The sequence below is a fragment of the Amycolatopsis circi genome (genome assembly GCF_003385235.1).
Taxonomy (GTDB): domain Bacteria; phylum Actinomycetota; class Actinomycetes; order Mycobacteriales; family Pseudonocardiaceae; genus Amycolatopsis; species Amycolatopsis circi.
Genome location: NZ_PQIA01000006.1, coordinates 1 through 110,711 on the forward strand (window position 1 = coordinate 1; position 110,711 = coordinate 110,711).

Here is a 110,711-nt window from a genome sequence, read left to right on the forward strand (position 1 = left end):
GGGCAGCGCAGTCCTCGCCCGCCCGGTCGCCGGGCAGCTCGAAGAAGCCGTCGAGCCAGGCGCCCGCGTGGTCGAGGGCGGTCGGCCGGTCGGCGTGCCGGGCCCGTTCGAGAACCTGGCCGACGTCCTGGCGTTCCAGTTCGGCGGCGGCGCGGACGACCGGGTCGGTCTCGTCCAGTCCCCAGGACCGGCCGGCCGGGCGGGTCGCCGCGCACAGCGCGCCCAGCACGTGCGGCAGCTCCGCGCGCGGCCGGACGTCGTCGACAAGTCCGTGTCCCAGCAGGAATTCGGCGGTCTGGAAGCCTTCGGGCAGCTGCCGCCGGATCGTCTGCTCGATGACGCGGGGCCCGGCGAATCCCATCCGTGCCCCGGGTTCGGCGACGATCAGGTCCGACAGCGTGGCGAACGACGCGGCGACGCCGCCGAAGGTCGGATCCGTCACCAGCGTCACGGTCAGCAGCCCGGCTTCGTCCAGCGCCGCCATGGCGTTGCTCGTTTTCGCCATCTGCAGCAGCGAAATCAGGCCCTCCTGCATCCGCGCTCCGCCCGAAGCGGTGACGAGCAGCAAAGGCACGCGGTCGGCGAGCGCTGTCTCGGCGGCGGTCGTCACGGCTTCTCCGGCGGCGGAGCCGAGACTGCCGCCCAGAAACGCGAAGTCCATGGCCGCGATCACGACCGGCGTGCCGTGCACGGTCCCGCGCGCGACCAGTACCGCGTCGGAGCAGCCGGTCTTCGCGCGTGCCCGCGCCAGGTGGTCCGGGTACGGCCGGAGGTCGGCGAACCCGAGCGGGTCGTGCACCGCGGGACCCGGCTCGACGAACTCGGCCGAGCCGGCGTCGAGGAGCCAGCCGATCCGCTCGGCCGCGGTCAGCCGGAAGTGCGCGCCGCATTCGTAGCAGACCTTGCCGAGGCGCTCGAACCGCCTGCGGTACAACAACGAACGGCAGTCCGGGCAGGACAGCCAGTCGTCCACTCTCGCCGCCGCGCTGGGCACTTCCGACAAGCGGTTCACCGTGGTGCTCATTTCCCGCCGCTTCCCTTGTCTTCGTAGTCGTGGATGTCCTCGCCCGCACCGGGCTCGGGCGGCCCCGGGGCGAGGGGCTGCCCGGCGAACGCCGCGCCGAGCACGCTCGACGCGGTCAGCAGCGCCCGCACGAGCACCCGGAGCCGATCGCGGGGCCCCGGACCAGGCCGCCATCTCCGCCCGTCTTCCACCTCAGCGCTCCTGGTAGGACGCGGTGACGCGGTAGACGCCGAACGGGCGGCTCAGCGAAAGGTCGCGGTACGGCCGCAGAGGCGCCGTCTGCTCCTTGTGGTCGCTTCCCCGTTCCCAATTCTCGAAAGCCGCGAGGCTCTGCCACGAGCTGACCACCACGAAGCCCTTCGCGTCGTGCGTCGAGTGCAGCAGCTCGTTGCCGAGCAGTCCGGGCACGCCGGCCAGCCGGGCGCTCGCCTCGTGATACGCGGCTTCGATGCCGGGGACGTCTTCGGTCGCGTGGTAGAGCAGCACGCGCAGGCCGCCGCTCATCCGGCGGCTTCCCAGCCGGAGTGGGTCCGGCCGGTTTCGGCGCTGCCGGGCAGGTGGGCGACGACGTGCATGGTCGTCATCGAGCCGCCCGAACGGAACGGGTGCAGCTTCTGCCGATGGTTCAGGTGCCGGTCGCTGGTTTCGAACTCGCGGAACCGGGGCTCGTCGACCCAGTCGCTGACGATGTAATAGACGCCTTCTTCGTCGCTGCGCGCGAGCCACTGCCCGAGGTTCGCGGGGTGCGACGTCACCGAGTCGCCGATTTCCAGCCAGGTCCGCTCGAATTCCCTTTCGGAGCCGGGCTTGATCTGCATCCGGAGCATGACGCGGAACGCGCCGTCCGCCGGTTTTTCCGCTCCCATTCCACTGCCGTCCTTTCTGTTGGCCGGGCTCACAGCAAGAGCCCGAGTGCGACGCAGTTGGCCGCGAGCGCGAGCGTGCAGAGCACCGTTCGCGCCCGGTTCCAGCCGCCCCAGTTCCGGCGCGGGTCGCGCTCGGCGAAATCGCCGGGAAGGTGCGCGGGATCGAGACCTCGCACCCATTTGTTGACCGGCACGTTCTTGACGAGGGAGATGCCCACCGTGGCGACCGCCAGCACCGCCGCCGTCAGGAACAGCGCGCCGGCCACGCCCTCGGCCGCGAACACGCCGAGCACCAGGTCCCCCAGCACGGTCAGCACGAGGCAGATCGGCATGAAGGGGTCGTAGCGCGTGGCGAAGAACGCATGTGCCCGCACGTACTCGTTCGCGGGCAAGCTCCGCAGCAGCGGCCAGCCGCCGAGCTGCGTTCCGGCCAGCACCCCCGCGGCGAGGCCGTTGGCCAGCACCACGAGCGGGATCAGCCACGGGCCCACGATCGTCTCCCTCAGCCGACCCGGCTGCCCGCGCGCGCGGCCGCCTCGATCTTCTCCTTGATCAGCCGCATCTGCACTGGAGTGTTGCGGTTGAGCCGTGCCTGCATCGCGGCGTCGTCGACCGGCGCGGCCTGCTTCATCTCGAAGTCCTGCACCCAGCGCATCCGGACGCCGTCCGGGGTCTCGAGGTACTCCCAGTAGATCCACATGTACTTGAAGGGCCCGGTTTCGACGCGCTGCGAGCGCACCGTTTTCGTGCTCTCGTCCGGGGTCCGCGCGGAGACCCAGCTCCACACGACGCCGTTCTCGTCCGGGTGCAGCGCCAGCCGGAACGTGATGGTGCCGTCCCGTTCCGAGAGGACAGTCGCCTCGGAGTACTCGCTGAACAGCCGCGGCCACGCCGGGATGTCGTTGGTCGTCTGCCAGACCAGTTCGATCGGCGCGTCGATCACGATCTCGTTGTCGGTGTGCCCGGCCATGTCAGATCCTCGCCTTCTCGATCAGCAGGTTGATGTACTCCGCGGCCCGGGCCGGGGTCGGCATTTCAGCCATGGCGTCGTCGGGCAGCGTGATGCCGTAGCGGCGCTCCACCTGGTTGCACAGCTCCAGCACGGCCAACGAGTCGTAGCCGAGGTCGGTGAATTCCACGTCGGCGATGTCGCCGTCGAGCTCGCCGCCGTCGCCGGCGCCCGCGCTCGCCCGCATGATCTCCTTCACCGCGGCCACATCGAACTCGCTCATCGGATCTCCTTTTCTGTTCGGCGGACGTCGGTCCGCTCGGGCCGCCGCACCACGAGCGCGGAGGTGAATCCCCCGTGTCCCCGGGCGACGACGAGTGCGGTGCGCAAGGGCAGATCGCGCGGCTGGTCGAGCACCAGGTCGATGGCGCAGCCGGGCGCCGGGCGCGCCGGGCCGACGGTGTGCGGGACTACCCCGTCGCGCAGGGCCAGCAGCGCGGTGGCGACGTCGAGCGCCGCTCCGCCGCCGTAAAGCCGGCCGGTCAGCGTCTTCGGCGCGGTGACCGGAACCGCGCGGGGCCCGAAAACCTCCGCCAGCGCGTCCGCCTCGGCCCGGTCTTGCGCGGGCGCGCCGACGGCGTCCGCGAATACGACGTCCACATCGGACGGTTCGAGCCGGGCGTCGGCGAGCGCTTTCTTGATGGTGCGCCGCAGCGCGGGCGGGCGGGGCGAGCCCGGCGGCGGGTCGAAGCCCGCGGCGTACCCGGCGATTGTGCCGTAACCGTCCCCCACGCCTCTCTCGCGCGCGCTCCGGGTGCTTTCCACGATCAGGATGGCGCCGCCTTCTCCGGGCAGGTAGCCAGAAGCTTCGGCGTCGAACGGGAGATACGCGCGCGTTGGATCGTCCACAGTGGATATTTGACCGTTCGACAGCTGCGCGACAAGGCCGTACGGGCAAAGAGAAGCGTCCGTGCCGCCGCTGACGACGATTCGCGAGCCGGCCCGGGTCAGCCTGCGGGCCTGGCCGAGCGCGTCCAGTCCGCCCGCCTGCTCGGCGCACACCACGCCGCACGGGCCGCGCATGCCGTGCTGGATCGAGATCTGCCCGGTGGTCGCCGCGTAGAACCAGGCGATCGACTGATAGGCGCCGACCCAGGACGGGCCCTTCTGGTAGAGCCGTTCCATCTCGTGCTGCCCGAACTCCGTGCCGCCGGACGAACTCGAAGTCACGACGGCCATTTCGAATTCGGGGAGTGCGGACGGATCGACGCCGGCGTCGGCGAGTGCGGCCTCGGCCGCGGCGAGTCCGAGGTGCGTCCAGCGGTCGGTCTGCGGGATCACCCGCCCGGGCACCCGGTCCTCGGCGGCGAAGCGGGGCACTTGGCCGGCGAAGCGGACCGGGTACGACGAGGCGTCGAACCGGTCGAGCACGCCGATGCCGGACTTCCCGGCCAGCACCGCCTGCCAGTGCTCCTCCGCGCCGATTCCCGTTGGGGCACAGACGCCGATGCCGGTCACCACCGGGGGATCGCTCACCACAGCCGTACTCATCCGCACTCTCCAGGTTCGGGGTGGTTTCCAGGCTGTCGGCGGTGCCTGAGGATCACCTCGAGCCCCGCTGGAACAGCGGTTTCCGCCTCGGCAGGACGTTCACCAGACCACCACGGCCGCGGCATTGACGACGACGGCGGCGAAGGCCAGCACGGTGCGCGCCAGGTGCCAGCGCCGCCACAGCGGTCGCGGATCGCGCCACCGCGCGGGGAGGGCGTCCGGATCCTGCGCCTTGACCACGCGGTTGATCGGCACGTTGCAGAAGTGCGAGACCACCGAAACCGCCAGCAACAGCACCGCGGCCGTCGTGAACAGCGCGGTGCCGTCGCCACCGAGCACCGCGAGGACGATGTCGACCACTGTGGACGACAGCACGATCACCGGCATCGTGGGATCCCACCGGCGGCCGAGCAGCTGGTGCGTGTAGACGTACCGGTCCGCGGGCATTTCCCGCAGCGCCGGCACGACGCTCAGCGCCACCGCGAACAGCACACCCGCGACGACTCCGCTGCCGACGAGCGCCGCCGCGCTCAGCAACGCGTGGATCCTCACGGCGGCCCCTCTCCGGTTTTCCGGGAGAGTTCGACGACCGAGGCGGCATCGTCGTCGCCGTGGCCGGCGTCGATCCCGGCGGCGAACCGGCCCGACGCGCAGTCGACCAGCGGCAGTTCGATGCCGCGGGCGCCGGCCTCGTCCGCGGCGAACCGGAGGTCCTTGTGCATCAACGCGGTGCGGAACGCCGCGGGCCGGTACTCGCGCTTGCGCATGAAGTTCGCGCGGAACGAGAGCACTGGGGAACGCCAGCCGCTGGTGTCGAACGCGTCGAGCAGCAGGTTCCGGTCCATGCCCATTGCCTCGACGAAAGCGATCGCCTCGGCGAGCCCGGCCGTCTGCACGCCGAGCAGGAGGTTGAAGGCGAGTTTGAGCACGCTCGCGTTGCCGGTCGAGCCGAGGTGGCGGACGTCCTGCCCGATGGCCTCGAGCACGTCGCGCACTTTGTCCACATCGGACTCGTCGCCCGCGGTGAGGACGCGCAGCCTGCCGGCGGCGGCCATTTCGGGATTGCCCATCACGCAGGCTTCCACCCGGCGCACGTTCTGTTCGGCCAGCTGCCGGGTGGTTTCCCGCGAGAACCCGGGCGAGACGGTCGTGGTGTCGACGACCACGGTGCCCGGCCGCCATTTCCCGGTCAGCTCGCCGAAGACGAGCTGTTCGACCGCGGCCTCGTCGGCAAGGCTGAGCACCACGGTCTGTGCCGCTCGCACGGCGTCCGCGGCTGACGTCGCGACGGTCCCGCCCGCGTCGCGCAACGGGTCGGCCTTGGCGGACGTGCGGTTGTGGACGGTGACGGCGTAGCCCGCGGCGAGCAGGGCACGGGCCATTCCCGATCCCATCGCCCCGAGGCCGAGGAACGCGATCGCAGGCACGGCTTCAGTCCTTCGCCGGGTGGGTGTCGACGGACAGCTGCGAGACGCAGCGCATGGTCGCGTCGCGGAAATACCGGGCGAACCCTTCTTTGCTCGCGGTCTCCCGCTGCTCGGCCAGATACGGCGCGAGCTGTTCCTCGATCAGGTGCACTCCGCGCTGGGCGGACATGTGCTTGCCGACGGCGGCGAACTCGCCCTCGTACTGGATGACCCGGACCATGATGTCGTCCTTGATGAACACGGCGGTGCCCAGCAGCCGTCCGGCCGTTCCGCCGTCCGCGGCGGGCAGGTCCGGGGTGTCGACGCGCTGGAACCGCGCGAAGATCTCGGCTATCTCCTCGTCGTGCCCGGGCTTGACCCGGTAGGTGATCGCAGCGAACGGCATGGCCGTCTCCCTTCTAGGTGGTGGACAACGCGCGGGTGAGAGCCCGGCGGCCGGCGAGGAACCCGAGTCCGGTCAGCGCCGCGGCGCCGCCGAGCGCGGCGTAGTAGGCCGGTTCCGGCACGACTTCGCTGAGCCGCACCAGAACGCTGCCCAGCCCGCCGCCGAGCGCGGCGAATAGCCAGAGCATGCCGAGCACCCGGCCCATGAACTGGCGCGGCAGCACCTCGGCCGCCGCCGAAACGGTGACCGCCACGACCACGACCTCGCCGCAGGCGTGCATCAGGTAGACCGCGACCAGCCAGAGCGGCGAAATCCGGACGTCGTTCGCGGTGTTCGCCGCTGCCACCGCCATCACGAGGAACCCGCCGCCGACGAGCAGCAGCCCGGCGGCGAACTTCGCGGCGAGCTGGTGCGGTCCGCCCCAGCGCGGCATCACGGCCGCGACCAGCGGTGCGAGCACGAGGATGAACACCGGTGTCGTGGCCTGCAGCCAGCTCGCGGGCACGACGAAGCCGGCGACCGTGAGATCGGTGTGGTCGCGGGCGAACAGGTTCAGCAGCGACGCCGCGTGCGCGATGATCATCCAGAAGAGCGTCGCGCCGAGCAGCACCACCAGATAACCCTTGAGCCGCCGGCGATCCCCGCTGCCGAGAGCCGGATTCCGGTACAGCGTCGCGTATCCGGCCGCGGGGAGGAGGAAGCTCAGCACGCTCGCGGCGACGATGGCGGTAGTCGCGCTGAGCTTTCCGGCCAGCCACAGCACGAGGACCAGCACAGCGAGTACCGCCAGTACCGCGCCGGCCAGGCGGATCGCCTTGGCCCGCTCGACCGCCGTCAGCGAACGGCTCGCGCGACTGCCGATTCCCCGGAACTGCCCGGCCGCGACGGCGAGCAGCCCCGCGGTGAGCACCATGGGGGCCGCGCAGACGGCGAAACCGACGTTCCAGCTGACGCGTTCCCCGAGATACCCGGTGACCAGCGGAGCGGCGACCGCGGACAGCTGAACGCCGACGTACATCAGCGAAATCCCGGATTCGCGGCCTCGGCGGTCGCCGAAAACCAGGTTGATCATGGCCTGGTGATTGGGTTTGAAGAGCCCGCCGCCGACCGCGAGCGCGAGCAGCCCGAGCACGGCTCCCCCTCCGCTCGGGGTCGCCAGGCAGAGGTAGCCGGCCGCGCTGACCAGGCACCCGGCGAGCAGCGCGCGGCGCTGGCCGAGCACCCGGTCGCCGAGCCAGCCGCCGGGCAGCGACAGCAGGAACATGACGCTGATCCACGCGCCGAACAAGGCGGCGGCGTCCCCGGTGGCCAGGCCCAGCCCGCCGCGGGCGACCGGCGCGGACGCGTAGAGGACGAGCGTGGCCTGCATGCCGTAAAAGCCGAAGCGTTCCAGAGTGTCGGTCGCGAACAGGACGCCGAACCACCCGGGCATCCGGCGCAGGGAAACGGTGTCGTTCGCGCCGGTGGGCACTGTTCGGGACCGGGTGGCTTCGCCGGCCTGGCCGAGCGGTTCCGCCTCGGCGGGCCGGCGGCTTTCGCTCGCGGTCATCGGGTACCGCTCGCGAGCCCGCTCGCCCGGGTCAGCGCCTCCGCCAGCGCGGTGTCCTGGTCGCCCGCGCGGCCCTCCGACCGCCAGGTCACGAAGGCGTCCGGCCGCACCAGGACCGCGCCCTCTTCGGTCACCCCGTAAGCGCGAGCCCACTCCCGGTCTTCTGGGACGAGGTCTCCGCCGGAACCGACGACATACGCTTGCACCGGCACGGAAAGCTGTTTGGACACCCGCTCCGCTGCTTCACACCAGCCGCTGCTGCGCGAGCCGGTCAGCAGGACGAACTCGCCCCAGAAAAGGTCTATTGTGGACAAACGGCTGCCGTCTCGCCGCAGCCACAGGTGCGGCGCACGCGTTCCCGGCTCTCCGGTGAGCTCCAGATTCGGCGTCAGCACCGGTGCGTCCTCCCGGCCGCCGGTGATGGCCGAGGACTGATAGCGGTAGCCGAGCGTGATGATGATGTCGTCCACCATCGACGCCACCGTCTCTTCGTCCGCGTATCCGTGGCGGATCCGGTTGCGCACCATCGCCTGGCGGGCCATCGCGGCGCCGACGCCGCGGCGTTCCGCGTCGTAGGTGTCCAGCAGCGGGTCGCCTGCCCGGCCGTCGAGGACCGCGGCCAGCTTCCAGGCCAGGTTGTGCGCGTCGTGGATCCCGGTATTCGCCCCGAAACCGCCGGCGGGCGGATGGACGTGCGCCGCGTCGCCGGCCAGGAAGACGCGGCCGCGGCGGAACGATTCCGCCACCAGCTGCGCGCCCTGCCACGGCACCTTCGCGACGATCTCCACCGCGAGGTCGGACTTCCCGGCAGCAGTGCGGATGATGTCGACGCAACGCTCGTCCGGGTAGTCCGCGGGAGTTTCGCCTTTCTCCGGGTAGTACAGCGGCGCGGCGAGCCACGGGTCGGCGCCGTGCAGCCGGGAGAGACCCATCAGCGTTCCCGGGGCCGCGGTCGCGTAGCAGAGGATGAATTTGCGGTCCTTCAAGACCTTTGTCAGCTCTGGCGCGCGGAAGTAGATGCTCAGCGCGTTGAAGACCGTGCCGATGCCGGTCCGCTTCAGGCCGAGCGCCTGCCGCGTGCGGCTGCTCGCGCCGTCCGCGCCCACCAGATAGTCCGAGCGGACCGTCGTCTCCTCGCCCGAGGCGAGGTCCCGGATGGTCGCGGTGACGCCGTTCTCGTCAGTGGTGAACGACGTCAGCCGGGTGCCGAACCGCAGCTCGGCGCCGGCGTCGCGGGCCAGCCCGGCCAGCACGCGCTCGTACCGGTCCTGGCCGCAGCCCATCACGCGCTCCGGGCTGACCGTCGGTCCGTCGAGCGACGGCGCTTCGAGCACGACGGCGTCGTCGATCTCGGCGAACGTCCGGGTCTGCAGGATGCCGCCCTCGAAGTACGGGTGCGAATCCCCTACCTCGAGCGCGCGGATCTCGTTGTGCACTCCGGCCGCGCGGAACAGCTCCATCGTGCGTGCCTGCAGGCCCGGCGCGCGGGGCAGTGTCGACGTGCTCGGCCGCTGCTCGACGAGCAGCGACCGGACGCCGTGCCGGCCGAGGAAGAGGGCGGTCGAAACACCGACCGGGCCGGCGCCCACCACGAGCACCGGCACTCTGATTTCAGCCATGCGGTCTTCCTTCCTCGAACTTCCCTCGACCTCGCCCGGACCGTGCTCAGGCGAAGCACACCTTGGCCAATAGCTCCAGCTGCTCGACGTCGTCGGTGCAGGGGAACAGCAACAGCTCGTCACAGCCCGCTTCGGCGTAGCTGTTGACTGTCTCTCGCAAGCTGGTTTCGTCGGCGATGACGCCAGAGGCGAGTGCCTCGGCTTTCTGCCCCATGTAGGAGTAGTAGTCGCGCAGGTACTTCCCGGCCGCGGCTTTGCGCTCTTCGCCGAGCGCGACGTAGGTGAGCGCACCCAGCTTCGGCGTGTCCGTGCGGCCGGCTTCCGCCCAGGCCGCGCGCACGCTTTCAGCCTGCTGCGGGTACCGGTGCACCGGACCGCCGCCGGAGACCCAGCCGATGCCGTGCGCGGCGGCACGCGGGATCGCGGCCGGCGAGTTTCCGCCGCCCCACAGCCGGACCTTGCCGTTGACCGGCTCCGGCCCGATTCCCGGCACCGGTCCCCGGCCCGCCCAGATCTCCCGCATTTCGTCCAGCAAGGTGTCCAGCCAGCGGCCGCGGGTGTGGAAGTCGACGCCGGTGGCGGCGAAGTCGTCCTGCCGTCCGCCCGCCGCGATGCCGACCACCAACCGGCCTCCGGCGATCCGGTCCACACTGGCCAGTTGCTTGGCCAGCAGCGCGGAACTCGGCCAGTAGGGAGCGAGCAAAATGGTCGGAGCCAGCGTGATGCGCGTGGTCGCCGCGGCGGCCGCGGCGAGTGTCACCACGGCGTCGTAGCTGTCGTAGACGAGCCGGTCGAGGACGGCGAGCGTGCTGAACCCGAGTTCCTCCGCGCGGACCGCGAAATCGACGAGCCGACGGCCGCCCGTGCCGGGCACGGTGTTCGGCAATCCCACTCCGATGTCCATGGCATTCCTTCCTTTCCAGTCCTCGCCTCAGCCGGCCAGCACCGATTCGTCGAAGTCGATTCGCTTCAGCGACCACTTCGCCACTTGCAGGGACATCGCGGTCGCTTCGGTGGCGTACGCGAGCATTTCGGCCTGGTACTGCTTCGAGGCCTCCGCGACGGAGCACTCGGCGCGGTCCGCGAGGAGCAGCGCACGGGTCAGCGTCGCGGCATCTCGCACTGCCGTGTTCGCGCCCACTCCGCCCGACGGCGGCATCGCGTGCACCGCGTCCCCGAGCGGAATGACGGTTCCCGGCTCCCACAGCTCGATCGGCGCGGTCGCGCGCACCGCGACGGGGAAAGTCTCGGCGACATCGGCGTATCGCAGCACCGTCCGCAGATCCGGATGCCAATCCGCGGTGCGTTCTCGGACGAACTCCCACAGCGCGGTGCCGTCCATCGCCAGGAACTCGTCGTCGGACATCCCGGTCGCGGTGCGGTGCATCGAAAAGACGGACATGAAGTAGTCGTCGCTGTCGCCGAGGTCGAGGCCGGGCCACAGCCGCGCCGCCGCTTCGGCCGGGCGCGTCCGGAAGGCCATCGGCATCAGGCCGAGCTTGTGCCCGTCCGAGCCGATCACCCAGGTGAACCGGTCCTGCAGCACCTCGGGCAGCGCGCGGCGGAGTTCGGCCGCCAGCGGGATCCGCCCGAAGACCGTCCGGACGCCGAGGTCGCGAGGCTCGGCTCGGACGCCGACCGCGCGGCGCAGCAACGAATTGCCGCCGTCCGCGGCGACGAGGACGTCCCCGGTCGCGACGGTCCCGTCCGCGAAATGCGCGACGACCTTGCCGTCGGGGCGCGATTCGTGCCGGGTGAAGCGCTTTCCGAAGTGGACGACCTCGTCGAGACCGGCGAGCAGCACCCGGCGCAGGGTGACGCGGTCGACGGCATCGACCTTGGTGACCTCGTTCGCTCGCGGATCGGTGATCTCCGGGCCGGGCTGAGCGTTCAGGTGCTCGTCGTAGATGGCCATTCCGTAGCCGTAGCGGCTGTTCGCGGTGGCCGTCAGCAGCGCCTGCGCCCGGTCCGGCAGGCATTCGCGCAGCGCGCGTTCGCCCTCCGGGCTGATGTGCAGGCGGTAGCCCTGGTTCCGGCCGCGAACCGAGTCGTCCCGCTCGTACACCGAGACGTCGAGGCCGGCCTTGCGCAGACCCTGCGCCAGGCAGAGCCCGCCGACCCCGCCGCCGATCACGACCACCCGCAGCCCGCGCCGTGAAGTGCTCATCGGTCAGACCCCGCCGTCGACGTTCAGCGTGACCCCGCTGATGTAGCTCGAGGTGTCGCCCGCGAGGAAAAGCACGGCCCCGGCGACGTCCTCGGGCTGGCAGATCCGGCCCAGCGCGGTCATCCCGACGATGCGCTCGACCGCGTGCGCCGGAAGCCCGGCTCCTGGCTCGGTCTCGGTCAAGCCGGGCGCCACGGTGTTGACGCGGATCCCGCGCGGGCCGAGTTCCTTGCACAGCCCGCGGGTGAATCCGATGATCGCCGCCTTCGACGCGGTGTAGTGCACGCCGTTGACCCGGCCGCGCAGCGCGACCGACGAGCCGACATTGACTACCGAAGCGCCGTCGGTCAGTTCGCCGAGAACGCCTTGGGTCACGAGGTAAGCGGCGGTGACGTTGTGCGCCAGCAGCCGTTCCCATTCGGCGTCGTCGATCTCGGCGAACGGAACACCGCCGTCGACGCCGACATTGTTGACCAGGACGTCCAATCCGCCCCAGGTCTCGTGCACGACCTCGGCCAGGTGCCGGACGTCCGGGCGGCTCGTCACGTCGGCCTGCACCACGAGGTGGCCCTCGCCGAGGGTTTTCAGTTCCCGGGCAAGGCTTTCCGCTTCCTTGTCCGCTCGGCGATGGCAGGCAAGGACCCGCGCCCCGGCGTTCGCGAACGCCAGTGCAGTGGCGAGCCCGATCCCTTTGGTGCCCCCGGTCACCAGCACTCGTTTCCCGCGAAGCCCTTGATCCACCGGACGCCACCTTTCCCGCTCGTCTCTTCCAGCCGAGGCGATGCTGTCCGCCGCCGCTGGGCCCGTGCTGGGGCCGGAGTCGAGAGCCGTCCGGGCGCGTCCCCCGCCAGCAGGCCTTGAGCCCGGCCCTACCCCGCGGTGCGAACGTGGCGTCCCGATCGGGCCCGGCTCGCGGCCGCCCGAACCCCGAGATAGCCGAACCCGAGAAAGGACGTCCAGCGCATGACGAGCACCGCACCGGATGTGCACACCCCCGCGGGGATCATCAGGCTCTGCAACGCTTTCTGCGACGCGAAGGCGTTGCTCACGGCGGTGGAGCTCGACCTGTTCACCGTCCTGAACGACGGGCCGGCGACCGAGGACGAGATCCGGCGGCGGCTGAACCTGCACGGTCGCGGCCTCCGCGACTTCCTGCACCTGCTCGCCGCCCTCGGGCTGCTCGAGAAGGAAGGCGAGCAGTACCGCAACGCCGCCGGCTCCGGCAAGTACCTGGTCCGCGACACCGCGGGCTACGTCGGCGGATTCCTCCACCGCGCCAACAACAATCTGTACCCGGCCTGGGGCAAGCTGACCGACGCGCTGCGCACCGGCAAGCCGCAGGCGGTCGGCGACTACGAGCAGGTCGTCTCGAATCCGCAGGTGCTCGGCCAGTTCATCCGGATGATGGACGCGCTGACCCAGGTGCTCGGGCCGCAGCTCGTCGAGGCGTTCGACTGGTCCGGGCACGACACGGTGGTGGACGTCGGCGGATGCCGCGGCAACATGGCGGCCCAGCTCGTCGCGGCGAACCCGGGACTGACGGGACACGTGTTCGACCTCCCGCAGATGGCTCCGTTCTTCCGCGACCACATGGCCGACCTCGGGCTGACCGGCCGGGTCGAGTTCCACGGAGGGAACTTCTTCCACGACCCGATCCCGGCCGCCGACCTGGTCGTGGTCGGGCACGTGCTGCACGATTTCGACCGCGACCAGCGGAAGTTCCTGGTGCACAAGGCCTGCGAGGCGGTCCACCCCGGCGGCGCGCTGGTCGTCTACGACCGGATGCTCGACGAGGAGCCGAACCACGTCGAGAACCTGGTGATCAGCCTGGACATGCTGCTGGTCAGCGACGGCGGCTCGGAGTACCCGGCGAGCGAGATCCGCGAGCACGCGGCCGAGGCCGGCTTCACCTCGTTCTCCGAGCGGCCGCTCGGCGACTACGACACGCTGGTCGTGTGCCGCAAGCCGTGAGTTCCCCGGCAGGAAGAAACGGGCTGGGATCCGCAGATCCCAGCCCGTTCTTTCGTCGGCGAGTCAGCCGCGCGGGACCGCGAACTGCGCGACGGACCGCAGCAGGCTGGCCCGGAACGTACGCAGGAAGCCTTCCTCCGTGCTGGTGTCCCGGGGGTTGTTCAAGTAGGGAGCCAGCTTCTTCTCGACCTCGCGCACGCCCGGCTGGCCCGCCATGAAGCGGGCGACGGCTTCCAGGTCGCCTTCGTATTCGATGAACCGCACCAGCGTGCTGTCCCGGATGAAGACGGCCGTGGCGAGGATCCGCCCGGCCGCCTCGCCGTCGCCGCCCGGGACGAAGCTCGACTTCGGCCGCTGGAAGCCGTTGAAGACCTCGACGACCTCGTCCTCGTGGCCGCCCTTGATGTCATAGGTGATGGCTGCGTACGGCATGGCTCACCGCGCTTTCCGTGCGACGACCGCCGTTTCGAGGCCGTCGAACAGCGGGAGCGTCGACGTCGAGGCGAAGCCCGCTTCGGCCGCGTACCGACGGCAGTCGGCGACGGTGTATTCCGAGCCGCCCGGAGTCACGACGAGCAGATTGAGACAGCCCAGCAGGCCGACCGCGTTGCTGCGGCGGTCGTCGTCGATCATCCGGTCGTAGATCACGACCATCCCGCCGGGATTGACCGCCTCGTATGCGCGGCGCACCAGCTCGGCGCGCTGCTTGTCGTCCCAGTCGTGCAGGATGTGCCCGAACACCAGCACGTCGGCCGACGGCAGCGGCTCGGCGAAGAAGTCGCCGACGACGAACCCGACGCGGTCGCCGGTTCCCTTGAGCCGCATGTGTTCCTCGAACAGCTCCGCCAGCTCCGGCCGGTCGAAAACGGTGCCGCTCAGGTGCTGCTGGGTCTTGACCAGTGCCGCGGACATGTTCCCGCGCGCGCCTCCGACGTCGACGAACGTCCGGTAGCCGCTCCAGTCGAGCCCGGCGGCCAGCTCGCTTCCGATGTTCGTGGTCCACGCGTCCATCGCGGCGATGAAGCTGCGACGTTCGTCCATGTCCTCGTACAACCGCTCGAAATAATCCTGGGTGTCCCAGCCGATGTAGGGCTTCCCGGTGCGCAGGCTTTCGGTGAGCCCGCCCCACGCCCGGAACAGGTGCTTGCTGGCCTGCCGCATCCACCCGCCCAGGTAGGTTTCGCGGTTCTCGTCGAGGAAGTACGCCGTCTCGGGCGTGTTGCGGTACCGCCCGCCGTCGCGCTCCAGCATGTTCAAGGCGACGAGCGCGTCGAGGAAATCCTCGGCCGAGCGCGGGTGCAGGTCGAGCTTTCTCCGCAGCTGCTCCGCGGTCGCCTCGCCGGAGCCGAGTTCGGTGAACAGTCCGATCTCGACGGCCGTCAGCAGCGTTTTCGCCGCCCAGAAAGAGGTCCCCAGTTCGATCAGCGGCCGGGCGCTGAGCGCCCTCTTGTCAGCGGTGGTGGTCATCGTGATGCGGTCCTTCCCTTGGTCTCCCGCCGTCACCACGACAGCGGCAGGATCTCCGGCCTGGTGAACGCGCGGTTGGCTTTCCACTCCAGTTCTTCGTGCGCCGTGCTGAGGCGGAACTCGCCGAGCGTCTCGAGCAACGTCTCGAGCGCGACGGTGAGCTCCACCCGGCCGAGGTGCGCGCCGAGGCAGTGATGGATGCCGTGGCCGAATGCGAGGTGGGGGTTCGTCTCCCGGCCGAGGTCGAGTTCGTCGGCCGCGGCGAACACGGTCTCGTCCCGGTTGGCCGAGTTGATGCACGGCAGCACCGCGTCGCCCGCCTTGATCGCGACGCCGCCGATCTCCATGTCCTCCAAGGCGATCCGGATCGGGCCGACGCCGCCGCCCGCCTGCGAGTACCGCAGCAGCTCGTCGACGGCGGCGGGCAGCTCCGCCCGGTTCTCCGCCAGCCGCCGGACCGCTCCGGGCCGTTCGGTCAGCGTCAGCACGCCGTGCGCGATCTCCGAAGTCGTCGCGTGGTAGCCGGCCATCAGCATGGTCTCGCCGAACGCCAGCAGCTCTTCGGTGCTCAGCGAGTCGCCTTCGTCCCGAGCGGCGACCAGCATGGTCAGCAGGTCGTCCGCCGGGTTCCGCTGCTTCGACTCGATCAGGTCGTTCAGGTACTGGCGCAGCTTCCCGGCGGCGTCGCGCACCACGTCCATCGACGACGCGCTGACGCTCAGCATCACGTCGGTCCAGCCGCGGAACAGGTCGTGATCCTCTTGCGGCACCCCGAGCATCTCGCAGATCACCGTGATCGGCAGGGGCTGTGCGAGGTGCGCGATGAGGTCGGCCCCCGGCCCCTCGGCGCGCATGCGGGCGACCATCTCGCCGGCCAGTTCCGCGACTCGCGGCCGGAGGTTCTCCAGCTGCCGGGTGGTGAACACCCGGCTGACGAGCTTGCGCAACCGGGTGTGCTCCGGCGGATCCATCACGAAGATGGATTTGGACCCGGCGGCCACCGGCAGCAGCCTCGGCGCGTCCGGCCTGGTGATGGCCTCCCGGCTGAATCGCGGATCGGCCAGCACGCGGCGGACGTCGGCGTGCTTGGTCACCAGCCAGACGGAGTGTCCATTCGCGAGGGTGGCCTTGGCGACGGGTCGTTCGGCGCGCAACCGCGCGTATTCGGCCGGCGGCCGGAGCGGGTGTTCGGCTGCGAACGGGAACCGGAGCGGTTCTTCGTTTCCTGTCATCGAAACCCCTTGTGTCTCACCGTGTCCGGAACATTCACAGGATTCGCTCAGCGCCTGCTCGATCGCCGAGCAAGGCCGTCAGCGACGTGACGGCGCTTGCCGGCGCGGGCTGAGCCCGCATCTCTTCGGCGACCGCGCGAGCTTCACGCCGTTCGACGGAGCTGTCCGGCAGCAGGCGTTCGATCCGCTCCTTGACGCCAGGGAGTTCCTCCACGCCCAGCACCGTTCCCGCGCCGCGGGCAGCGACGCGAGCCGAGTGTCCGGCGTGGTCTGGAAGCTGCGGCACCAGCAGCATCGGCAGCCCGGCTCGCAACGCTGTCAAGATGCCGGCCGCGCCACCGTGTCCGACCAGCAGGTCGCAGCGCGCCAGAATCTCTTCGAGCGGCTGGTCGACGAGCACTCGCACGGATTCGGGCAGCGGCCCGAGCAACGCACGCTGGTTCGCCGAAACGGCGACCACGACCTCGACGTCGAGTTCGGCTGCCGCGTCAGCGATCCGGCCGACGGGGAACCGTTCGGCGTCGACCTTCGCGATGGTGTGGCCCCAGGTGACGCAGACCCGGGGCCGCTCGCGAGCGTCGGGAAGGTCGACCGGCAGCACGGTGGCACCGCTGTAGGGCACGTACCGCACGGACAGCCGCCGCTGCGTGGCCGGTCCTTGCACGCTCGGCGGAACCGGGTCCACGGTGAGGTCGCCGCACGGGTCGAACCCTTGTGCGCCAAGGCGTTCCGCCAGCGGCGCGAACACCTCGGCGAGCTGCGGAGCCACCCGGCTCATCAGGTCGGCCCCGTACAGGTGCCGCACCGCGGGCACCTTGCCCGCCGCGGCGGCGAGCGGACCGGCCAGCGCCGTCTGGTCGTGGACGACGACGTCCGCCCGCCAGTCCCGGACCAGAGCGGTGAGATCGTCCACCATGGATTCGGCGTGCGCCATCAGCATCCGGACAGCTCTCGGCGGGCCTTCGACGCGGCTTGGCCGAAGGTATTCGCGCACTATCCCGACAGTGTCGACGTCAGACCCGACCGCGGCGGCGGGCAGTCCGGCGCCGACGATCTCGTCGAGCAGCGCGGGCTGGCTGGCGAAGACGACGTCGTGTCCCGCCGCGCGGCACGCCCAGGCGAACGGCACGAGCGCGTAGAGATGCGTCGGCCACGCCCACGTCGTGAACACCAACCGCATGGTGGGTCTCCTTGGTTTTCCTCGGTTTCCTCCGGCGCGGTGACCGTCGCACCGAGTGCTGAAGGATCGCTGGAGTGACCGGTTCCCCAGCGCGGGTCAAGGGCGCCGGGCGAGCATCACGCGCACCACAACCGAGGGGAGCGTCGTGAACGCACACCGCACCGCTTTGGTCACCGGCGCCAACCGGGGACTCGGACGAGCTGTCGCCGTCGAACTGGCCCGCCGCGGCATCCGCGTAGTCGTGACCGCGCGCGACGGCGAAGCGGCCGAGGCGACGGCGGCCGAGATCGGCCCGGACACCGGATGGCGCCAACTCGATGTCGCCGACCCGGAAAGCGTGCTGCGGGCCGCCGCCGGACTGTCCGAAGTGGACATTCTGGTGTGCAACGCCGGAGTCCTGCTCGACGGCGGCCGCGACCCGCTCAACGTGCCGCTGGACCTCGTCGAGCGCACCCTGGCGGTGAACGTCATCGGAAGCTGGCGGGTCGCGCAGGCGTTCGTGCCGCCGATGATCCGGCGCGGCTGGGGCCGGGTGGTGTTCGTGTCGAGCGCCACGGGTTCGTTCACTGTCGGCCTGTGGCCCGGCACCCCCGGGTATTCGCTGTCGAAGACCGCGGTGAACGGGCTGACCACCCTCCTTGCCACGCAGACCGCGGACACCGGCGTCCTGGTCAATGCCGTCAACCCGGGTCCGACGCGCACCAGGATGATGCCGAACGCCGAGCGCACCGCCGAGGACGCCGCGGCGGACATCGCGGACGCGGCGACCCTGCCCGCCGACGGTCCCCACGGGGCCTTCCTGCGCCGCGGCGAGCGCATCGCCTGGTGACCGGATTCAGCCGGGATCAAGCCGCGCACCACCGGGGCCGCCGAATCTGGGCTCCGGCCAGACCCCGCCGTCCGAAGGAGGCGAAAATCCGTGCACCGCACCCTGATCGTCGCGAAGCTCAAGACGGAAGACCCGCAGGAGATCGCGTCGGTCTTCGCCGAATCCGACGCCACGGACCTGCCCGGCATGGTCGGGGTGACCCGGCGGACGCTGTTCGCTTTCCACGACCTGTACTTCCACCTGGTCGAGGCGGGCGACGACATCTCGCCGAACCTCTACCGCGCCCGCGGCAGCGCGCTGTACCAGGACATCAACGCCAAGCTCGCCGAACTCGTCTCGCCGTACGACCCGAACTGGAAGGAACCGAAGGACGCGATGGCGCAGCCCTTCTACGTCTGGACGCCCGAGAACGGCCGCGAGCGATGAGCGCGGTCAAGGTCAACGTCGCCGACGCGGTCCCGAACCGCCGTCGCGGCGGCGAGATCCGCGTGACGCTCAGCCCGAAGACCGCCGGCACGACGTCCGGCTTCGGCGGCTTCCTCACGCTGGCTTCCGGAGAGGCCGTCACCGAGCACTACCACCCGTACTCCGAAGAGTTCGTGCACGTCGTCGCGGGCGCGCTGGAGATGACGGTCGACGGCACGGTGTTCCCGCTCGGCCCCGGCGATTCGTTGATCGTGCCGATCGGACTGCGGCACCGGCTGGTGAACGTCGGCGCCGAGGAAGCACAGGCGGTGTTCCATCTTTCGCCGCTGGCGCCGCGCCCCGAACTCGGACACGTCGACACGGAGGAGCCGTCGAGCCCGGAGGAGCCGAACCCGGCGGTCGGAGGTGCCCGGTGACGCGAACGGCCACTATCACCGGGATCGGCGTCGTCTCGCCGGGCGCGGTAGGCCGCGAGCGGTACTGGGACCTGCTGACCGCAGGCCGGACCGCGACCCGGGGGATCAGCCTCTTCGACGCAGGGGGATTCCGCTCGCGGATCGCGGCCGAGGTCGACTTTGACCCGAAGGCCGCCGGGCTGTCCTCTTCCGAGATCCGGCGGATGGACCGCGCGGCCCAGTTCGCCGTGGTCGCCACCCGGGAGGCGGTGGCCGACAGCGGGATCGACCTGTCGGAGGCCGATCCGGAGCGCGTGGCGGTGAGCGTCGGCAGCGCCGTCGGCTGCACGATGGGGCTGGAGGACGAGTACGCCGTGCTGTCCGACGACGGACGGCGCTGGCTGGTCGACCACACCTACGGCGTCCCGCACCTGTACGGCTACATGGTGCCCAGCACGCTGGCGGTGGAGGTCGCCTGGGCGGTGGCGGCGGAAGGCCCGACGTCGCTGATCTCGACCGGGTGCACGTCCGGTCTGGACGCGGTCGGCCACGGCGTCTCGCTGATCGAGGAGGGTTCGGCGGACATCGTCATCGCGGGCGCGACGGACGCCCCGCTGTCCCCGATCACCTCGGCGTGCTTCGACGCGATCCGCGCGACGTCCCGGAACAACGACGACGCCGAACACGCGTCGAAGCCGTTCGACGCCACCCGCGACGGCTTCGTGCTCGGCGAGGGATCGGCGGTGCTGGTGCTGGAGGAGGCGGAGTCCGCCCGCCGCCGCGGTGCTCGCGAATACGCGCGCGTGCTCGGATTCGCCAACCGCAGCAACGCTTTTCACATGACGGGCCTGAAACCGGACGGCCGCGAGATGGCGGAGGCGATCCGCGTGGCGATGGACAACGCCAAGGTCGCGCCGTCGGACGTGGACTACGTCAACGCGCACGGCTCGGGAACGAAACAGAACGACCGCCACGAGACCGCCGCGTTCAAGCGGAGCCTGGGAGAACGGGCCTACGAGATCCCGGTGAGCTCGATCAAGTCGATGATCGGCCATTCCCTCGGCGCGATCGGCTCGCTGGAGATAGCGGCGTGCGCGCTGGCCCTGGAGCGGCAGGTGGTTCCCCCGACGGCGAACCTGCACTCGGCGGATCCGCACTGCGACCTGGACTACGTTCCGGTGACCGCTCGCGAGCACCGGATGGACGTGGTGCTGACGGTCGGCAGCGGCTTCGGCGGCTTCCAAAGCGCGATGCTGCTGGACCGCCCGTCCCGGGCACGGTGAGCTTCCCTCCGCTTCAGCAAACGCGCAGATACCGCCAGCACAGATAGCCGCACACCCCGACCGCTGGCGCGCCGCCCAGCAACGTCGCGGCTATCCCGAGCGAAGTCACCTGCCCAGCCAGATACAGCGGCACCAACACCGCCGTGGCAAGAACGTACTTCGCCAAGAAGATCCCCGTACACAGCTGATAACGCCGCCACTGCGAAGGGTCCCGTCGCCAGCTGAACCGTTGTCCTCGTGCTGCTCCCAGCACCACGCCGATCACCGGCAGCCGTACCAAAATCGACAGCAGGAACACCGCTCCTCCGGCTGCCTGCATGAGCACGGAGGGGAGGTAGAAATCGGTCGCCTGACCGGTGCTCCCCGCCAGCAACGCGGACGCCCCCACAATCACCAAGCCGACAGCTGCCTGCCAGTACTTTCGGTCGGTGAACGCTCGGATTCCGGCGAACACCACGACCCCGCCGACCGCGATCAGGGCGGCGGTCGATACCTGACCGGTCACCAAGTAGGCGACCAGGAAGACCACCCGCGACGCGACTCCTTCGGAGACCGTGCGCCAGCCGCCTACCGCGGTGAACAAGGACAATGACTTTTCGGTCAGCAGCGCGAACTTCATGCGCTCGCCTTGACCTGTACGGAATTGCGCATCGTCTCTTCGTACGCGCCGATCACGTCCAGCAGATGGAACTGGCCGCGGTCTGCCTCGATCAGTGCGGCGCAGAGACGGTGCGCGTCCTGCATGGCGAGGTTGCCGCCGAAACCCGGAGCCAGGTGGACGGCATCTCCGAGTGCGGTCACGGGACTGGCGGGCCACGCGGGGATCGGCGGGATCAATCCGATGCGCAGCGTGGAGGTCATCTCCGGCCAAGCCTCGTCGACGATTCGCTGCAAGGCGGGAGGAAGATCGTCAGCCGGGCCAGGTAGTGCCCACATCAGGTAGTCCTCGACGGCGGCCGCACTGTGGCGCAAGGCAGGCAGAAACCGTTGCCGCGCAACGGCCGGGGGCGAGGCGAACCGCAATGCGCCTAGCACCATCTTCGTGTCGCGCATCCGTACGACGGCGGGGTTGTCGCTGATCAGGTCCGGCAATTCCGGTGCCAGATGCAAAGCAGTGGCACCCATGAGCATGCGCCGTCCCGAATCGACCACCTGTGCTTGTGGCAAGTACTGCCGACGGACCGCCGAACCGATCCCGTCCGCGCCGACCAGGACGTCTGCCGTATCCGTGCTGCCGTCGGCGAACCATGCTCGAACCGTGCCGTCAGGTTGTCGCTCGAACCGGGTGAACTCCGCTCCGAAGCGAACCGCGTCCTCCAGGCCGGTCAGCAATACCGCGCGGAGCAAAGGACGATGTGTCTGCCGTCCAGGTCGTGCGCTGGACGGCTGAGCGGCGACAACGGCGAGCCTTCCGTCCACTTCGGACAGTGAAAGGGTCTGCTCGCGTAGCCCGCCCATCGTTGCCTCGATCATCGCGGCTTGCGCTGAAGGCAGACACCCGCGCAACGCCGTGATACCCCGGTCGTCGAGGTGCAGGCTGACCCCTTGCGGCCGTCCCAGCGCGCCATCCCGCTCATACACGGCGACCTCGATCCCGGCTCGACGCAGACCTTGCGCGAGCGTCAACCCGCCCAGACCTGCGCCGATCACGAGCACTTTCATCGCAACCCCAGTTTCTTCATCGCTGATGAAGTTCAGGCTAGCGCGGGTCGGCGAGAAACTCCACCAACGATGAAGAAAGCTCGGCTAGACTCGCCGGGGCCATGACAGAACACAGTTCCCCCGCCCGCCCCGGACGCTGGCGAACCGGGGCGGAGAGCAAGCAGCGGATCCTGGACGCGGCACGCGCGCTGTTCCGCGAGCACGGCTACGGCGGTGCCACCGTGCGCGCGGTCGCGGGCGAGGCGGGCGTCGACCCCGGGATGGTGTTCTACTTTTTCGGCACCAAGCAGGGTCTCTTCGCCGCCGCGATCGAGATGTCCGCTCAGGTCCCGCCCGCTCTCGAGGAAGTCTTCGCCGGCGGGCTCGACGGCCTGGGGGAGCGCATCGTCCGGACGCTCGTGGAGAACCTCGACGCCTCGGGCCGCGCCCCGCGCGCGATGCTCACCCGCGCCGACGACCAAGCCGACGCCCTGATTCGCGAGTACGTCGACCGCGAAGTCACCAGGCGGCTGGCGGACCTGCTCGACACCCCGGATGCCGCGTTCCGGGCAGGAATGGTCAACGTCCAGCTCTTGGGCCTCACCGTGGCGAGGTACGTCGTGCGGATCGAGCCGATCGCGTCAGCATCGGTCGACGTCCTGGTCAACCGGTTCGGGCCGCTCGTGCAGCGGTGCTTGACCGAGGACGGCTAGGCGAAAAGCCGATCCAGGTGCTGATCGATCGCCGTGAGCGCGGCACGGGATTCGATCACGTCCAGCTCGAGCAGCGGCGTCAAGCCAGTCAGGGCAAGGACAAGATTCGTCTCGACGGCCGGGTCGCGGTCCGCGGCGATGTGTCCGTCGGCGATGGCTTGCCGGATCAGGTGTTCGACCAGCGCTCGCTTTTCGCGTAGGTCGTCGCGCAGCTTCGCGTGCAACTCGGGGTCGTGCAGGGCTTCGAGGACGTACGCGGCGCTCATCCGGCTGGTGGCGCGGGCATCGGGATGCAGCGGCAGCATCTCGGCGAGCGTCACCCGCAGGACCTCCCGAGGATGCGTGACGTCGGCGAGCCCCGCGGCGACTCGGTGCGACGTCTGCTCCCCGGCGAACTCCATCGCGAACGTGAGCATCGCGGTCCGGGTCGAGAAATAGTGCTGCACCTGGCCGAGGGACGCACCCGCCTCGCGGGCGACCTCGCGCATGGTCGCCCGGTTCCAGCCTTGCTGCGCCACCACCCGCCACAACGCGCGCGCGATCGCTTCCCGGCGCTCGCGGTGGTCGACCTTCTTCGGCACGCCAGCCCTTCCGTTCGTTCCAATACAACTGACATAATACGCTTGACTTGAATCCGGAGGGGGATGAAGATGGAAAACGAGAGGCAGCCGGCGGTCCGGACGGTCGAGGGGGCCGTGGCGGGCCGCTGGCGGGCGGGGATGGCGGAGTTTCGCGGAGTCCCGTACGCCCAGCCGCCGGTCGGCGAGCGCCGGTTCGCCGCGCCGGTGCCGGTTGCGCCCTGGGACGGCACGCGGCAGGCGACCGAGTTCGGTCCGCTGCCTCCGCAATCCGGGCCAGTCCAGATGGAGTCGGCTCACGAGACGGACTGGCTCACCCTCAACGTCTCGACGCCGGATCCAGGCGCGGCCGGGCTGCCGGTGCTGGTGTGGCTGCCAGGCGGCGGATACGTCATCTCGGTGAGCAGCGACCCGACTTACGATCCGACCCTGCTGTGCGCGGCGGGGCTGGTCGTGGTGAGCGTCAACTACCGGGTCGGCGTCGAAGGATTCGCGCTCATCGACGGGGCTCCGGTCAACCGAGGGTTCCTGGACCAGATCGCCGCCCTGGAATGGGTGCAGCGCAACATCTCCCGCTTCGGCGGCGACCCCGCGCGAGTGTGCGTCGCCGGACAGTCGGCGGGAGCGGGATCGATCGCGTCCTTGCTCGTGACGACGCAAGGCTTATTCCAGCGCGCCATCACCCATTCCGTGCCCAGCGCCTTCGTCCTTCCGCTGCTCGCGAAGCAGGTCACCGCCGCGCTCGCGAACGGGGACGACCTCCGGAACATCGACCCGTGGCAGCTGGCCGACAAACTCACCGCCTTCAACGCTGGGCTGCCCGGCCAGCGCGATCGCTGGGGTCCGATGGCCCAAATCGGGGCCGGAGTTTGCCCGGTTCTGGACGAGACTTCCCTCCCTCGGGCACCCTGGTCCGCTCTGGAGAACGGCGTCGACCTTCTCGTCGGCCACACCCGCGACGAGTTCCGGCTGTTCTCCGTCATGGCCGGACGGCTCGGTACGTTCACCGCCGAGGACGCCCAATTGGCCCTCGATCTCTTCGCCCCGGAACCGGACGGCTACCGCGCCGCCTACGCGGAAGCCAGCCCGGAGGAGCTGATGGAGATCGTCTACTCGGACGCGCTCTTCCGCATACCGAGTCAGAAGTTGGCCGAGGCGAACGCGCTGGCCGGTGGCAGGTCCTATCTCTTCGAGTTGTGCTTGTCCGCGCCCGGCGTGGGTGCGTGTCACAGCCTTGATGTACCTCTTGCATTCGGAACCCTGGACAGTCCGGTCGGCCGTCAGGTATTCGGCGAGACGCCTGATACCGCAACGCTTCGGGTGTCCGAGGAGCTTCGACAGGCCTGGGCCAGCTTCGCTGCCACTGGCGATCCCGGATGGGCTGCCTACCGTCCCGATCAGCGCCTGACTCGCGTGCTGGACGTCGAGTCGGTGACTGTTCCCTATCCGGAGGAGGCTTCGCGAAAGATTTGGGAGCACGACACGCCGGTCCCTTTTACCCTTCCCTCGTAGACATCCCGATACCAGTCAAGAAGATCAGGCCGATCAACGCTCCCCGGATCGACCACGCCGTCCGGCTCCTCCCCGCGCAACAGCCGCTTCACCGGAACCTCCAGCTTCTTCCCCGTCCGAGTATGCGGAATCCCCGGTGCCGCAATGATTTCGTCGGGGACATGCCGCGGCGAAGCACCCCGGCGGATGGCCGCGAGGATCCGCTTCCGCAGCGCGTCGTCGAGGTCGATCCCGTCGGCCATGGCGACGAACAACGGCATCCAATACCCACCGTCGTCCAGCTCAACACCGACGACAAGAGCCTCGGAAATCTCCGGAAGTTCCTCCACTGGCCCATAAATGTCGCTGCTGCCCATCCGCACGCCGTGCCGATTCAGCGTCGCGTCTGAACGGCCGTGGATGATCACCGAGCCGCGGTCGGTGATGGTCGTCCAATCGCCGTGCCGCCACACGCCCGGGAACGTGTCGAAATACGCGGCCCGGTACCGAATGCCGTCGGGGTCGTTCCAGAACCGCAGTGGCATGGACGGCATCGGACGCCGCACGACCAGTTCGCCGACCGTGCCACGCACAGGTTCCCCGTTATGCCCCAGGGAATCCAGCGCGACGCCGAGGCACGGAGCCGACAACTCACCCGCCCACACCGGGGTGGTGGGTGCCGCGCTCGCGAAGGCCGTGACGACATCTGTCCCGCCGCTGCTGGAAACGACCTGGACCCGCGACCCGAGTTCATCCTCGGTCCAGCGATGCAGGTCAGCCGGAAACGTCGATCCGGTGACTCCGAGCCGTGCCAACGCGCTCAAGTCATGGTCAGCAAGCCGGACACCGGCCTTGCGACAGGACGCCAGGTACCCAGGACTGGTGCCCAAGGTGGTGACCCGTAAGCGGGCGGCCAACTCCCACAACGCATCTGGACGGCCGAAGGCGGGACTGCCGTCGTAACAAACCGCGGTCGCTCCGACCAGGAGAGCGCCGACGAGGGAGTTCCACAGCATCCAGCTCGGCGTGGTGTACCAGAGGATCCGATCGCCAGTCCGCAGGTCTTGATGAAACGCGGAATGCTTCAGCTGCTCAAGGACTACACCGCCATGCCCGTGCACTATCCCTTTAGGACGGCCAGTAGTACCCGAAGAAAACAAGACCCACAACGGATGATCGAAAGGCACCGACACAGGCGTCAGCGCATCATCTCCGCTGGAGATCGACGACCAGGGAATCGCCCCGGGCACCGAGTCTGGATCGTCGACGACCACGGTAGCGACCAAAGTGGACAGTCCGGCCCGCAACGCCGCCACATCAGCACCACGCTCGACGACCCGGCCGCCGTGCCGGGCCCGGGTCGCGGTGATCAGCACAGTCGGCGTGAGCTGCGCGAACCGTGCCTGCGCCGCCGACCCGACGTAGTCCAAACCGCATCCGGCCCAGATCGCTCCGAGACTCGCGGTGGCCAGGAACGCCACGATCGCCTCCGCCGAATTAGGCAGATATCCCACAACCCGGTCGCCGGACGACACGCCCAACGCGGCCAAAGAAGCGGCGACAGACCCGACTTGACGGCGCAACTCGCCCCAGCTCAACTCGACCGGGGCGGCGTCCTCGGACACCGCGATCACCGCGGTGGCGGACTCGTCGCGGTCCCGGAACACCTCGGCCGCATAGTTCAACGTGCTCCCCGGGAACCAGACGCTGCCCGGCATCGCCTCGGTCGCCAGCGCCGGTTGCCCCTCCGGGCGCGCAGGCAGTCCGAAGTAGTCCCACACCGCGGACCAGAAGCCGTCGAGGTCCTGCACCGACCATTCCCACAGCGTCCGGTATCCGCCGGTCAGGTCGCGGCCGGTGCGGTCCGAGGCGTACCGGGCGAAGTCGGTGATCTGCGCTTCCTCCACCGGGACCCAGCCGGTCATTCGACCTCCACTTCCGCGACCGTGGTCCGCACAGCCTTGGCTGCGAGGGCCTCGAGCAGCGGCCGTCCGCCGGTGTCGGCAAGGGTGACGAACAGCCGGTTCCCGCCATCGCTGCAGCACGCGATGGGAAACTCGGCACCGGTGCTGATCGTGGCGCGCACCGTGTTGTCCCGGACCAGGACGACTGTGTGCCCGCTGGTGGTCGCGACCCAGATTCCTTCCGAAACTGGCCAGATTCCGTCCGGACGAGCTTCGGGACCCTCCAAATCGGCGAGGTCGGCGTAAAGACGCCGGTCGGCCAGCGTGCCATCCGCGCCGACAGTGAAGGCCGTCAGCCGTTGCGCGGCGGTTTCGGCCACGAGCAGAGTGCGCCCATCGTCGATGAAGGCGAGACCGTTGGGGAAGTCGAGGTTCTCGGCGGCGACAGCGGCTGAGCCGTCGACGCCAACTCGCAACAGACGGCCTGGCCGCGGCGGCTCACCAGGGATGAACCCGACGTCGTCGACATACAGATTTCCCTGTTCGTCGCCGACAAGGTCGCCCAGCGGACCGGTGGCCACAGCGCTGAGATCCGCGTAGGTGTCGAAGTGTCCGCCGGTCCAGACGCCGATGCGTTTCTCGTGCATCATGGCCGCGGTGAGCCTGCCGTCGGGCAAGAACCACAAGCCGTTGGCCGGTGAGTCCAGCTTCGTGGCGCTCCAGCTTCCGCCGTGATCGGTCCACAGCTGGCTGCCCTGAGTGTCGGACAGCCACAGCGCACCTTGGTGCCAGCGCGGCCCTTCGCCCCAGATCATCCCAGTGCCGTACGGCTTCATGCGCGCACCTCCATGCGCCGCGCGAGTTCCTTCGTCGCCGTCTCCAGTTCCGCGGTATCGGCGGCGAGGGCGAACGCGTACCGGTCCGGGCGGATGATGGCCGCGGTAGCCGAATTCGCGGCCAACCACTCTTCGACGGCCGGACCGGCATCGGCGACCACCGCGACGTCAAGCCGTCGCCACAACTCCTCGACCTCTGCCGACACGGCCTGCTTGCCCACGACGACGAAGTTGTATCCGGTGATGTCGTCAAGCCGCGCGCCATCGGCGTCCCGAGGCTGCGGGCTGAGTTGGCCGGGCTCCCCGGTCAGGCCGGGTCCGAGCGGCGGCCGCAACGGCTCGAGCGTCTGCGGTTCCGCCAGTTCCGGATGGGAATCGCCGATGCCGAACGACTCGATGAGATTGGCCTGCCGGGCGGATTCGACGATGTAGGGGCGAACATGCGGGGCGCGCTCGCTCTCGTAGGTATCGAGCAGACTGTCGGAGCTGACACCCTGGACGACGGCGGCGAGTTTCCAAGCGAGGTTCGCCGCGTCGCGGAGCCCGGAACACATGCCTTGCCCGAGCATCGGCGGCATCTCGTGCGCGGCGTCGCCGGCGAGGAACAGCCTTCCCGAACGCCAGCCGTGCACGAGCCGCGCGTGCCATTCGTAAGTGTCGGCTCGCATGATGCGGTAGCTGCCCGGCTCGATCCAGCGGCTGAGCGCGTCGTAGACCGCCTGCGGGCGTTCGAGCGCGGCGGCGTCGTCTCCGTCGAGGAGCATGAATTCGAACCGCAGCATCGGGGGAAAGATCGGCACGTAGGTGATCGGCCGTTGTCCCTGGCACAGAATGAATCCGGACTTCTCGGGAAGCGCCGGAGGATGCTGGAACGGATGGATGTCGACGATGAGCGAACGTTGCGTCCCCTCCAGATCCTCGACCTCAGCGTCCATCAATTGCCGGACAAATGAATTCGCCCCGTCGGCGCCGACGGCGTAAGCCGCTTTCAGCGTCTTGACTTGGTCCCGGTCTGTCACCGTGAGGTAGACGGCGTCGGAGTCCTGAGTGATCTCGGTGACGGACCAGCCGAACCAAAGGTCGACGTTCGGGTCGCTCGCGAGCAAACCGCGCAGCCGGGATTCGAAATCCGGTTGATGGAACTGGTAATCCGTGCGCCAGCCCTGTCCGGATTCGCCTCGCGCGTGGGCGAATTCGAGGAACGGCGTCCCGTCCGGCAGTTGCAGCGTCCACCCGGTCTGCCGCAGGAACCGCTGTTCCAGATCGGCCGCGCCCAGCGTTTGCAGGGTGCGCATCGATTCGTCGTCGAGATGGGTCGCCCGCGGATGGTGGCAGACGATCCGGTTCGGGTCGATCGCGGCGACCCGGAGCCCTTTCGCGCTGAGCAACCGCGCCAGGGTCAAGCCGACCGGACCGCAGCCCACGACAGCGATGTCGTATGTGTCCATGACTGTTCCTCCGCTCAAGCCGGTTCTTCGATCGGCTGCGACGTGGGGGTTTCCGCGGTACGGCGGAAACTTCCGAGGGCAACGGTGAGGATCGCCCCGAAAACCGCTGGCACCGCGAAAAGCAGGAAATTCCACTGTGGAGCGAAACCGGCGGCAAGCACCCACCCGCCCAGCACCGGCCCGGCGATCGCGCCGATCCGGCCGATCCCCAGCGCGACCCCGATCGCGCTGGCCCTGGCGTGCGCCGGATAAGTGCGGGCGATGTATACGTTGATCAATCCCTGCACGCCGAACGCGCCAGCCCCGCCGATCAGCACGATCACGGAAAGAACGATCAACGGCGACCGGATGCTCAGCGCGGCCATGGCGCCCGCGGCGACGACGAAACAAGCGATAATGGGGACTCTCGACCCGGCTCGGTCAGCGAGCACCGCGATCGCGAGGCCGCCGACGGTCGCGCCGACGTTGAGCAAGGTAAGGAACATCAGCGAGGAGTCGAGTGGATACCTCGCGGCCTGCATCAATTGCGGCAGCCACGTGTTGATCCCGAAGATGAGCAAGAACGAACAGATCACCATGACGCAGAACAGCGCGGTCGTTCCCGTATATGGCGGCCGCAACACGACGCGCAAGCCGCGTGCTCCCGTCGGCTCTCGCCGATACACCGGTGATTCAGGCAACCAGCGGTAGGTCATCGGCAACAACAGCAGTCCGACCACGCCGCCGACCACGTACTCCGGCCGGAAGTTGTCTCCCTGCAAGAAAGCCGCGGCCACGACCGCAGCCAGCGAGCCGCCGACCGTTACTCCACATTGGACGATCGTCGAGCTGAGGTTCTTCCGCTTCGGCGGCGCGAGTTCGAAGATCAGCGGCCCCATCGCCGGGTAGACCGCGCCGACTCCCAATCCGACGAGGAGCCTGCTGGTGCCGAACAGTTCCGGATTGGCCGCGAACGCGCAGGCGAACATGCCCAGCGAAACGACCGCGATGCTGAGCAAAGTCGTCCGGCGTCGTCCGTATCGGTCGGTGAGCGGCCCGACCAGCAGAGCGCCGAAGAGCATGCCCACCGGGGTGAGGCTGCCCAGCGTGCCCAGCTCGGGCAGGGAGAGCTGCCACGGCTGGTGCCGGAGCAACAGCGGCGTCGTCGCGCCGAAAGCGACGAGGTCGTACCCCTCCAGCGTCATGACGGCCAGCCCGATCGCGATGGCTCGCCACGGCATTGTCCTCACGTGCTTGCCTTCGCTGTCGGCAGGCGCAACACCCGTTCGGCGTTGCGGTGGCTGATCTTCTCCCGGTCGCCATTGCTGATCGGCGCTTGTTCGAGGAACTTAACGGCTTCGGCGGTGTCTTCGAACGGGTAGTCGACAGCGAACATGATCGCGTCCGCACCGACGCTCAGGACCGCACCGGCAAGCGCGGCCGGGGAACAAACACCGCTGGTGGTGATCAAAATGTTGTCGCCGAAGTATTCCGACGGTTTACGGGCGAGGGTCCGGTGTTCCTGCCGGTCGTAGCGCGAATCAAGACGCGCGAGCTGAAACGGCAGGAACTCGCCGAGGTGGCCGAGAATGAGCGTGGCACCGGGATGCCGGTCGAAGACGCCGCCGAAAACCAGCCGGAGAGCGTGTCCGCTTGTCTCCGCTCCCCAGCTCCACAATGGACCGCGCAGTTCAGGTCGTCCCTCGAGCACCTGCCACGGCTCGGCCGGGGGAGCACCGGGGTGGAGGTAGAGCGGCACGTTCAGTTCTTCGAGCGCGGCCCACACCGGTTCGTAGCGCGGGTCATCGAGGTAGGTGCCGTTGGTGTGGTCGTTGACGAGCGCCCCGCTGAGACCGAGCGTGCCGATGGCGCGGCGGAGTTCCGTGACCGCGGCATCGGGGTCCTGGAGCGGCAACGCGGCCAGCCCGCGGAACCGGTCCGGGTGGTCGGCGATCACTTCGGCTAGGTGTTCATTGGCGATCCGGGCGTCTTTGCCGGCCCTTTCCGGATCGGTCAGGCCTTGAATGCCGGGCGCGGTCAGGGAAAGCACCTGGACGTCGATACCGTTCTTGTCCATTTCCGGCAGCCGGTAAGTCGTGTAGTCGCACAACCGGGTTCCCCAATCCTCGACCCACCGCGCGGCGGTTTCCGTCTTGGGCACGGGGTATCCGGCCTGCAGTTCGGGGAGCGCGAACGCTTCCTCCATAGCGATGAAACGCAAGGTAATGGCCTCTCCGTCGGCGGGGGTGCTCAACTGCCTTCTGCGTGCGCGCCGGTCATGTGCGCCGCCAGGTCTTCCGGATTGATGAACGACGGCGGGGGCGGCGGACCCCATTCGTAGAGCGACTGGAGGCCCTCGAACGATCGCGGCGTCCAGAGTTGGTCGTCGACGATGGCGTCCATGTCGGAGTAGTACTCGGCGAAGTTCCCGGCGGGATCCTTGAGATACCAGAAGAAATTCGACCCGATGTGGTGGCGGCCCAGCCCCCAGACGTGCCGTTCCGGATGCTCGGCGAGCATGCTCATCGCCCCGCGGCCGACATCGTCCACATCGGACACCTGCCACGACGTGTGGTGCAGGAAATTGAGCGGAGCCTGCTGCACGAGCAGGTTGTGATGATCGGTGGAACACCGCAGGAACGCGGCCCGGCCTGGAACGACGTCGCTGACCTTGAACCCGATGCCGTCGGTGAAGAACCGCTGAGTCGACTCCTGCTCGACGGTCCCGATCACGACGTGTCCCAGCGCAAGCGGCCGCACCGGCTCGGTCCGGGACAGCACCGGCGCGCGGGTATCGGCACGGTCGAGCCGCCCAGGGCCGTTGTACGGGGTGGCCGGGACGGATGCGCGTACCAGCCGCGGCGCGATGACCGCTTCGACCGCGATGTCCGCGATCGGTTCCCGGGCGTGCAGGGTTTCTGCGTCGCGCCGCACCGGAATGCCCAGCCGGTCAAGGTTCGCGGCAATGCGGCCAAGATCGTCGGCGTCATCGACCGCGACGGTCAGACCCAGCAAGCGGCGGACTCGCGACTGCTTGAGGACGAACTGCTCCCCGCCCTCGACCGTGGCGAACCGGCCCGGTGCGAGCTGCGTAAGCCCGAAATCGGCGTAGTACCCGGCGGTGCCTTCGACGTCGGGCACGCCGACGGTCAGCGACTTCAATCTGTGCAGTGCCATGGAATTGCCCCTTTCACCCGGCGACGCAGAGCTGCCGGAGCTGGCCGATACCTTCGATCTGCGTGACCACCTCGTCGCCGGGCCGCAGGTAGCGCCGTGGAGACCGCGAATGCCCGACGCCCGAGGGCGTGCCGGTGAAGATCAGGTCTCCGGGCAACAACGGGCACACCGCCGACAGTCGGGCGATCAACTCAGCGACCGAGAAGACCATCGACGACGTGCGAGCCTTCTGCACACTCTCGCCGTTGACGAGGCATTCGACCGCGAGATCGTCGGGGTCGGCCAACTCGTCCGCGGTCACCAGCACTGGCCCGGTAGGAGCGAATCCCGGAAACGACTTGCCAAGCGAAAACTGCGGGACCGGCCCCGCCGCCTGCACGACGCGTTCGGAAAAGTCTTGCCCCACAGTCAATCCCGCCACATGCAGCCAAGCGTCTTCGGCCGCCGTCTTCTCGGTGCGGCGGCCGATCACGACCACGAGTTCGGCTTCCCAGTCGACGAACTCGCTGGGCAGCCGCAGCTGGTTCTCCGGGCCGGCGAGGGAGGTAGCGAACTTCGTGAACGTGGCTGGCGACTCCGGCAGCGCAAGCCCCGCTTCCTGCGCGTGCTCCCGGTAATTCAACCCGATCGCGAAGACCTGCCGCGGCTTCGGCGAGGGACTCCCCGCCTCGCCCTCGGGCGCGGCCGGCCCGCCGGTCGTCGTGCGCCCCCACTCCGCGAACTCGGTCCAGCGCTCGAAAACCGCGAGCGGATCGGCCGGGAACCGCCCGCCGCTCGCGCCCTCGACGTCGATCACCTTGTCGTCGAGCACCAGGCACATCCGGCCCGCCCGTGTCGTCGTTTTCATTCTCCGCGTCCTTCCGCTGCTTCCTCGGCCAGTGAACACCGGGGAATCTCGATAAGTCAAATAAATCTCGAGATTCTGGCTTGTGTGCGTAATCAGGTACGATCTGCGACATGACTGGTGCTCGCAGCACGACCCGCGTCGAGGACGTCTACCTGCGTCTTCGCGCCGACATCCTCAACGGCCGACACGAGCCCGGATCGCGGCTGCGCGTGGAAGCGCTCAAGGGTGACTACGACGCCAGCAGCGGCGTCCTGCGGGAAGCGCTTCCCCGTCTCGTCGGCCAGGGCCTTGCGACTTTCGCGCCGCAGCAGGGGTTCCGGGTCATCGATGTCTCCCCCGACACCCTGCAAGACCTCACCGAAGCGCGCGTGGTCGTCGAAACGCACGTAGTCCGCGAATCCCTCGCGCACGGCAGCATCGAATGGGAGTCCGACCTGCTCGCGGCCCACCACAATCTCGCCCGCACCACGTTCGCCGACGAGTCAGACGCGATCAACGAACGGTGGCTGGCCGCACATGCCCGGTTCCACGAGGTCCTGCTGGAGGGCTGCCTCAACCAGCACCTGCGCGCGGTGGCGACGCAACTGCGCGAATCCGCCGAGGTCTACCGATGCTGGGCCCGCACCTCGAGCGAGGGTAGCCACCGGGACGTCGCCGCGGAACACCGGCTGATCTGCGACCGCGCGATCGAACGAGACATCCCCGGCACGGTCGAAGCGCTGCGGGACCACATCGAGCTGACTACGAAGCTGCTGCTCGACGAGTATCGGAGCCGGGAAGACGAATAGCCGGGGTATTGGTGCCCATGCCTCAAGTTTTGCCACCACGCGCGGCTGGCGTCCAAGACTGGTTCGCTATCCGTCGATAACCTGACGGCATCGTTGAGCCCGGCGTCCATGCTTCGTCAGGAAACGTCGCTGCTCCGCCGCCGCGTCCAAGTCCTCCGGGCTGTCGCCGCCGAACCCGCCGTGCGGCATCGCCTCGAACACGTGCAGTTCGGCCGCTACGCCCGCCGCGCGTAGTTTGCGATGCATCCGGACCGTGTTCGACAGGAACAAATCGCGAGTGCCGCTCCGGAGAAAGGTGGGCGGGAAACCGGAAACGTCGCCGAAGATCGGGGACAGGTACGGATCCCGCAGGTCAGCGCCCGCTGCGTAGAGCGTGTTCGTCGGAGCCAAACTACGGAGGACGTTGTCGACGCCGTTGAAGGTCTGAAAGGTGTCGCCGGATTCGGTCAGGTCAATCTGCGGCGTGTTGAGCACCAGTGCCGCCGGCATCGGTAACCCGGCATCCCTGGCGCACAACAGAAGCGCGGCAGCGATATTCCCGCCGGCCGAGTCGCCGCCGACAAACACCTGCGACGGAGCACGCTCATCGAGCGCGCGCCGGTCACCGACATCGCATCATTCAAAGCAGCCGGATGCGGATGCCGCGGCGGCAATCGATAGTCGACGCCCCACACGAGCATGCCCATCGACAGTGCGGTCCGGGCAGTCGTCGCACGGCACGCGTCCCCGCCGCCGACCAAGAGACCGCCGGGATGCAGCCACAGGAAGACGGCCTCGTCGTCAACCCCGTGCGGCCTCGCCGTGTACCCGACAGCGTTACCGGCCTCGAAGCCCTCGACGCTCACCGGCATCTCGGAAATCGGAAACCGCTGTGCCGTCGACTGATTGGCCTGGGCGGCCAGCGCGAGCCAGCCGTCGATGTCGTCGGCGGCCGGATATGCCAGCTCGCCAACATCGAAAGCGAGCCAAGCCCGAGCCTGCTCGCTGACGGTGGACGGCGCGGGAAACGCGCGCTCGCTCATTGGCTCTCCCTCGGCCGGCTGCTACTATCTTAACTAACTAAATTTAGACACGCAAGAAAGTGGTGCGGATGCCCAGAACCAGCGAACGCGGCGGCCCTCAGACGCGCGCCCGGATCCTGGAGGTCGCGAACCGGCTGTTCCTCGAGCGCGGATACGAAGCCGTCACGGTCGCCGAGGTCGCGCGTGAGGCCGGGGTTTCCAGCGTGACCGTCTTCAACCACTTCGCGCGCAAGGAAGACCTCTTCCTGGACCGAGCGGCCGACGCAGCCGACCTGCTGCGCGCGGCTGTCCGCGACCACGCGCCGGGCATCGATGTCCTAACCTCGTTGCAGGACATGACTTTCCGCCTCAGCGACGAACGCGCACCACTCTCCGGGCTCAGTGCCCACGCGATACCGTTCTTCCGGACAGTCGCCGGTTCGCCCGCGTTGATCGCCCGCGCACGAGCCATCGGCTCCGAACTCCAGTCGGCGCTGGCCGAGGAGCTAACCCAAGACCCCGCCTTCGACGGCGACGGGGGCTTGCTCGCGGCGTTCTTCATCGCTGGCTACAGCGCGGTGCTGGTGGAAACTGTCAGCCGCCGCATCGATGGCGAGCCGGACGAGGCCGTGGCGAAGGACCACCGGGATCGTCTCGGACGCCTGTTCACGGCGTTGCGCGACGGCGTCGTGGCGCGCTGACGATCAGGACAATCGCCGCGGCGACGGTGCAGATCGCGAGCGCGGTGCCGGGGGCCGTGGTTTCCGTCGCCGCGCCGAGGAGACCCGAGCCAGCGGCGGCTCCGAGATTGACCGCGGTGTTGATCCAACTGCTCGCTTCGGTCCGCACACTGGGATCAGTGCGCGCGTCAGCCGCGAGGTAGCCGACGATGAGCAGGGGAGCGATAAACCCGCCCGCCACCCCGATGCCGACGATGAGCACCGGTGTGGACCCGATGAGCCCGGCGGTCGCGCTGACGCCGATCAGCGCCGCTCCGAGGACGAGCAACTGTCGTTCGACCGACGTGCGCAGATTCAGCCGGCCGTACAGCAGCCCGCCGAGCGCGCTGGCTCCGGCGAACAGGGCCAAGACGATGCCGGGGAGAACCGTGGATCCCTCGGCTGTCCCAATAGCTGGTGCCTCGATCTCGACCGCGCCGAGGATGATTCCCGGGGCCATGATGGCGACGACAACAGGGAGAAATCCGGGCGACCGCAAAGGTTTAGGCGTGTTCGCGGTTGTTTTCGCACGGTGTCCTCGCTGCTGCCGGGACAGCGGACTGAGCACGAAAAGGCCAGTGCCCGCGGCGACGGACCCGGCCGAGACGTAAAGCGCCAGCATCGGATCCGCGAGCGCGGCGAGTACCGCGGTAGCCAAGGGGCCGACTGCGAAAATCAACTCCTCGGCGACCGCGTCCAGGCTCAATCCGCGAGTACGCAGCGGTCCGCTGGCGAGCACTGCCGACCACACGACGCGCATCGTGGATCCAAACGGCGGAACCGACAATCCCGCGACTGCGCCGAGGCACAGCAGGAAAGGCAACGGCGCACCGGGATTCGCGGCGAACACGGCGAGCACCATCGTGTGGACCGCGCCCAGCGCGGCCAAGACGGCTGTCTGGCCGAATCGGTCGATGGCTCGCGCTCGCCATGGCGTCGCGACGACATTGGCGATTCCCAGCACAGCCGTAACGGCTCCGGCCGCGGCGAACGACCCGCTGCTGGATTCGAGGAGCAACACGAGCGCGAGCCCCGACATCGCCAGCGACGATCGGCCAAGGATGCTCGGCAGGAAGGAGCGCACTGCCTGCGGTTGGCGCAGCGCGGCCCAATAAGAAGGTTGTTCAGTTGACACGTCGTTCTCCAGTGCACAGCGCGAGTCGAGGCGCGCGAGGCCAACGGGTTGCCGCGCCGGAAAACGGCGCGCTGAGACCCGCCCGGGCCGGTGCTGGATCTGCGAGGGGCGGGTCGCAGGACCGTCAGCTGAAGAGAACGATGAACTGGAACATCGACGTCACCGTATCAGGGACAGCTCGGGTGGCAGTCAGTTTTTGGGGCGGGTGCCGGTTGCTGGGCTGGCTCCTGGCGAGATAAGTCCACAAAGGACTCAGGCCCGGCGAACCCGTCCGTCCGTGACGCCGGACCCCCGTAGGGCCAGGCCGGTTAGCTCGGCTCGGCAAGGCGCTGCGGATCGTCTGAGCTGTCAACCGGACCTGCGCCACCACATCGAGCAGCCACACCCTCGGCAACCGACATTTCGGACGCGATGGACCGGCCAGTGGTGTGCGCCCGATGAACAACAGCTCTCTCTGGATCGGTTACGCAACTCGGTGGCACCCACCCGCCGTACTCACTCAAGTGGGTGACCTGCGACGGGGTTGACTGCGGTTCTCCGCCGCTCCGGTGGCCCAGTCGAGTCACCTGGTCGTGTCTGGTTTCGAAACCGTGAACAACAGTAGGTAATCTTCCGTAACGGGTGCGGGGAGCCGCCTCCAACCCACGGTTTGCCGGAGGGCTTCGTTGATCAAGCTCATGTTCGCCGACGACGAGGAACTAGTTCGGTCGGGGCTGCGCGCCATGATGTCCGGGGCGTCGGACATCGAGATCGTGGGCGAGGCAAGCGACGGCAGATCGGCGGTCGAGGTCGCCCGTCGCTATCACCCCGACGTCGCGCTGCTCGACATCAAGATGCGCGCCCCTGACGACGGCATTCGCGCACTTCGGGCCATTCTCGCGCTGCCCGATCCGCCGACTGTCGCCATGCTCACCACCTTCGACATCGACGAGTACGTCAGCCTCGCGCTGCGGCTCGGCGCCAACGGTTTCCTGCTGAAGGACATCGACCCGGCGGCGTTGCTGCGCGCGGTGCGCGACCTGGCCAAGGGCGGTGCCGTCCTCGATCCGGGCGTGGCCGTCCGCATGGTGCAGAGCCACCGTGACGAGCAGCGGGCCGCGCAGCCGGCGCGCAAGCTCCTGGCCTCGCTGTCCGAACGCGAACGCGAGGTCGTCGCGCTGATCGGGCAGGGGCTGTCGAACGCCGAGATCGGCGGGCGGCTGCACCTGTCCGAGGCGACGGTGAAGGGGTACGTCTCGGCCGTGCTGTCGAAGATCGGCGCGGCCAACCGGGTGCAGGCCGCGCTCCTGGCCTACCGCGGCGGGCTCCTCGACCAGTAGAACCAGCAGATGCTGCTGATCGCGCTCGAGTTCCTGGGGCTGGTGGCGTTCGCGGCGTCCGGGGCGCTGGCCGCGGTCCGGGCGCGGCTGGACGTGTTCGGCGTCGTCGTGGTCGGACTGACCACGGCGCTCGGCGGCGGCATCATCCGCGACGTGCTCCTCGGCATCCATCCGCCGACGTCCCTGCGCAACTGGCCGTACCTGGCCGTTTGCGCGGCGACGGCGCTGGTCGTGTTCGCCTTCCACCCGCAGGTCGCCCGGCTGCGGCACGCGGTGCTGCTCGCGGACGCGGTCGGGCTCGGCGTGTTCGCCACGGCCGGGACGACGCTGGCGCTCAACGCGGGCGCGACCGGGTACGCCGCGTGCCTGATCGGCATGACCAGCGGCATCGGCGGCGGCGCGGTCCGCGACCTGCTGCTGCGGGAGATCCCGCTCGTGCTCCGCAAGGAGATCTACGCGATGGCCGCGCTGACCGGCGCGGTCTGCGTCTGGGCGGGACACGCGCTGAGCCTCCCGTCGGGAGTGGTCACGACCTTCTCGGCGATGGTCGTGGTCGCGATCCGCGTGCTCGCGCTTTGGCGGCACTGGAACGCTCCGGTCGCGCGGCCGCCGGAAGAGCGCTCGTTGTGATGTCAGCTGCAGATGTGGATGTGCTTCCCGCCGACGCAGGTGCGCACGTGCGGGTGCGGAATGTGCGGTACGTGCACGCCCGAGTCGTCGGGCAGAGGTATGTCGGTGGTGCCGGACCCGGTTCCGGTGTCGACGGGATCGTCGGAGGGGAGCGAGTACGTCGGCGTCGAGGTGGGCGTGTCCTGGGTCGTAGGCAGTTCAGACGCCGGAGCTGGGCTGTAAGCAGGTGCCGAAGTCGTCGTGAGCGGGACCGTTGCGGAGGAGGGCGCGGCCGGTCCGGCGTCCTTGCTGCTGCACGCGTTGCCGATCATCCCGATGACGGCGAGTACAAAGATTCCCGCCAGCCAGCCGGGGCCGAGCCTCTTCCGATGGGCCATCAGCGCTCCTCGTTCTCAAAGTTCAGCTGATGGTCGCGACCGCCGTTCCGCCTGTTACGCGCCGCGCTCCGAGGAAATGCTCTTTGTGTGTTCTGCGTGTGTTCTTAGGCGGGTCTCAGCACTCTGCGTAAGACTGACGCCATGCGCATCCTCGTAGTGGACGACGACCGTGCCGTCCGTGAATCGCTCCGGCGGTCTTTGGAGTTCAACGGCTACACCGTGGAGCTCGCGAGCGATGGTGCGCAGGCCTTGGAGACGATCTTGGCCAACCGTCCGGACGCGATGGTTCTCGACGTCATGATGCCGCGCCTCGACGGGCTCGAAGTAGCCCGCCGCCTTCGCAGCACCGGCGATGACCTGCCGATTCTCGTCCTGACCGCCCGCGACACCGTCTCCGACCGGGTCTCCGGCCTCGATGCTGGCGCCGACGACTACCTGCCCAAGCCGTTCGCCCTGGAGGAACTGCTCGCCCGGTTGCGCGCACTGCTGCGCCGCGCCGCGCCGGACGGTCAGCAGGGCGAGACGTCGGAGGCGCTGTCGTTCGCCGACTTGACGCTCGACCCGGGCACTCGCGAGGTCCGCCGCGGCGGTCGCGAGATCAGTCTCACCCGCACCGAGTTCGCGCTGCTCGAGCTGTTCCTCTCGTACCCCAAGCACGTGCTGACCCGCGGAAGGATCCTGGAGGAAGTATGGGGTTACGACTTCCCGACGTCGGGCAACGCGCTGGAGGTCTACGTCGGTTATTTGCGCCGCAAGACGGAGGCGGACAACGAACCGAGGCTGATCCACACGGTGCGTGGAGTGGGGTACGTCCTTCGCGAGACTCCGCCGTGACCGACCGCCCGGCGGGCGAGCAGGCCGCGCCGGCGGGGGAGGTCCCCGATCCGCGGGGCACCCGGTGGAGCACCCGCCGGTTCTCGCTGCGCGGCCGCGTCACCTTGCTCGCCGCCGCGTGTGTGGCAGGTGCGGTGGCGCTCGTTTCCCTGTGCGCGTACCTGGTGGTGCGCAACAACCTCCTCAGCCAGCTCGACGACAACCTGCTTGCCCGCGCACATGCCGCGGCGAACTCGCCGCAGGTGCCGACCGACCAGCTGCGCGAGGTGCCGGGAGCCTTGCTGGCCAGCGCTGACCTGCAGATCGGCCAGCTGAACGGCGTCACCGGCGACCTGATCTATCCGCAGCCGGGCACCCGGCCGCCGGTAGGCCCGGCCGAGATGCGTGTCGCGACTGGGCTGCTGCCCCAGTCGCTGCGCACCGACGCGACCACTGGCATGCGGGTGGTCGCGGTGCCGCTCGGGCACGGGCAGGCGATCGTGCTGGCGCAGTCGATGGCTCCGACGATGCGCGCGCTGAACCAGCTGTCCGTGGTGCTGTTCCTGGTCGGCGGCGCCGGGATCGTGGTGGCCGCGGGCGCGGGCACAGCGGTCGCGCGCGCCGGACTGCGCCCGGTCGACCGGCTGACGTCGGCCGCCGAGCGGGTGGCCGCGACCGGCGACCTGCGTCCGATCCCGGTGAGCGGCGACGACGAACTCGCCCGGCTCACGCACAGTTTCAACATCATGCTCGGCACCGTCGCGGACTCGCAGGAACGGCAGCGGCAACTGGTCGCCGACGCCGGGCACGAGCTGCGCACGCCGCTCACTTCCATGCGCACCAACCTGGAACTGCTGTTGTCGGCCGACCGTCCGGGCGCGCCGTCGCTGCCGGCGGAGGACCGCACCGACATCGAGGCCGACATCCGCGGCCAGCTCGACGAGCTGACCCAGCTCATCGGCGACCTCGTGGAGCTGGCGCGGCAGGACGAGCCGCGTGAGCAGGCCGAACGCGTCGACCTGATGGACGTGGTCGAGCGCGCCCTCGACCGGGCGCGCCGCCGGGCGGGTGAGATCGAGTTCGAGGTCGCGCTGCAGCCGTGGGTGCTCACCGGCGACAACAGCTCGCTCGAGCGAGCGGTGCTGAACCTGCTCGACAATGCGGTGAAGTTTTCGCCGCAGGGTTCGCGCGTTCGGGTCACGCTGCGTCCGCTCGGCGACGGCACCGCGGTGGTCGAGGTCGCGGACTCCGGGCCCGGCATCGCCGAGGAGGACCTGCCCAAGGTGTTCGACCGTTTCTACCGCTCGTCGGAGGCGCGCACCCTGCCCGGATCCGGCCTCGGACTGGCGATCGTGAAGCACGCGGCCGAACGGCACGGCGGCACGGTGTACGCCAACCGGGCACCGGAAGGCGGGGCTTTGCTCACGATTCGGCTACCAGGGGCGCCGGTCGCCTGAATTGGTGGCCACGCTTGGCGGTCGCCCGGCAGGGGGACGCTCGATCTGCACGTCGCGCACGCCTGATGTTGAATCGTGTAGGATTTTGTGTAGTTGAATGGGTGTGCTTGGGGAGTGGCGGTGCTCGCGCGGCAGCGACAGGCGGTGATCCTCGAGGAAGCACGCCGGACCGGTGCGGTCCGGGTCAGTGACCTCGTCGCGAGGCTCGGCGTCTCCGATATGACGGTCCGCCGCGACCTCGACGTGCTCGCGGGCCGCGGCCTGGTCGAGAAGGTCTACGGCGGCGCGACCTCTCTGGTCGGCAAGAGCACCGACGAACCGGGGTTCGAGGCGAAGTCGGTGCGCCAGCGCGCGCAGAAGGAAGCCATCGCCGAACTGGCCGCCACCCTCGTCAAGCCGGGCACCGCGATCGGCCTGTCCGCGGGCACCACCACCTGGACGCTCGCGCACGCGCTCGACGGCATCGAGGGCCTCACCATCGTCACCAACTCGATCCACGTCGCCGACGTGCTGCGCAGCGCCGCCCAGCCGGACCGCACGGTGGTCCTCACCGGCGGGGTGCGGACTCCCTCGGACGCGCTGGTCGGCCCGGTCGCCGTGCAGAGCCTGCGCACGCTGCACCTCGACCTGGTGTTCCTCGGCGTGCACGGGATGGCGGTGGGGCCCGGGTTCACCACCCCGAACCTCACCGAAAGCGAGACCGACCGCGCGCTGGTGGAGGCCGGACGGCGGCTGGTGGTGCTCGCCGACCACACGAAGTGGGGCACGGTCGGCATTTCCACGATCGCGGACCTGGAGGAAGCCCAGGTCGTGGTGACCGACGACGGATTGGACGACCGCGCGCGGGAAGCCCTCGCGGAGCGGGTCGGAGAACTCATGATCGCCGAAACGGCGGAGAACCTCGAGGCAGAAGAAGCGTGAAACGCACTGTGCGGCACCTGGCCGACGGCCGGGAGATCATCTATTTCGACCACACCGACGCCCACGAGCGGCTCGCCGCGGACACCCGGGACCTGCCGCCGGTCGCGGCGGCCTCGGAGATCCGCCGCGATCCGCTGACCGGCGAATGGGTCGCGATGGCGGCACACCGCCAGACGCGCACGTACAAGCCTCCCGCCGACCTTTGCCCGCTCTGCCCCACCCGGCCGGGCAAGCCGAGCGAAATCCCCGAAGCCGACTACGACGTCGTCGTGTTCGAGAACCGGTTCCCGTCGTTCTCGCAGCAGGCCACCGGAGATCCGTCCACTGTGGACGGCTTGGGCCTGGTGCCGACCGCGCCGGGCCTCGGCCGCTGCGAGGTCGTGTGCTTCACCAGCGACCACGACGGCGCGTTTTCGCGGCTGACTCCGGAACAGGTGCGCCTCGTGGTGGACGCCTGGGCCGACCGCACCGCCGCGCTCGCGCAGACGCCTGGCGTGGAACAGGTCTTCCCGTTCGAGAACCGCGGCGAGGAAATCGGCGTCACGCTCTCGCATCCGCACGGCCAGATCTACGGCTATCCGTTCGTCACGCCTAAGACCGAGCGGATGCTGGCGGTCGCGCGGGAACACGGCGGGTCCGTGCTCGGCGACGTGCTGGCGGCGGAACAGAAATCGGGCGAGCGCGTGATCGCCACTGGCGAGCACTGGACGGCTTTCGTGCCGCCGGCCGCGCGCTGGCCGGTGCACATCCAGATCGTGCCGCACCGGCAGGTCCCGGACCTCCCGGCGCTCACCGACGCCGAGCGCGACGACTTTTCCCGCGTGTACCTGGACGTGCTGCGCCGATGCGACGCGTTGTACGACCGGCCGCTGCCCTACATCGCGGGCTGGCACCAGGCACCGGTGCGGCGGGACCGGGAGCTGTCGTGGCTGCACTTGGAGCTGTTCTCGGTGCTGCGGGCCAAGGACAAGCTGAAGTATCTGGCCGGATCCGAGTCGGGCATGGCGGTCTGGATCAACGACGCCACCCCGGAACAGATCGCGGAGCGGCTTCGCGCGGCAGGCTGACCGGAAGTCACGGCATACTCATCTACGAAACACAGGTTCGACTCAGGAACCTCTCAGGCCCAGCCGCTTAGGTGAGGACATGACCGAGAACGACCCCCACGCGCCCGACTCCGCGGCGGGTCGCCAGGACTCGGGCGCCCAGCCGGGCGCCGAAGGCCAGGCGGCCTGGCAGCAGACCCCGGCTCAGCCAGCGAGCCAATCCCCGTCAGCCGATCCGGCGGGCGGCGACGCGGGTCAGTCGACTCCAGGCGCGACCGGCACGACTGCCGCGTACGGTTCGGCCGCTGAGGCGTCGGCGGGGATGTCCGGCTCCAGCACGGCCAGCGGCGACACTTCTGGCGCGTACGGCGCGCCTGCGGGCCCGTACGGCGCCGCCCCTGCTGGCGGCACGGCATACGGGACTGCTCCTTCTGGGACTACGCCGTCCGGCGAGGCGGTGTACGGCACTGCTCCGACCGGTGGCACGCCGAATCCGTGGTCAGCCCAGGGCGCGGCGGCCCCGCCCGCTGGTGCGCCCCAAAGCGGACAGTTCCCCGGCGCGCAGCAGGCCACGGCGGGCCAGCCGTACGGCAGCCAATACCCCGGCGGACCGCACACTTCGCCCGCCGGAGGCCCGGCTAATCCTTACGGCGCACCGGGAACCTCGGTGTACGGCGTCCCCGCGCAGCGCGAGAAGAAGGGTTCGGCGGGCAAGCTCCTCGCGAGCGTCGCCGCCATCTCGCTCGTGATCGGCGGCGTGGCGGGCGGGACCGTCGGATACCTCACCGGCGGGTCCGGTTCGTCGGTGAGCGCGCTCGACGCGCCGAAACCCGCGCAGCAGACCGGCAACGTGCCCTCCGGCTCGGTCGAATCGGTGGCGCAGAAGCTGTCGCCGAGCGTGGTCGAACTGCAGGTGTCCGGCCAAACCGCGGCGGGCGAGGGCTCCGGCTTCGTGCTCAGCAGCGACGGCTACATCCTCACCAACAACCACGTCGTCCAGGTCGCCGCGAACGGCGGCCAGATCCAGGCCGTGTTCCAGGACGGCAAGAAGGCCGCGGCGAAGGTCGTCGGCCGGGACCCGACCACGGACATCGCCGTGGTGAAGGTGTCCGGTGTCGGCAACCTGACTCCGGTCGAGCTGGGCCGGTCCGACGACCTGCGGGTCGGGCAGCAGGTCGTGGCCATCGGCTCGCCCTACGAGCTGACCGGCACGGTCACCTCGGGCATCGTCAGCTCGCTGCACCGCCCGGTGCAGGCAGGCGGCGACGAGACCGACCAGACCACGGTGATGGACGCGATCCAGACCGACGCCGCGATCAACCCCGGCAACTCGGGCGGTCCGCTGTCGAACATGAGCGGCCAGGTCATCGGCATCAACTCGGCCATCTACAGCCCGAACTCGGGCCGCGGCCAGGGCAGCGGGAGCGAGGGCGGCAACGTCGGCATCGGGTTCGCCATCCCGATCGACCAGGCGCGCCGCACCGCGCAGGACATCATCAAGACCGGGCACGCGACCCAGACGTTCATCGGCGCGAAGGTCACCGACGCGCCACAGGGCGGAGCCCAGCTCGGCGACATCACGCCGGGCAGCCCGGCGGAGAAGGCCGGCTTGAAGTCCGGCGACGTGGTGACCAAGATCGACGACCGCGTCATCGACAGCGCCAACACGCTCGTCGCCGCGATTCGCACGCGCGCCCCGAACGACCAGGTGACCTTCACTCTCGCCGGCGGGCGCACCGTGCAGGTCACCTTGGGCGGGCAGGCGGTACCGGCCAACTAGATCGCTCGGCCGCCGTGGCGCGGCCGAGACCAGCCACGGCTCGACCCCCCTATCCGCGCAGGGGCCGAACCTTTGCAGGCCGCGCGCGACCGGAGCATCCGAGCCGGTCGCGCGTGGCCGTTTTTTAGCGACCAACGCCGGAAAAACCGGCTCGCGCACGAAAACACGAAGAGGCTCTCCGTGCCGCCTCCGACTCGGCACGGAGAGCCTCTCCGCGTGCGGTGAGGTGCCCACGCGCACGCTCACCGAAACGCCGAATCTGCGGGAAAATTCCGGTACCGGAAGAAAACCCAGGTCAACTACGTGCGCGCGCCCGAATTTTCCGCGCCGCACGAGACCGGACCTGGACAATCCGGACGATCGCCGCGACCAGGACCGCACTCCACACCACCGCGAGCGTCGCCGCCAGCCCCAGCCACGTGTTCCCGTCGTGCAGCCCGGGTTTCGGCGGCACGCCATAAGAACGCCACAGCAGCGGGAACGCCACGAAACCCAGTACCACCGTCAGCACCGCGCCAACCTGCACCGGTGCCCGCCACGGCCGCGGCAGAACTCGAGCGAGCAGCAGGCCGACCATGCCCGCGATCGGAGCGAACACCGCGTCGTTGACGACCGGACCGCCGCCGATCCACAGCAACGTCGTGAAGCTGTCCGGCCACGCCGGTGCCGCATAGTCGAGGAACAGCACGATCCCGTACGCCAACGCCGCCAATCCGGGCAGCGCCAGCACAATCCGCGCGGTCTTCACAGCACCTCCAGCTTCGCGACCCACTTCGTCTGCAGCACGCCAGGACGGCTGGGCGCGATCACGCGGCAGGGATAGCCGTGGTCGAGGTTCAGCACCTCGCCGTTCAGCTCCAGCGCCAGCAACGTGAGCGGGTCGGCCGTGTGCTCGCCGGGCAGCACGCTGACGCCGTACAGTCCGGTCTTCTCCAGCGACGACACGCGTACGTCGACGCCCGGCGAACTGCCGGTCGCGCGCAGCAGATCCGGAAACGAGATGCCGCGCCACGTAGCCATTTGACTCCAGCCCTCGACGCACGCGATCGGCAAGTCCACAGTGGTCTGCGGCAGTGCCCGCAGTTCGGCCAGCGTGAACTGCCGCGTCCCCGCCGGAGTCACCACGGACAACCGCCATCCGGGATTCCGTGCGGTCCGTGTTACCTGCGCTGCCACGGCCGTGCGGTTGACCGGCAACTTCTGCGAGCCCTTGTCCGATCGCCACGACAACCCGGACACGTTCCGCAGCGCGGGAACCGTTGCTCCAGCAGTGGCCAGCACGGCGACTCCAGTCGCGATCCCAGTAGTGGCCAGAAATCCTCGCCGCGACAACCCCGGACCAGACGGCTCGACCGGCGCACGCTCCCGCGTCAGCGCCCGCCGGAGCACTGGGAGCTTCACCGCGACGTGCACGAGGATCGAGCCGATCGCCACCCATGCGACCGCGTAGTGCACCTGCGGAAAGTAGAAGTTCCACGGGTAGTTTTGCGCGACGTTCAGCAAACCCGAACTCAGCTCGAAGAACGCCGCCCCGGAGAGGACGAGGATCGACAGCCGCTCCACCGCATGCGGTACCGAGCGCACCAGCGGACGCTCGAACAGCTTCGGGTAGACGCTCCACAGTTTGGCCAGCAGCAACGGAATCGCCGCGATCCCGGACACTACATGCGCGCCCTGCGTCACCCGGTACAGCCAGATCGGCCGGCTGGGCCAGAAGAACCACTCCGGCGGATGCTGGATCAAATGGCTCAACAGGCCGGTGACGAAGCAGATCAGGAACGCGAGCCCGAGCATGCTGCCGACCCGGGCCGTCACGCGCTCGCCGTGCGCGCCGCCTTTGAACTGCTCCGCCTTCGGAACCCGGCGATCGACGGCGCGGGCCCGTTCACCGATCTTGGCCTGTGCCGCGGTGACCCGAACATCGAGCCCGCGCCATGCGGCCGCTAGCCGCCGGCGTTTCACGTGCGTGCCAGCTTCGCGAACCAGCGATGCCCGCGGCTGGTCGTCCACACCACTCGGAACCCAGTCCGTACCGCGATTTCCGCGATGGCGTCGATTCCGACCCACGCCCAGGTGAACCATCGTCCACCGGCGGGATCCGGTCGCAGACGGACGTGGTCCCGGCGCACGCCGTGGCCCGGTTCCTCCAGTTCCACGAGCACGTCACCGTCTGGCGTGAGCAACTCGCGCACCCGCCGCAGCAGCGCATCGGGATCGCCACCGATACCGATGTTGCCGTCGGCTAGCAACACGTGATTCCACCGTCCTTCGCCGGGTAAGCGAGCGAAAACGTCGCGCTGCAACGCAATCGCCCCGCGCCGCCGCGTCAGCCGCACCGCGACCGGCGAACTGTCCACGCCAAGGGTCGCCACGCCTCGGCGCGTCAATGCAGCGGTCAGCCGACCAGGTCCGCAACCGACGTCGAGCGTCACACCTTCGCAGGCGTCCAGCAGCACCGCGTCGCCCGCGTCGCAACCGTCCGCCCAACGGCCGACCGGAAGCTCGACGCGGTCCCCGTTCGCAAGCTCCAGCCAGCAGTGATGGCCAAGCAACCCGCGGTCGAATTCCCGGCCAGTCGCGAGTTTCACGCCACCACCCCCACCGCGTCCACGGCGGTAGCGAACCTGCCGTCGGGCCGAATCGCGGCCACCCGCAGCGCGTCCGCCATGGTGTCCACATCGGACAACGTCGGCAGCTTGTCAACGCGGAGACCGGCATCCGACAACGCCGCTCGCGTGCGGAACCCGGTGTCCGGACGCGACATCGGAACCCCGGCGAGCACCTGCGCCTGCCTCGGATCAGCAAGCCCAAGCCCCCACCAGCCGCCGTCTTCAGCGTCGCCCAGCACCGCGCGGCTGGCCCCGGCGACGACCGGTTCGATCGCCGACGCGAGCAACTCAGGGGAGACCTGCGGTGTGTCCATGCCGATCTGTAGCGCGGGCAAACCGGCATGCACCGCAGCAGTATCGGCGTGCGCGTTGGCCAACCGGGTGCCGAAATCCCAGCCCCGCTGCGCGATCACGGTCGCCCTCCGCAACGCCCGACCGATTTCGCTACCCCGCGCTGCCTCGGCGAGGTCGCCCGTCATCGCCACCACGGTGAGCGCGCCGTCTGTGGCGAACGCGGCGTCCAACGTGTCCAGCAGTGCGGACGCGGCGATCTCCGCTGCCTGTTCTGCCGTCGCGGGCGGACACAACCGGGTCTTCGCGAACCCCGGCACCGGGGCTTTCGCAACCACAAGCAGGCAGAAGGTCATCGGGCCAACACCCGCCCGAAGTCCCGCACCGCCCGCAAGGTGCCGCGTACCGAACCGGACACCTTCGATTTCGTGCCCTGCGCGCGTTCCCGGTAAGCGACGTCGAACTCCTGGACCACCCAGCCCGCGCGCTGTGCCTTGACCAACAGCTCAAGCGGATAGCCGAACGCCCTGTCCGCAACGCCGAGCGCCAGCAACTCCCGGCGACGCACTGCCCGCAACGGCGCGATGTCCCGCACCGGCAGCCCACGGGACCGCAAGAGCAGTGACAGAACGGCATTGCCTGCTCTTGCGTGCCATGGCCAAGCCGCCCGCGACACCGGCACCCGCCGTCCGACCGCGAGATCAGCGCCGTCCACGACCGCGGCGACGAGGCGCGGCAATTCGGCCAGATCGAGCGATCCGTCTGCATCCGCGAAACAGACGACGTCAGCGGTCGAGTTTTCCAGCCCGGTATGGACGGCGGCACCGTACCCGCGCCGCGGCTCGTCGACGACTTTCGCGCCGTGCGCAGCCGCGACGCCGGGGGAACCGTCACGCGACCCGTTGTCCACGACGATCGCTCGATAACCCGGCGGCAGACTGGCGAGCACGCCGGGCAGCGCGCCCGCCTCGTCGAGGCAGGGGAGGACGACGTCCACTCCGAATTCATTCACGAGGCGTACGGTAAGTCTGGATAGGACAGTGCAGAACCCTTGCGGTGCTTACCAATTCCTGACGTTGGGCAAGATCTTACCGACTTCTCACGGATCCGCGGGAAACCTGCCGGACCGCCGTCAGCGGGGTTATCGTGACCGGCGATGAGCGAGTCGACGAAGGCCGCCCGGCTCGCCGAGCCGCCGCCCCCGGTTCCCGTCCGTCCCCGGTTCCGCGCTGATCTCGTGACGGTCGGCGTCACCCTCGTGGTGATCGCCGCCGCGACCGCGGTTGGCGTGTACTACAACCGGCCAGGTTCGGGCGTGGTGATCTACGCGTTCGCGCCGCCGTTGTTCGCGCATTGGCTGCCGCACGTCGGCCCAGGCTCGGTGTTCGCCGTGCTGATCGCCGCCGGTGTCGTCCTGTACGGCCCGACCCTGGCCGCCCGGCTCCGATGGCGACGCGCCCTGGCCGCGGGCTATCTGGCGTCCCTCGCCTGGATCTTTTCGCTCGCCATGGTGGACGGCTGGACGCGCGGCTTCACCGGCCGGCTCACCACGCCGCAGGAGTACCTGCACGAAGTCCCCGGCATTACGGACATCCCGCGATTCCTCCGCGAATTCTCCTCGCGCATCCTCGATTTCCAGCCGAACTCGTGGACCACTCACGTATCCGGCCACCCGCCAGGTGCGACCCTCGTCTTCGTCTGGCTCGACCGGCTCGGCCTCCGCAGCGGTGCCTGGGCGTCGACCGCCGTGGTGCTGGTGGCCGCTTTGGTCGCCGTCGCGGTGCCAGCGACGATCGCCCTGCTCGGCCGTCCCGACGCAGCCCGCGCGGCGCTGCCGTTCGCCGTGCTCAGCCCCGGCGCGGTGTGGCTGGGTGTGTCCGCTGACGGCCTCTTCGCCGGTGTGACCGCGACCGGTATCGCGCTGCTCGCCCTCGCATCAGTCGGCTTCCGAGAACGCCGCGGCTACGCCTGGCCTACGGCGCTGGCCGCCGGGATTCTCATCGGATTCGGCATCTTCCTCTCCTACGGCCTTGTCCTGCTTGGCTTGGTCGCGCTGGCCGTCGCCTTGCTCGGCAGACAATGGCGGGCTGCGGCAGCCGCTGTCCTCGGCGCCTTGGCCGTGGTCGCCGTGTTCGCGCTCGCCGGATTCTGGTGGTTCGACGGCTACCACCTCGTGGTCGAGCGCTACTACCAGGGCGTCGCGGTAGTGCGGCCGTATTCCTACTGGGTGTGGGCTGACCTGGCCGCGGTGGCGGTCGCGGGTGGGCCAGCTGTGGTCGCGGCGGCCCGCCGAGGGGTGGCATCGGCGGTCTTCTTGCCGTCTCGTCGAACGATCCTGCGCGATCCGGTCCTGCTGATCGTGCTCGCGGCCGTGCTCACGATCGTGTTCGCCGATTCGTCCGGCCTGTCGAAGGCTGAGGTAGAACGGATCTGGCTACCGTTCGGCGCGTGGCTGATCCCGGCCACGGCGCTGCTTCCGGCGGGCCACCGCCGCTGGTGGCTGGCCGGACAGGCGGTGGTCGCGCTCGCGGTCAACCACCTGCTGCTGACGAACTGGTGAGGTGAGGCATGGAAGACCAAGCGGGTCGCGTGCTCGTGGTCGACGACGACGAGACCGTGCGCGATGTCGTCCGCCGCTACCTCGAAACCGCCGGTTTCACCGTCGACCTGGCCGGCGACGGCACGGCGGCGCTCGCCCGGTTCGCCGAACGCGTACCGGACCTGGTGGTCCTCGACGTGATGATGCCCGGCCTCAACGGCCTGGAGGTGTGCCGGCGACTGCGGCAGACGAGCCAGGTGCCGATCGTCATGCTCACCGCGCTGGGCGAGGAGGAGAACCGCATCGCCGGGTTGCAGCTCGGGGCCGACGATTACGTCACCAAACCGTTCAGCCCCAAGGAACTCACGCTGCGCGTGGCCTCCGTGCTGCGGCGGGCCCGGATGCCACGGCCCGAGCCGCCGACGGCTGAACTGGTGGACGGCAACCTCCGGCTCCAGATGGCCGCCCGGCAGGCGACGCTCGACGGTGCGGTGCTGCCGCTGACCACGCGCGAGTTCGATCTTCTCGCGTTCTTCCTCTCCCACCCCGGCGTCGCATTCAGCCGGGCTGACCTGCTGGAGAAGGTGTGGGGCTGGGACTTCGGCGACCAATCCACGGTGACCGTCCACGTGCGACGGTTGCGCGAGAAAATCGAACGTGACCCGGCCAAACCGATCCGCGTCGCGACGGTGTGGGGCGTCGGCTACCGCTACGACCGGACACAGCCATGATCGGCTCGGGCGAGTCGGCGTGGGACATGTTCGTTCACGTCCTGCACATTCTTCCGCTCGCTTTGCTGTTCGCCTTGCCGGTGGCGGCGCTGGGCGGACTCGCGCTTTACCTGCTGCGGCACCGATCGCTGGCCACCACGATGACCACGCTCGTGCTGACGCCGATCGCCGCGATGCTGGTCGGAATCCTCGGCGTGAGCGGCTTCATGTTCACCGAGGCCCTGACCACCGAACTGCTCGTGTGCCTGCTCGTGGCCCTGGTGGCGGTGCCCGCGGCGATGGTGCTGGGCCGGGTCATCGCGCGGCGCAGTGTGTGGGAACGCGAGGCCCGGGAACGCGAACGCGCGGCGGAGAAGTCGCGTCGCGAACTGGTCGCGTGGATCAGCCACGACCTTCGCAGCCCACTGGCCGGGATCCAGGCAATGGCGGAGGCGCTGGCCGACGGCGTGGTTTCGGAACGCGCCGAGGTGGCCGACTACGCCCAGCGGATCAGCGGCGAGACGACCCGGCTGTCCGGCATGGTGGGCGACCTGTTCGAGCTGTCCCGGATCACCGCAGGAGCGCTCGAACTGAGCATGTCGGCCGTGCCGCTGCGCGACGTGGTGAGCGACGCGGTCGCCGCGCAGGCACCGGTAGCGGACCGCAAACGCGTGCGGGTGCTGGAAAACGCGTCGGCGTGGCCGGTGGTATCCGGCAGCGATCCGGAGCTGGCGCGGATCGTGCGGAACCTCGTGTCCAACGCCATCCGGCACACTCCACCGGACGGCACGGTCGCCGTGCAGATCGGCATCGACGGCGACCAGGCGCTGCTGGCCGTGGACGACGGCTGCGGCGGAATTCCGGACGATGAGATCAGCCGGGTCTTCGACGTCGCCTTCCGCGGCACGCAAGCCCGCACCCCCGACCGCAGCGGCACCACCAGCGGCGGCGGGTTGGGCCTGGCGATCGCGAAGGGCTTGGTGGAGGCGCACCGAGGGCGGATCGGCGTCCAGAACCACGGCCCAGGATGCCGCTTCGAGGTGCGGTTGCCGCTGGCGGCGTCCTGAACCGTCTGTTGTGGACAGTCAGGAAGCGGCGACCGCCGAGACCGGCTCCACGCTGCGGTCGGCTGCGATCCGGAAGAACGGCTCGTCCGGGAAATGCGCGGCCGCGACGATCGTGCCGGTGCCGACCACCTCGCCGAGCCAGCGGCGGCGGGTCCGCTCCGCCTGCCCGGGATCGGTGTCGGAGACCGCGCCGATCGTCGGATCGGCCATCTGCTCCGGAATCTGGAAGACATCGCCGAGCAGGACGGCGCGACGATCCTGATCCGCGACTTCCAGCACGTAATGCCCCGGCGTGTGCCCGGGAGCGTGTCGAACGGTGACGCCGGACGCGACTGTTTCGCCGTCCAGCATCGGACGCAGTTTGCCCTGGGCGCGAAGGGCTTCCAGCGCCACGCGGCCGCGGTCATGCCGCCCTGCCGGTTCGACGAACGCCGCCCAGTCGGGCGCGCCGTACCGCACTTCGGCATTAGGGAAGTACGGCTCGCCGTTCGGCGCGACCCATCCGATGTGGTCGGCATGCAGATGAGTCAGCACCACAGTGTCGACGCCTTCGCGGGCAATCCCGGCTTCGGCGAGCGCTGCGGGCAAGCCGCCGGTGTGCTCAGCTTCGACAGCGCTGACCACCGGGTGCAGCTGCTCTTTGGAGTGCTGCGGCAGATGCGGCTCGCCGGACGGACGCGGACCGAAACCGGCGTCGACCAGCACCGTTCGGCCGCCCGTACGGATCAGGAATGCGCCGATGACCACGGGCACCGTGCTCGGTGCCGAGCGCTTGCCCTGAAGTCCCGGAAAGAACGACGACGGCAGTTGCAGCCGTCCGTCGGTCAGTGCGTGGATTTCGATGTCCCCCACCACGATGGAACGCATGCCCAGCATCAAGATCCGGTACGGCCGATTCATTCCGGAAAGTGATCTTCACCTCATCGGGTGACGGGTGCGCGCAGTTCCGCGGTGGCGAACGCGGTGATGCCGTCCGCGAAGGACGTTTCCGCCCGGAACCCGAGCAGCTCCCGTGCTCGGGCCGGGTCGGCGACCACGTGCCGGACGTCAGCCGGTCGTGCGCCGCCGACGATCCGCGGCTCCGGCCCGCCGCAGGCGCGAGCCAGTTCCCGGGCCAGGTCGCCGACGCTGTGCGGCTGTCCGGAACAGATGTTCAGCGGCGTGAGGTCTGCCTCCCGAAAGTCGCTTCGGAGCGCGAGGACGTTCGCGCGGGCCACGTCGTCCACGTGCACGAAATCCCGCTGCTGTCGCCCGTCCTCCAGCACGGTCGGCGCTTCGCCGCGTTCCAGCGCCGAACGGAACAGCGATGCGACGCCGGCGTACGGCGTGTTCTGCGGCATCCGCGGGCCGTAGACGTTGTGGTAGCGCAACGCCCAGACCGTGCCGCCGGTCTGCCGCGCCCATGCGCCCGCGAGATGCTCCTGCGCCAGTTTTGTTGCCGCGTAGGTGCTTCGAGGCAACAGCGGCGCGTTTTCGGGCACGAGTTGCCAGCCCAACTCGCCACCGCAGTGCGGGCAAGTGGGTTCGAATCGTCCGGCGTCCACATCGGACTGCCGGCGAGGTGACGGCGGAACGACGCCGTGTTCCGCACACGCATAACGACCCTCGCCGTAGACCACCATTGACGAGGCAAGCACGAGCTTGCGCACCTTCGCCGCGTGCATCGCGGCCAGCAGCACGGCGGTGCCGTAGTCGTTGTTCAGCGCGTACGAGGGCGCGTCGGAGGGATCCACACCGTGCCCGACCACTGCGGCCTGATGGCAGACCGCCTCGACGCCGTCAAGCAGTTCGGCGACGATCTCGGTGTCGGTGACGTCACCGCGCAGGAAGCGGTGCCGCCGGGTGTATTCGGGCGGCGTGGTGGAGCCGTGCGCGGTGGACAGCAGGTTGTCCAGCACGACGACCTCGTCGCCGTCGTCGGCCAGCTTGTCAGCGATCCGGGACCCGATGAACCCGGCGCCGCCGGTGAGGAGCACTCGCACCTCGCCGACGTTAGGCCGCCCGCCCTGGGATGCGCGCGGCCTGCGCGGACCACGTCACCGAATCGTCAGAAATCACCGGGCCCGTGGCGGCGGAGCGGGCCCGGAACCGGATACGGTGTCGGCATGGAACGGAGCGCACAGCGGCTGGGCCGGGCACTCGTGGTGATTGTGGACGACCGGGTCGCGCACGGGGAGCACGAGGACACCTCCGGGCCGCTCGTCACCGAGCTGCTCGAGGAGGCCGGGTTCATCGTCGACGGAGTCGTCGTGGTCGAGGCCGAGACCGCGGCCATCCGCAACGCGCTCAACACGGCGGTGATCGGCGGGGCGGACCTGGTGATCACGGTCGGCGGCACCGGAGTGTCGCCGCGCGACCGCACGCCGGACGCGACCTCGGGCGTTCTCGACCGCCCGATCCCGGGCATCGGCGAGGCCCTGCGTGCCTCGGGACTCGCCGCGGGCGCGGTCGACGCCGGGATCTCCCGCGGCCTGGCCGGCGTCTCGGGCAGCACGCTGGTGGTCAACCTGGCCGGTTCGCGCGCGGCTGTGCGCGACGGCATGGCGACCCTCTCGTCGCTGGTTCCGCACGTGATCGACGAGCTCTCCGGCCTCGAAGAGGTCTGAGCCCGGCCGCTGCGCGGCGGATGTCTCTCTGCACTTGTCAAACAACAGGTGGGACGATGGACCCATGCCGCACGAGGAACGACGTCCCCGCGTGACCGAGGCCCAGCGCCGCCGCCGGGTCGACGAGATCTTCGGCGACGTCCTGCCGGAGACCACGTCCGATGAGCGGGGCCGGGGCCCGGAGACCACGCCGGATTCGTGGTACCTCGAGAACCGGCCCCCGCATCACGATCGGTGACCCCTCAGTTGTCGCGGCTGGAGGGGCCGTTGCCCTGCTGCGCGCGCAGCAGGTCGCGGATTTCGATGAGCAGCTCGACGTCCGTCGGCTCCGCCGGCCCGGGTTCCTGACCGCGCTTGCGCCGCTCCTGCAGGTGCTTCACCGGCAGCACGACCAGGAAGTAGACGATCGCGGCCACGATCACGAAGTTGATCGCCGCGTTGATCACGCCGCCGAAGTCCATGAACGTCGAGCCGTTTTCCTTCAGGATCCGGAAACCGAGTCCCTGCGCCGCGTCGGAACCTCCGATCGAGCTGATCAGCGGCTTGATCAGGCCGTTGGTGAACGCCGTGACGATCGCGGTGAACGCGGCGCCGATCACGACGGCGACCGCGAGGTCGACGACGTTGCCGCGCATCAGAAAGTCCTTGAAACCTTTCAGCACTGCTGCTCCCAGGGGATTTTGGGACAAGCGTCTGGCCGTCGTGAGACAGCCGTCGCCCGTCGGAACAGGGTCGGGTTAGCGGAGAGTAACCGTTACCGGTCGTTCGAGCGAGGAAGCAGCGACCTGCGTGGCAAGCTGCGTCGGCAGCGCGAGAAGGACGAGCGGACCCTTCTGCGGCGGGCCCAGCGCGCGGTTCCCAGCGTCGTCGGAACGCCGGACGGTGACCACCGTGGCCCCTCTGGCCAGCACCGATGCGGAATTTGTGGTATCCGCGCCCGCGACGACGTCAACACGCTGACCCGGCTGAAGCAGCTCGGCAACCGCTGCGTCGGCTAGCCGGACGGCGACCGTGACCGCACCGGGTTCACCCGTTACGGGGAGGTTGTTGCCGAGGAGCCGGACGTCGGTGATGGGTTCACCGGCCCGGGCCGCGCCGGACAACAGCCGGCCCACCGCAGCGTCGGACGCCGAGAGCGCGCCGGACGGGCGGAGGTCGTCGGGCAGCGCGACGGTCCGCACGTCAGCGGCGCGCAGGAGGGAGCCCGCGGGCAGGTCGCGTGCGGAGACCACGGTGGAGGTGGCAGGTGCGCCCCGCGCTGAGGGCGGAAGGAACAGGACGATCAGGCCGACCAGAAGCAAGGCCGCCGCGAGACACCGGCGGAGCAGCCGGGCTCGCCGACCGCGCGGCAGACGGACGTCAGGCAGCGCGGGAAGGCGGCTGAGCAAGGTGTTCACGGTTGTCCCCTCGTCGGTTCCGGTGCGACGGGATGCCGCACGAATCCGACGTTAAGGACGTCGCGAACCGGCCGAAAGGGCCGATTCGCGAACCTGTGGACAACTGGCCCCTTGTGGATAACTCGGGGGTCAGGAGGGCGTGGAAGCCGTTTTTGTCGTGCTCGAGGTGGAGGATGTGTTCGAGGACGAAGAAGACGTCGACGAAGAGGAGGTGGTGGACGACGAGTCGGACTTGGCGCTCTCGGTCTTGGCCGGGGTCGCGGAGGCGCTCGACTTGCTCGAATCACGCGAATCCGTGCGGTAGAACCCGCTGCCCTTGAAGACCACGCCGACCGAGCTGAAGACCTTGCGCAGTGGACCGGAGCACTGCGGGCAAACGGTCAGGCTGGGGTCGGAGAAGGACTGCACCGCCTCGAAGCGGTGGTCGCATTCTTTGCAGGCGTACTGGTACGTGGGCACTGAAGCTCCTTCATGCACTGGCACTCGACCTACAAGAGTGCTAACCCAATTGTGCTGGACGACATTCCCTCAGCGCAATTACCCCTTGCTCACAGTGCTGCGGCGGAAGGGGCGGTGGCGGGTTGGCGCTGGTCAGGACGTCCTAGGCGGGTGCGGCTGGGTGGCTGGACTGCGGCTGGTCCGGTCGGTTGGGGCGTCGCTGGGCTGGTTGGCGGGGCCTGGCGGTGCCTGTGGGCAGGGTGCGTGGGCACCGGTTTCGGCTGCTGTGGGTGCGGGTGCTGGCGTGGGTTGGGTGCGGATGCGTGGGTTGAGCGGTTTGCGTGGTTCGCGCTGAGTGCTGCGGCGGATGAATTGGGGCGGAGTTGGCTCCGTGTCCAGCTGACAGTGCGCGGCGTGCTCGCGGGCGGACTGGGCGGAGCTGGTGGCTCGGGTTGCAGGTCGACTGTGCATGCTGGGCATCGCCAGAGGCAGCGGGCGTTGGCAGAGTCCTCGGCCTCGGCAGACGCTGGCGGTGTGAGGGCACGGGTGGCGGCGTGACCGCTGCTGAGCCTCGGCGGCTGGGCCTCCGGTCCGGGCGCTAGTCGCCGGTCGGGATCTTCGGTGCGGACGGCGGTCATCGACTGGGGCCTTCGGACGGACAGCGGCTCATGGCTGCGGTCAGTTGGTCGCACGGCGGGTCGTGGCTGCGGTCAGTCGGTTCGGGTGAGGGTCACGGCGGCGGCCATCCGCCTCGGGCGGCGACACCGAACGCGGCGGACCGATCGAGTGGTCTTGACCACTCCTCACCAGACTGCGGCGGCGGTCGGAAGCTGGATCACCGGACCGCGGCGGCGGTCGGCAGCTGGATGAGGCCGGAGGGCGTCAGGACCGCGGTCATGGGCACGTCGTGGGGTTCGGCCGGGAGACGGTCGACGACCTCCTCTACGCGCACCACAGCCACGCGGGCGGTGCCAGCCGCGGCAGTCAGGGTGCGGTCGTAGTAGCCAGCTCCGCGGCCGAGGCGGTTGCCGTGGCGGTCGACGGCCAGGGCTGGGATCAGCAGCACCTGCGCCGACGTCGCCGCGCTGGTGCCCAGTCGTGGGCCTGACGGTTCCAGGACGTCGCGGAGGCGGCCGGGGATCAGAGCGTCCGGGCCGGTGTACTCGGCCCAGTCGAGTGGGCCGGGATCGTCTGGGATGACGGGCAGCAGGACGCGCGCGCCGGTCGCGGCCAGGGCGTTCACCAGGGAGATTTGGCCGGGCTCGGTGCCGAAAGGGAGGTACGCGCATACCGTTTCCGCGTGGATCGACGACGCCGCGGTCGCCAGGGCGGCTGCCTCGCGAGCATGGGCTTCGGGGGGCAGTTCGGCGCGGGCGCGAAGGATTCGTGTCCGCCACTCCGCCTTGCTCGGGGTCTCATTGCCCGGCTCGTGCATGAGACCAGGTTAGGCTTTGCGCCCATGACGGGCGCCTCAACCACCCAGACCTTCAGAACCGCCATCGTGCCTGCCGCGGGACTCGGCACGCGATTCCTGCCGACCACGAAAGCGGTGCCCAAAGAGCTGCTGCCGGTGGTCGACACGCCGGGGATCGAGATCGTCGCGGCCGAGGCGGCGAGTGCGGGCGCGAAGCGGCTGGTGATCGTCACCTCGCCGGGCAAGGAAGCCGTCGTCCGGTACTTCGAGGCGAAGCCGGACCTGGAGAAGACGCTCGAGGACAAGGGCAAGACCGAGCTGCTGGCGAAGGTCCGCCGCGGCCCGGAACTGCTCGACGTCGAGGTCGCGATCCAGGAGCAGGCACTCGGGCTCGGGCACGCTGTCGCGCAGGCCGAGCCGAACCTCACCGACGAGGACACCGCCGTCGCCGTGCTCCTGCCCGACGACCTCGTGTTGCCCGCCGGGGTCCTCGACCGGATGTCGGCCGTCCGCGCCCAGTACGGCGGAAGCGTGCTTTGCGCCTTCGACATCCCGAAGGAGCAGATCTCCCCGTACGGCGTCTTCGACGTCACCGAGACCGACGACGCGGACGTCAAGCAGGTCCACGGCATGGTCGAGAAGCCCAAGCCGGAGGACGCGCCGTCGACCTACGCCGCGGCCGGGCGGTACCTGCTCGACCGGGCGATTTTCGACGCGCTGCGCCGGATCGAGCCCGGTGCGGGCGGTGAGTTGCAGCTCACCGACGCCGTCGCGCTGCTGATCCAGGAGGGACACCCGGTGCACATCGTCGTCCACCGCGGCGGGCGGCACGACCTGGGCAACCCGGGCGGATTCCTGCGCGCCGCTGTCGATTTCGCGCTCGAGGACCCGGATTACGGGCCGTCGCTGCGCGCCTGGCTGACCGAACGGATCGGAAACGATCGCCCATGACGGACTCCCTCGATTCCACCCCGGCCATCCCGACCGAAGAGGCCGCGGCGACTGAACCGGTGGTTCAGGCCGTCGCCGCGGCGGAATCGGCAGAGATCGTTGTCCCGACGGAAGAATCCGCTGAGCCCGGAGATTTCCGCTCGGTCGACGAGCAGATCGCGCTGACCCTCGACGCCGCCGTGCGCCCGCGGCCGGTTCGCGTCGCGATCTCCGAGGCGCAGGGCCTGCTCTGCGCGGAGGAGGTCGTCGCCGAGCACGCGCTGCCCGGGTTCGACCAGGCCGCGGTGGACGGATACGCGGTCCGGAGCGTCGACGTGCGCACGGCCGGACAGGAACCGGTCCAGCTGCCGGTTGTCGGCGAGATCCCGGCTGGCTCGCGTCAGCCGCGACGGCTGCAGCCGGGCCAGGCGGTGCGGGTCGACACCGGCGCGCCGCTGCCCACGCTCGCGGACGCCGTGGTCCCGACCGCTTACACCGACGGTCACCAGGCCAAGGTCACCGTGACCCGGTCCGTGCCGTCCGCCGGCTACGTGCGCCGGACCGGTGAGGACGTGCAGATCGGCGACGTCGCGGTGCGCAAGGGCGACACCATCGGCTCCGCGCAGGTCGGGCTGCTGGCTGCGGTCGGCCGCGCGAAGGTGCTGGTCTACCCGCGGCCGCGAGTGTCGATCGTGTCGGTCGGCGACGAGCTGGTGGACATCGACCGCACGCCGTCGGTCGGCCAGGTCTACGACGTCAACTCGTACGCGCTCGCTGCGGCCGCGCGTGACGCCGGCGCCGAGGTGAGCCGGGTCGGCATCGTGCCGGGTGACCCGAAACGGCTGCGCGAGGTCGTCGAAGGACGGCTGCTGATGTCCGAAATCGTGGTCGTCGCGGGCGGGGCGGGCGGATCTTCCGGAGACGAGGTGCACGCCGCGCTGTCCGACCTCGGGCACATCGACCTGACCCGGGTCGCGATGCACCCCGGTTCGGTGCAGGGCTTCGGCAGGCTCGGCCCGGACTCGGTGCCGACGTTCCTCATCCCGGGCAACCCGATGAGCGCGCTCGTGGTGTTCGAGGTGCTGGTGCGGCCGTTGATCCGTACCGCGCGCGGCACCCGCAACCCGCACCGTCGGGTGGTCGGGGCGCGGCTGCTGTCGTCGATCACGTCGACGAAGGGCCGTCGCGGCTACCTGCGCGGCCAGTTGCTCCGCGATGAAGCGAACGGCGAGTACCTGGTGCAGCCGCTCGGCACGTCGGGCGCGCACCTGCTCGCGTCGCTGGCGGAGGCCAACTGCCTCATCACCGTCGAGGAGGATCTCACCGAGGTGGCCGCGGGCGACCAGGTCAAGGTCACCTTCCTCGCTCAGCGCGCCTGATCCGTGGCCGCACTCGCAGACTCGGTCGAAAACCGGCACCCGGGCTGGCCTGCGACGCTCGGCCCACTGCGGATCCCGGCAGGCGTACTCGCCGTGCGCCCGGTGCGGTTGCGCGACGCGGGCGAGTGGAGCCGCGTCCGGCTGCGCGACCGCGAGCACCTCGAGGAGTGGGAGCCGACCGGGATCGGGCCGTGGGCGGATCGCAACGCGTTCTGGTCGTGGCCGTCGCAGTGGGCGGCGCTGCGCGGACTGGCGCGGCGGGGCCAGTGCCTGCCGTTCACGATCACGGTTGACGGAAAGTTCGCGGGGCAGATCACTGTCGGTAATGTGATCCGCGCCGCACTCCGGTCGGCCTGGATCGGGTACTGGGTGTCGTCCGAGATCGTCCGGGGAGGCGTGGCCACCGCGGCCGTCGCGCTCGTGACAGATCACGCTTTCGATGTCGCCGGCCTGCACCGGCTGGAAGCGACCGTGCGCCCGGAGAACAACGCCAGCATCCGCGTGCTCACCAAGGCCGGATATCGGCAGGAGGGGCTGTTCGAGCGGTACCTCGACGTGGCTGGTGCCTGGCGTGACCACCTGTGTTTCGCCGTGACGAAAGAGGAGACCGGCGACGGCCTGGTGTCCCGCCTGGTGGCCTCCGGACGCGCCGACCTGGCCTGACGGTGACTACGCGTTCTAAACCGATCACGCGTTACCACATCCTGTGAGATTCACCTAATGCGGTGATGCATTTTCGTGATCGAACCCGGCGAGTCTGCGCCTCCTGTGTGACTGTTGTGGCTAGCGTGACTACAGCAGAGGATCGGGGGAGGTGACGGGAGATGCCCAGCTCGGTGATCATCGTCGCGCTCGCCGCGGCATGGCTCGTCGTTCTCGTGCCCATGGTGGCTCGCAAACGCCAGCAAGTCGCGCGGACGCCAACCTCCGCGCTGGCCGCTCGGGTAGTGCGAAGGGGCAGTGCTCGCAACGAGGGACAGGAGGACGACGCCGTGTCCGACAACGCGAATCCTTCGGTGGAGGATGACCTCGCCGAACTCGAGGCGGAACTCGACGCTGACCTGGACGAGGAGCCCGAGCCGGAGCCGCTCCCGCAGCCCGCGCGCGCCGAACGCGCCGCCGCGCCGCGCCGCGAACGCCGCAGCTACCGGCCCGGCCGAGGCGGCTTCGACCCGGAAGCGGCGGAGATCGCGGCCAAGGCCAAGTACGCGTTCCGTCAGCGAGTGGTCGTAATCCTGCTGATCGCCGCCGTCGTCACGGCCGCGATCGCCGGATTCGCGCTCTCGCTCGCCTGGTGGGCGCACGCCGCCGTGGACATCGCCCTCGTCGGCTACCTCGTGTACCTCCGCCGTCAGGTCCGCATCGAGGACGAGATCCGGCAGCGCCGGATGGCCCGCTACGCGACGACAGCTCCTGCTCCTTCTTACGAGGCGTACGACTCTTTCGAGGAGGAAGAGGAGGACGTCGAGGTTGTCGCCCCCGAGGTGCCGCGCGACATCGTGGAGCGCAAACCGTCCCCGATGTCCCGTGTCCGCCGCCAGGCAGTCGTGGTCGACCTGGACGACGAGGACCCCGCGTTCGAGGAACTCGCCGAGCCGACCGCGGGCCCGTACCGCCGGGCAGTCGGAGAGTGACCCCCGCTGTTCGGTGCCTGGAGGGCGCTGCTAAGCTTTCCAAGCACTGAACAACAGGGGCTCACGCTCCTAGGGGCTGTAGCGCAGTTGGTAGCGCGTCTCGTTCGCATCGAGAAGGTCAGGGGTTCGATTCCCCTCAGCTCCACAGCAAGTCAAAGGTCCTTTCCAAAATTCGGGAAGGGCCTTTTTGCTGTCCGTACCGCAGTGAAGTACAGCAACGCGGCACGGCGGTCGTGATGGACAGTGGCGTGGCGGGCACCTGCATCTCCGCAAGCTTCCGAGGTTCGCGCCAGCTCCCGCGCTGCGCAAAGATCGTTGGCTGAACTGTTTTTGCCAAACGGCGGCACTGTGCGAGCCGGATCGCTTTCTTGATCCGACCCGTCTAATGCCGCTCGATTCGAACACTCAACGCACGCACGATGCGTTGCGCGGACTCGTCGAGCGAGAGACCTTCGGCGGCAAGGGCATCGACAGCGAGCTGAATCGGGTCAGCGGGAAGGTTCCGACCGACTCGGCGCACAGGCGTTCGCGGAGATGATTCGGCCCGCCAGCGGCGAAGTCAGAGTTTGTCGACGGAGCGGGGTATGTCCTCAAGCACAACCGGGTGGCGATAGCTAGGTTCCCCGGCGGGCGAATAGACCGCCGGGGTCTCTGCCGCGGTTACGGGCTCAGCCGAGTCCGTCCAGGAATGGGCGGTGTGCGTTCTGGAACGCCCACCCGTAATACCGATCCCAGTTCACCGACCAAGTCATCAGCCCCCGCAGCGCGGGTGAAGGCCCGCCGCGCAGGGTGTATGAGCCGCAGCCGGTTCCGTGGGCTAGGCAGGTTACGGCGCTTTGGACTTCGGGCGGGGAGACGTAGCCGTTTCCTGCGCTGACAGCCGCGGGCAGGCCGACGGCGATTTGGTCCTCGCGGAGGCCTGGGAAAGTCTGGCCGGTGTTCGCGACTTTGAAGCCGGACTTCAGCATGTCGGTCATCGCGATCAGGAAATCCGCGCCGCCCATGGTGTGGTACTGGTTGTCCAATCCCATGACCGGGCCCGAGTTGTAGTCCTGGACGTGCAGCACCGTCAGCGAGTCACGTAAGGCATAGATCACCGGGAGGTAGGCACCCGTACGGCTGTCGCCACCGCCGGCGCCGCCGTAGAACTGGTAGCCCACCTGGACGAAGAACGTTTCGGGGGCCATCGTGAGGACGAATTTGGCTCCGTAGCGGGCTTTCAGGGTCTTCAAAGCCGAGATCAGGTTGACGATCACCGGCGTGGTCGGGTTGTGGAAGTCCGTGTCGCCCGAGTTCAGGGACAGCGACTGGCTTTCGAAGTCGACGTCCAGGCCGTCCAAGCCGTATTTGTCGATGATCGCCGCGACTGAGTTGACGAAGTTGTCGCGGGCGGCGGTGGTCGTCAGCTGGACTTCGCCGTTCTGGCCGCCGATCGAGATCAGGACCTTCTTGCCCTGCGCCTGCTTCGCGCGGATCGCCGCGATGAAGTCGGCGTCGCTTTCCACGCCTGGGCATTCGGTGGTCGCGCAGCGGTTGAAGCGGACGTCGCCTGAGGTCACCGACGTTGGTTCGGCGAAGGCTAGGTCGATGATGTCCCACGCGGCCGGGACGTCGGCGAGCTTCAGGTAGCCCGAGCCGTTCGCGAAGCTTGCGTGGACGTAGCCGATCAGGGCGTGTTTCGGCAGGCCGGTGCTGGTGCAGCCGCTGGTGGTCGCGGAGACTGCGGGGGTGTGGGCGGATTCAGCCTGGTCGTTGTACGCGGTGACCGAGTAGCTGTGCGAGGTGCAGGCGGTCAGGTCGGAAAGCGTCGCGGACGTACCGGTCACGGTGGCGCGCAGGGTGTTGTCTTCGTAGACGCGGTAGCCGGTGACCGTTCCCGCGGCAGCGCCCCAGTTCAGGGCGATCGACGTGTTGGTCACGGTGCCGACGGTCGGGTTTCCGGGGACGCCGGGTGCGCCGGGGGTGTCGCCGCCGGGGCCGTCTAGGACTACGTCGTCGGCGTAGTACGTGCCGGCACCGTACCAGCCGTGCAGGTACAGCTCTGCGGACGTCTGGTTCGCGGTGGTGGTGAAGGACAGCGAGAGCTGGCTGTACGCGGAGGCGTTCGTCCAAGTGGAGGAGCCGCCGGTGACGCCAAGGTAGACCGGCGCGCCTTGGACCCAGGCGGAAACCGAGTAGGTCGTGCTTGGGCGCACGGATACGGTTTGGGTGCATTGGCCCTGGTCGGAAGCGCCGGGAGTGACGGCTAGGGCGTAGGTTCCCGAATGCACTGGCATCTTCACGGCCGCACCCGCTGGGCAGGTCCAGCCGGAGGTCGAACCGGCTTCGAAACCGGGGTTGGCGAGCAGGTTCGCCGCTTGCGCTGGCCCGCCGACGACAAGTCCGGCTGCGGCTAGCAGGAGCACGACGAGGAAACGAGCACGCTTCATTGCGGTTCCTCCGGTCCGATGCGACCCCCGTGCTCGATATTGTCTAGACCACTCCTCAAGTTGTCCAGACCTATTTGACCGACGAAAGTCGGCTTTCCTCAGGCCGTGCTGTCCGGCGTCAGTGCGCGGAGCAGGTCGTGCAGGGATTCCTGCTGTGCGGGGCTCAGCGGCGCCAGCGGGGAGCGCGCGTCCAGATGGCGCAGTGCTTCGGTGCGGCGGCGTTTGCCCGCAGGAGTCAGCACGATCTGCTTCGCCCGGCGGTCGGCGGGGTGCGGCTGGCGCTGGATCAGGTCCTGCTCTTCGAGCCGATCCAGGACGAAGGTGGCGTTCGAGGCCTCGCACACCATCCGGGCGGCCAGTTCGCGGGCGGTGATCGGCTCGGACAGCTCGCGCAGCGCGATCACCTGGCTCGGCGTCAGGCCCATCTGCTCGGCCACGCGACGCACGTGGACGTCCAGCGTGTGCGCGAGGTGGTGGACGAGCTTGCATACGTCGCGGTCCACGCCCGGAGTCCCTGCCATATCCGGAAGTCTAGCGGAACTGATTCGAGTTGTGATAGTTCTAGTTCGAATCATTCGAACTAGAACTACTGTGGGGTGTCGTGCCGCTCTCGGTTTTTTCCTTGCTGCTCGTTGTTTTCAGCCTCACCACCGGCGAGTTCGTGATCGCCGGGATCCTGCCTGACGTCGCCGCCGGGTTGTCGGTCTCGGTGGGGTCGGCTGGACTGCTCGTCACCGCCTACGCGGTCGGGATGATCGTCGGCGGGCCGCTGGTCACGCTGGCTACCGCGCGGGTCCCGCGCAAACCGCTCATCGCCGGGCTGATCGTGGTGTCCATGGTGGGCAATCTGGGGTCGGCGTTCGCTCCGGGCTACGCGCTCGCGGTCGTGTCGCGGTTCGTCGCCGGGCTGGTGGTGGCGACGTTCTTCGCGGTCGCGATCGCGACCGTGGTGTCGATGGCGCCGCCGGGAAAGGCGGTTTCGACCATCGCGAAGGTGACCATGGGGTTGAACCTGGGCATCGTCGCGGGCAGCCCGCTCGGCACCGTTCTCGGCCACCATCTTGGCTGGCGGGCGACTTTCGGGGCGGTCGCGGCAATCAGCGGGATCGCGCTGCTGCTGGTGCTGCGCTTCGTTCCCGCGCAGGCCGCGACCGGGTCGGTGCGCGGGGAGTTGCGGGTGCTGGCCGATCGCGACGTCTGGCAGGCGATCGGCCTGACCGTGCTCGGCAATGTGGGTGTGGTGACTGTTTTTACCTATATCGCGCCATTGCTCACCGACGTCAGCGGATTCAGCAGCGAGCTGCTTCCGGTGCTGCTGGTTTTGTACGGGGTCGGCGCGGTCGCGGGCAACTACCTCGGCGGGCGGTGGGCGGACAAGGCGCTGCTGCCGTCGTTGGCTTGGATGCTGGCGGCGCTGGTGGTGGCACTGGCGGCGGCTTGGCTGGGCAGTCCGGTCAAACCGGTGATGATCGGGCTGGTGTTCGTGCTCGGGATGCTTGCCTTCGGGATCGTCCCGGGAATGCAGGCGCGGGTTATCGCCGCGGGGAGCAGCGCTCCGACGTTGGCGGTGGCGGTCAACGCGTCCGGGTTCCAGTTGGCTGCCGCGGTGGCGGGACTGCTGGGCGGGCAGGTGATCAGCCGTGAGCCGCAGTCGATTTATCTGCTGGCCGCGGTCCTCACCGTGGCTGGCCTGGGCATCGCGCTGCACGCGCTTCGCCGGGAGCGGCTGAGTACCGACTCGCGTCGGTAATTCCCCACGATCTTCGGCGTTACAGTGACCAGGCGAGGGGTTGCGGCCGGAGGAGTCATGGAGCTGGAACTGCGCCACCTGCGCGCGCTCGTGGCCATCGCCGACGCGCACAGTCTCGTCCGCGCGGCCAAGACGCTGCACGTTTCTCAGCCGGCGTTGTCCGGGTTGCTGCGGCGCGTCGAGCGGTCGGTCGGCGGGAGCTTGTTCGCGCGCTCGCCGACGGGTTGTGTGCCGACGGCGCTCGGGGAGGACGTGGTCGCGGACGCGCGCGCGGTGTTGGCGGGGATGTCGGCGTTGACCGAACGGGCTGACGCGCGGCGGGAGTCGGCTGGGGCGGTGCGGGTCGGCGGGTACAGCGGGTTCTTGCATCTCGCGTTGGCGAGGTGGTTGCGGGATCAGCCGTGGTGTCCGTCGGTTCGGGTGCACGAGGAGCAGGACGAGGCTCGTACGCTGGCGGCGCTCGCGGACGGTGAACTTGATCTCGCGCTCGTTTACCTTGCGCCGCTTCCGGATCGGGTCTTTCCGGAAGGCGTCGAGAGTGTCGTGCTGCAGCCGCGGGAGCCGGTTTTCGTGATTCTGGCGGAAGATCATCCGCTGGCCTCGGTCGGGGAGATACCGCTGGAGGAGCTTGCCGCGTATCCGTGGGCGGATGATCCGCCGTGGACGACTCGGTGGTCGGTGTACTTGCAGGAGGTCTGCCGACAGCGCGGGGTCGTGCTCGATCAGCCGCATCGGCCGCAGTGTCTGGCTACCTTGCTGGACTTGGTGCGCGAGGGGATGGCGGTCGCACCGGCGTTGGCGACTCGGGAGGATCGGCAGGGCGGGATCGTGGTGCGGTCGATCGAGGACGCGCCGCTGTGGCAGGAGCTGCGGTTGTGCTACCGGCCGGGCACGGCGGTCGCGGATCGGATCGGCGAGATATCTCAGAAGGTGGCCGGTGATTACGCCAACCGGCAGGGGTGCAGTGCCGCGTTTGACCGCTGGTGGCACGCACTCCTGCCGGCCGGGGCTGGGCCTAGACGGTGACGCGCCAGTTGCTGTTCGGCGTCGGTACCTCGAACTGCAACGACGAGCAGCTGTAGTCGCTGGGGTTCGGGTTGGCGGTCGGCTGCAACGGAGAGTTCGATTCCGTCGCCGGCGTCCACTGGCCGCCGATGCGCAGCTGCAGCTGGCTGGATTCGAAGACCTTGCCCTTCGCGTCCGAGCAGTAGTAGGCCTGGCCGGTCGACGGGTCGACGGTCGAGTACAGCTCGAAGATGTCCCAGCCCTCGTTGAGGGTGCTCTGGTCGCTGCCGCTCTGGGTGAACAGGTCGTCCCACTTGCCGGTCTTCACGTTGTAGAGCGAGGCCGTCCAGCTGTTGGCGCCCGCGTCGGTCTGGACTTCCTGGACGGTGAACGCCGGATGTCCGTCCACTGTGGACGTGTAGTTGGAGAGGAACGAGCTGTCCAGCGGGACTACCTTCGCGGGTCCGACTGTCCCGCACCAGTCCCAGGCCCAGACCTGACCGCCTTGGTCGAGTCCGTACGCGGTGACGACTTCGATGCAGGAATGGCCGGTGGGCTTGACGGTCGGGGCGTAGACGACGTCCGCGCTGTTCGAGAGGCGGAGGTCGGGGACGACACTGTGCGTGACGAGAATTCCGTCCGCGCCGCTGGACAGCTGCGGTTCGGGGCCCCAAAAGGTGTGCGTTTGCGCGTCGATCCGCGGTTTGACGCGGCGACCGGCCTTTTCGCGGCGCAGTTGGAGGAACTTGTCCGCCGCGGTCCCGGCGGCGGCTTTCGCGGCGGCACCGGTCAGCCCGGGCACCACCCCGCTGTCCGGGGCCGCGGAAACCGGCGGGCTGCCGGCGACGACGGCCGCGGCCGCCAGGGCGGAAGTGAGCAGGGCAAAGAGTTTCCGCATCGATGCATCTCCTCGTCGTGAGCGAAGGAAACGCGCGGAGGGAAAAGGGTGTCCGTCCGCGGGACACGGATGTTAAGACGGGGTTTTTGGTGCTAGGCACCGACTTTCGACGGTGTATTCGGATCAGTGCAGCTCAGCGAGGGCATAGGTTTTCCCTCGGGTCGCGGGTTATGCCGCCAAGTGGAGCAATCAGCGCGGCTGGGCCCGGACGCGGATGCGTTCGCCCTGTTTGCCGAACAGGCTGAGGATTTCGACCGGGCCGTCGCCGGTGCTGCCGAACCAATGCGGAATCCGGGTGTCGAATTCGGCCACCTCGCCCGCTTTGAGGACGACGTCGTCCTCGCCGAGGACGAGCCAGCCCTTGCCGCTGAGCACGTAGAGCCATTCGTGGCCGGGGTGCGTGCGCGGGGCGGGCTCGCATCGGGTGGCGTCGAAGATCATTTTGAGCGATTGCAGCCGGCCGGGTTGCCGGGTGAGCGGCACGACGGTCCGGTCGCTGCGGGTGACCGGTTGCAGCGGGGAGGTGCCGACGAGTTCGTCGAGAGGGATCCGGTGGGCGCGGGAGAGGGGGAGCAGCAGTTCGAGAGTGGCCTTGCGCTGGCCGGATTCGAGGCGGGAGAGGGTGCTGATGGAGATGCCGGTCGCGGTCGACAGCTCGTCCAGGGTGCGGTTCCGTTGCCGCCGGAAGTGCCGGAGCCGGGGGCCGATCCCGGCGATGATGTCCTCCACCAGACCAGCATGACACTCCTGGCCGCGGGACTGAACGCAATTAGTCCGGCAGGCGACGCTGGGCTTCACCGAACCGAATCGAGCGCCGCGCTCACGAATGAAGCCACCTGCGGCCGCCGGTCCTGCTCGTTCCAGGCGAGCACCAGTTGACTGGGCGGAGCATCCTCGATCGGCACGCAGACGACGCCCGGCGGGACCTGGTCGACCAGCGAGCGCGGCAGCACCCCGATCATCCGTTCCAGCGAGATGAGATGCAGCAGCTGGACCACGTCGGCCACCTCCGGTCCCGTTCCTTCGACCCCGGGCACGCCTTTCCACGACGGCATCGTTTCTCCGTCCAAATCGGACAGCCGAACCGCTGGGTGCTGGGCCAGCCGGTGCGCGGCGGGGACGATGGCTACCCGGTTTTCGGCATGCAGGATTTCGTAGGCGAGCCCGGTCAGGTCGTCGAACGGGATGAACAGGAGGCCGACGTCCGCGCGTCCGCTGAGGAGGAAATCGGTGCGGTCGGCGGGGCCGCTGAACAGGATGTCGACCTGGTGGGCCTCGGGATGATGGGAGTATTCGGCGAGGATTCCGGACAGCAATCCGGCGTCGCCGCCCGGTTTGAGCACCAGGCGCAGGTGGCTCTCACCGGCGCGGCGGGCGTTGCGGGCGGCGGCGCTGACCGCGTTGAGCGCGTGTCGTCCGTGTTCCTGCAGCGCCTCGCCGGCCGCGGTCAGTTCGACGTGGCGGCTGGAGCGGGCGAACAGTTGCACGCCGAGCCGTGTTTCGATGCGCTGGATCGCCTTCGACAGCGCTGGCTGGGCGATCGACAGTCGCACGGCGGCGCGGCCGAAGTGCAGTTCGCTGGCGACCGCCAGGAAGTACTCGAGTTCGCGCGTCTCCAGCTCAGCCATGCCTCCAGGTTATCGCTAAATAGCGAACCGGTCTTGGACGTCCGGCCGAAAGCCGGGCAAAACTTGAAGCATGATCACGCACACGATGATTGTTTCGTTCGACCAGCCGGTCCCTGACCCTGAGCTGGATCAGTACCTCGGCGATATCAAACAGGCCATGCTGGCAACCGGGTTCGCCGAGTCGGTCGAGACCCGCCGCCACCTGCCGATCCCTGGTGAGGACGCCATCCCGGCGCTCATCGCGTCGGCGATCGTCCAGGTCACCGTCGCCGACCTCGACACCCTGGCCAAGAGCTTCACCGCGCCCGAACTGCACGAGGTGATCGAACGGTGGCAGGCGCGGCATTCGTACCGCGTGGCCTGGGCGAACCACGAGTCTCTCTCGTGAACAGGCGAAGCGGGCTCGTCGCCGGAGCGGGCAGCGGGATCGGCCGGGCGGCGGCGATCGAGTTCGCCCAAACCGGGGCAGCGGTAGCCGTGCTGGACATCGACGAAGCCGCCGCAGCGGAGACCGTCGAGCTGATCAAGAAGGACGGCGGGGAAGCGCTGGCCGTCCGGGTCGACATCGGCGATGAGCGTTCGGTGCAGGACGCGGTCAAGCAGACGGTCGAGGCGTACGGCGGGCTCGACTTCGCGGTGAACAACGCCGGTTTGTCGTCCCACAAACGCGTCGACCAGCTGACGCTCGCCGAGTTCGAGCGGGTCGTGCAAGTGAACCTGTCCGGGACCTTCCTCTGCATGAAGTACGAACTGCCGCACCTGAAGGGCGGCGCGATCGTGAACGTCGCGTCGAACGGCGGGCTGTACGCGATTCCGAATGCTCCGGCTTACGTCGCAGCGAAACACGGCATCGTCGGCCTGACCAAGGTCGCGGCGGTGGACTACGCGGCGGACGGCATCCGCGTCAACGCGGTGTGCCCGGGGCCGACGCGGACGCCGGGGTTCGACAAATGGGCCGGCGACCCCGGCATGATCGCCCGGCAGGAAGCGATCACTCCGCTCGGCAGGCTGGCCACGCCGGAAGAAGCCGCCGCGGCCGTGGTCTGGCTTTGCTCGGACGCCGCGTCGTACATCACCGGGACCACGCTGTCGGTCGATGGCGGACGACGGGCGTAGTTCCTAGAGTTCCCCGGTCAGGAGTTTGGCGGTCTCCGCCGGGGATTCGACGTGGAAGTGGTGGCTGCCGAGGTCGACAAGTTCGATCCGGACCCGGTCGCCGTAGCGGTCGATCGCCTCCTGGGCGATGATCGAGCGCACGGCGAACAGCACGACCGGCTGGGCGGCTTCGCGCAGCGCCGCGTCCATGTCCCAGCGCGCCAGGCCTTCGAGCGAGTGCAGGCCGGCGGGTTGGCGTACGGAACCCATCTTCTTGATATACGAGTCCACTAAGGACGGATCGGTGCCTTCGGGCGAGCCGGCCTCGACCATCCCGCGCATCGCCCCGGCGAAGTCCTCCCGGAACGGCCGCAGCAACTCCTGGACGTTCTCCTCGCTCTGCGCGGGGAACAAGCTCAAGTAGTGCACCGCATCGAGCGCGATCACCTGGGTGACCGTGTCCGGAAGCTGGCGTGCGGTCTCGATGGCGACCGCTCCGCCGAGCGAATGTCCGGCTACGACGGAGGAATCGACCGACTCGGCGGCCAGTACGGCGGCTACGTCGCGAGCGAATTCCTCCATGGTCCACGTGTCGCGATCCGACCGTGAGTCGCCGTGCTCGGCGAGGTCGACGGCCAGTACGCGGACACCGGACGGGAGATGCTGGACGATCGTGTCGAAGTCCCCGCGGTCACAGCCCCAGCCGTGGATGAGCGTCAGCGCGGGACCGACGGCAGGACCGGTTGCGGTGTAATGGATTCTCGTGCCGTCCGGACGGCTGGTTTCGCGATTCACGGTGATCTTCCTCTTCCGGCGGTCTCAGAAAGCGCGCTGGTAGCGAACGGGCCAGGCTTCTGTGGACTGGTTTCGCAAGGCGAGGTACGGATCGCGCAGCAGCGAACGTCCCATGAGGACAGCGTCGGCCTTGCCCTCGCGGATGATCTGGCCTGCCGCGGACAGATCGGTGATCTGGCCGACCGGCGCGACCGCCAGCCCGGACGCTTCCTTGAGCGCGGCGGCGAAATCGACGTTCAACCCCTTCCGGTCCGGCGGCCGGGCACCCCGATCGCGCACGAGCACGCCGGAGGTGACGTCGAGGAGGTCGATCCCGATGGCTGCCAGTTCCTTGGCGAACTCGGCGGCGTCGTCGAGCGTGATGCTGTCCTCGACCCAGTCGGTGGCGGTGATGCGGACGAACACCGGCTTGTCCTCGGGGAATGCCTCTCGAACGGCTCGAGCAACGCGCAGCGGTAAGCGCATCCGGTTCTGCGGGCTCCCGCCGTACTCGTCGGTGCGGTGGTTGGCCAACGGGGAAAGGAACTGGTGCAGCAGATATCCGTGTCCGGCATGGATTTCGACGGCCTGGTAACCGGCCAGCTCGGCCATCCGGGTCGCGTGCGCGAAGTCCTCGACGACCTGGTCCAGGTCGGCCTCGGCGGCCTCTCGGGGCATCGACAGATCGCCGAACGGGATCGCCGACGGCGCGATCAGTTCCCAGCCGCCGTCGGCGACCGGCACCGGTCCGTTCTGCCCCTCGCCGACCCACGGGACCTGGTGCGATCCCTTGCGGCCGACGGCGTTCAGCTGCACCGCGGGCACCGCGCCGTGGCCGTCGACGAACGACGTCAGCTTCCGGTGCGCCAGCGCCTGTTCCTCGTTCCAGAGGCCGAGGTCGGCCGCCGTGCACCGGTTGTCCGGGCTGATCGCGGTGGCCTCGACCATGACCAGCCCGACGCCGCCGATCGCACGGGAGCCGTAATGCGCCAGGTGCCATTCGGTCGGCAGCCCGTCCGGGCCCGCCGCGTACTGCGCCATCGGGGACATCCAGACGCGGTTGCGGAAGGTGACGTCGCGCAAGCGCAACGGCGTCGTCTCCGGGAACTCCGCGCTGGACGCACTGAACTCACTCATGCCGTAATACGGTACGCCTCATTCCGCGCTGCGGCACACGTGGTGGTCAGCTGGTGGCCAGCAAACCGCTGACCTCGGCCGCTGCCGCCACGACCAGCGGCGCGAAGGTCTTCTCCTGCGCGCGGGTGTACCGCATGTCGGGAACGGCGAGGGTGATCGTCGCCACCGGCTCTCCGGCCGGGTTCGTGATGGCCGCGCCGATGGACGACACCTGCGGGCGGAACCACGACGAGGACCCGTTGAGCGCGTATCCGCGCTTCGCGGCCTGGGCGATGTCACGGCGAAGCGCGGCGAAATCCGGTGCCGGGGACTGGGCGAACTCGGGAAGTTCGTGGGTGAACAGCTCCTCGACCTCGGATTCGTCGAGCAGTGCCATGATCGCCGTGCCGCCGGAGGTGGCGAGCAACGGCACCCGGGTGCCGACGTCCAGTACGACTCGCACGATCTGGTCGGTGTCCTGGCTGGCGACGATGACGAGACTGTCGCCGTCGCGTTCGGCCAGCATGACGGTCTCGTTCGTCTCGGCGGCGAGCCGCTTGACGATCGGGTCGGCGACCTCTTTGAGATCCGGTTTCCCGCAGTCGCGCAAACCGAGCGCCAGCACCCTCGGTGCGACCCCCCAGCGCGCGTGTTCCTCGTCCACGACCTTGAGCCATCCCGCCTGCTGAAGCGTGATCAGCCCCCGCTGCACGGTGCTCTTCGGGATCTCTGTGCAGCGCGCCAGTTCGGAGACGCCGACCGGCTGTCGCTGGGCGACCTCCTCGAATACTCGCAGCGTGCTGAGGACGCTGTTCATCGACCGGACACCGGCCGGCTTGTCGGCCTCTTCGTCGTGCATGTGCCTCATCGTGGCACAGCGATACGATGAGGACTCGCGTCGCAGCGGGAGGAAGCATGACCGAACCGTGGCAGTGGAGCGAACAAACCTGGCGGGACCACGTCGCGCACGTGCGGGCCGGGCGGCCGTTGCGACCGGAATCCTGGCCGGGCGGGGCGCGGGTAGCGGTGGCGTTGTCGTTCGACTCCGACCACGAGACGCTCGCGCTTCGCGACGGCCAGGTGCTGCCTGGCAAGCTGTCGCAAGGGGAGTACGGCTCGCGCGTTGGAGTGCCGCGGGTGTTGAAGCTGCTTGAGCGGTTCGGGGTACCGTCGACCTTCTTCATGCCCGCGGTGTCGGCGTTGCTGCACGACGGCGAGCCCCAGTCCTATGTGGACGCCGGGCACGAGGTCGCGCTGCACGGCTGGATCCATGAAAGCAATGTTCAACTGCCGCCCTCGGCCGAACGTGATCTCACCTTCCGGGCCGCGGACACGCTGGAACGGCTCACCGGCACGCGGCCAGTCGGCATCCGCACCCCGTCCTGGGACTTTTCCGAAAGCACCCTCTCGATCATCCGCGAACTGGGCCTGGCATACGACTCGTCCTTGATGGCGGACAACGACTGTTACGAGATCCTCGCCGACGGCGAGCCGACCGGCGTGGTCGAGCTTCCGGTGGAATGGATCCGCGACGACGCACCGTATTTCACGATGAATCGCTTCGGCTCGCAGCGTCCGTATACCTCGCCGCGGGAAGTGCTGTCGATCTGGCGCGACGAGTTCGACCTAGCCCTTGCGGAGGGCGGCCTCTTCCAGCTCACCATGCATCCGCACGTCATCGGACATCGTTCCCGCATCGCGATTCTCACCGAGCTGTTGGAACACATCGCTGCGCAGGACGGGGTTTGGTTCGCTACGCACGCTCAAGTCGCCGGCTACGTTTCGGAAATCGCCGCCAGTGGATAGCCGCCACGACTATGCCGACGACTGCGGCTAAAGCTCCGGAAAGGACAAACGTCGTCCCCATTCCGACGGCGTCGATCACCGGTTGCGCGATCAGCGGGGACGAGAACTGGCCGAGGAACAACGCGGACGTCAGCAATCCGAGCGATCGGGTTCGCGTGCCAGGTGCTGCTGTCGAGACCAGCCAGCCGTTGACGGTCGGATTTTGCAGCCCGATGCCAAGCCCGACCACGACCATGCCGAGCGCGGCAGTCCACAATGCACCGGCGGTGCCGAGCACGACCAGTCCCACGGCGAACGCGGCGAACATCGCGATGGCCAGCATCGGGAAGGACCAGCGGGCGCGGAGGCGACGGAAGTTCAAGCCCGCCAAGGTCATCACCAGGTTGACCGCGGCGATCAAGGCTCCCGCCACGGCCGGTCCCGCGCCGCCGACTTCGGCCAGCCAGAACGGGGCTTGCGTCGGAACGGTGTAGAAGACCACGACGCCAATGAAGATCAGCGCGTACAACCCGAGCAGCCGTGGCTGCCACGGAGACGCGGCCGTGGTGGTGTCCGCCGGATCGACTGGCTGGACGGGCGCGTCCGGCACGAAGCGCAGCACAAGCAGCAGCATCGGAATCGCCAGCAGGTAGATCGCGAACGGCCCCCGCCAGTCCGCGGCGGCCAGCAAACCGCCGAGCAGCAGGGCGACGACGCCGCCGAAACCCATTGCCGCGCCTTGCAATCCGAGCACGCGGCCGTGTTCGTCGGAATGGTGGTGGTCAGCGATCAACGCGGTCGACGTGGTCATGATCCCGGCGATGCCGATCCCGAGCACGGCGCGTCCGACGAGCAACGCGGGCAAGGAATCCAGCAGCAGACCGGATCCGCCGCCGACGGTGTACAGGGCGAGGCAGCCGAGCAGCACCGGCACACGTCCGGTCCGGCCGCTCAGCTTGGCCAGCAACGGCGCGGACACCATGATCGCCAGCCCGGGCAACGTGAGAACCAACCGGACGAGAAGTTCCGCGTGCGGTTCGGCGGCGAAGTGCTGTTGCATGCCGGGCAGCGCCGGCGTGATGGTGGCGCTGGCCATGATGGTCATGGTGCTGACGCCGAGCAGCGTCGCCAGCAAGGACTTTGGTGGGCGCCGCACCCCGGCGTCAGTCGTTTCGGTCACGACGCCGAAGGTAGAACTTCAACCTAACTCGAAGTCAATGCCGCGATCGCGTGCTGGAAGTGGTCAGCGGTCGGAGCGGCGAGCCAGATCAGGGACGCGCCGTTGAGCACGGAGTGATACAGCTGCGCCAGTCCGTCCAGTTCGGACGCAGGAAGCCGCAGATGGATGGCACCGAGAATCTTCGTGAGCGCGTCGGTGCTCCGCCGCCTTGGTATGCCTAGCCCTACCTGCGAGACTACGGGTAAACCGATCGAAGCCGGACAGCGCGCTGGCTAATCTGGATCTCGTGGCTACCGTCTCTCCAACCGCGAAACCGCGCACCGTGCTGGATGCGTTGGCGCGTCGGACATTCCTGATTTCCTCCTGGCCGTGGCGAGCATTGCTGTACGGGCTCAGCACCGGTCCGATGACGCTGCTGTTCGGGCTGCCGTTCGGGTTCTGCCTGCTGCCGCTCGCGGTCCTGGTCAATCGGGTCGTGCACGGGCAGACCTCTGACCTGGCGCTCGTCGCGGTGTTTTCGGTGTTCGGGATGCTGCTGTTCCTGAGCGCGGGCCCGGCGTGGGCGGCGGTGGTGGCCGGGGTCGAACGGCAGCGGCTGCGCATGGTCGATCTCAATCCGGTGGCTGTCCCCTTTGCGTCCAGCGAACCGGGCTGGTGGCCCCGAATGCGGGCGCGGTACACCGAACCGGCGTCGTGGCGCGAACTCGGGTACGCGGTTCTGTTGTGCACCGCGATTCCCGCGTTGTACGCGGTGGCTGGCATGGTCACGTTGTTCGCTGTCGTTCTGGTGGCCAGTCCGCTGCTCGTCAACGTGAACGACACGATTTCCCTTGGCTTCACTGAGGTTTCCACTCCTGGAGGAGCTGTGCCGTTCGCACTGGCCGGGGTGGTGTTGCTCGTTCTGTCGGGCTATCTGCTGTCCGGATGCGCCGGCCTGCACGCGATGCTGGCCCGTGCGCTGCTCACCGACAGTGCCGCCGAGAAGCTTCGCGGCGAGCTGACCGAGGTGTCGCAATCACGCACGCGGCTGCTGTCGGCGTTCGACGCGGAACGCAAGCGCATCGAACGCGATCTGCACGACGGGGCGCAGCAGCGGCTGGTCGGGCTGAGCCTGCAGCTCGGGCTCGCGAAGGTCGATCTGCCGCCGGATTCGGAGGCGGCGAAGGCGGTGTCGGACGCGCATGATCAGGCCAAGAAGCTGATGGTCGAGCTGCGTGAGCTGATCAACGGGATCCATCCGCGGGCGCTCGCTGAACTTGGCTTGCCCGCCGCGTTGGAGGAACTCGCCGACGGTTGCGCGGTGCCGGTGACCGTTGATGTCGCGGTGCCTGCGCGGTTGCCAGAGTCGGTGGAATCCACCGCGTACTTCGTGGTGGCCGAGTCGCTGACCAATGTCGCCAAGCACTCCGCGGCCAGCTGCGCGTCGGTGACCGCCAGAATTGTCGGTCGGCTCCTTACTATTGAGGTATGGGACAACGGGGCTGGCGGTGCTGATCCGGCGCGCGGCACGGGGATCACCGGGTTGAGCGACCGCATCGCCGTGCTGGGCGGACGGATGTGGGTGAGCAGTCCGGTCGGCGGGCCGACCGTCGTCCGCGCGGAGTTGCCGTGCTGAGGGGAGAGTCGATGCGGGTCGTCCTCGCCGAGGACGAGGTGCTGCTGCGCGAGGGATTGTGCGGTTTGCTGGAACGGTTTGGTTTCGAGGTCGTCGCCGCGGTCGGCGATGCCGAGGCCCTGCACGCAGCCGTGCGCGACCACGATCCGGACCTGGTGCTCACCGACATCCGGATGCCGCCCGGACACTCGGACGAAGGGCTGCGCGCTGCGGTCGAGTTGCGGCGTACGCGGCCAGAGCTGGCCGTGGTGGTGCTGAGCCAGTACGTCGAACACCACCACGCGGCTGACCTGCTCGACTCCGCCGAGGGGCGCGGGGTCGGCTACCTGCTGAAGGACCGGGTGGTCGACGTCGAGGAATTCGTCGGGACGCTCCGCCAGGTCGTCGACGGCGGGACGGCGGTGGATCCGCAGGTCGTGCGCCAGTTGCTGCGGCGACGGGCCGACCCGCTAGCCCGGCTGTCGGCGCGGGAGCGGGAGGTCTTGTCGCTGATCGCCGAGGGGCATTCCAACGCCTCGATCGCCCGGCGGCTGGTGGTATCGGACGCCGCCGTGGGCAAGCACGTCGGGAGCATCCTGTCGAAACTCGACCTCCCGCCGACGGACGACGGAAACCGGCGAGTGCTGGCGGTGCTGGCGTTTCTTCGCGGTGGTGGTTGAAACGGTGCGAGCGCAGCACAGTCTGCGCTCGCACCGCTGCTGCGGTCAGGCGGCGTTCACCACTGCGGTCAGACTGGCCGCGAGTACGGAACGGTCGCGACCAGCTGTCCATTGTGTACCGCTGTCGGTGCGGTATTCCAGCAACGTCAACGCTTCGCTGTCGTTGCCGGAGCCGATGCTCGTTTGGTGCAGGGCCACGATGTCAACCTTCCGCCCGTGCTCGCCGAGCGCCGCGGTGAGCGCTTCGACCGGACCGGTTCCGGTGTGGGTGCTGGTGTGCTCGGCCCCGTCGACGCGCAGGGTGATGCTGGTGTGCTCGTCGGCCGAGTTTTCGAAGCGAGACAACGCGATCGCCGGGTTCGGCTGGAGGTAGGCCGCTTCGAAGAGCTGCCACAATTCGTTGGCGGTCACCTCGTGGCCGGAGTTGTCGGTGTGGTCTTGGACGCGGCGCGCGAAGTCCATCTGCAGCCGCCGCGGCAGCGTGATGCCGTACTCGCTTTCCATCAGATAGGCGATTCCGCCCTTGCCGGACTGCGAGTTCACCCGGATCACGGCGGCGTAGTCGCGACCGAGGTCAGCCGGGTCGATCGGCAGATACGGAACGCGCCAGTCCAGTTCGTGCGCGGGCACGCCGGTTTCCGCGGCACGCGCGTGATGTTCGGCGAAGCCCTTCTTGATCGCGTCCTGATGGGTGCCGCTGAACGCGGTGTGCACGAGGTCTCCGACGTACGGATGCCGCGCGTGGACCTCGATCCGGTTGCAGTACTCGACGATGCGGCGGATCTCGTCGATGTCCGAGAAGTCGATCATCGGGTCGACACCTTGCGCATGGAGGTTGAGCGCCAGCGTCGCCAGGTCGACGTTCCCGGTGCGTTCGCCGTTGCCGAAAATGCAGCCCTCGACGCGTTCGGCCCCGGCCAGCACGGCGAGTTCAGCGCACGCGACGCCGGTGCCGCGGTCGTTGTGCGGATGCACGGACAAGATCACCGAAGCGCGGCGGGCGAGGTTGCGGTGCATGTACTCGATCTGGTCGGCGTACACATTGGGCGTCGCGATCTCGACGGTGGCCGGGAGGTTCAGGATCACCGGGCGGTCCGGGCTCGCCTGCCACGTGTCGGTGACCGCGTCGCAGACCTCCAGCACGTAGTCGGGTTCTGTCAGGTTGAAGACCTCGGGAGAGAACTCGAAGCGGACGTTCGGCAGGTCGCCGGCCGCGCGCAGAACGTCGCGGGCGCCGTCGAGGATCAGTTCTTTCAGCGACGCCTGATCGTGGCCGAGGACTACCGTGCGCCAGGTCGGCGCGGTGGCGGTGTACAGGTGGATCACGACGTCGTTGCGGATGCCGCGGATGGACTCCACGGTGCGCTCGATCAGCTCGCGCCGCGCCGGGGTGAACACGACGATGGTGACGTCGTCCGGGGCCAGGTCGGTGTCCGCGAGCAGCCGGACGAAGTCGTAGTCGGTCTGCGAGGCGGACGGGTAGCCGACCTCGATCTCCTTGTACCCCATGGTGATCATCAGCTCGAAGAACCGGCGTTTGCGCGCCGGGTCCATCGGCTCGGCCAGCGCCTGGTTGCCGTCGCGCAGGTCGACCGGCACCCAGAGCGGGGCTTCAGTGATCCGGTTTCCGGGCCAGGCCCGGCCGGTGTTGGGGACGTCGACGCGCTGGTAGACGTCGCGGTAGCGGTGCGACGGCATGCGGGAGGCTCGCTGCCGGTTCCACACGGTGTTCATCTGCGGTCCTTCTCGGGAGGTCGGAAGCAGACCGGCGCGCGTGCTCGCCCCACGGCGGGGGGCCGGTCCGGTCAGGCCCCGCCGTGGCGGCGAAGGAGAAGGAAGCGCGTGAACATCGTGGCGGAGCGTAACACAACTCCTCAGACAAGTAGCGGGGTTGGGTTCAGTGTCCGCGGCGGTCGGCGCGAGCGCTTAGGATTGGCCCGTGGAGCTGGAATTCGTGCGGACCTTCGTCGCCGTCGTGGACGGGGGACAGTTCCAGGAAGCGGCCGCGGAGCTGGGGATCACGCAGCAGGCAGTGTCCAAACGCGTCGGGGCGCTGGAGCGCGAGCTAGGGGTGCAGTTGTTCACCCGGACCGCTCGCGGGGCCCGGCTGAGCAGCGACGGCGAGGCGTTTCTGCCGCACGCGCGAGTGCTGCTCGACGCGGAGAAACGCGCGCTCGCCGCGGTGCGTCCGGAGAAGCGCCCGCTGCGAGTGGACGTGCTGAACCGGCGGACCAAGTCGGCGCAACTGGCGCTGGGTTTCCACCGGGCGTTCCCTGAGGTGGAGCTGCAGGTGGTGACCACTGGCGCCGAGCTGAGCTTCGACGCCGCCGTTGCCGCGGTCGCGGCCGGTTCGGTCGACGCGGCGTTCCGCGGAGTGCCGAAGCGCGACCTGCCGGGCGGCGTGACCAGCGGAGTCGTGGACTACGACGCGCACGAACTGCTCGTCGGCCCGCGCCACCCGTTCGCCGACCTGCCGTCGGTGCCGATCGCGAAACTGGTCGGTCACCGGATCTGGATGCCGGGGCTGTCGGCGAGCACGGAATGGGGCGCGTACTACGCGGAGCTGTCCGAGGCGTTCGACCTGACCATCGACGTGTCCGGCCCGGTCTTCGGCAACGAAACGATGCTGGACGAACTCGCGATGTCACCGGATCTGTCGACCTTCGTGGGTGCTGGCTCGCGCTACTTCTGGCCGGACGAGTACGACCTCCGCCGAGTGCTGGTCGTTGACCCGACGCCGGTGTACCCGATGTCGCTGCTGTGGCGGCGGGAGCCCGCGCATCCGGATGTGCGGAAGCTGCGGGATTACCTGGTGACGGGGCCGGAGCCGGGGGACGGGGTTTGGCTGCCCAGCTGGGAACAGACGTAGTCAGAGCGGGTGTTCGTACCAGACGTTCGGCTCGACGTAGACGCCCAGATCTTGCTCCGTCGACGCGAGCACCGGTGCGATTCCGCCGGGCACGACGGTGTGTCCGTCTTCGAGGCGGACGCCGGTCCATTGCTCCCACTGCGCGAGCGTGCCGGTGACGGTCATCGCGAACGGCGCGATCTTCCGGAACTCCGCGCCGAGCCGCTCGTGACTGCGCAGCCACGGATCGGTGCCCCGGCCGAGACAGTCCACAATGGACTCCAGGGGTGGCTTGCCGGTCGGCCGCACCGGTACGACCAGCCGGGAAAGCCCGGCCCGGCGCGCTCGGTTCTTCAACTCGGCGAGTGCTTGTGCGGCGAGCCCTTGCCCGCGCGCGGATTCCGCGACGTAGACCTCCAGCGCGACAAGCGTGGTCGGCTCGCGGCCGTCGAGGTGGTCTTCGGCGGCCCAGACGAGAGCGCCGTCCCAGCCGTGGTCGGGCAGCTCGGCTCGTTCCGGGGTCGGGAAGACGACGGGTATCGCCGCTGCTCGCGCGACGGGAACGTTGTCGTCGAGGAGTACCAGGAAGAACTCGGGCCAGTGCGCGGCGAGCCGCTTCGAGCTGGCGAGCCCGGCGGTCAAGCCTTGGCCGAGGAACTCTCCGCCGACGAATCCCAGCTCGAGCGCGGGGATGCGCAGCTCCGGCCGGGTGACAAGGTCTTCGACGCGAATCATGCGTTCTCCCGTCGCTGCCCGGCACGCCTGTCCGTGAGGGTTCCCCTCACGGACCGGAAAGCGGCATCAAGGTCACCGCACGGGGAGTGCCGACCTGCGCCTTCCCAACGCCGCCGGGTCGAGATTCGCCCGGGTCCCGGCCCGATGCCCCTCCCGGTATCCCGACCCCGACAACCGCCGTGGGGCGGCCGAGCGCAGGTCTCCGTACTCGCGGTCGAAAGCCTGCTGTACCAACGCCGTCCGGTCCCGCACCACCAGCTCCGCCGACTTCCCGCCGGCGACATCGGTGTACGTCCGCGCGGCGTTCTCCTCCGCCACCGTCAGCCGCTCATGCACCGCCCGCGCGAAACCGTGCAGCCACGTCCGCCGGTAAGCCGCCAGCGATTCGCGGAACACCCGTTCCTCGGGACGCACCCGCGTGAGCTGTGTGCTCGCCTGCAGCAACAGGCTGGTGAACAGCAGCTCGACCCGCGCGAGGTCGGTGCGGAAGCCGAACACCGTGACCTCTTCGACCCCTTGGCCGATCCGGTGCAGCAAGGTCCGGCAGCGCAACGGGTACGCGATGCTGGTGAGCAGGCTGGCCTTGTCGCGGCTGTACGGATTGGAGATCGGCAGCTTCAGCACCGTGATGTCGTCGCCGCTTTGCCCGGACGCGGCGAGCATCGCGTTGTCGATCCCGTGCCGCGCGATCAGTTGCGCCGCTTTGGTGTTGTACAGCTCGGCTTCGGCGGGCGTGACGGCCGGGTCCTCGGCCTTGGCCAGCAGCTTCCGCACGCGCTCCAGCAACGTGTCGTGGTCGGGCATGACCCCCCTCTCCAGCAGGCGCGGCCCGTGCGGACCGGCATGGGGTGCACGGTAGGCGTGGGGTACGACAATATTCGATCAGATGTTCGGGAGTGACACTGGGCGCCGGGTTCGTCGCAGCCCTACGATCGGGACGTGTCTCCGCCCGTCACGCTGGACGTCGCGGTCGTCGGCTCGGGGCCGAACGGCTTGGCCGCGGCCGTCGTGCTCGCGCGGGCCGGGCTGTCGGTCGAGGTGTACGAGGCGGCGGCCGAGCCGGGCGGAGGGGCGCGGTCGAAGCGGTTGTTCGACTCCGACGTTATCCATGACATCTGCTCGGCGGTCCATCCGATGGCCGCGGCCTCGCCGTTTCTGCGGCAGTTCGATCTCGACCTCTGTCATCCCGAAATCCCGTACGCGCAGCCGATCGACGAGAAGACCACTGCCATCGCGTACCCGGATCTCGAGCGCACCTGTGCGCGGCTAGGAAGCGACGGTGCGAGGTGGCGGCGCTTCATGACGCCACTGATCGAGCACAGCACGGAGATCACCGACGTCCTCCTCGGCGACCTCCGCCACCCACCGCGTCCGCGTTCGGCCGCGTACATCGCGACGCGCGCTCTCGCGGCGACAGTGAATTCCTTCACGGGCAAGGAAGCAGCGGCGCTCATAGCTGGGATCGAGGCGCACGCGCTTGGCAAGCTGCCCTCACTCATCGGCGGCGGTATCGCGGTACTGCTGAGCCACCTCGCGCACACCACAGGTTGGCCGATTCCCCGCGGCGGTTCGCAACGCATCACTGACGCCCTCGTCGCGGACATCGAGGCACACGGTGGTCGCGTACGCACCAACGCGCGCGTCACCGACGTACGCGAGTTGGCGCACGCGCGCGCCGTGCTGCTGGACTTAGCGCCCAAAGGCGTACTGGACCTAGCCGGGCCACTCCTGCCGACGCCGTACCGCAGAGCGCTGGAGAAAGTCCGTTACGGACCGGCGGCGGCGAAGGTCGACTTCCTGGTCTCCGAGGCAATCCCCTGGCGCGAAAACGAACTCGCCCAAGCCGGAACTGTCCATATCGGAGGGACAAGAGCCGAGGTGCACGCGGCGGAAAACGCGGTAGCTGCCGGGAAGCGGGCAAGGGACCCGTTCGTCCTCCTCTCCCAGCCGATGGCCGCCGACCCGTCCCGCGGTCTCCCCGATAAGCAGCCGATCTGGGCGTATGCCCATGTCCCGCACGGAGATCCGCTCGATCCGACGGCCGCGATCATCCGCCGCATCGAACGCTTCGCGCCCGGCTTCCGCGACACGATCCTCGCCTCGCGCGCGATCCCAGCGAGCGATTTCGAGGCGTACAACGCCAATTACGTCGGCGGCGACATCGCTGCTGCTGCGGTCACCATGCGCCAGGTGCTGGGTCGGCCGGTCCTGCGCTGGGACCCGTACCGGACTCCGTTGCGCGGCGTCTACCTGTGCTCGGCCGCGACGCCACCCGGTCCGGGCGTGCACGGAATGGCTGGTCAGCACGCCGCGGAACGCGTGCTGCGCAACGAATTCGGCTACCGTCCCGGCCGGACCAATCCGGTTTCGTAAGCGACCACTACCGCCTGCGCCCGGCTCGTGGTGCGATGGCCGCAGCACGCTGAGCAGGCGGCGGAGTTCGTCCAGCGCCTCGGTGGTCGTGTCGAGCGCGCCGTGCAGGTTGGCCTGCGCGGAGATCACCGACAGGTGATGCGAGACGACGTCGTGCAGCTCGCGCGCGATGCGCAGCCGCTCTTCCACAGCCGCCAACTCGGCGCGTGCAAGGCGAGCCCGCGAAGGTGGACTGAGTGTCCAATGAGGACGCTCGCAAGACCCGCATCGCGCGCCCGAAGCTACCTTCCTGACCGGCGGTTTCCCAACTTCCTGCCGCAGTCGTGGCAGGCCGCCTACCGCCAGGATTTACCGGCGGCTGCGGCGAAGGGGGATTCCCAGGGAGGGAGCGAGCGGTTACGTTCGGTCCGAATGGTCATCCATTCCCGCTGTTCGGCGGAGAGCCGGGGGTGGGGAGGATGCCACGCCGGACGCGCGAAGTCGCAGCGGCGGCGCATCCGCAAGCTTTGTTTCAGCCGCCCAGTTTGACCGCGCGGCGTAAGTCATCGGCGTAGTCCTCAGGCTGTTCCCATGCTGCGAAGTGGCCGCCGGCAGGGTGTTTCACGTAATCGCTGATGTTCAGGAACGCCTCGGCGTAGCTTCGCGGCTCCGGTTTGAGGTCGTGCGGGAACACGGAGAGCACGGTGGGCGTCTCGATCCGGTCGGGGAGGGTGACGGGTTCGACGTAGGTGGCGAAAGAAGTGCCGATCGTGCCGGTGACCCAATAGGCGGTGACCCAGGTGAGAAGTTCGTCCGTAGTGAAGGCCGGACCGTCGGACCAGGACTCCAGTTTCTCGACGATCCACGCCGCGAGGCCGGCTGGCGAATCGCCGAGGGCGACGGCGAGCGTGTTCGGTCGCGTCGACTGCTCCGCGATGTACCCGCCTTCGGTCCGGAACCACTGCGCCGCTCGGCTGAGGTAGGCCGCCGCGTCGGGCGCGAGCTTCGCCGGGTCCGCGGTGAACGCGTGCTGCGGGGCGACGTTCGTGAGGTGCAGAGCAGCTACCCGGTCCGGGTGTTCGGCCGCGAGAAGTTCCGCGACGGTGCCGCCCACGTCGCCGCCGGACACCGTGTACCGCGAGTAGCCGAGTTCGTCGAGAGCGTCCGCGACGATTCCCGCGATCCGGTTGGCCGACATCCCCTGCATGGGCAGCGGAGCCGCGAACGGAAAGCCCGGCAGCGCGGGAACCACCACGTGCAGGTCCGTGAGCAACGGCAGGATGCGTTCGAAACGCAGCACCGAGTCCGGCCAGCCGTGCAACAGCACGATGACCGGGGCGTCGGGATCCGCGGACCGCTGGTGGATGACCCTCAGGTCGGCGTCTCCCGTCCGCACCGTCACCCAAGGGAACTCACCGATGCGGCGCTCGTGCTCGCCCCAGTCGTACCCGTTCGCCCAGCGTTCGAGCAGTTCGTCAAGGCGGGTACCGCTGATGCCGCGCGTCCCGTCGGCACTCCACGGCATCGTGACCCGCCGCGTCCGCTGGAGTCGTTCCCGCATCTCGTCGCTCATGTGTATCAGCGTACACATGATGTGTATGCTCGTACACATGACTGCTCGCGACGCGGCCGCCACCAGACAGCGAATCCTGGAGCACGCGCGACGCCAATTCGCCCAGCGCGGATACACCGCGATCACGGTCAAAGGCGTGGCCGACGCGGCCGGGGTGTCGCCGAACCTCATCACGCGTTACTTCGGCGGCAAGGACGGCCTTTTCTTAGCGGCGACCCAGGTGGAGATCCCGGTCTCCGACTCTTTCGACGGCGACCGTTCCGCACTGGGTTCACGCCTCGCGGCGAGCATCGTCCAGCGCTGGTTCGGTACCCCTGGGGAAGATCCGCTGCTCGTGCTGCAACGCGCGTCCGGCGAACGCCCGGAGGCGGCGGAGGCGCTGGCCGCCTTCCTCGACGCGAACTCGCTGGAGAAACTGCACCGCTACCTGCGCGACAGCGGCCTGGACGACGCGGACGCCCGCAGCCGAGCCGCGGCGATCGACGCCTTCGTGCTCGGCGTCTCGACCCGCCGCCGGGTCCTGCGTTCCGAACTCGGCGACCCCGCTGATCTCCAGGCCTGGCTGAGCACCACCATCCAACGCCTCGCCGACGGGTGAGGCGTTGGATGGTGGTGAGGCCCTGCATTCAGCCCAGATACGCGTCCAGCGTCACCGCCAACGCCGATTCCGGCGAAGGCGCGAAGCTCGCTCCAGCCAGTCCGCCCCACAGCCACAGTTGCGCGAGACCGTGCAACGCGGCCCACAGCGACGCTGCGACGAGCCGAGGATCTGTACCCGGACGCAGTCGGTCGTCGTCCGCTTCGGCACGGTCGAGACGTACTAGCTCCGCGAAGGTGTCGAAGACCGCGCTGCTGGCCGCGACAAGCCCCGGTTCCTCCGGGTCGATGAGGTCGCGACGGAACATCAGCTCGAACATGGCCGGGTTCGTAACCGCGAAGTCGACGTACGCGTGACAGGCGGCCGTGACGCGCTCGCGCGGAGTGCCGTCGGGCAACTGTGCGCCCCGATGGAGCAGCTGTGTGAAGCCAAGCGTCGCTACGGCCGACAGCAGCTCCGCGCGTCCCGAGAAGTGGCGAAGCGGCGCACCGTGCGACACACCTGCCGCCTTCGCGATACCGCGCAACGTCACGGCCTCGACACCGGAGCCGACGAGCAAGTCCGCTGCGGTGCGGATCAATCGCTGACGCGCGCTCATACCTGAGCTTCGGAGAAGGCCACGGGCAGCAGCTCCGGACGCTTCGGCAGGAAGCCGTCGCCAGGAGACCGGCCGATGAGCCGGTTTCGCAGCCGCGTGATCCCCACCGGCAGCACTTCCCGCCACAGCCAACGCAAGTCGGCGATCGCGCTGTCCGGGGTCGGAACGCCGGGCAACGGCTGGAGCCAACTGCCGTCGTGCGCGACGCCGAGCCGGTCGAGCACGTGCCCGGCGACGCGCAGATGCCCGGCCTGCGACAGGTGCAGCCGGTCCGGCCCGAAGTAACGCGAATCGTGCGCGGCCTGGTCCGGCCACAGGTCGACGAGCTTCGCGCCGTAGCTGACCGAAGCTTCGCGGATGGCGTCGTTGAGCGCGGTGACCCGCGGCCGCATCCGCCCGCCCAGCGGCATGCGATGCGCGATGTCGCTCAGGGTGAAGGTGACGACGTTCGGCGCGATCTGCGTGCACTGCCGGATCGCGGTGTCCACGCGCCGCGCGACCGTGCGGGCGTCCCAGCCGCGGCTCATCACGTCGTTGCCGCCGCCGAACAACGCGATGAGATCCGGCTCGTGCCGCTCGGCCGTCGGAAGCTGCTCCGCGGCGATCTGGTCGAGCCGCCGTCCGCGAACGGCCAAATTGGCGTAACGGAACGCGGTTTCGTCGCGCGCGAGCCGCCCGGCGACGTAATCCGCCCAGCCGCGGTACTGGCTGTGATCCGGATAGGGATCGTCCAGCCCCTCCGCGCAGCTGTCGCCGACGGCGACGAACGTGTGGAAACCCATTCCGCTCTCCGTAACCCCTGGTTCATCTTGTAGACATTGTCTATCAAAGTATGTAGACGGTGTCTACCTCGGGTCGTCCTTCGAGCGACGAGGTAGGCGTTCTTGATCTCCGCGGCGAGATTCTCGGCGACCACGGGAAGCGGCTCGTGGTGATCAGGCCAGCGGACCTCGCTGCTGATCACCGTGCTCCCGGCTCGCGCGCCCTCCGTGCCAAACTCGCGGAGGCGGCCCAGTTCGGATCTCCACGGAGAAACCGCCGAGCAGGTCGGACAACTCGGTCGTCGACCGTTTGGCCTGCTGGCTGGACGTTCGCGCTTTCGCCTTCCAGGGAAACGGACTCGGCATGAAGATCTTGGTGGTGGGCGGCAGCGGCCTGTTGGGCCAGCACGTGCTCGATGAGCTGCGGAAACGCGGGCACGAGGCGACTGCGGTCGCGCGTACGGCACGTGAGGGAGTCGACCGGACGCTCGACGTCTCGAAGGCTTCGCACGACGAGTTGCGCGAAGCGCTCGATGGGCACGACGGCGTCGTCTTCGCTGGCGGCATGGACGATCGTGCGGTCGGACGCGGACCGGTCGAGCCTCGGCTGCGCGCGGGCAACGTCGCACCTGTCGCCGCGTTGTTGCGCGCGGCGCGCGAAGCAGGCTGTACGCGGGCTGCGGTGCTTGGGTCGTATTACACGTACTTCGACCGCGTACGTCCGGAGTGGGGGTTGGCCGCGAAGCATCCGTACGTGCGCAGTCGACTGGAGCAGGCCCGCGTCGCGCGCGAGACGGCGGGGCCGGACTTGCCGGTGGCGGTGATCGAAGTGCCGTTTGTCTTCGGTGTCGCGGAGGGTCGGGTACCGCAGTGGTCGGTGCCGATCGTGAAGTGGGTCCACTCCAACTCGCCGCTCTTCGCGCCTCCCGGCGGGACGGCGGCGACGAGCGCGCGCGGGGTCGGAGTCGCGACGGTGGATGCGCTGGAGCGGGCGTCAGGCGCGGATATCCCGGTGGCGGAGGAAAATCTGCCGTGGACGGACATGTTCGCCCGACTGGCCGCGGCGGCGGGACGCCCGCGCCGGGTGCGCTCGATGCCGTCCTGGCCGGTGCGCGGTGCGTTCAAGCTGGGCGGATTCCTCGACGGGCTGACCGGAAAGCAGCCGGGGTTGACGGTGCAGCACATGGACGGGTTGTTGTTGCGGGAGTTGTATCTGGAGCTGAACTATCCGGCTCCGGTGGACGAGGCGATCCGGGAAACCGTTGCTGCGCGGTGAGAATCAGCCCAGCCGGGCGCGGTGAGTCCGCACTGCGGCCAACCGCGGATCGGACGGTGAGAGCACTGCGGACAACGCGTCCAGAATGGCCAGATCGTCCGCGCCGCAGGAGGTTTCCCAGAACGACCACAACGTGTCCGGGTCCCCGCTGTTCAACGCCAGTTGCCGGACCTGCGCGCTGATCGACTCGCGTTCTTCCAGGATCGCGGGCGATTCCGACTCCGCGAGCAGCGGGCCCTGGAACGACCGGACCGCCGCCGCGGCGTCTCCGGTGCGCAGGGCAGCCTTGGTGCGCAGGAAATCCGCGTCCACGGTGGCTGCGAGGCGGTAAGGACGCGTCTGCAACACCCCGGTGCCGAGCTGGGTGCGCAACCGGTGGATCTCGGCGCGCACAGTCACCGGGTTGCCAGCCTCGCCGTACAGCTGCAGCGCCAGCTTCTCCGCCGACAAACCGCGCGGCTGCAGCGCGAGCAGCGTCAGCAATTCGGCGTGCCGCAAGGTGAACGGGATGTCTCGACCGTCCACAATGGTCGATCCGGGACCGTCGGTGAGGTATTCGAGCGACAACCGGCGGCGGGTCGCGGAGCCGGAGGTGGCGATCCGCAGGAGATAGCCCTCGTCGAGCGGGTCGACAGTGGCGACCCGGCCGTCCGGCAGCGTCACCGTGCCGCCGCCTTTGCGTACCTCCACAGTGGACGGAAGCGTGCACGCCTCGGCGGCTAGCACCCGTCCGCCCGCCGAAAGAAGCGCGCCGGGGCGGCCGCGCAACGACGCGAGGTGCGGCATGTTCGCCCGCCGCACCTTCTCGTCGCGGACCGCCAGCTGGGCTCGCAGCCGTCCCTCGGCCAGCTGCGCGGTGGCCGTGACCAGCGACAACATTGCCGGATGCACTGTGCGGAGCGGGCCGCTGACATCGATCGAACCGAGCAGCGCACCGGTGTCGGGGTCGCGCACGGGGGCCGCCGCGCAGGTCCACGTGTGATAGCGGCGTACGAGGTGTTCGGCGGAGTAGATCTGCACCGGCTGACCGGTCGCGAGCGTCGTGCCCATCGCGTTCGTGCCGATCGCCTCTTCGCTCCACCGGGTGCCCTCGGTGAGCGCGACCTGGTCCGCGCGCAGCAGTACGCCGGTCGCTCCCTCGCGCCACAGGATGAGCCCGTTCGCGTCGGTCACGATCATCATGTGCTCGGCGTCGTCGGCGATGCTCACCAGCATCTCGCGCAACAACGGCAGCACCGGGGCCAGCGGGTGCTCCGCGCGCAGGTCGGTGAGTTCGTTCGCCTCGAAGATCAGCGGGGCCTCACCGGCGTCCGGGTCGACGTGCGCGGCCAGTGAACGTTCCCACGAAGCCGACACCACGGAGCGCGGCGAGCGTGGCGCGGTGGATCCGGACAGCACTGCTTCGCGGACATGCCGGAGCAGCCGCGCGTACGACTCCGGATCGCGCAGCAGATCGGGTTCGGGCAGCTCCGCCACGTGAATGAGAGTAGAGACCCTGGTCACAAGGCTGCAACGTTGGCGCAACGTTGCCCGGCCTACGGTCGCCGCCGACCGTCACCGACCAGCAACGAGGCAGGGCAAGATGGCCGTATACGCCGCACCGAACACCGACGGCTCCGTCGTCGACTACGAGACCCGCTACGACCACTACATCGGCGGCGAATACGTCGCGCCGGCCGGCGGACAGTACTTCGAGAACCCGACGCCGGTGACCGGGAAGACCTTCACCGAGATCGCCCGCGGGACGGCGGCCGACATCGACCGGGCGCTCGACGCGGCCGAGGGCGCCGCGCCCGCGTGGGGCCGCACCTCGGCCGAGGAGCGCGCGAACATCCTGCTCAAGATCGCCGACCGGATGGAGCAGAACCTCGAGAAGATCGCGGTCGCCGAGTCCTGGGAGAACGGCAAGCCGGTCCGCGAAACCCTCGCCGCCGACATCCCGCTCGCGATCGACCACTTCCGCTACTTCGCCGGCGCGCTGCGCGCCCAGGAGGGCGGCATCTCGCAGATCGACGACAACACCGTCGCCTACCACTTCCACGAGCCGCTCGGCGTCGTCGGCCAGATCATCCCGTGGAACTTCCCGCTGCTGATGGCGGTCTGGAAGCTCGCCCCGGCGCTGGCCGCGGGCAACGCGATCGTGCTCAAGCCCGCCGAGCAGACCCCGGCGTCGATCCACCTGCTGATGTCGATCATCGGCGACCTGATCCCGCCGGGCGTGCTGAACATCGTCAACGGTTTCGGCGTCGAGGCGGGCAAACCGCTCGCGTCGAGCAACCGGGTGCGCAAGGTCGCGTTCACCGGCGAGACGACGACCGGACGGCTGATCCTGCAGTACGCCAGCGAAAACATCATCCCGGTGACCGTCGAACTGGGCGGCAAGAGCCCGAACATCTTCTTCGACGACGTCGCCGCGGCCAACGACGCGTTCTACGACAAGGCACAGGAAGGGTTCGCGCTCTTCGCGCTGAACCAGGGCGAGGTCTGCACCTGCCCGTCGCGTGCGCTGATCCAGTCCGGCATCTACGACCGGTTCCTCGGCGACGCGGTCGAGCGCGTGAAGAAGATCAAGCAGGGCAACCCGCTCGACACCGAGACGATGATCGGCGCGCAGGCCTCGAACGACCAGTTCGAGAAAATCCTGTCCTACATCGACATCGGCAAGCAGGAAGGCGCGAAGGTGCTCACCGGCGGCGAGCAGTCCGACCTGGGCGGCGACCTGTCCGGCGGCTACTACGTGCAGCCGACGGTGTTCGAGGGCGACAACAAGATGCGGATCTTCCAGGAGGAGATCTTCGGCCCGGTCGTGTCCGTGGCGAAGTTCGACGACTACGACGACGCGCTCAAGATCGCCAACGACACCCTGTACGGCCTCGGCGCCGGCGTCTGGTCCCGCGACGGGAACACCGCCTACCGCGCGGGCCGCGACATCCAGGCCGGCCGGGTGTGGGTGAACAACTACCACGCCTACCCGGCACACGCGGCCTTCGGCGGCTACAAGGCGTCCGGCATCGGCCGCGAGAACCACAAGATGATGCTGGACCACTACCAGCAGACGAAGAACATGCTGGTCTCCTACTCCGACCAGGCGCTTGGCTTCTTCTGATGAGTGAGCGGGTCGACCTGACACCGGCCGCCGCCGACCTCCTGCGGCGGCTGGTGCCAGTGCACGGGCCGGTGATGTTCCACCAGTCCGGCGGATGCTGCGACGGCAGCGCCCCGATGTGTTACCCGGCAGGCGAATTCCGGGTCGGGACTCGCGATGTGCACCTGGGCGACCTGACGGTGGAGGGCATCGACACGGTGCCGGTGTGGATGTCCGGGCCGCAGTTCGAGTATTGGAAGCACACCCATCTGACCATCGACGTGGTGCCCGGGCGGGGGAGCGGGTTCTCTCTCGAAGCGCCCGAGGGGGTGCGGTTTCTGATTCGGTCTCGGTTGCTCAGCGATGAGGAGTCGGCGGAGCTGAACGGGTGATTACGGTGCTCGGTGAGTTCGCCCGCTCACCGGGCACCGTCCGCTCGGCCGATCGAAAATCCTTGGCACTTTTGTTTGCGGCGACGCGGACGAGATGCGGCAATTCGGCTGGACGTACGACCCCAAGGCGAAGGCCGACCTTTACACCCACCTCGAGACGCCGTACCACGCGAAGTTCGAGGTATTCGTGAAACCCGGCAGCGAGGAGACGGTCTACGTGCGGAGCCTGGCCTCTGGCTTCCCCGACCCGTCCAAATAGCCCAGCGCACTTGCTAGGTTCAACTCATGCTGTCGCTGAAAGACGTCTACGTGGGCGAACCGACTGTGCTCGGCCACCAGCGGGACCAGCCGGTCCTGAGCGCCATCCGGAAGACCCGGGTCACGGACGGAGAGCTGGTGCTGTCCGAACTCAACCTGGCTGGCGACCGCCAAGCCGACCTCTCGGTGCACGGCGGCCCGGACAAAGCCGTCTACGTCTACCCGGTCGAGCACTATCCGACGTGGACCGCCGAGGGGTACTCCGTCGCGCACGGCGACTTCGGCGAGAACCTTTCCGTGCACGGCGCGCTGGAGAGCGATGCGCGGATCGGCGACATCTGGGCCTGGGGCGACGCGCTCGTGCAGATCGCGCAGCCGCGGCATCCGTGTTTCAAGCTCGCGATGCGCACCGGTCGCAAGGACGTCGTGCCCGCGATGATCAGCACCAATCGCTGCGGCTGGTATCTGCGCGTGCTGCGGCCGGGCACGGTCCCGACGGCCGGGCCGATCGACCTCGTGGAGCGGGCCGAGGGGCCGACCGTCGGGGAGACGTTCCTGGTCGCCGCGGCGAATTACGCGCAGTTGCCTGAGCCGGGACCGATGCTGGAGCTGGCTGAGCGCGTGCTGTCGACGGAGACGTTGCCGGAGGGCTACCGCAAGGGCATCCAGTCCAAAGTGGACCGAGCCAGGGCATCACTTCCAGTCGACCTGGGGTGAGCGGTAGAAGTCGATTCCCTGGGCTTCCCAGCGCGGCGCTTGCTTGGCGATTCGCTCCCGGTAGCCGTCCCAGGTTCGGGACGCTCGCGGCGACCAGCCGATTTCCGCGACGCCGGGCAGGCGCGGGAAGGCCATGTACTCGATGTCGTCGGTGGTCCGGATGGTCTCCGTCCACAGTGGAGCCTCGACACCGGCGACGGACTTCTCCTCGACGCCGGGGACGAGCGTCGTCGGATCCCAGTCGTAGGCGTCGCGGACTTCGACCAAACCGGCCCAATCCTGGCCCAGCTTGGTCGATTCCGTGTACTTCATGTCGAGATAGGCGTGGTTGGCGGGCGACATGACGAACTTGTTCCCGCGCGCCGCAGCGGCGGCCACGTCCGCGTTCGGGCCGCCCTGATCCCAGTACTGCGGCACGGCGGACGTCGGCAGCGGCGTCTTCGCGATTTCGTGCCAGCCGGTGATCAGTTTGCCGTATTTGGCGACCATCGGACTTACCTTCTCGTAGAAGGTTTTGTAGTCCTCGGCAGGCGTCGAATGTGCTTCGTCGCCGCCGATGCCGATGTACTTGCCGGGCGTGATCGCGGCGAGTTCGCGGATCACGTCCTCCACGAATCGGTACGTGGTAGGCGAATTGATGCACAGCGAGCTGTAGCCGACCTCGATGTCGGTGCGCGGCGGGACTGCCTTGCCGTCGCAATTGAGTTCGGCGTAGACCGACTGCGCGGCGTTTGTGTGCCCAGGCATGTCGATTTCCGGCACGACGGTGATGTGGCGGCTCGCGGCGTAGGCGACGATGTCGCGGTACTGCTCCTGCGTGTAGTAACCACCGGGGTCGCCGTACGCCGCGGTCTTGCCGCCTTCGGTCGCCAGTTTCGGCCAGCTCTTGATTTCGATGCGCCAGCCCTGGTCGTCGCTGAGGTGCAGGTGCAGCGTGTTGATCTTGTACTGGACGATCTGGTCGATGTACTTCTTCACCTGCGCAGGCGTGAAGAAATGCCGCGCGACGTCGAGCATCGCGCCGCGGTGGGCGAAGCGCGGGTAGTCGAGGACACTGCCGCCAGCGACCGTCCACGTGCGGTGCTGCACGGACTTCGCCTCGATCGCCGACGGCAGCAGCTGCCGCAGCGACTGGACGCCCGTGAACAGCCCGGTGGCGGTGTTGGCGAGCAGCCGGACGCCGCTCTTCGTGACGTCGAGCTGGTATCCCTCGTCGCCGACGCGCGGATCGGCGTGGCCGAGGTCGAGCGAGATCGCGGACAGTCCCGGGCTCGCCGGGACGACCGGCAGCGGGAATCCGGTCGCGGGCCGCAGCAGTCCCCGCAGGTACGCGGCGACGTCGCCGGTGCCGTGCCCGGCGCGGATGACCGTCAGCGGGGTGAGTCGGAAGGTGGCGTCCGCCTTCGCCACGGCGTGCACCGGCACCGGTACGAGGTCGGTGACCTGCCGTTCGCTGGGCGCGGGACTCGCCGCGGCCGGCCCGGGCACTCCCACCGCGGCGAGCCCGAGCACGGTCACCCCAAGCACGGCCCTGGACAGGGTCTTCCTCACGGCATACCTCCGGTCGCGTCGCGGAGAAGGCGGACTTCAAGAGGTATAGACCACTACCGGGGACGCTGACAACGCCCGAAAGGGTCGGCTGACGACTGATGTCCCGTTCGCCGGGATGCCCGCACCCGCCCCGGTGCCATAGCGCGCGGGGGTGCCGAGGTCCGTGAGGGGAACCCTGAGGGAATCAGAGTCCCTCAGGGTTCCCCTCACGGACCTTCCGCGCTACCGAGAGAACCCCACCGGGGCGGCGCTCAGGGCCGCAGGATCGCCCGCAACGCGTCGAGTACTGACGGGTCCTCGATGGTCGACGGAACCGCCTCGTCGCGACCGTCGGCGATTCCGCGCATCGTCTTGCGCAGGATCTTCCCCGAGCGCGTCTTCGGCAGCGCGTTGACCACCGACACGTCCCGGAACGCCGCGACCGGCCCGATATCGCGGCGAACCAGCGCGACCAGTTCGTCCCGCAGCTGGTCCTCGGGCACGTCCACTCCGGACTTCAGCACCACGAAACCGCGCGGCACCTGGCCCTTCAGCTGGTCCGCGACCCCGATCACCGCACATTCCGCGACCGCCGGATGCGAAGCCAGCACGGCCTCCATCGAACCGGTCGACAGCCGGTGCCCCGCCACGTTGATCACGTCGTCGGTGCGGCCCATGACGAAGAGGTAGCCGTCCTCGTCGAGGTAGCCCGAGTCGCCGGTCAGGTAGTAGCCGGGATAGCGCGACAGGTACGCCTCGCGGTAGCGCTCGTCGTCGCCCCACAGCGTCGGCAGCGAACCCGGCGGCAGCGGCAGTTTCAGCGTGATCGCGCCCTCGCGGCCCGCTGGCAGTTCCTCGCCCGCCTGGTCGAGGATGCGCACATCCCAGCCGGGCACCGGTTTCGTCGCCGACCCGGGTTTGACCTGCATCGGTTCGAGACCGCGCGGATTGGCCGCGATCGGCCAGCCGGTTTCGGTCTGCCACCAGTGGTCGACGACCGGCGTGCCGAGGATGTCGTGCGCCCAGTGGTAGGTCTCCGGGTCGAGCCGCTCGCCCGCCATGAACAGGGTGCGGAACCGGGAGAGGTCGTACTTCTTGAGTTCGTCCGCGTCCGGGTCCACCTTCTTGACCGCGCGCAACGCCGTCGGCGCGGTGAACAGCGCCTGCACGCCGTGCTCGGAGATGACCCGCCAGAACGCGCCTGCGTCCGGAGTTCCGACGGGTTTTCCCTCGTACAGCACGGTTGTAGCGCCGACCAGCAGCGGCGCGTAGACGATGTACGAATGCCCGACGACCCAGCCGACGTCGGAAGCCGTCCACCACACGTCCCCGGCGTGGACGTCGTACAGCGCGCCCATCGACCACGCCAGCGCGACCGCGTGCCCGCCCGTGTCGCGGACCACGCCCTTCGGCCGCCCGGTGGTGCCGGACGTGTAGAGGATGTACAGCGGATCGGTCGCCTTCACCGGAACCGGATCGACCGGGTCGGCGTCGGCGACGAGGTCGTTCCAGTCGAGGTCGGCGCCGGACAGTTCCGCGCGCGCCTGCTCGCGCTGGAACACCACGACGTGGTCCGGCTGGTGCTCGGTGGTCTCCAGCGCGGCGTCGATGATCGGCTTGTACTCGACCACCCGAGTCGGCTCGATCCCGCACGACGCGGCGAGGATCAGCTTCGGCTTCGCGTCCTCGATCCGCGCGGCCAGTTCCTTCGGTGCGAACCCGCCGAACACCACGGAGTGCACCGCGCCGATCCGCGCGCAGGCGAGCATCGCGATGACGGCCTGCGGAATCATCGGCAGATAGAGGATCACGCGATCGCCGCGGGTGACGCCGAGCGACGCGAGCGCGCCGGCGAAGGTCGCGACCTCGTCCCGCAGTTCGGCGTAGGTGTAGCGGCGTTTGCGGCCGCTGACCGGCGAATCCCAGATCAGCGCGTCCTGCGCGCCGCGGCCGCCGTCGGCGTGCCGGTCGAGGGCGTTGTAGGAGGTGTTCAGCTCGCCGTCGGGATACCAGCGGTAGAACGGCGCGGCGGACGAATCGAGCGCGCGGGTGGGCCGCTGCGTCCAGTCGATCGCCCGGGCGGCTTCGAGCCAGAAGTGCTCCGGGTCGTCCAGACTGCGCCGATACGTCTCGGTGTACGCGCCCACGAGGTCTCCTTTGACTTCAGACGGCCGAATCTGCCCTCATGATGGCCTTTCCCTCGTCGGGTCGCAGGTCAGCCCGGCCACACCTTCCCGACCTGCTCGGAGATCTTGAGAACGAGGCCGGAGAAGTCGGAAAGGCCGGTCAGGAGGGTCTTGACCTTCTCCCACCGGCTGACCGGCACCGCTGGAGCGGCCGTGCCGGGGGCCCGGGCCGCGTCGGTCAGCTCGTCGAGCGCGTCTTCGATGATCTCCTGCTTCGGGAGGCCGTGCTCGCGCACCTGGGCGCGCAACTGCTCGAGGAGGTCGAGCAACTGGGCGTCCGCGGCGGGGCCCGCGTTGACCGTGCCGCCGCTGATGTCCCCGTGGCTCGTCCCGCCGAAGACCATCGGGCCGCTGTTGATCCCGGTGATGGAGATGTGGTTCGTGGGTCCGGTCATGGTGTCCTCGCTGTCGTCTCGGCCGGTCCGGAAGGGCCGCTGATGTCGCCGTGGCTTTCGCCGCCGAAGATCATCGGGGCGTTGTTCGTTCCGCTGATGGTGATGTTGTTGATCATCTGCGCGTCAGCTCGTCGTTCGAACACCGTGCTCGAATATCCGCACTCCTGAAGCGTCGCGGCCACCGCGGGCACCAGCTTGCTTTCCAGCAGACGCACGTAGCGTTCGGCGTCGACGGTCTGGAAGTAGTTGCGCGGATGCCGCATCGAGGCGAGTTCCCGCAGCGTGCGCCCAGCTCCGTAGCGGTCCGGGTTGAGCTGGTGCGCGTCGTGGGGAAGCGGCAGGCGCATCCGGAACGCGTTGGCGATCCGCCCGAACGACGTCACCGGCAGGAGGAGCCAGCGGACGAAACCCTCCCACAGCGGCCGCACGCCGTTGTTGACCATCTTGTCGAGGGCGCGGTACTCGTCCGCGATCGGCGGCAGGACACAGGGCGTCCATTCCAGATACAGCTCGTTGGCGCCGACCGCGCAGTGGACGAATGCCGAGACGACCAGGTCGCGGTCCCAGGTCTCCAGCTCCATGCAGAGGTAGTAGCGGGACCATTCGCGCGCCTGGTCGTGGACGTGTCCCGCCTCGACGTCGTGGAGAAACGCTTGCGGGGCCGTATTCAGGTGCGGCAGGTAATGCCTTATTTCCGGGAGGTGAAGGTGATCGAGAAGCTTGTCGGCCGGAGCGAAAACGCGTCCGGTGACGACGAGGTCCCGCAGCCGGCAATCCGGGGCGAGCGGGCCGCTTTCGCGCAGCTCGGCGGTTTTCTCGGCGATGCGCCGGTACAGCAGCCGAGCCGTCAGCCGTGGTTTTTCGTCCGCGTCGGCATCGGCGGTCAACGGGATCACCATCGACCACGGCTTCGTGCTTTCGCCCGCTCCGACGAAGGGATTCGCGCCTCGGTGGACGATCAGCGGGGTCAGCGCGTCCGGCCCGGAGGGGACGCGTCCGATCCGATGGCGCTGGAGTTCCGCGCGGAATCGCGGCGGGGCCAGTGAGAACGACAACCGGTCCGCGGGCGGCTTAGGCGCGCCGCCCGGGATTCTCGCCAGCCTGCCGAAATAGGTCGTGAGGAGATGCCACACCGCGATCCGGTCCGCGACCAGAACTATCAGCATCGCCAGCGCGCAGCAGACGGAGACGGCCCAGTACACGTCGAGATCGGGCAGGCCGGAATAGCTCCGTCCGCCGTAGCCGAAACCGCTGCTGAGGTCCGACAGCTCGGAAAAGGCGAAGAAACCGAAACCGGCGATGATCGCCAGCGGAAGCGAGGCGAGCCCGAGCGCCACGATCTTCACGACGGTCACGAGCACCTTCCGGGCGCTGCCGTCCCGGTTTCTGCGCCATAACCGGACCGCGTAGACCACGAACGCCACCGCGAGCCAGGCGGTCAGCAAACCGGTGAACAGGCCGCACCAGACGAAAACCGCGCCCAGCACGGCGAGCAGCGCGTCCCGGTATTTCCGTCTGGTGCGGGCGGCGAGCGCTTCGGTCAGGACGGTCGCGGTGTCGACACCCGGGGACGGCGGGATCTGCCGGGTCGGTTCGACGAGGAACTCGCGGACCGCGTCCTCCGCGTACTCGCGGTCAAGATGGGCAGCTGCGACCAGGTATCGGGTGCTGTCGTCTGTCGCCAGCACCGCTGGTGCGACGGATTGGGTCGACTGGGTCAATCGGGGTCTCCGACCAATTCGGCGGCGAGCACGCGGCGGCGGGCTCGGGATGGCAGACCCGGGGCATGGCGGATTTCGGCAGGCTCGTGATCGAGGCGACGCGCAACAGGCGTACTGGTCGCCGGCATGACGTGACCCTCCCCAGGCATCACCACGCGGGACTGTGTTCGTGCGAGCGCAGAACGTAGCACGGTGGCGATCACCACGTGTGCGGATTTTTCGAATCGGCGGCCAGCAGCGAAGATCGTTCGCTGGGCCAGATCGATGCAGTGGATCACGTTCCCGGCGCGACCCGGCAACCCCGACGAGGCCGTGTGCGTCCTAAGCTGGACCGTGGGGAACGGCCGCGCAGCGGCAGGAAGACGACACTGACAGTGAGGGGAACCAGCCGGTGAGCGGAATCGGGAGCGCGCTGCTCTCGCTCGCGCACGCCTTGTTCGACCCGGGGTTCTGCCCCGGCGACTGGGTGTGGGCGACGACCACAGCGGGTGCGCTCGTCGCGCTCTTCCCGGCGGCCGGGGCGCTGATCGTGGCGATCGTGCGCAAGGGGACCGGGAACCGGTACGACGCGACCACGCTCACCGTGTTCGGGCTCATCGGCGTGGTCAGCGTGCTGGTGTTCCCGTGGCTGATCTCGTCGGGTATTTCGGAAACCTTCCGCGCGGCCAACGCGGGCCAGGCGACCGGACTGTCCGGGGCGGCCACGCTCAGCAAGGAGTACTGCTCGTTCGTCGGCGTGCAGCAGACCTACCTCGGCGGCGGGTCGAACGTCTTCGAGACGCTCTTCTACCCGCGCGGCCTCAAGCTTTCCTACGCGCTGTACCTGCTCGCCTTCACCGTGCTGCCGGTCGGCTCGCTGCTGTTCGTGATGCTGCAGGCGCGCACCGCTTTTCGTCGCGGGCCGAAGTGGCCGTCGCGGTTCTTCTGGATTCCCTTCGTGGTCATGGCGGTCGCGTCGACGGGCATGTCGGCCAACACCGCGGTGCACTTCTGGCTCGGGTTCCTGCCGTTCAGCATCCTGGGACTGATCCCGGTCGCGCTGGTCGGCCCGCCGCCGTGGTCGGTGATCAACCGGCCGGAGCCGCGGCGCGACGAACCGCCTGCCGCGCCGCCTCCGCCGCGCCGGGAGCAGCTGCCGCCGCCTCCGCCGCCGCAGAACAAGGCGTACCCGGCCACCGCGCTGGCGTCCGCTCCGGAGCCGCCGCCCGCCGGGGCGCTGGCCGCCGCGCCCGGCATGATTCCGCCGCCGCCTGGCTCGCGCAACGCGGGCAGCAGCCGGTACCGGCGCGTCCGCCAGCTCGGGACCGGCGGGTTCGGCACGGTCTGGGAAGCCGTCGACACGCAGCTCAACCGCACTGTCGCGCTCAAGATCGCGCACGCGCCCGACCGCGACACCGAGGAGCGCATGCAGCGCGAGGCCCGCGCGCTGGCCGTGGTGAACCACCCCAACTGCGTCCGGGTGTACGACCTGGCCGAGGAACCGGACGGGCTCGCGCTCGTCATGGAGTACCTGCGGGGCCGCCCGCTCGCCGAGGTGGTCGACGGACAGGGCCCGATCGACGACGTCGCCGCCGGCCGGCTGTGGTCGACGATGGCGGGCGCGCTGGTCGCGGCGCACGAGCGGGGCGTGCTGCACCGCGACGTGAAGCCGTCCAACGTCATCCTCGACCCGGCGGGCATCGCGCACCTCATCGACTTCGGCATCGCCCGCAGCCAGGGCGACTCCAAGATGACCGCCACCGGGATGATGATCGGCACGCCCGACTTCGTCGCGCCGGAGCAGGCGATGGGCTCCCCGGCGAGCCCGGCGTCGGACGCCTGGCAGCTCGCCGCCACGGTCAGCTACGCGCTGACCGGCCAGCCGCCGCGCGGCACCCGCGAGACGCCGATGGCCGCGCTGATGGCCGCGGCGCGCGCCGATCCGGTCACGCACCTGCCGCAGCGTTCGGTGCACGCCCGGATCCTGGCGGCGTCGCTGGATCCGGAGCCGCGTCGTCGTCCGACGTTGAACTCGGTGCGGCGCGAGGTGGACGGCTGGCTGAGCAGGCAGGGCAAGGCGCTGGACGGGCCGGTCACGCAGATCGTGCCGCGCCGGTCGCCTCGCTGAGCCTCGTGAGTGTTTACGCCGGTTCTAACCGGGATTAGCGCTCACGAGGGCTTCACCGCGGAAAACTCCAGCCGCTTCCGCTCGACCTCCACGCGCACCCGCTCGAACCCCGCCGCCGCCAGCCGCCCAGGCAGGGTGTCCGCATCGAGGACGTTCATCCGGCGTCGCTGGATCTGGAGCCGCGGTTGGCTGGGCAGGCAGGGCAAGGCGCTGGACGGGCCGGTCACGCAGATCGTGCCGCGCCGGTCGCCTCGCTGAGTCTCGTGAGTGTTTACGCCGGTTCTAACCGGGATTAGCGCTCACGAGGGCTTCACCGCGGAAAACTCCAGCCGCTTCCGCTCCACCCCCACGCGCACCCGCGCGAGCCCCGCCGCCGCCAACCGCCCCGGCAGGGTGTCCGCGTCGAGGACGTTCATCGTGTCCCCCATGTGCAGGAGCCGGAATCCGAAGCTGAGCTGGCTGTCCACCCCGCAGTAGGTGCCGCCGGGCCGCAGCACCCGGAACGCTTCCGCAAAGATCCGGTCCTGGAGCGCGGCGGTCGGCACGTGGTGCAGCATCGAGAAGCACACGACCCCGGAAAACCGGCCGTCCTCGAACGGCATTTCCGCGCCGCTGCCCTTGACGATGTCCGCCCGGTCGCCGTATTTCTCCTGCAACAGCCGGTTCGACGCCGGATCGATTTCCAGCGCGGTCAGCTGCGGCACCGCGTCGACCAGCACCCGCGTGGTCGCCCCGAAACCCGGCCCGATTTCCAGCACGTCGTCGCCCAGTTCGAAGCGGGCGAGCCAGTCCGGCAGCACTTCGGCCACCGCGGCGGCCCATTTTTCCGAGCTGCAGAGCTTCCGGTGCATCAGGTTCATCGGCATGGTTCCGACGCTAGGGACGAGCCCTGTTGACCGGAAGACGATAGGCTGTCACCTCATGTCGCAGTACGGTCAAACCGGCGCGATGCTGCTCGGCGACCTGCCGATCGCGGCCGGAGCCTGGTTCCCCTGGCACGAGCACCCGGCGCACCAACTCGTCTGGGCCGCGCGCGGGGTCGCCGCGGTGATGGTCGGCGACGCGCAATGGGTGCTGCCGTCCACGCGCGCGCTCTGGATCCCGGCTGGGGTCCGGCATCGCACCGGCGCGGCCGGGAACGTCGAACTGCGCGGCATCTACGCCGATCCGGAGCAATGCCCGGTCGACTGGCCGTCCCCGCGGATCGTCCTCGTCCGGCCGCTGCTGCGGGAACTGCTGGAGCACCTGTCCGCAGACGGCATCAGCGACGACGCGCGCCGCCGCGCCGAGGCGGTCGCGTTCGACCTGCTGGAGCCGATGGACGTGGCACCGATCGTCGTACCCGCGCCCGCCGACCCACGAGCGCGCGACGTCGCCGACGCCGTGCTCGCCGACCCTGCGGACTCGCGCAGCCTGGCTGAGCTGGGCCGGGAAGTCGGTGCGAGCGAGCGGACCCTGGCGCGCGCGTTCGTCCGCGATTGCCGGATGACGTTCGGCACCTGGCGCACGCAAGCGCGGCTGCGCGCGGCATTGCCGTTGCTGGCACAGGGAATGCCGATGACGACCGTCGCGCACCGGGTCGGGTATGCGACGGCCAGCGCGTTCGTCGCCGCCTTCCGCCGGGCGGTCGGGATGCCGCCGGGCGCCTACTTCAGCGCCACGAAGGCAACCACATTTCCGCCTGCCAATGGGCGTTCGTGATCGGGATTCCGTTGAGAATCGGCCACAGCCACGCGAAGTTCGCGACCACCAGCCCGACGTAGAGCGACACGACGAGCAGACCGGTGCCTCTGCGCTCGAACCCGCGTTTGGCGCTGCCGAGGATCTGCCCGAGCGCGAGCACCAGCCCGAGCACCAGGAACGGGGCCATCGGCGTGGCGTAGAAGAAGTACATCTGCCGGTCGATGTTGGTGAACCAGGGCAGGTAGCCGGCGAAGTAGCCGGTCAGCACGGCGGCGTAGCGCCAGTCCGCGCGGAAGAACCAGCGCCACAGGCCCCAGCCGAGCATCGGGGCGGCCAGCCACCACATCGCGGGCGTGCCGATCAGCATCGTCGCGCCGAGGCAGCGCGATTCGCCGCAGCCGGTGACGTTGCCGTCGTAGTAGTAGAGCATCGGCCGCAGGCCCATCGGCCACGTCCACGGCTTCGACTCCCACGGATGCGGATTGTCCTTGGGCGTCAGCAGGGTTTCGTGGAAATGCAGCACGTTGGCGGTGTAGCTGCCGAGCGAGCGCAGCGCGGGCGGGATCCAGCCGAACATGCCCGGGTCGAGGTTCTTGATCTCGGTGTAGTGCCGGTCGGTCGCGGTTTCGCTGGCGAACCACGCCCAGTACGCCGCCAGGTACATCAGCACCGGCACCACGAGGATCGCCCACAGCGCGGGCGCGACGTCGCGGCGGATCGTGCCGACCCAAGGCCGCTGGACACCGGCCGCGCGCCGGGCGGCGACGTCGAAGAACACAGTGAGCAGGCCGAACGCCGCGATGTAGTACAGCGCCGACCATTTGACGCCGAAGGTCAGGCCGATCATCAGCCCGGCCGCGAACCGCCACCAGCGGAAGCCGAGCTTCGGGCCCCACTGCGATTCGCCGATCCAGCCCTCGCGCACCGCGACGGCCAGCCGCTGCCGCACCTGGTCGCGGTCGCAGAGCACGCAGGCGAACGCGGCGAGCACGAAGAACGCGATGAAGATGTCCAGCATCCCCATCCGCGACTGCAGGTGCAGCACGCCGTCGCAGATCACCAGCACGCCCGCGATGCCGCCGAGCAGCGTCGAGCGGGTCAGCCGGCGCGCGATGCGCACGGTGAGCAGCACGATCAACGTGCCGGCCACAGCCGACATCAGCCGCCAGCCCCAGCCGTTGTAGCCGAAGAGCCACTCGCCGAACGCGATGAAGTCCTTGGCCAGCGGCGGGTGCACGATCAGCTCGTACCCGGCGTTGTCCTCGTACCCGCCGTTGCGCAGCATTTGCGCGGCCTGGGGCACGTAGTGCTTCTCGTCGAAGACGGGACTGCCGTGGTCAGTGGGAAGGCCCAGATTCTGCAGCCGGACGACGCCGCCGATCACGGTCAGCACGATCGTGACGATCCAGCCGCGCAGCCGGTCGGCGGGCATCGCCCGGCCGAGCAGGGTGGCTTCGCGGTCGGTCGGAGGACGGCGCGCGTCGACCGGGTCCGGCCGCACGCTCTCGTCGTCGGCACGGGTCAGCAGCGCGGTCACGGGGCCCGATAGTATGGCCTGATCCACTGGTGGCGTCTGGTTAGGCTGACTGCCATGACTTCTGCGTCCGGACGGCTCGTGCTCGCCGCCACCCCGCTGGGCGATCCCGGCGACGCGTCCGCCCGGCTGATCGAGGCGCTGGGCTCGGCAGACGTGATCGCCGCCGAGGACACCCGGCGCCTGCGAGGCCTCGCTTCCGCGCTCGGCGTGTCGCCCTCCGGCCGGGTGGTGAGCTTCTACGAAGACGTCGAGACTGCCCGGTTGCCGAAGCTGCTGGAGGCGCTGCACGGCGGCGAGACGGTGCTGGTCGTGACCGATGCCGGGATGCCGAGTGTGTCCGATCCGGGGTTCCGTCTCGTGGCCGCTTGTGTCGAGGAGGATCTGCCGATCACCTGCCTTCCCGGCCCTTCGGCGGTGACGACGGCGCTCGCGTTGTCCGGGCTGCCGTGCGACCGGTTCTGCTTCGAGGGCTTCGCGCCGCGCAAGCCCGGTGAGCGGTCGAAGTGGTTCGCGGAGTTGGCGAACGAGCGTCGGACTGTCGTGTTCTTCGAATCGCCGCACCGGATCGCGTCCCTGCTGTCGGACGCCGCCGCCGCGTTGGGCGGGTCGCGGCGGGCCGCGGTGTGCCGGGAGCTGACAAAGACGTACGAAGAGGTCAAACGCGGCACTCTCGCGGAACTTGCCGAATGGGCGGCGGATGGGGTTCGCGGCGAGATCTCGGTGGTGCTGGAGGGCGCGGCTCCTCGGCAAGCGGTGGTGTCGGATCTGGTGCCGGAGGTGGCGGAACGGGTCGCTTCGGGGGAGCGGCTGAAGACCGTCGCGGCCGAGGTCGCCGGTGCGGCCGGGGTGTCTACAAAGGAGCTTTACGCGGCGGTTCTCGCGGCTCGGAAGTGAGTTAGTTCCGGCGGGCGTTGTCTTCGGCTAGGAACTGCAGCCACCTCGGGTCGCTAGGTGCGGTTTTGGTGATCGTGGCCAGTTCCTCCGGTCGCCAAGTGCCGACACCGTCGGTGCGCACGGCATGGTCTTCCGGCAGGCCGTCGTCGGGAATTTCCGTGGTGCTGGCGAGGAACTCAGCGACGGTGGACGGATCGGCGACGGTGCGCGAAGCGGCAACGGACACCAGTGCGAGCTCGCCGTCTCCGGCGACGACGAGGTCACCGGCCGACGTCGCGGCCAGCGCGGTCACTGCCGAGCGGAGCAGTTTGTGTTCCGTGGTTCGGTCGCGCGCGACGTCGAACTCCAGCAAGGTGCCGGACGGCGTCCCGATCCACAGTGCGCCGGGTCGCGCGCCGAAGGCGATGTTGTGCGCGGACCAGCTGCGATACTCGTCGATCCATTTCATGTCGTCGAGGCTGTCTCGCGCCGGAATGTAGAACGTGGTTTTCCGGACCCGCCGCAGCGAGGGGAACTCGGACACCAGCGCCAGGTGTCCGGGGTCGTCGCCGCGAATCGCCAGGGCGGGAGAACAGAACCAAGGTCGCGCCCTGGTCGCTCTGCATCGTGGCGACCAGTCCGCCCGCGGGATGCGCGGCGATGCCGGTGCCGAGGTCGATGACGTCCGAACGGTCGTAAGAATCGGGTGGGTCGGCGACGTCCAGCGCGGAGATGCCGGACCGGGTCCAGCGCACCGTTTCCCCGCAGACGGACACGGCCAGTCCCGGCTGCTCCGGATGCCAGGCGACGACGGGCCAGCGGCCGAACTACTCGTACTCCGGGGAATCCGCGCCCACCGCGCCGATTTTGCGAAGCACTCGCTCGGCGTAGTAGAGGTGCACCGCGGGCCGGTCCCGGTCGATCCCGGCGACGAGCGACAGTTTTGGATGATCCGCCAATTTGCCGATCGAAGCGGTGGGGATTCAGGCGATGGCCTGGACAACAGTCACCAGAAGACTCTAGCGACTGCGCAACAGCATTTTCGCCGCTACCAAAGCCTTCTCGGCGTCCGGCTCCTCGCCGGTGATGGCATCGGTGTAGATGAACGACTCACCGACCCGCACGAGCAGATACGCCAGATCCGCCACCGGCAACGGTGTCTCTAACCGCCCCGCCGCCACTTCATCCGACAGCAAACCGCCCACCTTCTCGATGGTCCGCGACTGCACCAAACTCGCCTTGGTCGTCAACAGTCGCAGCGCGCGCTCCGGCTCCCGGCGCAAAAACGCACGGAAAGGCGAGGACGCGTTGACCGTCCGCACGAACGCCCCGATCGCCTCCGCGATGCCGTCGCCGCCACGGCCCGCATAACTGACGTTATCCAGCACCGACGCAGTCTCCGCCCACAGGATTTCGCTCAGCAGGTGATCGCGGCTGCCGACCCAACGGTGCAGGGTCGCGCGGCTGACGCCGAGGTCAGCGGCCAGGTCGCGCATGTCGACGCGGTCTCCGGCGAGGAACCGGGCGCGGGCGAGACGGAAGGCCGCGACGGCGTCGGGTCGCGAGGTGCGGGTGGACAGTGGTGTGTCGATGGGTGCGACGTTAGCAGAGAGTGTCCCATGGATGAGACATATGGCAGAATGTCTCACGACGAGAGGAGCCGCGAAGATGCGTGCTGTGCAGGTGACCGAATTCGGCGGTCCCGAGGTGCTGAAGCCGGTCGAGCTGCCCGATCCGGTGGCCGGGCCGGGGCAGGTGCTGATCGAGGTCGACCGCGTCGGGCTGAACTACGCGGACACGCACCAGGCGGAGAACTCGTATCTCGCCCCGAGCAAACTGCCGCTCGTGCCGGGCGGCGAGGTCGTCGGCCGCACGGCGGACGGCAAGCGCGTGGTCGCGCTGCTCAACGGTGGCGGCGGGTACGCCGAGCGCGTCGCGGCCGACGAGGCCATGACTTTCCCGGTGCCCGACGGCGTCGACGACCTGAACGCGCTGTCCATGCTGGTCCAGGGCGCGACCGCGTGGATCATGCTGCGCAAGAACGCCCACCTCGAACCCGGCGAGTCCGTGGTCGTGCACGCCGCGGCGGGTGGCGTCGGGTCGATCGCGGTGCAGCTGGCGAACGCGTGGGGCGCGGGCCGCGTGATCGCGACCGCGAGCAGCGAGGAAAAGCGCGCGCTGGCGATCGAACTCGGCGCGGACGTCGCGGTCGATTCCCGCGCGGAGAACATGACCGAGGTCCTCCGGGAAGCCAATGGCGGCAAGCGAGTCGACGTCGTGCTCGACATGGTCGGCGGCCCGACGACAGACCAGAGCATCGTCGCGTTGGCCCCGTTCGGCCGTCTGGTGTTCTACGGCATGGCCGGGCGTCGCTCGCCGAAGCCGATCGAGCTGCGCAACCTGCTCGGCCACAGCACGACCGTGGCCGGGATGTGGCTGCCGCACGTGTTCCGCTTGCCGGGCAACGTTTTCGGCACCGCGCTCAGCGACCTGTTCACGATGGTGCTGGACGGAAAACTCCGCGCGATCGCGGGCGGCGAGTACGCGCTGGAGGACGCACGGAAGGCGCACGAGGCGCTGCGGTCGCGGGGCACGACGGGCAAACTGCTGCTCGACCCGCGTAGGTAGGCGTCGTGAGTGCTGATCCCGGTTCTAACCGTGATCAGCACTCACGAGGGCTGGCCAGCAAGGACTCCAACGGCGCGGCTTTGTGCAGGCACTCCTGCCATTCCGCGGCGCTGTCCGAGTCCGCCGTGATCCCGCCGCCGACCCCGAGCGCGATCCGGTCCCCGGCGATCTCGAACGTCCGGATCGCCACGTTCAGCTCCAGCCCCGCCAGCGGCGACACCATCCCGACCGCGCCGGTGTACCCGCCGCGCGCGGCCGGTTCCAGCTCGGCGATCAGGTCCAGCGCCCGGATCTTCGGCGCGCCGGTGACCGAACCCGGCGGGAACGTCGCCGCCAGCAGCCCGGCGTCGGTCACCCCGTCCGCCAGCACACCCTCCACAGTGGACGCCAGATGCCACACTCCCGGCGCGGGACGCACCGCGAGCAGCTCCGGCACCACGACGCTCCCGACCTCGCACACCCGGCCGAGGTCGTTGCGCACCAGATCGGTGATCATCACGTTCTCCGCGACGTCCTTCGCCGACTGCCGCAGCCGGAGCGCATTGCCGTCGTCCGCCGGACCGCGGCGGGGCAGCGTCCCCTTGATCGGCGACGATCGCACGCGGCGGCCATGGCGTTCCAAAAACAGCTCCGGCGACAGTGAAACCACCGAACCCCACGCACCGGCGACGTAAGCTGCCCGCTGCGGAGCCAGCCGCCGCACTCCCTCGGCGAACAGCGCGGCCGGGGATCCCTCGAACGTCCCGGTGAACCGCGAGCAGATGTTCGCCTGGAACAGTTCGCCCGCCTCGATCTCGTGCACGCACGCCTTCACCGCCTGCTCGTGCCCGGGCGGTCGTCGCAAAGCACTTGCCGACCACGACAATTCCGCAGACCCGGCCAGCGCTCGTTCCACCACAACAAGCTGAGCGTCAGCGTCACCTTCGAGCGACTCGAACCAGCACACTCCCGCCGCGTCCCAGCGCAGCACGTGATCCGCCCAGCCCCAGGCCGACGCCGGAACCCCGGTGGACCGGCCGGACGGGTCCGCCTGGTCATAAGCCAGAAACCCGAACCATCCGCCGCCGACCCGGCCCGAAGGACCCGAAGGACCCGAAGTCGGAGAAACCGACGGGAACGGCCGCGGAGTCACCGCCAGGAACGGCGCCACGACCGCCCGCGACCCGAACCAGTCCCCACAGACCGCAGCCGGTTCGGGCAGGCCGTGCGCTTGGGCGTACGCGGACAGCAGAACGAGCACCCGCGAAGGTGACAGGTCGGTCCGCAGCCGCTGGAAACGCATCGCGCCATTGTGCCGGAAACCAGCGGTGACCAGCGGAAAAGGTGATCAGAGCAGCACATCGGAGAGCGCGAAGGGATACACCACCGCGTCCTGCGCCACCGGCCCGTCGACTCCGGGCACGTCCGGCGCGAAGGCGTGCTGGTGCAGCCCGAGCCGCGAATGGAACCAACCGGGCCGTCCGGGAATGCCGTTGTGCCGTACGAGCCACAGCACCACCTCGGAATCGGCCCAGCGGTCCGGGTGCAGCCGGTGCGCCCAGCAGTCGTGCCCGGCGTACACGAGCACCCGGCGGATCTTCGCGGCGTGCCGCACGTGCTTGATCCACGCCTTCACGAACCGGTCGTCGACGCTTTGGGCGTCCACCTCGAGCGCCGGGGCGAGCGAGCCGGGAGCGAACGCGCCGAGCTTGCTCGCCGTCCGGACGAAATGGTCGGCCTGGTCGTGCACCGCCCCCGGTCGCGCGTAGTGCCGGGCCCCGGTGTGGATGCCCGCGTGCTGGGCCGCGGCGAGCGTCCGCTCCGCGCCGGGATCGCTCCAGTTGACGTTCTCGCTGATCGTCACCGAAGCGAATCGCACGTCGGCACCGCGCACCGCCGCCCAATCGAGCACTTGCTCGCGATGAGTGAGCGTGAGTCCGCGCCCACTCTCCGGTTCCGCCACCACGCACCCCTGACAAGCCCCACGACGGGTGAAAGGCCACCCTACGTCCGGAAATCCGGAGCGGGGTGAGGCTTCCCGGCGTGTCGATACGCTTTGATCAGGCGTTTTCCTTCTGGAAGGTGCGCGTTCCCCACCACACCGCCAAAACGGCCATGACCAGCACGATCACCCCGCCGGTGAACAGCGAGTCCATCGAGAAGTCGCCGCGGAAGCTGTTGCGTTCCACGTCGACCACGTGCCGGAACGGGTTGATCTGCGAGATCGTGTACAGCCACTTCGGCGCGAGCCCGGCGGTGATCGGGATGAGGATCCCGGACAGCAGCAGCAACGGCATGAGCACCGCGTTGAGCAGCGCCGGGAGTGCTTCCTCGCTCTTGAGCGTGAGCGCCAGCGCATACGAGCACGATGCCAGCGTGAGCGCGAGCAGGAACACGATCAGCAGGCTCAGCAGCACCCCGCCGAACGGGGCGTTCAGGTCGAACACCAGGTAGGCGAGCAGGATGATCAGCACCGCCTGCACCACCGCCTGCAGCGCGTTCGCCAGCACCTTCCCGAGCAGCAGCGCGGACCGGTGCACCGGCGTGACGCGCAGCCGTTCGACCACGCCGGACCGGTACTCGGCGATCAGCCCGAAGCCCACGAACGAACTGCCGAACAGCGCCAGCTGCGCGACCAGCGCGGGCGTCAGCACCATCCAGCCGTCGACCTCGGACATCCCCTGCGCGCCGAGCGACTTCACCAGCAGCGGGCCGAAGAAGAACAGGTACAGCAACGGCTGCGCGAGCCCGATCATCAGCCACGTCGGATTCCGCAGCGCGCCCGCCATGTCGCGGCGGAAGATCAGCCAGGTGTCATGCAACACCGGACACCTCCGGTTCCGCCGGCGCGGGCTGCTCGGCTTCGCGCAGCGACCGGCCGGTGAGAGTAAGGAATACGTCGTCCAAGGTCGGCCGCGTGACCTGCATGGCGGTCGTCGGGATGTCCTTGGAGTCGAGCGCGCGCAGCAGCTCCGGCATCGCGGTGTCGCCGCGCGGCACCCGGAACCGGA

118 protein-coding genes, 1 tRNA gene and 1 pseudogene (1 of these 120 running past the window's edge) are annotated in these 110,711 nt (G+C 69.0%); 45 read left to right on the forward strand and 75 right to left on the reverse strand.

The genetic code is table 11. The annotated features are described in order from the left end of the window. From accD to D0D37_RS02550, 16 genes are all read right to left on the reverse strand, one after another. Positions 1–1,024, reverse strand: a 1,024-nt coding sequence (accD, locus tag D0D37_RS02475) for an acetyl-CoA carboxylase, carboxyltransferase subunit beta (RefSeq protein ID WP_116198854.1), incomplete at its 3' end; no start/stop codon positions are given. Next, positions 1,021–1,215 (reverse strand): hypothetical protein, encoded by a 195-nt coding sequence (locus tag D0D37_RS02480; RefSeq protein ID WP_116198855.1) that lies wholly within the window; start codon positions 1,213–1,215, stop codon positions 1,021–1,023. The genes D0D37_RS02480 and accD, both read right to left, overlap by 4 nt. A gap of 1 nt (position 1,216) precedes the next feature. Continuing rightward, the gene (locus D0D37_RS02485) at positions 1,217–1,528 is read right to left on the reverse strand and encodes an antibiotic biosynthesis monooxygenase family protein (protein ID WP_116198856.1); all 312 of its coding nucleotides are present in this window, start codon (positions 1,526–1,528) and stop codon (positions 1,217–1,219) included. Beyond that, positions 1,525–1,890: an antibiotic biosynthesis monooxygenase family protein gene (locus D0D37_RS02490; protein WP_116198857.1), complete on the reverse strand. Its 366-nt coding sequence runs from the start codon at positions 1,888–1,890 to the stop codon at positions 1,525–1,527. The genes D0D37_RS02485 and D0D37_RS02490 overlap by 4 nt, the downstream gene beginning before the upstream one ends. 29 nt (positions 1,891–1,919) lie before the next feature. Beyond that, entirely contained in the window at positions 1,920–2,381 is a 462-nt protein-coding gene (locus D0D37_RS02495) for an anthrone oxygenase family protein (RefSeq protein WP_116198858.1), read from the reverse strand. An 11-nt stretch (positions 2,382–2,392) separates the two neighbouring features. Continuing rightward, the gene (locus tag D0D37_RS02500) at positions 2,393–2,860 is read right to left on the reverse strand and encodes an SRPBCC family protein (protein WP_116198859.1); all 468 of its coding nucleotides are present in this window, start codon (positions 2,858–2,860) and stop codon (positions 2,393–2,395) included. A gap of 1 nt (position 2,861) precedes the next feature. Continuing rightward, positions 2,862–3,122, reverse strand: coding sequence for an acyl carrier protein (locus tag D0D37_RS02505; protein ID WP_116198860.1), 261 nt, complete (start codon positions 3,120–3,122; stop codon positions 2,862–2,864). Further along, the gene (locus tag D0D37_RS02510; protein ID WP_116198861.1) at positions 3,119–4,390 is read right to left on the reverse strand and encodes a ketosynthase chain-length factor; all 1,272 of its coding nucleotides are present in this window, start codon (positions 4,388–4,390) and stop codon (positions 3,119–3,121) included. The genes D0D37_RS02505 and D0D37_RS02510 overlap by 4 nt, the downstream gene beginning before the upstream one ends. Positions 4,391–4,489: 99 nt before the next feature. Beyond that, positions 4,490–4,942, reverse strand: a complete 453-nt coding sequence (locus D0D37_RS02515; protein WP_244223351.1) for an anthrone oxygenase family protein — start codon at positions 4,940–4,942, stop codon at positions 4,490–4,492. Next, positions 4,939–5,817, reverse strand: coding sequence for an NAD(P)-dependent oxidoreductase (locus D0D37_RS02520; RefSeq protein WP_208719763.1), 879 nt, complete (start codon positions 5,815–5,817; stop codon positions 4,939–4,941). Before D0D37_RS02520 ends, D0D37_RS02515 begins: the two co-directional genes overlap by 4 nt. A gap of 4 nt (positions 5,818–5,821) precedes the next feature. Further along, positions 5,822–6,202 carry a SchA/CurD-like domain-containing protein gene (locus D0D37_RS02525; protein WP_116198862.1) on the reverse strand — a complete coding sequence of 127 codons (381 nt, stop codon included), beginning with the start codon at positions 6,200–6,202 and terminating at the stop codon, positions 5,822–5,824. A gap of 13 nt (positions 6,203–6,215) precedes the next feature. Beyond that, positions 6,216–7,751, reverse strand: a complete 1,536-nt coding sequence (locus D0D37_RS02530; RefSeq protein WP_116198863.1) for a peptide MFS transporter — start codon at positions 7,749–7,751, stop codon at positions 6,216–6,218. Beyond that, a complete protein-coding gene (locus D0D37_RS02535) occupies positions 7,748–9,370 on the reverse strand; it encodes an FAD-dependent monooxygenase (RefSeq protein ID WP_116198864.1) in 1,623 nt (540 codons plus the stop codon). Before D0D37_RS02535 ends, D0D37_RS02530 begins: the two co-directional genes overlap by 4 nt. Before the next feature lie 46 nt (positions 9,371–9,416). Further along, on the reverse strand, positions 9,417–10,274 hold the full coding sequence (locus tag D0D37_RS02540) for an LLM class flavin-dependent oxidoreductase (protein ID WP_116198865.1): 858 nt from the start codon (positions 10,272–10,274) through the stop codon (positions 9,417–9,419). Between the two features lie 27 nt (positions 10,275–10,301). Next, entirely contained in the window at positions 10,302–11,537 is a 1,236-nt protein-coding gene (locus D0D37_RS02545) for an FAD-dependent oxidoreductase (RefSeq protein WP_116198866.1), read from the reverse strand. 3 nt (positions 11,538–11,540) lie between these two features. Beyond that, complete coding sequence (locus D0D37_RS02550; RefSeq protein ID WP_116198867.1) at positions 11,541–12,278, reverse strand: SDR family NAD(P)-dependent oxidoreductase; 738 nt, start codon at positions 12,276–12,278, stop codon at positions 11,541–11,543. Between the two features lie 222 nt (positions 12,279–12,500). Here D0D37_RS02550 and D0D37_RS02555 point away from each other — a divergent pair, with 222 nt between their 5' ends. Next, positions 12,501–13,508, forward strand: a complete 1,008-nt coding sequence (locus D0D37_RS02555; protein ID WP_116198868.1) for a methyltransferase — start codon at positions 12,501–12,503, stop codon at positions 13,506–13,508. Between the two features lie 63 nt (positions 13,509–13,571). Here the strand turns inward: D0D37_RS02555 and D0D37_RS02560 are convergent, their stop codons facing one another. From D0D37_RS02560 to D0D37_RS02575, 4 genes are read right to left on the reverse strand one after another with little or no spacing between them, the layout of a single operon-like run. Beyond that, a complete protein-coding gene (locus D0D37_RS02560; RefSeq protein ID WP_116198869.1) occupies positions 13,572–13,940 on the reverse strand; it encodes a SchA/CurD-like domain-containing protein in 369 nt (122 codons plus the stop codon). A 3-nt stretch (positions 13,941–13,943) separates the two neighbouring features. Further along, on the reverse strand, positions 13,944–14,975 hold the full coding sequence (locus D0D37_RS02565; RefSeq protein WP_162834049.1) for a methyltransferase: 1,032 nt from the start codon (positions 14,973–14,975) through the stop codon (positions 13,944–13,946). A gap of 32 nt (positions 14,976–15,007) precedes the next feature. Then, on the reverse strand, positions 15,008–16,207 hold the full coding sequence (locus tag D0D37_RS02570) for a cytochrome P450 (protein WP_116198871.1): 1,200 nt from the start codon (positions 16,205–16,207) through the stop codon (positions 15,008–15,010). A 34-nt stretch (positions 16,208–16,241) separates the two neighbouring features. After that, positions 16,242–17,387: a nucleotide disphospho-sugar-binding domain-containing protein gene (locus D0D37_RS02575; RefSeq protein WP_116198872.1), complete on the reverse strand. Its 1,146-nt coding sequence runs from the start codon at positions 17,385–17,387 to the stop codon at positions 16,242–16,244. Positions 17,388–17,532: 145 nt separating this feature from the next. Here D0D37_RS02575 and D0D37_RS02580 point away from each other — a divergent pair, with 145 nt between their 5' ends. From D0D37_RS02580 to D0D37_RS02595, 4 genes are all read left to right on the forward strand, one after another. Further along, positions 17,533–18,216 (forward strand): SDR family NAD(P)-dependent oxidoreductase, encoded by a 684-nt coding sequence (locus tag D0D37_RS02580; RefSeq protein WP_116198873.1) that lies wholly within the window; start codon positions 17,533–17,535, stop codon positions 18,214–18,216. 90 nt (positions 18,217–18,306) lie between these two features. Next, on the forward strand, positions 18,307–18,642 hold the full coding sequence (locus D0D37_RS02585) for a TcmI family type II polyketide cyclase (RefSeq protein ID WP_116198874.1): 336 nt from the start codon (positions 18,307–18,309) through the stop codon (positions 18,640–18,642). Further along, positions 18,639–19,058 (forward strand): cupin domain-containing protein, encoded by a 420-nt coding sequence (locus tag D0D37_RS02590; protein WP_116198875.1) that lies wholly within the window; start codon positions 18,639–18,641, stop codon positions 19,056–19,058. The genes D0D37_RS02585 and D0D37_RS02590 overlap by 4 nt, the downstream gene beginning before the upstream one ends. After that, on the forward strand, positions 19,055–20,320 hold the full coding sequence (locus tag D0D37_RS02595; RefSeq protein WP_116198876.1) for a beta-ketoacyl-[acyl-carrier-protein] synthase family protein: 1,266 nt from the start codon (positions 19,055–19,057) through the stop codon (positions 20,318–20,320). Before D0D37_RS02590 ends, D0D37_RS02595 begins: the two co-directional genes overlap by 4 nt. Before the next feature lie 13 nt (positions 20,321–20,333). Here D0D37_RS02595 and D0D37_RS02600 read toward each other — a convergent pair whose 3' ends face one another. Then, entirely contained in the window at positions 20,334–20,939 is a 606-nt protein-coding gene (locus tag D0D37_RS02600) for a DUF3159 domain-containing protein (RefSeq protein ID WP_116198877.1), read from the reverse strand. Next, entirely contained in the window at positions 20,936–21,982 is a 1,047-nt protein-coding gene (locus D0D37_RS02605; protein ID WP_167493482.1) for an FAD-dependent oxidoreductase, read from the reverse strand. The genes D0D37_RS02600 and D0D37_RS02605 overlap by 4 nt, the downstream gene beginning before the upstream one ends. 101 nt (positions 21,983–22,083) lie before the next feature. On the opposite strand from D0D37_RS02605, the gene D0D37_RS02610 reads away from it, so the two are divergent. Beyond that, complete coding sequence (locus tag D0D37_RS02610) at positions 22,084–22,674, forward strand: TetR/AcrR family transcriptional regulator (protein ID WP_116198878.1); 591 nt, start codon at positions 22,084–22,086, stop codon at positions 22,672–22,674. On the opposite strand, the gene D0D37_RS02615 is transcribed toward D0D37_RS02610, so the two are convergent. Next, entirely contained in the window at positions 22,671–23,255 is a 585-nt protein-coding gene (locus D0D37_RS02615) for a TetR/AcrR family transcriptional regulator (protein WP_116198879.1), read from the reverse strand. The genes D0D37_RS02610 and D0D37_RS02615 overlap by 4 nt on opposite strands. Positions 23,256–23,324: 69 nt before the next feature. Here D0D37_RS02615 and D0D37_RS02620 point away from each other — a divergent pair, with 69 nt between their 5' ends. Then, on the forward strand, positions 23,325–24,764 hold the full coding sequence (locus D0D37_RS02620; RefSeq protein WP_116198958.1) for a carboxylesterase/lipase family protein: 1,440 nt from the start codon (positions 23,325–23,327) through the stop codon (positions 24,762–24,764). Here the strand turns inward: D0D37_RS02620 and D0D37_RS02625 are convergent. The 7 genes from D0D37_RS02625 to D0D37_RS02655 are packed head-to-tail and all read right to left on the reverse strand — an operon-like array spanning position 24,695 to position 32,934. Then, positions 24,695–26,668: an acetoacetate--CoA ligase gene (locus D0D37_RS02625; RefSeq protein WP_116198880.1), complete on the reverse strand. Its 1,974-nt coding sequence runs from the start codon at positions 26,666–26,668 to the stop codon at positions 24,695–24,697. The genes D0D37_RS02620 and D0D37_RS02625 overlap by 70 nt on opposite strands. Next, positions 26,665–27,483 carry an SMP-30/gluconolactonase/LRE family protein gene (locus D0D37_RS02630; RefSeq protein WP_116198881.1) on the reverse strand — a complete coding sequence of 273 codons (819 nt, stop codon included), beginning with the start codon at positions 27,481–27,483 and terminating at the stop codon, positions 26,665–26,667. The genes D0D37_RS02625 and D0D37_RS02630 overlap by 4 nt, the downstream gene beginning before the upstream one ends. Next, positions 27,480–28,931: a bifunctional 3-(3-hydroxy-phenyl)propionate/3-hydroxycinnamic acid hydroxylase gene (locus D0D37_RS02635; protein ID WP_116198882.1), complete on the reverse strand. Its 1,452-nt coding sequence runs from the start codon at positions 28,929–28,931 to the stop codon at positions 27,480–27,482. Before D0D37_RS02635 ends, D0D37_RS02630 begins: the two co-directional genes overlap by 4 nt. A gap of 14 nt (positions 28,932–28,945) precedes the next feature. After that, entirely contained in the window at positions 28,946–30,151 is a 1,206-nt protein-coding gene (locus tag D0D37_RS02640) for an MFS transporter (RefSeq protein ID WP_116198883.1), read from the reverse strand. Positions 30,152–30,156: 5 nt separating this feature from the next. Then, positions 30,157–31,131: an amidohydrolase family protein gene (locus D0D37_RS02645; protein ID WP_116198884.1), complete on the reverse strand. Its 975-nt coding sequence runs from the start codon at positions 31,129–31,131 to the stop codon at positions 30,157–30,159. 29 nt (positions 31,132–31,160) lie between these two features. Continuing rightward, positions 31,161–32,087 (reverse strand): VOC family protein, encoded by a 927-nt coding sequence (locus tag D0D37_RS02650; protein ID WP_116198885.1) that lies wholly within the window; start codon positions 32,085–32,087, stop codon positions 31,161–31,163. Positions 32,088–32,100: 13 nt separating this feature from the next. Continuing rightward, positions 32,101–32,934, reverse strand: coding sequence for a fumarylacetoacetate hydrolase family protein (locus D0D37_RS02655; RefSeq protein WP_116198886.1), 834 nt, complete (start codon positions 32,932–32,934; stop codon positions 32,101–32,103). Between the two features lie 110 nt (positions 32,935–33,044). Between D0D37_RS02655 and D0D37_RS02660 the strand changes: the two genes are divergently transcribed. Beyond that, positions 33,045–33,722 (forward strand): GntR family transcriptional regulator, encoded by a 678-nt coding sequence (locus D0D37_RS02660; RefSeq protein WP_116198887.1) that lies wholly within the window; start codon positions 33,045–33,047, stop codon positions 33,720–33,722. 66 nt (positions 33,723–33,788) lie between these two features. On the opposite strand, the gene D0D37_RS48405 is transcribed toward D0D37_RS02660, so the two are convergent. Both D0D37_RS48405 and D0D37_RS48410 read right to left on the reverse strand, forming a co-directional pair. Next, complete coding sequence (locus tag D0D37_RS48405) at positions 33,789–34,256, reverse strand: alpha/beta hydrolase fold domain-containing protein (RefSeq protein WP_279630247.1); 468 nt, start codon at positions 34,254–34,256, stop codon at positions 33,789–33,791. Continuing rightward, the gene (locus D0D37_RS48410) at positions 34,169–34,744 is read right to left on the reverse strand and encodes an alpha/beta hydrolase (RefSeq protein WP_279630242.1); all 576 of its coding nucleotides are present in this window, start codon (positions 34,742–34,744) and stop codon (positions 34,169–34,171) included. Before D0D37_RS48410 ends, D0D37_RS48405 begins: the two co-directional genes overlap by 88 nt. Positions 34,745–34,812: 68 nt before the next feature. Here D0D37_RS48410 and D0D37_RS02670 point away from each other — a divergent pair, with 68 nt between their 5' ends. Then, the gene (locus D0D37_RS02670) at positions 34,813–35,424 is read left to right on the forward strand and encodes a TetR/AcrR family transcriptional regulator (protein WP_116198888.1); all 612 of its coding nucleotides are present in this window, start codon (positions 34,813–34,815) and stop codon (positions 35,422–35,424) included. Here the strand turns inward: D0D37_RS02670 and D0D37_RS02675 are convergent. Continuing rightward, positions 35,390–36,577 (reverse strand): MFS transporter, encoded by a 1,188-nt coding sequence (locus tag D0D37_RS02675; protein ID WP_208719764.1) that lies wholly within the window; start codon positions 36,575–36,577, stop codon positions 35,390–35,392. The two genes, D0D37_RS02670 and D0D37_RS02675, sit on opposite strands and share 35 nt — an antisense overlap. 665 nt (positions 36,578–37,242) lie before the next feature. On the opposite strand from D0D37_RS02675, the gene D0D37_RS02680 reads away from it, so the two are divergent. Further along, a complete protein-coding gene (locus tag D0D37_RS02680; protein ID WP_009083595.1) occupies positions 37,243–37,896 on the forward strand; it encodes a response regulator in 654 nt (217 codons plus the stop codon). A 9-nt stretch (positions 37,897–37,905) separates the two neighbouring features. After that, complete coding sequence (locus D0D37_RS02685) at positions 37,906–38,526, forward strand: trimeric intracellular cation channel family protein (protein ID WP_116198890.1); 621 nt, start codon at positions 37,906–37,908, stop codon at positions 38,524–38,526. A 2-nt stretch (positions 38,527–38,528) separates the two neighbouring features. Here D0D37_RS02685 and D0D37_RS02690 read toward each other — a convergent pair whose 3' ends face one another. After that, entirely contained in the window at positions 38,529–38,903 is a 375-nt protein-coding gene (locus D0D37_RS02690; protein ID WP_116198891.1) for a hypothetical protein, read from the reverse strand. A 141-nt stretch (positions 38,904–39,044) separates the two neighbouring features. On the opposite strand from D0D37_RS02690, the gene D0D37_RS02695 reads away from it, so the two are divergent. The 5 genes from D0D37_RS02695 to D0D37_RS02715 all read left to right on the forward strand — a co-directional run bounded on the left by D0D37_RS02695 (position 39,045) and on the right by D0D37_RS02715 (position 44,920). Continuing rightward, positions 39,045–39,737, forward strand: a complete 693-nt coding sequence (locus tag D0D37_RS02695) for a response regulator transcription factor (protein ID WP_116198892.1) — start codon at positions 39,045–39,047, stop codon at positions 39,735–39,737. Then, positions 39,734–41,173, forward strand: coding sequence for a sensor histidine kinase (locus D0D37_RS02700; RefSeq protein ID WP_116198893.1), 1,440 nt, complete (start codon positions 39,734–39,736; stop codon positions 41,171–41,173). Before D0D37_RS02695 ends, D0D37_RS02700 begins: the two co-directional genes overlap by 4 nt. A 120-nt stretch (positions 41,174–41,293) precedes the next feature. Next, positions 41,294–42,094 (forward strand): DeoR/GlpR family DNA-binding transcription regulator, encoded by an 801-nt coding sequence (locus D0D37_RS02705; RefSeq protein ID WP_116198959.1) that lies wholly within the window; start codon positions 41,294–41,296, stop codon positions 42,092–42,094. Continuing rightward, positions 42,091–43,161, forward strand: coding sequence for a galactose-1-phosphate uridylyltransferase (gene galT / locus D0D37_RS02710; protein ID WP_116198894.1), 1,071 nt, complete (start codon positions 42,091–42,093; stop codon positions 43,159–43,161). Before D0D37_RS02705 ends, galT begins: the two co-directional genes overlap by 4 nt. Before the next feature lie 301 nt (positions 43,162–43,462). Beyond that, the gene (locus D0D37_RS02715; protein ID WP_425266888.1) at positions 43,463–44,920 is read left to right on the forward strand and encodes a S1C family serine protease; all 1,458 of its coding nucleotides are present in this window, start codon (positions 43,463–43,465) and stop codon (positions 44,918–44,920) included. 295 nt (positions 44,921–45,215) lie between these two features. Here D0D37_RS02715 and D0D37_RS02720 read toward each other — a convergent pair whose 3' ends face one another. Genes D0D37_RS02720 through D0D37_RS02740 form a run of 5 tightly spaced genes read right to left on the reverse strand, consistent with a single transcriptional unit; the run spans position 45,216 to position 48,817 of the window. Further along, on the reverse strand, positions 45,216–45,668 hold the full coding sequence (locus D0D37_RS02720) for a hypothetical protein (RefSeq protein ID WP_116198896.1): 453 nt from the start codon (positions 45,666–45,668) through the stop codon (positions 45,216–45,218). Beyond that, positions 45,665–46,882 (reverse strand): molybdopterin-dependent oxidoreductase, encoded by a 1,218-nt coding sequence (locus D0D37_RS02725; RefSeq protein WP_244223352.1) that lies wholly within the window; start codon positions 46,880–46,882, stop codon positions 45,665–45,667. The genes D0D37_RS02720 and D0D37_RS02725 overlap by 4 nt, the downstream gene beginning before the upstream one ends. Further along, positions 46,879–47,508 (reverse strand): methyltransferase domain-containing protein, encoded by a 630-nt coding sequence (locus D0D37_RS02730; RefSeq protein ID WP_116198897.1) that lies wholly within the window; start codon positions 47,506–47,508, stop codon positions 46,879–46,881. The genes D0D37_RS02725 and D0D37_RS02730 overlap by 4 nt, the downstream gene beginning before the upstream one ends. Then, positions 47,505–48,176: a TIGR04282 family arsenosugar biosynthesis glycosyltransferase gene (locus D0D37_RS02735; protein WP_116198898.1), complete on the reverse strand. Its 672-nt coding sequence runs from the start codon at positions 48,174–48,176 to the stop codon at positions 47,505–47,507. Before D0D37_RS02735 ends, D0D37_RS02730 begins: the two co-directional genes overlap by 4 nt. After that, positions 48,173–48,817: a glycosyltransferase family 2 protein gene (locus tag D0D37_RS02740; RefSeq protein ID WP_116198899.1), complete on the reverse strand. Its 645-nt coding sequence runs from the start codon at positions 48,815–48,817 to the stop codon at positions 48,173–48,175. Before D0D37_RS02740 ends, D0D37_RS02735 begins: the two co-directional genes overlap by 4 nt. A 159-nt stretch (positions 48,818–48,976) precedes the next feature. Here D0D37_RS02740 and D0D37_RS02745 point away from each other — a divergent pair, with 159 nt between their 5' ends. The 3 genes from D0D37_RS02745 to D0D37_RS02755 are packed head-to-tail and all read left to right on the forward strand — an operon-like array spanning position 48,977 to position 52,136. After that, on the forward strand, positions 48,977–50,380 hold the full coding sequence (locus D0D37_RS02745; RefSeq protein ID WP_116198900.1) for a hypothetical protein: 1,404 nt from the start codon (positions 48,977–48,979) through the stop codon (positions 50,378–50,380). A gap of 8 nt (positions 50,381–50,388) precedes the next feature. Continuing rightward, entirely contained in the window at positions 50,389–51,090 is a 702-nt protein-coding gene (locus D0D37_RS02750; protein ID WP_116198901.1) for a response regulator transcription factor, read from the forward strand. Then, the gene (locus D0D37_RS02755; protein WP_116198902.1) at positions 51,087–52,136 is read left to right on the forward strand and encodes a sensor histidine kinase; all 1,050 of its coding nucleotides are present in this window, start codon (positions 51,087–51,089) and stop codon (positions 52,134–52,136) included. Before D0D37_RS02750 ends, D0D37_RS02755 begins: the two co-directional genes overlap by 4 nt. 18 nt (positions 52,137–52,154) lie before the next feature. Here D0D37_RS02755 and D0D37_RS02760 read toward each other — a convergent pair whose 3' ends face one another. Both D0D37_RS02760 and D0D37_RS02765 read right to left on the reverse strand, forming a co-directional pair. Beyond that, positions 52,155–53,003, reverse strand: coding sequence for an MBL fold metallo-hydrolase (locus tag D0D37_RS02760; protein ID WP_244223353.1), 849 nt, complete (start codon positions 53,001–53,003; stop codon positions 52,155–52,157). Between the two features lie 53 nt (positions 53,004–53,056). Then, positions 53,057–54,118 (reverse strand): NAD-dependent epimerase/dehydratase family protein, encoded by a 1,062-nt coding sequence (locus D0D37_RS02765; protein WP_116198904.1) that lies wholly within the window; start codon positions 54,116–54,118, stop codon positions 53,057–53,059. Positions 54,119–54,241: 123 nt separating this feature from the next. Here D0D37_RS02765 and D0D37_RS02770 point away from each other — a divergent pair, with 123 nt between their 5' ends. Together D0D37_RS02770 and D0D37_RS47080 are read left to right on the forward strand one after the other, a co-directional pair. Beyond that, complete coding sequence (locus D0D37_RS02770; protein ID WP_116198905.1) at positions 54,242–54,742, forward strand: MogA/MoaB family molybdenum cofactor biosynthesis protein; 501 nt, start codon at positions 54,242–54,244, stop codon at positions 54,740–54,742. A gap of 64 nt (positions 54,743–54,806) precedes the next feature. Beyond that, on the forward strand, positions 54,807–54,980 hold the full coding sequence (locus D0D37_RS47080; protein ID WP_167493483.1) for a hypothetical protein: 174 nt from the start codon (positions 54,807–54,809) through the stop codon (positions 54,978–54,980). A gap of 4 nt (positions 54,981–54,984) precedes the next feature. On the opposite strand, the gene mscL is transcribed toward D0D37_RS47080, so the two are convergent. The 4 genes from mscL to D0D37_RS02790 form a co-directional block, all read right to left on the reverse strand. Further along, positions 54,985–55,404 carry a large-conductance mechanosensitive channel protein MscL gene (gene mscL / locus D0D37_RS02775; protein WP_116198906.1) on the reverse strand — a complete coding sequence of 140 codons (420 nt, stop codon included), beginning with the start codon at positions 55,402–55,404 and terminating at the stop codon, positions 54,985–54,987. Between the two features lie 75 nt (positions 55,405–55,479). Further along, entirely contained in the window at positions 55,480–56,139 is a 660-nt protein-coding gene (locus tag D0D37_RS02780) for an SAF domain-containing protein (RefSeq protein ID WP_208719765.1), read from the reverse strand. Between the two features lie 129 nt (positions 56,140–56,268). Continuing rightward, positions 56,269–56,598 (reverse strand): FmdB family zinc ribbon protein, encoded by a 330-nt coding sequence (locus D0D37_RS02785; RefSeq protein WP_116198907.1) that lies wholly within the window; start codon positions 56,596–56,598, stop codon positions 56,269–56,271. 814 nt (positions 56,599–57,412) lie between these two features. Continuing rightward, the gene (locus D0D37_RS02790; RefSeq protein ID WP_116198908.1) at positions 57,413–58,012 is read right to left on the reverse strand and encodes a 5-formyltetrahydrofolate cyclo-ligase; all 600 of its coding nucleotides are present in this window, start codon (positions 58,010–58,012) and stop codon (positions 57,413–57,415) included. A 24-nt stretch (positions 58,013–58,036) separates the two neighbouring features. Here D0D37_RS02790 and D0D37_RS02795 point away from each other — a divergent pair, with 24 nt between their 5' ends. The 5 genes from D0D37_RS02795 to D0D37_RS02815 all read left to right on the forward strand — a co-directional run bounded on the left by D0D37_RS02795 (position 58,037) and on the right by D0D37_RS02815 (position 62,079). Then, positions 58,037–58,942 carry a UTP--glucose-1-phosphate uridylyltransferase gene (locus D0D37_RS02795; protein WP_116198909.1) on the forward strand — a complete coding sequence of 302 codons (906 nt, stop codon included), beginning with the start codon at positions 58,037–58,039 and terminating at the stop codon, positions 58,940–58,942. A gap of 95 nt (positions 58,943–59,037) precedes the next feature. After that, entirely contained in the window at positions 59,038–60,300 is a 1,263-nt protein-coding gene (gene glp, locus D0D37_RS02800) for a molybdotransferase-like divisome protein Glp (protein ID WP_116198962.1), read from the forward strand. A 3-nt stretch (positions 60,301–60,303) separates the two neighbouring features. Further along, positions 60,304–60,963, forward strand: a complete 660-nt coding sequence (locus D0D37_RS02805) for a GNAT family N-acetyltransferase (protein WP_116198910.1) — start codon at positions 60,304–60,306, stop codon at positions 60,961–60,963. 161 nt (positions 60,964–61,124) lie between these two features. Next, positions 61,125–61,934: a divisome protein SepX/GlpR gene (sepX, locus tag D0D37_RS02810; protein ID WP_116198911.1), complete on the forward strand. Its 810-nt coding sequence runs from the start codon at positions 61,125–61,127 to the stop codon at positions 61,932–61,934. A 72-nt stretch (positions 61,935–62,006) separates the two neighbouring features. After that, positions 62,007–62,079, forward strand: a tRNA-Ala gene (locus D0D37_RS02815). 523 nt (positions 62,080–62,602) lie between these two features. On the opposite strand, the gene D0D37_RS02820 is transcribed toward D0D37_RS02815, so the two are convergent. Then, the gene (locus tag D0D37_RS02820; protein WP_116198912.1) at positions 62,603–64,363 is read right to left on the reverse strand and encodes a chitinase; all 1,761 of its coding nucleotides are present in this window, start codon (positions 64,361–64,363) and stop codon (positions 62,603–62,605) included. Between the two features lie 98 nt (positions 64,364–64,461). Further along, complete coding sequence (locus D0D37_RS02825) at positions 64,462–64,884, reverse strand: MarR family winged helix-turn-helix transcriptional regulator (RefSeq protein WP_116198913.1); 423 nt, start codon at positions 64,882–64,884, stop codon at positions 64,462–64,464. 80 nt (positions 64,885–64,964) lie between these two features. On the opposite strand from D0D37_RS02825, the gene D0D37_RS02830 reads away from it, so the two are divergent. Together D0D37_RS02830 and D0D37_RS02835 are read left to right on the forward strand one after the other, a co-directional pair. Next, positions 64,965–66,113 carry an MFS transporter gene (locus D0D37_RS02830; RefSeq protein ID WP_116198914.1) on the forward strand — a complete coding sequence of 383 codons (1,149 nt, stop codon included), beginning with the start codon at positions 64,965–64,967 and terminating at the stop codon, positions 66,111–66,113. A 57-nt stretch (positions 66,114–66,170) separates the two neighbouring features. Beyond that, positions 66,171–67,139, forward strand: a complete 969-nt coding sequence (locus D0D37_RS02835) for a LysR family transcriptional regulator (protein WP_167493484.1) — start codon at positions 66,171–66,173, stop codon at positions 67,137–67,139. Here D0D37_RS02835 and D0D37_RS02840 read toward each other — a convergent pair. From D0D37_RS02840 to D0D37_RS02850, 3 genes are all read right to left on the reverse strand, one after another. Next, positions 67,129–68,016 (reverse strand): carbohydrate-binding protein, encoded by an 888-nt coding sequence (locus tag D0D37_RS02840; RefSeq protein WP_116198916.1) that lies wholly within the window; start codon positions 68,014–68,016, stop codon positions 67,129–67,131. The two genes, D0D37_RS02835 and D0D37_RS02840, sit on opposite strands and share 11 nt — an antisense overlap. Before the next feature lie 189 nt (positions 68,017–68,205). Beyond that, entirely contained in the window at positions 68,206–68,745 is a 540-nt protein-coding gene (locus tag D0D37_RS02845) for a helix-turn-helix domain-containing protein (RefSeq protein ID WP_116198917.1), read from the reverse strand. 65 nt (positions 68,746–68,810) lie between these two features. After that, positions 68,811–69,644, reverse strand: coding sequence for a LysR family transcriptional regulator (locus D0D37_RS02850; protein ID WP_116198918.1), 834 nt, complete (start codon positions 69,642–69,644; stop codon positions 68,811–68,813). A 70-nt stretch (positions 69,645–69,714) separates the two neighbouring features. Between D0D37_RS02850 and D0D37_RS02855 the strand changes: the two genes are divergently transcribed. Continuing rightward, on the forward strand, positions 69,715–70,032 hold the full coding sequence (locus D0D37_RS02855) for a hypothetical protein (protein WP_116198919.1): 318 nt from the start codon (positions 69,715–69,717) through the stop codon (positions 70,030–70,032). Then, complete coding sequence (locus D0D37_RS02860) at positions 70,029–70,760, forward strand: SDR family NAD(P)-dependent oxidoreductase (RefSeq protein ID WP_244223355.1); 732 nt, start codon at positions 70,029–70,031, stop codon at positions 70,758–70,760. The genes D0D37_RS02855 and D0D37_RS02860 overlap by 4 nt, the downstream gene beginning before the upstream one ends. Positions 70,761–70,763: 3 nt before the next feature. On the opposite strand, the gene D0D37_RS02865 is transcribed toward D0D37_RS02860, so the two are convergent. The 3 genes from D0D37_RS02865 to D0D37_RS02875 are packed head-to-tail and all read right to left on the reverse strand — an operon-like array spanning position 70,764 to position 73,488. Continuing rightward, positions 70,764–71,534 (reverse strand): alpha/beta fold hydrolase, encoded by a 771-nt coding sequence (locus D0D37_RS02865; protein ID WP_116198921.1) that lies wholly within the window; start codon positions 71,532–71,534, stop codon positions 70,764–70,766. Between the two features lie 24 nt (positions 71,535–71,558). After that, entirely contained in the window at positions 71,559–72,650 is a 1,092-nt protein-coding gene (locus tag D0D37_RS02870) for an NADH:flavin oxidoreductase/NADH oxidase (RefSeq protein ID WP_116198922.1), read from the reverse strand. Between the two features lie 46 nt (positions 72,651–72,696). Further along, on the reverse strand, positions 72,697–73,488 hold the full coding sequence (locus tag D0D37_RS02875) for an IclR family transcriptional regulator (RefSeq protein ID WP_208719766.1): 792 nt from the start codon (positions 73,486–73,488) through the stop codon (positions 72,697–72,699). A gap of 56 nt (positions 73,489–73,544) precedes the next feature. Between D0D37_RS02875 and D0D37_RS02880 the strand changes: the two genes are divergently transcribed. Further along, positions 73,545–74,435: a polysaccharide deacetylase family protein gene (locus D0D37_RS02880; protein ID WP_116198924.1), complete on the forward strand. Its 891-nt coding sequence runs from the start codon at positions 73,545–73,547 to the stop codon at positions 74,433–74,435. Here the strand turns inward: D0D37_RS02880 and D0D37_RS02885 are convergent. Beyond that, positions 74,383–75,594, reverse strand: coding sequence for an MFS transporter (locus D0D37_RS02885; protein WP_116198925.1), 1,212 nt, complete (start codon positions 75,592–75,594; stop codon positions 74,383–74,385). The genes D0D37_RS02880 and D0D37_RS02885 overlap by 53 nt on opposite strands. Before the next feature lie 286 nt (positions 75,595–75,880). On the opposite strand from D0D37_RS02885, the gene D0D37_RS02890 reads away from it, so the two are divergent. After that, positions 75,881–77,209 carry a sensor histidine kinase gene (locus D0D37_RS02890; RefSeq protein ID WP_116198926.1) on the forward strand — a complete coding sequence of 443 codons (1,329 nt, stop codon included), beginning with the start codon at positions 75,881–75,883 and terminating at the stop codon, positions 77,207–77,209. Positions 77,210–77,220: 11 nt separating this feature from the next. After that, entirely contained in the window at positions 77,221–77,868 is a 648-nt protein-coding gene (locus D0D37_RS02895; RefSeq protein WP_116198927.1) for a response regulator, read from the forward strand. 45 nt (positions 77,869–77,913) lie between these two features. On the opposite strand, the gene D0D37_RS02900 is transcribed toward D0D37_RS02895, so the two are convergent. Further along, positions 77,914–79,602, reverse strand: coding sequence for a 2-isopropylmalate synthase (locus D0D37_RS02900; protein ID WP_116198928.1), 1,689 nt, complete (start codon positions 79,600–79,602; stop codon positions 77,914–77,916). Positions 79,603–79,807: 205 nt separating this feature from the next. Here D0D37_RS02900 and D0D37_RS02905 point away from each other — a divergent pair, with 205 nt between their 5' ends. After that, positions 79,808–80,737: a LysR family transcriptional regulator gene (locus tag D0D37_RS02905; RefSeq protein ID WP_116198929.1), complete on the forward strand. Its 930-nt coding sequence runs from the start codon at positions 79,808–79,810 to the stop codon at positions 80,735–80,737. Here D0D37_RS02905 and D0D37_RS02910 read toward each other — a convergent pair whose 3' ends face one another. Both D0D37_RS02910 and D0D37_RS02915 read right to left on the reverse strand, forming a co-directional pair. After that, on the reverse strand, positions 80,738–81,451 hold the full coding sequence (locus D0D37_RS02910) for a GNAT family N-acetyltransferase (protein ID WP_116198930.1): 714 nt from the start codon (positions 81,449–81,451) through the stop codon (positions 80,738–80,740). A 72-nt stretch (positions 81,452–81,523) separates the two neighbouring features. Continuing rightward, complete coding sequence (locus D0D37_RS02915; RefSeq protein ID WP_116198931.1) at positions 81,524–82,255, reverse strand: DUF2786 domain-containing protein; 732 nt, start codon at positions 82,253–82,255, stop codon at positions 81,524–81,526. 135 nt (positions 82,256–82,390) lie between these two features. On the opposite strand from D0D37_RS02915, the gene D0D37_RS02920 reads away from it, so the two are divergent. Then, positions 82,391–83,824 carry a phytoene desaturase family protein gene (locus D0D37_RS02920; RefSeq protein ID WP_116198932.1) on the forward strand — a complete coding sequence of 478 codons (1,434 nt, stop codon included), beginning with the start codon at positions 82,391–82,393 and terminating at the stop codon, positions 83,822–83,824. 48 nt (positions 83,825–83,872) lie between these two features. On the opposite strand, the pseudogene D0D37_RS02925 reads toward D0D37_RS02920, so the two are convergent. Next, positions 83,873–84,013 (reverse strand): annotated as a pseudogene (locus tag D0D37_RS02925) (histidine kinase); the annotation flags it as partial. A 322-nt stretch (positions 84,014–84,335) separates the two neighbouring features. Beyond that, positions 84,336–85,376, reverse strand: a complete 1,041-nt coding sequence (locus D0D37_RS02930; RefSeq protein ID WP_116198933.1) for an epoxide hydrolase family protein — start codon at positions 85,374–85,376, stop codon at positions 84,336–84,338. Positions 85,377–85,413: 37 nt separating this feature from the next. On the opposite strand from D0D37_RS02930, the gene D0D37_RS02935 reads away from it, so the two are divergent. After that, positions 85,414–85,974, forward strand: a complete 561-nt coding sequence (locus tag D0D37_RS02935; protein ID WP_116198934.1) for a TetR/AcrR family transcriptional regulator — start codon at positions 85,414–85,416, stop codon at positions 85,972–85,974. A 28-nt stretch (positions 85,975–86,002) separates the two neighbouring features. On the opposite strand, the gene D0D37_RS02940 is transcribed toward D0D37_RS02935, so the two are convergent. Continuing rightward, entirely contained in the window at positions 86,003–86,572 is a 570-nt protein-coding gene (locus D0D37_RS02940; protein WP_037357138.1) for a TetR/AcrR family transcriptional regulator, read from the reverse strand. Then, the gene (locus tag D0D37_RS02945; protein WP_116198935.1) at positions 86,569–87,354 is read right to left on the reverse strand and encodes an SGNH/GDSL hydrolase family protein; all 786 of its coding nucleotides are present in this window, start codon (positions 87,352–87,354) and stop codon (positions 86,569–86,571) included. The genes D0D37_RS02940 and D0D37_RS02945 overlap by 4 nt, the downstream gene beginning before the upstream one ends. 343 nt (positions 87,355–87,697) lie before the next feature. Here D0D37_RS02945 and D0D37_RS02950 point away from each other — a divergent pair, with 343 nt between their 5' ends. Beyond that, a complete protein-coding gene (locus tag D0D37_RS02950) occupies positions 87,698–88,609 on the forward strand; it encodes an NAD-dependent epimerase/dehydratase family protein (protein ID WP_116198936.1) in 912 nt (303 codons plus the stop codon). A 3-nt stretch (positions 88,610–88,612) separates the two neighbouring features. On the opposite strand, the gene D0D37_RS02955 is transcribed toward D0D37_RS02950, so the two are convergent. Next, positions 88,613–90,085, reverse strand: a complete 1,473-nt coding sequence (locus tag D0D37_RS02955) for a helix-turn-helix domain-containing protein (RefSeq protein ID WP_167493485.1) — start codon at positions 90,083–90,085, stop codon at positions 88,613–88,615. A 106-nt stretch (positions 90,086–90,191) separates the two neighbouring features. On the opposite strand from D0D37_RS02955, the gene adh reads away from it, so the two are divergent. From adh to D0D37_RS02970, 4 genes are all read left to right on the forward strand, one after another. Continuing rightward, positions 90,192–91,715 (forward strand): aldehyde dehydrogenase, encoded by a 1,524-nt coding sequence (gene adh, locus D0D37_RS02960; protein ID WP_116198937.1) that lies wholly within the window; start codon positions 90,192–90,194, stop codon positions 91,713–91,715. Next, the gene (locus D0D37_RS02965) at positions 91,715–92,086 is read left to right on the forward strand and encodes a DUF779 domain-containing protein (protein ID WP_116198938.1); all 372 of its coding nucleotides are present in this window, start codon (positions 91,715–91,717) and stop codon (positions 92,084–92,086) included. Before adh ends, D0D37_RS02965 begins: the two co-directional genes overlap by 1 nt. Positions 92,087–92,180: 94 nt before the next feature. Beyond that, on the forward strand, positions 92,181–92,345 hold the full coding sequence (locus D0D37_RS46430; protein ID WP_162834051.1) for a hypothetical protein: 165 nt from the start codon (positions 92,181–92,183) through the stop codon (positions 92,343–92,345). Between the two features lie 26 nt (positions 92,346–92,371). Next, positions 92,372–93,061: an MOSC domain-containing protein gene (locus tag D0D37_RS02970; RefSeq protein WP_116198939.1), complete on the forward strand. Its 690-nt coding sequence runs from the start codon at positions 92,372–92,374 to the stop codon at positions 93,059–93,061. On the opposite strand, the gene D0D37_RS02975 is transcribed toward D0D37_RS02970, so the two are convergent. The 4 genes from D0D37_RS02975 to D0D37_RS02990 all read right to left on the reverse strand — a co-directional run bounded on the left by D0D37_RS02975 (position 93,038) and on the right by D0D37_RS02990 (position 98,893). Beyond that, positions 93,038–94,612: a beta-N-acetylhexosaminidase gene (locus D0D37_RS02975; protein WP_162834052.1), complete on the reverse strand. Its 1,575-nt coding sequence runs from the start codon at positions 94,610–94,612 to the stop codon at positions 93,038–93,040. The genes D0D37_RS02970 and D0D37_RS02975 overlap by 24 nt on opposite strands. 251 nt (positions 94,613–94,863) lie before the next feature. Next, positions 94,864–96,738: a propionyl-CoA synthetase gene (locus D0D37_RS02980; RefSeq protein WP_116198940.1), complete on the reverse strand. Its 1,875-nt coding sequence runs from the start codon at positions 96,736–96,738 to the stop codon at positions 94,864–94,866. A 68-nt stretch (positions 96,739–96,806) separates the two neighbouring features. Next, positions 96,807–97,172, reverse strand: a complete 366-nt coding sequence (locus D0D37_RS02985) for a hypothetical protein (RefSeq protein ID WP_116198941.1) — start codon at positions 97,170–97,172, stop codon at positions 96,807–96,809. Next, entirely contained in the window at positions 97,169–98,893 is a 1,725-nt protein-coding gene (locus tag D0D37_RS02990) for a hypothetical protein (protein ID WP_162834053.1), read from the reverse strand. The genes D0D37_RS02985 and D0D37_RS02990 overlap by 4 nt, the downstream gene beginning before the upstream one ends. A 391-nt stretch (positions 98,894–99,284) precedes the next feature. Here D0D37_RS02990 and D0D37_RS02995 point away from each other — a divergent pair, with 391 nt between their 5' ends. Continuing rightward, positions 99,285–101,000 carry a serine/threonine-protein kinase gene (locus tag D0D37_RS02995; protein WP_116198943.1) on the forward strand — a complete coding sequence of 572 codons (1,716 nt, stop codon included), beginning with the start codon at positions 99,285–99,287 and terminating at the stop codon, positions 100,998–101,000. Between the two features lie 299 nt (positions 101,001–101,299). Here D0D37_RS02995 and D0D37_RS03005 read toward each other — a convergent pair whose 3' ends face one another. Next, complete coding sequence (locus D0D37_RS03005; RefSeq protein WP_116198944.1) at positions 101,300–101,866, reverse strand: class I SAM-dependent methyltransferase; 567 nt, start codon at positions 101,864–101,866, stop codon at positions 101,300–101,302. 55 nt (positions 101,867–101,921) lie between these two features. Between D0D37_RS03005 and D0D37_RS03010 the strand changes: the two genes are divergently transcribed. Next, positions 101,922–102,701, forward strand: coding sequence for an AraC family transcriptional regulator (locus D0D37_RS03010; protein ID WP_244223356.1), 780 nt, complete (start codon positions 101,922–101,924; stop codon positions 102,699–102,701). On the opposite strand, the gene D0D37_RS03015 is transcribed toward D0D37_RS03010, so the two are convergent. Continuing rightward, a complete protein-coding gene (locus D0D37_RS03015; RefSeq protein ID WP_116198945.1) occupies positions 102,652–104,220 on the reverse strand; it encodes a dolichyl-phosphate-mannose--protein mannosyltransferase in 1,569 nt (522 codons plus the stop codon). The two genes, D0D37_RS03010 and D0D37_RS03015, sit on opposite strands and share 50 nt — an antisense overlap. Positions 104,221–104,274: 54 nt before the next feature. On the opposite strand from D0D37_RS03015, the gene rsmI reads away from it, so the two are divergent. Further along, positions 104,275–105,114: a 16S rRNA (cytidine(1402)-2'-O)-methyltransferase gene (rsmI, locus tag D0D37_RS03020; RefSeq protein WP_116198946.1), complete on the forward strand. Its 840-nt coding sequence runs from the start codon at positions 104,275–104,277 to the stop codon at positions 105,112–105,114. A 1-nt stretch (position 105,115) separates the two neighbouring features. Here rsmI and D0D37_RS03025 read toward each other — a convergent pair whose 3' ends face one another. The 3 genes from D0D37_RS03025 to D0D37_RS03030 all read right to left on the reverse strand — a co-directional run bounded on the left by D0D37_RS03025 (position 105,116) and on the right by D0D37_RS03030 (position 106,589). Next, positions 105,116–105,637, reverse strand: a complete 522-nt coding sequence (locus tag D0D37_RS03025) for a hypothetical protein (protein WP_116198947.1) — start codon at positions 105,635–105,637, stop codon at positions 105,116–105,118. A gap of 283 nt (positions 105,638–105,920) precedes the next feature. Then, a complete protein-coding gene (locus D0D37_RS48415; RefSeq protein WP_279630246.1) occupies positions 105,921–106,052 on the reverse strand; it encodes a hypothetical protein in 132 nt (43 codons plus the stop codon). A 60-nt stretch (positions 106,053–106,112) separates the two neighbouring features. Further along, positions 106,113–106,589 carry a QsdR family transcriptional regulator gene (locus tag D0D37_RS03030; RefSeq protein ID WP_116198948.1) on the reverse strand — a complete coding sequence of 159 codons (477 nt, stop codon included), beginning with the start codon at positions 106,587–106,589 and terminating at the stop codon, positions 106,113–106,115. 172 nt (positions 106,590–106,761) lie between these two features. On the opposite strand from D0D37_RS03030, the gene D0D37_RS03035 reads away from it, so the two are divergent. Beyond that, complete coding sequence (locus D0D37_RS03035) at positions 106,762–107,721, forward strand: quinone oxidoreductase family protein (RefSeq protein WP_116198949.1); 960 nt, start codon at positions 106,762–106,764, stop codon at positions 107,719–107,721. 34 nt (positions 107,722–107,755) lie between these two features. On the opposite strand, the gene D0D37_RS03040 is transcribed toward D0D37_RS03035, so the two are convergent. The 4 genes from D0D37_RS03040 to D0D37_RS03055 form a co-directional block, all read right to left on the reverse strand. Continuing rightward, positions 107,756–109,003 (reverse strand): aminodeoxychorismate synthase component I, encoded by a 1,248-nt coding sequence (locus D0D37_RS03040; RefSeq protein WP_116198950.1) that lies wholly within the window; start codon positions 109,001–109,003, stop codon positions 107,756–107,758. A gap of 45 nt (positions 109,004–109,048) precedes the next feature. Continuing rightward, a complete protein-coding gene (locus tag D0D37_RS03045; RefSeq protein WP_116198951.1) occupies positions 109,049–109,663 on the reverse strand; it encodes a glycoside hydrolase family 25 protein in 615 nt (204 codons plus the stop codon). 97 nt (positions 109,664–109,760) lie between these two features. Next, positions 109,761–110,525 (reverse strand): ABC transporter permease, encoded by a 765-nt coding sequence (locus tag D0D37_RS03050; protein WP_116198952.1) that lies wholly within the window; start codon positions 110,523–110,525, stop codon positions 109,761–109,763. Then, positions 110,515–110,711: the 3' portion of an ATP-binding cassette domain-containing protein gene (locus D0D37_RS03055; protein ID WP_116198953.1), read on the reverse strand. 802 nt of this gene lie beyond the right edge of the window; 197 of the gene's 999 nt are visible here — the last part of the coding sequence; its start codon lies off the right edge, out of view; its stop codon occupies positions 110,515–110,517. Before D0D37_RS03055 ends, D0D37_RS03050 begins: the two co-directional genes overlap by 11 nt.

Excerpts from the sequence above, each read along its gene's own strand:
- D0D37_RS02485 (WP_116198856.1), bottom strand. The coding sequence starts at position 1,528 with ATGAGCGGCGGCCTGCGCGTGCTGCTCTACCACGCGACCGAAGACGTC.
- D0D37_RS02490 (WP_116198857.1), bottom strand. The coding sequence starts at position 1,890 with ATGGGAGCGGAAAAACCGGCGGACGGCGCGTTCCGCGTCATGCTCCGG.
- D0D37_RS02500 (WP_116198859.1), bottom strand. The coding sequence starts at position 2,860 with ATGGCCGGGCACACCGACAACGAGATCGTGATCGACGCGCCGATCGAA.
- D0D37_RS02505 (WP_116198860.1), bottom strand. The coding sequence starts at position 3,122 with ATGAGCGAGTTCGATGTGGCCGCGGTGAAGGAGATCATGCGGGCGAGC.
- D0D37_RS02510 (WP_116198861.1), bottom strand. The coding sequence starts at position 4,390 with ATGAGTACGGCTGTGGTGAGCGATCCCCCGGTGGTGACCGGCATCGGC.
- D0D37_RS02525 (WP_116198862.1), bottom strand. The coding sequence starts at position 6,202 with ATGCCGTTCGCTGCGATCACCTACCGGGTCAAGCCCGGGCACGACGAG.
- D0D37_RS02530 (WP_116198863.1), bottom strand. The coding sequence starts at position 7,751 with ATGACCGCGAGCGAAAGCCGCCGGCCCGCCGAGGCGGAACCGCTCGGC.
- D0D37_RS02535 (WP_116198864.1), bottom strand. The coding sequence starts at position 9,370 with ATGGCTGAAATCAGAGTGCCGGTGCTCGTGGTGGGCGCCGGCCCGGTC.
- D0D37_RS02540 (WP_116198865.1), bottom strand. The coding sequence starts at position 10,274 with ATGGACATCGGAGTGGGATTGCCGAACACCGTGCCCGGCACGGGCGGC.
- D0D37_RS02545 (WP_116198866.1), bottom strand. The coding sequence starts at position 11,537 with ATGAGCACTTCACGGCGCGGGCTGCGGGTGGTCGTGATCGGCGGCGGG.
- D0D37_RS02555 (WP_116198868.1), top strand. The coding sequence starts at position 12,501 with ATGACGAGCACCGCACCGGATGTGCACACCCCCGCGGGGATCATCAGG.
- D0D37_RS02560 (WP_116198869.1), bottom strand. The coding sequence starts at position 13,940 with ATGCCGTACGCAGCCATCACCTATGACATCAAGGGCGGCCACGAGGAC.
- D0D37_RS02565 (WP_162834049.1), bottom strand. The coding sequence starts at position 14,975 with ATGACCACCACCGCTGACAAGAGGGCGCTCAGCGCCCGGCCGCTGATC.
- D0D37_RS02570 (WP_116198871.1), bottom strand. The coding sequence starts at position 16,207 with ATGACAGGAAACGAAGAACCGCTCCGGTTCCCGTTCGCAGCCGAACAC.
- D0D37_RS02575 (WP_116198872.1), bottom strand. The coding sequence starts at position 17,387 with ATGCGGTTGGTGTTCACGACGTGGGCGTGGCCGACGCATCTCTACGCG.
- D0D37_RS02590 (WP_116198875.1), top strand. The coding sequence starts at position 18,639 with ATGAGCGCGGTCAAGGTCAACGTCGCCGACGCGGTCCCGAACCGCCGT.
- D0D37_RS02600 (WP_116198877.1), bottom strand. The coding sequence starts at position 20,939 with ATGAAGTTCGCGCTGCTGACCGAAAAGTCATTGTCCTTGTTCACCGCG.
- D0D37_RS02605 (WP_167493482.1), bottom strand. The coding sequence starts at position 21,982 with ATGAAAGTGCTCGTGATCGGCGCAGGTCTGGGCGGGTTGACGCTCGCG.
- D0D37_RS02610 (WP_116198878.1), top strand. The coding sequence starts at position 22,084 with ATGACAGAACACAGTTCCCCCGCCCGCCCCGGACGCTGGCGAACCGGG.
- D0D37_RS02620 (WP_116198958.1), top strand. The coding sequence starts at position 23,325 with ATGGAAAACGAGAGGCAGCCGGCGGTCCGGACGGTCGAGGGGGCCGTG.
- D0D37_RS02625 (WP_116198880.1), bottom strand. The coding sequence starts at position 26,668 with ATGACCGGCTGGGTCCCGGTGGAGGAAGCGCAGATCACCGACTTCGCC.
- D0D37_RS02630 (WP_116198881.1), bottom strand. The coding sequence starts at position 27,483 with ATGAAGCCGTACGGCACTGGGATGATCTGGGGCGAAGGGCCGCGCTGG.
- D0D37_RS02635 (WP_116198882.1), bottom strand. The coding sequence starts at position 28,931 with ATGGACACATACGACATCGCTGTCGTGGGCTGCGGTCCGGTCGGCTTG.
- D0D37_RS02640 (WP_116198883.1), bottom strand. The coding sequence starts at position 30,151 with ATGCCGTGGCGAGCCATCGCGATCGGGCTGGCCGTCATGACGCTGGAG.
- D0D37_RS02650 (WP_116198885.1), bottom strand. The coding sequence starts at position 32,087 with ATGGCACTGCACAGATTGAAGTCGCTGACCGTCGGCGTGCCCGACGTC.
- D0D37_RS02655 (WP_116198886.1), bottom strand. The coding sequence starts at position 32,934 with ATGAAAACGACGACACGGGCGGGCCGGATGTGCCTGGTGCTCGACGAC.
- D0D37_RS02660 (WP_116198887.1), top strand. The coding sequence starts at position 33,045 with ATGACTGGTGCTCGCAGCACGACCCGCGTCGAGGACGTCTACCTGCGT.
- D0D37_RS48410 (WP_279630242.1), bottom strand. The coding sequence starts at position 34,744 with ATGAGCGAGCGCGCGTTTCCCGCGCCGTCCACCGTCAGCGAGCAGGCT.
- D0D37_RS02670 (WP_116198888.1), top strand. The coding sequence starts at position 34,813 with ATGCCCAGAACCAGCGAACGCGGCGGCCCTCAGACGCGCGCCCGGATC.
- D0D37_RS02685 (WP_116198890.1), top strand. The coding sequence starts at position 37,906 with ATGCTGCTGATCGCGCTCGAGTTCCTGGGGCTGGTGGCGTTCGCGGCG.
- D0D37_RS02690 (WP_116198891.1), bottom strand. The coding sequence starts at position 38,903 with ATGGCCCATCGGAAGAGGCTCGGCCCCGGCTGGCTGGCGGGAATCTTT.
- D0D37_RS02695 (WP_116198892.1), top strand. The coding sequence starts at position 39,045 with ATGCGCATCCTCGTAGTGGACGACGACCGTGCCGTCCGTGAATCGCTC.
- D0D37_RS02715 (WP_425266888.1), top strand. The coding sequence starts at position 43,463 with ATGTCCGGCTCCAGCACGGCCAGCGGCGACACTTCTGGCGCGTACGGC.
- D0D37_RS02735 (WP_116198898.1), bottom strand. The coding sequence starts at position 48,176 with ATGACCTTCTGCCTGCTTGTGGTTGCGAAAGCCCCGGTGCCGGGGTTC.
- D0D37_RS02745 (WP_116198900.1), top strand. The coding sequence starts at position 48,977 with ATGAGCGAGTCGACGAAGGCCGCCCGGCTCGCCGAGCCGCCGCCCCCG.
- D0D37_RS02750 (WP_116198901.1), top strand. The coding sequence starts at position 50,389 with ATGGAAGACCAAGCGGGTCGCGTGCTCGTGGTCGACGACGACGAGACC.
- D0D37_RS02755 (WP_116198902.1), top strand. The coding sequence starts at position 51,087 with ATGATCGGCTCGGGCGAGTCGGCGTGGGACATGTTCGTTCACGTCCTG.
- D0D37_RS02760 (WP_244223353.1), bottom strand. The coding sequence starts at position 53,003 with ATGCGTTCCATCGTGGTGGGGGACATCGAAATCCACGCACTGACCGAC.
- D0D37_RS02770 (WP_116198905.1), top strand. The coding sequence starts at position 54,242 with ATGGAACGGAGCGCACAGCGGCTGGGCCGGGCACTCGTGGTGATTGTG.
- D0D37_RS47080 (WP_167493483.1), top strand. The coding sequence starts at position 54,807 with ATGCCGCACGAGGAACGACGTCCCCGCGTGACCGAGGCCCAGCGCCGC.
- D0D37_RS02790 (WP_116198908.1), bottom strand. The coding sequence starts at position 58,012 with ATGCACGAGCCGGGCAATGAGACCCCGAGCAAGGCGGAGTGGCGGACA.
- D0D37_RS02795 (WP_116198909.1), top strand. The coding sequence starts at position 58,037 with ATGACGGGCGCCTCAACCACCCAGACCTTCAGAACCGCCATCGTGCCT.
- sepX (WP_116198911.1), top strand. The coding sequence starts at position 61,125 with ATGCCCAGCTCGGTGATCATCGTCGCGCTCGCCGCGGCATGGCTCGTC.
- D0D37_RS02820 (WP_116198912.1), bottom strand. The coding sequence starts at position 64,363 with ATGAAGCGTGCTCGTTTCCTCGTCGTGCTCCTGCTAGCCGCAGCCGGA.
- D0D37_RS02825 (WP_116198913.1), bottom strand. The coding sequence starts at position 64,884 with ATGGCAGGGACTCCGGGCGTGGACCGCGACGTATGCAAGCTCGTCCAC.
- D0D37_RS02835 (WP_167493484.1), top strand. The coding sequence starts at position 66,171 with ATGGAGCTGGAACTGCGCCACCTGCGCGCGCTCGTGGCCATCGCCGAC.
- D0D37_RS02840 (WP_116198916.1), bottom strand. The coding sequence starts at position 68,016 with ATGCGGAAACTCTTTGCCCTGCTCACTTCCGCCCTGGCGGCCGCGGCC.
- D0D37_RS02850 (WP_116198918.1), bottom strand. The coding sequence starts at position 69,644 with ATGGCTGAGCTGGAGACGCGCGAACTCGAGTACTTCCTGGCGGTCGCC.
- D0D37_RS02855 (WP_116198919.1), top strand. The coding sequence starts at position 69,715 with ATGATCACGCACACGATGATTGTTTCGTTCGACCAGCCGGTCCCTGAC.
- D0D37_RS02870 (WP_116198922.1), bottom strand. The coding sequence starts at position 72,650 with ATGAGTGAGTTCAGTGCGTCCAGCGCGGAGTTCCCGGAGACGACGCCG.
- D0D37_RS02875 (WP_208719766.1), bottom strand. The coding sequence starts at position 73,488 with ATGCACGACGAAGAGGCCGACAAGCCGGCCGGTGTCCGGTCGATGAAC.
- D0D37_RS02880 (WP_116198924.1), top strand. The coding sequence starts at position 73,545 with ATGACCGAACCGTGGCAGTGGAGCGAACAAACCTGGCGGGACCACGTC.
- D0D37_RS02895 (WP_116198927.1), top strand. The coding sequence starts at position 77,221 with ATGCGGGTCGTCCTCGCCGAGGACGAGGTGCTGCTGCGCGAGGGATTG.
- D0D37_RS02900 (WP_116198928.1), bottom strand. The coding sequence starts at position 79,602 with ATGAACACCGTGTGGAACCGGCAGCGAGCCTCCCGCATGCCGTCGCAC.
- D0D37_RS02910 (WP_116198930.1), bottom strand. The coding sequence starts at position 81,451 with ATGATTCGCGTCGAAGACCTTGTCACCCGGCCGGAGCTGCGCATCCCC.
- D0D37_RS02915 (WP_116198931.1), bottom strand. The coding sequence starts at position 82,255 with ATGCCCGACCACGACACGTTGCTGGAGCGCGTGCGGAAGCTGCTGGCC.
- D0D37_RS02930 (WP_116198933.1), bottom strand. The coding sequence starts at position 85,376 with ATGAGCGACGAGATGCGGGAACGACTCCAGCGGACGCGGCGGGTCACG.
- D0D37_RS02935 (WP_116198934.1), top strand. The coding sequence starts at position 85,414 with ATGACTGCTCGCGACGCGGCCGCCACCAGACAGCGAATCCTGGAGCAC.
- D0D37_RS02940 (WP_037357138.1), bottom strand. The coding sequence starts at position 86,572 with ATGAGCGCGCGTCAGCGATTGATCCGCACCGCAGCGGACTTGCTCGTC.
- D0D37_RS02945 (WP_116198935.1), bottom strand. The coding sequence starts at position 87,354 with ATGGGTTTCCACACGTTCGTCGCCGTCGGCGACAGCTGCGCGGAGGGG.
- D0D37_RS02950 (WP_116198936.1), top strand. The coding sequence starts at position 87,698 with ATGAAGATCTTGGTGGTGGGCGGCAGCGGCCTGTTGGGCCAGCACGTG.
- adh (WP_116198937.1), top strand. The coding sequence starts at position 90,192 with ATGGCCGTATACGCCGCACCGAACACCGACGGCTCCGTCGTCGACTAC.
- D0D37_RS02965 (WP_116198938.1), top strand. The coding sequence starts at position 91,715 with ATGAGTGAGCGGGTCGACCTGACACCGGCCGCCGCCGACCTCCTGCGG.
- D0D37_RS46430 (WP_162834051.1), top strand. The coding sequence starts at position 92,181 with ATGCGGCAATTCGGCTGGACGTACGACCCCAAGGCGAAGGCCGACCTT.
- D0D37_RS02970 (WP_116198939.1), top strand. The coding sequence starts at position 92,372 with ATGCTGTCGCTGAAAGACGTCTACGTGGGCGAACCGACTGTGCTCGGC.
- D0D37_RS02985 (WP_116198941.1), bottom strand. The coding sequence starts at position 97,172 with ATGACCGGACCCACGAACCACATCTCCATCACCGGGATCAACAGCGGC.
- D0D37_RS03005 (WP_116198944.1), bottom strand. The coding sequence starts at position 101,866 with ATGCCGATGAACCTGATGCACCGGAAGCTCTGCAGCTCGGAAAAATGG.
- D0D37_RS03010 (WP_244223356.1), top strand. The coding sequence starts at position 101,922 with ATGTCGCAGTACGGTCAAACCGGCGCGATGCTGCTCGGCGACCTGCCG.
- rsmI (WP_116198946.1), top strand. The coding sequence starts at position 104,275 with ATGACTTCTGCGTCCGGACGGCTCGTGCTCGCCGCCACCCCGCTGGGC.
- D0D37_RS03030 (WP_116198948.1), bottom strand. The coding sequence starts at position 106,589 with ATGCGCGACCTGGCCGCTGACCTCGGCGTCAGCCGCGCGACCCTGCAC.
- D0D37_RS03035 (WP_116198949.1), top strand. The coding sequence starts at position 106,762 with ATGCGTGCTGTGCAGGTGACCGAATTCGGCGGTCCCGAGGTGCTGAAG.
- D0D37_RS03040 (WP_116198950.1), bottom strand. The coding sequence starts at position 109,003 with ATGCGTTTCCAGCGGCTGCGGACCGACCTGTCACCTTCGCGGGTGCTC.